Origin of the sequence: Pseudomonas sp. ME-P-057, assembly GCF_030208975.1 — a bacterium.
Taxonomy (GTDB): domain Bacteria; phylum Pseudomonadota; class Gammaproteobacteria; order Pseudomonadales; family Pseudomonadaceae; genus Aquipseudomonas; species Aquipseudomonas lutea.
On the sequence record NZ_JARVSX010000033.1, the window covers coordinates 226,763 to 342,105 of the forward strand.

The 115,343-nt window shown below is 60.4% G+C and carries 104 protein-coding genes and 3 pseudogenes (2 of these 107 running past the window's edge); 62 read left to right on the forward strand and 45 right to left on the reverse strand.

Annotated features, from left to right (window positions below; genetic code table 11):
• Window positions 1-107: the final stretch of a formate-dependent phosphoribosylglycinamide formyltransferase gene (gene purT / locus QRN48_RS17640; RefSeq protein WP_285351989.1), read on the forward strand. It extends 1,075 nt beyond the left edge of the window; only the last 107 of its 1,182 coding nucleotides appear in the window; the start codon falls outside the window, past its left edge; its stop codon occupies window positions 105-107.
• 220 nt (window positions 108-327) lie between these two features.
• Here the strand turns inward: purT and QRN48_RS17645 are convergent, their stop codons facing one another.
• The 3 genes from QRN48_RS17645 to QRN48_RS17655 all read right to left on the reverse strand — a co-directional run bounded on the left by QRN48_RS17645 (window position 328) and on the right by QRN48_RS17655 (window position 4,014).
• Window positions 328-1,650, reverse strand: a complete 1,323-nt coding sequence (locus tag QRN48_RS17645; protein ID WP_037012448.1) for an MFS transporter — start codon at window positions 1,648-1,650, stop codon at window positions 328-330.
• A gap of 300 nt (window positions 1,651-1,950) precedes the next feature.
• A complete protein-coding gene (locus tag QRN48_RS17650) occupies window positions 1,951-3,189 on the reverse strand; it encodes a transporter associated domain-containing protein (protein ID WP_037012446.1) in 1,239 nt (412 codons plus the stop codon).
• Window positions 3,190-3,201: 12 nt separating this feature from the next.
• Window positions 3,202-4,014 carry a cytochrome C assembly family protein gene (locus QRN48_RS17655; RefSeq protein ID WP_191944404.1) on the reverse strand — a complete coding sequence of 271 codons (813 nt, stop codon included), beginning with the start codon at window positions 4,012-4,014 and terminating at the stop codon, window positions 3,202-3,204.
• Window positions 4,015-4,287: 273 nt separating this feature from the next.
• Here QRN48_RS17655 and ffh point away from each other — a divergent pair, with 273 nt between their 5' ends.
• The 11 genes from ffh (at window position 4,288) to QRN48_RS17710 (ending at window position 15,565) form a co-directional block, all read left to right on the forward strand.
• On the forward strand, window positions 4,288-5,664 hold the full coding sequence (gene ffh, locus QRN48_RS17660) for a signal recognition particle protein (protein WP_191944405.1): 1,377 nt from the start codon (window positions 4,288-4,290) through the stop codon (window positions 5,662-5,664).
• Window positions 5,665-5,933: 269 nt separating this feature from the next.
• Entirely contained in the window at window positions 5,934-6,185 is a 252-nt protein-coding gene (gene rpsP / locus QRN48_RS17665; protein WP_037012442.1) for a 30S ribosomal protein S16, read from the forward strand.
• A 5-nt stretch (window positions 6,186-6,190) separates the two neighbouring features.
• Window positions 6,191-6,727 carry a ribosome maturation factor RimM gene (gene rimM / locus QRN48_RS17670; RefSeq protein ID WP_037012440.1) on the forward strand — a complete coding sequence of 179 codons (537 nt, stop codon included), beginning with the start codon at window positions 6,191-6,193 and terminating at the stop codon, window positions 6,725-6,727.
• A 3-nt stretch (window positions 6,728-6,730) separates the two neighbouring features.
• Window positions 6,731-7,483: a tRNA (guanosine(37)-N1)-methyltransferase TrmD gene (trmD, locus tag QRN48_RS17675; RefSeq protein ID WP_191944406.1), complete on the forward strand. Its 753-nt coding sequence runs from the start codon at window positions 6,731-6,733 to the stop codon at window positions 7,481-7,483.
• A 43-nt stretch (window positions 7,484-7,526) separates the two neighbouring features.
• Window positions 7,527-7,877, forward strand: coding sequence for a 50S ribosomal protein L19 (rplS, locus tag QRN48_RS17680; RefSeq protein WP_037012438.1), 351 nt, complete (start codon window positions 7,527-7,529; stop codon window positions 7,875-7,877).
• A gap of 130 nt (window positions 7,878-8,007) precedes the next feature.
• The gene (xerD, locus tag QRN48_RS17685; RefSeq protein ID WP_285351990.1) at window positions 8,008-8,904 is read left to right on the forward strand and encodes a site-specific tyrosine recombinase XerD; all 897 of its coding nucleotides are present in this window, start codon (window positions 8,008-8,010) and stop codon (window positions 8,902-8,904) included.
• Window positions 8,905-9,071: 167 nt separating this feature from the next.
• Window positions 9,072-9,812 (forward strand): bifunctional protein-disulfide isomerase/oxidoreductase DsbC, encoded by a 741-nt coding sequence (gene dsbC / locus QRN48_RS17690; RefSeq protein ID WP_037012435.1) that lies wholly within the window; start codon window positions 9,072-9,074, stop codon window positions 9,810-9,812.
• Window positions 9,813-9,944: 132 nt separating this feature from the next.
• Window positions 9,945-11,249 carry a homoserine dehydrogenase gene (locus QRN48_RS17695; protein ID WP_037012433.1) on the forward strand — a complete coding sequence of 435 codons (1,305 nt, stop codon included), beginning with the start codon at window positions 9,945-9,947 and terminating at the stop codon, window positions 11,247-11,249.
• A 151-nt stretch (window positions 11,250-11,400) separates the two neighbouring features.
• Window positions 11,401-12,810 (forward strand): threonine synthase, encoded by a 1,410-nt coding sequence (thrC, locus tag QRN48_RS17700; RefSeq protein WP_285351991.1) that lies wholly within the window; start codon window positions 11,401-11,403, stop codon window positions 12,808-12,810.
• Between the two features lie 96 nt (window positions 12,811-12,906).
• Window positions 12,907-15,117 carry a transporter substrate-binding domain-containing protein gene (locus QRN48_RS17705; RefSeq protein WP_285351992.1) on the forward strand — a complete coding sequence of 737 codons (2,211 nt, stop codon included), beginning with the start codon at window positions 12,907-12,909 and terminating at the stop codon, window positions 15,115-15,117.
• A gap of 151 nt (window positions 15,118-15,268) precedes the next feature.
• Window positions 15,269-15,565, forward strand: a complete 297-nt coding sequence (locus tag QRN48_RS17710; RefSeq protein WP_191944409.1) for a DUF3509 domain-containing protein — start codon at window positions 15,269-15,271, stop codon at window positions 15,563-15,565.
• Window positions 15,566-15,758: 193 nt separating this feature from the next.
• On the opposite strand, the gene QRN48_RS17715 is transcribed toward QRN48_RS17710, so the two are convergent.
• Window positions 15,759-16,604 carry a TIGR02285 family protein gene (locus QRN48_RS17715; protein ID WP_502944630.1) on the reverse strand — a complete coding sequence of 282 codons (846 nt, stop codon included), beginning with the start codon at window positions 16,602-16,604 and terminating at the stop codon, window positions 15,759-15,761.
• Between the two features lie 359 nt (window positions 16,605-16,963).
• On the opposite strand from QRN48_RS17715, the gene QRN48_RS17720 reads away from it, so the two are divergent.
• From QRN48_RS17720 to QRN48_RS17730, 3 genes are all read left to right on the forward strand, one after another.
• Window positions 16,964-17,506: a YaeQ family protein gene (locus tag QRN48_RS17720; protein ID WP_191944410.1), complete on the forward strand. Its 543-nt coding sequence runs from the start codon at window positions 16,964-16,966 to the stop codon at window positions 17,504-17,506.
• Window positions 17,507-17,565: 59 nt separating this feature from the next.
• Window positions 17,566-19,281 (forward strand): single-stranded-DNA-specific exonuclease RecJ, encoded by a 1,716-nt coding sequence (gene recJ / locus QRN48_RS17725; RefSeq protein WP_285351997.1) that lies wholly within the window; start codon window positions 17,566-17,568, stop codon window positions 19,279-19,281.
• Window positions 19,282-19,912: 631 nt separating this feature from the next.
• Window positions 19,913-21,019 carry an NADH:flavin oxidoreductase/NADH oxidase gene (locus tag QRN48_RS17730; RefSeq protein WP_285351999.1) on the forward strand — a complete coding sequence of 369 codons (1,107 nt, stop codon included), beginning with the start codon at window positions 19,913-19,915 and terminating at the stop codon, window positions 21,017-21,019.
• A gap of 49 nt (window positions 21,020-21,068) precedes the next feature.
• Here the strand turns inward: QRN48_RS17730 and QRN48_RS17735 are convergent, their stop codons facing one another.
• The 6 genes and pseudogenes from QRN48_RS17735 to ydcS form a co-directional block, all read right to left on the reverse strand.
• On the reverse strand, window positions 21,069-21,359 hold the full coding sequence (locus QRN48_RS17735; protein WP_285352137.1) for a type II toxin-antitoxin system HicB family antitoxin: 291 nt from the start codon (window positions 21,357-21,359) through the stop codon (window positions 21,069-21,071).
• Window positions 21,360-21,391: 32 nt separating this feature from the next.
• A pseudogene (locus QRN48_RS17740) lies at window positions 21,392-21,490 on the reverse strand (type II toxin-antitoxin system HicA family toxin); the annotation flags it as partial.
• A gap of 26 nt (window positions 21,491-21,516) precedes the next feature.
• Window positions 21,517-22,326 (reverse strand): ABC transporter permease, encoded by an 810-nt coding sequence (locus QRN48_RS17745; RefSeq protein WP_191944414.1) that lies wholly within the window; start codon window positions 22,324-22,326, stop codon window positions 21,517-21,519.
• Complete coding sequence (locus QRN48_RS17750; protein ID WP_037012418.1) at window positions 22,316-23,266, reverse strand: ABC transporter permease; 951 nt, start codon at window positions 23,264-23,266, stop codon at window positions 22,316-22,318. Before QRN48_RS17750 ends, QRN48_RS17745 begins: the two co-directional genes overlap by 11 nt.
• 1 nt (window position 23,267) lies before the next feature.
• Window positions 23,268-24,329, reverse strand: a complete 1,062-nt coding sequence (locus QRN48_RS17755; protein WP_285352002.1) for an ABC transporter ATP-binding protein — start codon at window positions 24,327-24,329, stop codon at window positions 23,268-23,270.
• 5 nt (window positions 24,330-24,334) lie between these two features.
• Window positions 24,335-25,486 (reverse strand): putative ABC transporter substrate-binding protein YdcS, encoded by a 1,152-nt coding sequence (ydcS, locus tag QRN48_RS17760; RefSeq protein WP_285352004.1) that lies wholly within the window; start codon window positions 25,484-25,486, stop codon window positions 24,335-24,337.
• Between the two features lie 252 nt (window positions 25,487-25,738).
• On the opposite strand from ydcS, the gene QRN48_RS17765 reads away from it, so the two are divergent.
• From QRN48_RS17765 to QRN48_RS17840, 16 genes are all read left to right on the forward strand, one after another.
• Entirely contained in the window at window positions 25,739-26,506 is a 768-nt protein-coding gene (locus tag QRN48_RS17765; RefSeq protein ID WP_285352006.1) for a tellurite resistance TerB family protein, read from the forward strand.
• A gap of 462 nt (window positions 26,507-26,968) precedes the next feature.
• Window positions 26,969-28,531, forward strand: coding sequence for a methyl-accepting chemotaxis protein (locus QRN48_RS17770; RefSeq protein ID WP_502944631.1), 1,563 nt, complete (start codon window positions 26,969-26,971; stop codon window positions 28,529-28,531).
• Window positions 28,532-28,540: 9 nt separating this feature from the next.
• The gene (locus QRN48_RS17775; RefSeq protein ID WP_285352008.1) at window positions 28,541-29,077 is read left to right on the forward strand and encodes a chemotaxis protein CheW; all 537 of its coding nucleotides are present in this window, start codon (window positions 28,541-28,543) and stop codon (window positions 29,075-29,077) included.
• Complete coding sequence (locus QRN48_RS17780) at window positions 29,074-30,411, forward strand: CheR family methyltransferase (RefSeq protein WP_285352009.1); 1,338 nt, start codon at window positions 29,074-29,076, stop codon at window positions 30,409-30,411. The genes QRN48_RS17775 and QRN48_RS17780 overlap by 4 nt, the downstream gene beginning before the upstream one ends.
• Window positions 30,408-31,091, forward strand: a complete 684-nt coding sequence (locus tag QRN48_RS17785) for a chemotaxis protein CheW (RefSeq protein ID WP_191944421.1) — start codon at window positions 30,408-30,410, stop codon at window positions 31,089-31,091. The genes QRN48_RS17780 and QRN48_RS17785 overlap by 4 nt, the downstream gene beginning before the upstream one ends.
• Entirely contained in the window at window positions 31,088-33,436 is a 2,349-nt protein-coding gene (locus tag QRN48_RS17790) for a hybrid sensor histidine kinase/response regulator (protein WP_285352012.1), read from the forward strand. The genes QRN48_RS17785 and QRN48_RS17790 overlap by 4 nt, the downstream gene beginning before the upstream one ends.
• Window positions 33,433-34,443 carry a chemotaxis response regulator protein-glutamate methylesterase gene (locus tag QRN48_RS17795; protein WP_285352014.1) on the forward strand — a complete coding sequence of 337 codons (1,011 nt, stop codon included), beginning with the start codon at window positions 33,433-33,435 and terminating at the stop codon, window positions 34,441-34,443. Before QRN48_RS17790 ends, QRN48_RS17795 begins: the two co-directional genes overlap by 4 nt.
• Window positions 34,444-34,488: 45 nt before the next feature.
• The gene (locus QRN48_RS17800) at window positions 34,489-35,493 is read left to right on the forward strand and encodes a response regulator (protein WP_037012391.1); all 1,005 of its coding nucleotides are present in this window, start codon (window positions 34,489-34,491) and stop codon (window positions 35,491-35,493) included.
• Between the two features lie 295 nt (window positions 35,494-35,788).
• Window positions 35,789-36,100, forward strand: a complete 312-nt coding sequence (locus QRN48_RS17805) for a hypothetical protein (RefSeq protein WP_191944424.1) — start codon at window positions 35,789-35,791, stop codon at window positions 36,098-36,100.
• 212 nt (window positions 36,101-36,312) lie between these two features.
• A protein-coding gene (gene prfB, locus QRN48_RS17810) for a peptide chain release factor 2 (protein WP_152597626.1) occupies window positions 36,313-37,408 on the forward strand; the annotation gives its coding sequence in 2 pieces (ribosomal slippage) (window positions 36,313-36,384 and window positions 36,386-37,408; 1,095 coding nt in all).
• A gap of 114 nt (window positions 37,409-37,522) precedes the next feature.
• Entirely contained in the window at window positions 37,523-39,025 is a 1,503-nt protein-coding gene (gene lysS / locus QRN48_RS17815) for a lysine--tRNA ligase (protein WP_037013255.1), read from the forward strand.
• A 332-nt stretch (window positions 39,026-39,357) separates the two neighbouring features.
• Window positions 39,358-40,080: a TetR/AcrR family transcriptional regulator gene (locus tag QRN48_RS17820; protein WP_037013254.1), complete on the forward strand. Its 723-nt coding sequence runs from the start codon at window positions 39,358-39,360 to the stop codon at window positions 40,078-40,080.
• 18 nt (window positions 40,081-40,098) lie between these two features.
• Window positions 40,099-40,656 carry a hypothetical protein gene (locus tag QRN48_RS17825; protein ID WP_037012377.1) on the forward strand — a complete coding sequence of 186 codons (558 nt, stop codon included), beginning with the start codon at window positions 40,099-40,101 and terminating at the stop codon, window positions 40,654-40,656.
• 26 nt (window positions 40,657-40,682) lie between these two features.
• Window positions 40,683-41,960, forward strand: coding sequence for a flavohemoglobin expression-modulating QEGLA motif protein (locus QRN48_RS17830; RefSeq protein WP_285352019.1), 1,278 nt, complete (start codon window positions 40,683-40,685; stop codon window positions 41,958-41,960).
• 422 nt (window positions 41,961-42,382) lie between these two features.
• Entirely contained in the window at window positions 42,383-42,526 is a 144-nt protein-coding gene (locus QRN48_RS17835) for a hypothetical protein (protein WP_285352021.1), read from the forward strand.
• Window positions 42,527-42,715: 189 nt separating this feature from the next.
• Complete coding sequence (locus tag QRN48_RS17840) at window positions 42,716-43,627, forward strand: alpha/beta hydrolase (protein WP_285352023.1); 912 nt, start codon at window positions 42,716-42,718, stop codon at window positions 43,625-43,627.
• A gap of 250 nt (window positions 43,628-43,877) precedes the next feature.
• Here the strand turns inward: QRN48_RS17840 and lptF are convergent, their stop codons facing one another.
• The 3 genes from lptF to QRN48_RS17855 all read right to left on the reverse strand — a co-directional run bounded on the left by lptF (window position 43,878) and on the right by QRN48_RS17855 (window position 45,749).
• Window positions 43,878-44,660, reverse strand: coding sequence for a lipotoxin F family OmpA-related lipoprotein LptF (gene lptF / locus QRN48_RS17845; RefSeq protein WP_037012369.1), 783 nt, complete (start codon window positions 44,658-44,660; stop codon window positions 43,878-43,880).
• Window positions 44,661-44,708: 48 nt separating this feature from the next.
• Window positions 44,709-45,134 (reverse strand): DUF4398 domain-containing protein, encoded by a 426-nt coding sequence (locus QRN48_RS17850; RefSeq protein ID WP_037012367.1) that lies wholly within the window; start codon window positions 45,132-45,134, stop codon window positions 44,709-44,711.
• A gap of 279 nt (window positions 45,135-45,413) precedes the next feature.
• Window positions 45,414-45,749 (reverse strand): pilin assembly protein, encoded by a 336-nt coding sequence (locus tag QRN48_RS17855; RefSeq protein WP_191944427.1) that lies wholly within the window; start codon window positions 45,747-45,749, stop codon window positions 45,414-45,416.
• Between the two features lie 326 nt (window positions 45,750-46,075).
• Here QRN48_RS17855 and ppc point away from each other — a divergent pair, with 326 nt between their 5' ends.
• The 6 genes from ppc (at window position 46,076) to QRN48_RS17885 (ending at window position 52,525) form a co-directional block, all read left to right on the forward strand.
• Window positions 46,076-48,712 carry a phosphoenolpyruvate carboxylase gene (gene ppc / locus QRN48_RS17860; protein WP_285352027.1) on the forward strand — a complete coding sequence of 879 codons (2,637 nt, stop codon included), beginning with the start codon at window positions 46,076-46,078 and terminating at the stop codon, window positions 48,710-48,712.
• A gap of 281 nt (window positions 48,713-48,993) precedes the next feature.
• A complete protein-coding gene (gene adk, locus QRN48_RS17865) occupies window positions 48,994-49,641 on the forward strand; it encodes an adenylate kinase (protein ID WP_037012363.1) in 648 nt (215 codons plus the stop codon).
• Window positions 49,642-49,730: 89 nt separating this feature from the next.
• Window positions 49,731-50,405: a tRNA (adenosine(37)-N6)-threonylcarbamoyltransferase complex dimerization subunit type 1 TsaB gene (tsaB, locus tag QRN48_RS17870; protein WP_285352029.1), complete on the forward strand. Its 675-nt coding sequence runs from the start codon at window positions 49,731-49,733 to the stop codon at window positions 50,403-50,405.
• A 212-nt stretch (window positions 50,406-50,617) separates the two neighbouring features.
• Window positions 50,618-50,908, forward strand: coding sequence for a hypothetical protein (locus QRN48_RS17875; protein ID WP_285352139.1), 291 nt, complete (start codon window positions 50,618-50,620; stop codon window positions 50,906-50,908).
• Window positions 50,905-51,777, forward strand: a complete 873-nt coding sequence (locus QRN48_RS17880; RefSeq protein ID WP_285352031.1) for a DUF72 domain-containing protein — start codon at window positions 50,905-50,907, stop codon at window positions 51,775-51,777. The genes QRN48_RS17875 and QRN48_RS17880 overlap by 4 nt, the downstream gene beginning before the upstream one ends.
• Before the next feature lie 49 nt (window positions 51,778-51,826).
• Entirely contained in the window at window positions 51,827-52,525 is a 699-nt protein-coding gene (locus QRN48_RS17885; RefSeq protein ID WP_285352033.1) for an extensin-like domain-containing protein, read from the forward strand.
• Window positions 52,526-52,724: 199 nt separating this feature from the next.
• Here QRN48_RS17885 and QRN48_RS17890 read toward each other — a convergent pair whose 3' ends face one another.
• Window positions 52,725-53,357, reverse strand: coding sequence for an energy transducer TonB (locus tag QRN48_RS17890; protein ID WP_285352035.1), 633 nt, complete (start codon window positions 53,355-53,357; stop codon window positions 52,725-52,727).
• A 98-nt stretch (window positions 53,358-53,455) separates the two neighbouring features.
• On the opposite strand from QRN48_RS17890, the gene QRN48_RS17895 reads away from it, so the two are divergent.
• Window positions 53,456-54,241, forward strand: coding sequence for a class I SAM-dependent methyltransferase (locus QRN48_RS17895; protein WP_285352037.1), 786 nt, complete (start codon window positions 53,456-53,458; stop codon window positions 54,239-54,241).
• Between the two features lie 218 nt (window positions 54,242-54,459).
• On the forward strand, window positions 54,460-55,548 hold the full coding sequence (locus QRN48_RS17900) for a catalase family protein (protein ID WP_285352039.1): 1,089 nt from the start codon (window positions 54,460-54,462) through the stop codon (window positions 55,546-55,548).
• A gap of 79 nt (window positions 55,549-55,627) precedes the next feature.
• On the opposite strand, the gene QRN48_RS17905 is transcribed toward QRN48_RS17900, so the two are convergent.
• Entirely contained in the window at window positions 55,628-56,260 is a 633-nt protein-coding gene (locus QRN48_RS17905) for a TetR/AcrR family transcriptional regulator (protein ID WP_502944625.1), read from the reverse strand.
• A gap of 105 nt (window positions 56,261-56,365) precedes the next feature.
• Here QRN48_RS17905 and QRN48_RS17910 point away from each other — a divergent pair, with 105 nt between their 5' ends.
• A complete protein-coding gene (locus QRN48_RS17910) occupies window positions 56,366-57,478 on the forward strand; it encodes an efflux RND transporter periplasmic adaptor subunit (RefSeq protein WP_285352043.1) in 1,113 nt (370 codons plus the stop codon).
• Between the two features lie 6 nt (window positions 57,479-57,484).
• Window positions 57,485-60,562 carry an efflux RND transporter permease subunit gene (locus tag QRN48_RS17915; RefSeq protein ID WP_285352045.1) on the forward strand — a complete coding sequence of 1,026 codons (3,078 nt, stop codon included), beginning with the start codon at window positions 57,485-57,487 and terminating at the stop codon, window positions 60,560-60,562.
• A 204-nt stretch (window positions 60,563-60,766) separates the two neighbouring features.
• On the opposite strand, the gene QRN48_RS17920 is transcribed toward QRN48_RS17915, so the two are convergent.
• From QRN48_RS17920 to QRN48_RS17950, 7 genes are all read right to left on the reverse strand, one after another.
• Entirely contained in the window at window positions 60,767-61,456 is a 690-nt protein-coding gene (locus tag QRN48_RS17920) for a DUF4197 domain-containing protein (protein ID WP_285352046.1), read from the reverse strand.
• Between the two features lie 38 nt (window positions 61,457-61,494).
• A complete protein-coding gene (locus tag QRN48_RS17925) occupies window positions 61,495-61,893 on the reverse strand; it encodes a YbaY family lipoprotein (RefSeq protein WP_285352048.1) in 399 nt (132 codons plus the stop codon).
• Between the two features lie 569 nt (window positions 61,894-62,462).
• Window positions 62,463-64,955 carry a glycerol-3-phosphate 1-O-acyltransferase PlsB gene (gene plsB, locus QRN48_RS17930; RefSeq protein ID WP_285352050.1) on the reverse strand — a complete coding sequence of 831 codons (2,493 nt, stop codon included), beginning with the start codon at window positions 64,953-64,955 and terminating at the stop codon, window positions 62,463-62,465.
• Between the two features lie 102 nt (window positions 64,956-65,057).
• A complete protein-coding gene (locus QRN48_RS17935; RefSeq protein ID WP_037013250.1) occupies window positions 65,058-65,435 on the reverse strand; it encodes a hypothetical protein in 378 nt (125 codons plus the stop codon).
• Between the two features lie 64 nt (window positions 65,436-65,499).
• The gene (locus QRN48_RS17940; RefSeq protein WP_037012342.1) at window positions 65,500-66,309 is read right to left on the reverse strand and encodes a putative RNA methyltransferase; all 810 of its coding nucleotides are present in this window, start codon (window positions 66,307-66,309) and stop codon (window positions 65,500-65,502) included.
• A complete protein-coding gene (gene dapE, locus QRN48_RS17945; RefSeq protein ID WP_191944439.1) occupies window positions 66,309-67,460 on the reverse strand; it encodes a succinyl-diaminopimelate desuccinylase in 1,152 nt (383 codons plus the stop codon). The genes QRN48_RS17940 and dapE overlap by 1 nt, the downstream gene beginning before the upstream one ends.
• 199 nt (window positions 67,461-67,659) lie before the next feature.
• Window positions 67,660-70,248 (reverse strand): glycosyltransferase, encoded by a 2,589-nt coding sequence (locus QRN48_RS17950; RefSeq protein WP_285352054.1) that lies wholly within the window; start codon window positions 70,246-70,248, stop codon window positions 67,660-67,662.
• 232 nt (window positions 70,249-70,480) lie between these two features.
• Here QRN48_RS17950 and tcdA point away from each other — a divergent pair, with 232 nt between their 5' ends.
• On the forward strand, window positions 70,481-71,299 hold the full coding sequence (tcdA, locus tag QRN48_RS17955; RefSeq protein WP_285352056.1) for a tRNA cyclic N6-threonylcarbamoyladenosine(37) synthase TcdA: 819 nt from the start codon (window positions 70,481-70,483) through the stop codon (window positions 71,297-71,299).
• Window positions 71,300-71,374: 75 nt separating this feature from the next.
• On the opposite strand, the gene QRN48_RS17960 is transcribed toward tcdA, so the two are convergent.
• Window positions 71,375-71,740 (reverse strand): hypothetical protein, encoded by a 366-nt coding sequence (locus QRN48_RS17960; RefSeq protein ID WP_037012338.1) that lies wholly within the window; start codon window positions 71,738-71,740, stop codon window positions 71,375-71,377.
• A gap of 196 nt (window positions 71,741-71,936) precedes the next feature.
• Between QRN48_RS17960 and QRN48_RS17965 the strand changes: the two genes are divergently transcribed.
• From QRN48_RS17965 to QRN48_RS17975, 3 genes are all read left to right on the forward strand, one after another.
• Window positions 71,937-72,203, forward strand: a complete 267-nt coding sequence (locus QRN48_RS17965; protein ID WP_037012337.1) for a type B 50S ribosomal protein L31 — start codon at window positions 71,937-71,939, stop codon at window positions 72,201-72,203.
• 164 nt (window positions 72,204-72,367) lie between these two features.
• Window positions 72,368-73,459, forward strand: coding sequence for a D-alanine--D-alanine ligase (ddlA, locus tag QRN48_RS17970; protein WP_285352059.1), 1,092 nt, complete (start codon window positions 72,368-72,370; stop codon window positions 73,457-73,459).
• On the forward strand, window positions 73,456-73,878 hold the full coding sequence (locus QRN48_RS17975) for an NUDIX hydrolase (RefSeq protein WP_285352061.1): 423 nt from the start codon (window positions 73,456-73,458) through the stop codon (window positions 73,876-73,878). Before ddlA ends, QRN48_RS17975 begins: the two co-directional genes overlap by 4 nt.
• Window positions 73,879-74,271: 393 nt before the next feature.
• Here the strand turns inward: QRN48_RS17975 and metR are convergent, their stop codons facing one another.
• Window positions 74,272-75,189 carry a transcriptional regulator MetR gene (gene metR, locus QRN48_RS17980; protein WP_037012332.1) on the reverse strand — a complete coding sequence of 306 codons (918 nt, stop codon included), beginning with the start codon at window positions 75,187-75,189 and terminating at the stop codon, window positions 74,272-74,274.
• A 205-nt stretch (window positions 75,190-75,394) separates the two neighbouring features.
• Here metR and QRN48_RS17985 point away from each other — a divergent pair.
• The 7 genes and pseudogenes from QRN48_RS17985 to QRN48_RS18015 all read left to right on the forward strand — a co-directional run.
• Window positions 75,395-75,997 (forward strand): annotated as a pseudogene (locus QRN48_RS17985) (5-methyltetrahydropteroyltriglutamate--homocysteine S-methyltransferase); the annotation flags it as partial.
• A 172-nt stretch (window positions 75,998-76,169) separates the two neighbouring features.
• Entirely contained in the window at window positions 76,170-77,162 is a 993-nt protein-coding gene (locus QRN48_RS17990) for an alpha/beta fold hydrolase (protein ID WP_191944444.1), read from the forward strand.
• A gap of 143 nt (window positions 77,163-77,305) precedes the next feature.
• Window positions 77,306-77,971, forward strand: a complete 666-nt coding sequence (locus tag QRN48_RS17995; protein ID WP_285352064.1) for a DsbA family oxidoreductase — start codon at window positions 77,306-77,308, stop codon at window positions 77,969-77,971.
• 172 nt (window positions 77,972-78,143) lie between these two features.
• Complete coding sequence (locus QRN48_RS18000) at window positions 78,144-78,857, forward strand: GntR family transcriptional regulator (protein ID WP_191944446.1); 714 nt, start codon at window positions 78,144-78,146, stop codon at window positions 78,855-78,857.
• Window positions 78,854-79,870 (forward strand): ADP-ribosylglycohydrolase family protein, encoded by a 1,017-nt coding sequence (locus tag QRN48_RS18005; RefSeq protein WP_285352068.1) that lies wholly within the window; start codon window positions 78,854-78,856, stop codon window positions 79,868-79,870. The genes QRN48_RS18000 and QRN48_RS18005 overlap by 4 nt, the downstream gene beginning before the upstream one ends.
• A gap of 162 nt (window positions 79,871-80,032) precedes the next feature.
• On the forward strand, window positions 80,033-81,502 hold the full coding sequence (locus tag QRN48_RS18010) for a purine-cytosine permease family protein (protein ID WP_285352070.1): 1,470 nt from the start codon (window positions 80,033-80,035) through the stop codon (window positions 81,500-81,502).
• Entirely contained in the window at window positions 81,492-82,421 is a 930-nt protein-coding gene (locus QRN48_RS18015; protein ID WP_285352071.1) for a PfkB family carbohydrate kinase, read from the forward strand. Before QRN48_RS18010 ends, QRN48_RS18015 begins: the two co-directional genes overlap by 11 nt.
• Before the next feature lie 213 nt (window positions 82,422-82,634).
• Here QRN48_RS18015 and aauR read toward each other — a convergent pair whose 3' ends face one another.
• The 9 genes from aauR to glpK all read right to left on the reverse strand — a co-directional run bounded on the left by aauR (window position 82,635) and on the right by glpK (window position 93,677).
• Window positions 82,635-83,960 carry a two-component response regulator AauR gene (aauR, locus tag QRN48_RS18020; RefSeq protein ID WP_191944449.1) on the reverse strand — a complete coding sequence of 442 codons (1,326 nt, stop codon included), beginning with the start codon at window positions 83,958-83,960 and terminating at the stop codon, window positions 82,635-82,637.
• Between the two features lie 28 nt (window positions 83,961-83,988).
• Window positions 83,989-85,887: a two-component sensor histidine kinase AauS gene (gene aauS / locus QRN48_RS18025; RefSeq protein ID WP_285352073.1), complete on the reverse strand. Its 1,899-nt coding sequence runs from the start codon at window positions 85,885-85,887 to the stop codon at window positions 83,989-83,991.
• A gap of 89 nt (window positions 85,888-85,976) precedes the next feature.
• On the reverse strand, window positions 85,977-86,711 hold the full coding sequence (locus QRN48_RS18030) for an amino acid ABC transporter ATP-binding protein (RefSeq protein WP_037012313.1): 735 nt from the start codon (window positions 86,709-86,711) through the stop codon (window positions 85,977-85,979).
• Window positions 86,708-87,376 (reverse strand): amino acid ABC transporter permease, encoded by a 669-nt coding sequence (locus QRN48_RS18035; RefSeq protein WP_037012311.1) that lies wholly within the window; start codon window positions 87,374-87,376, stop codon window positions 86,708-86,710. Before QRN48_RS18035 ends, QRN48_RS18030 begins: the two co-directional genes overlap by 4 nt.
• Entirely contained in the window at window positions 87,373-88,119 is a 747-nt protein-coding gene (locus QRN48_RS18040) for an amino acid ABC transporter permease (RefSeq protein WP_037012309.1), read from the reverse strand. The genes QRN48_RS18035 and QRN48_RS18040 overlap by 4 nt, the downstream gene beginning before the upstream one ends.
• A 118-nt stretch (window positions 88,120-88,237) precedes the next feature.
• Window positions 88,238-89,152, reverse strand: a complete 915-nt coding sequence (locus QRN48_RS18045; protein WP_285352077.1) for a glutamate/aspartate ABC transporter substrate-binding protein — start codon at window positions 89,150-89,152, stop codon at window positions 88,238-88,240.
• Between the two features lie 393 nt (window positions 89,153-89,545).
• Window positions 89,546-91,108: a glycerol-3-phosphate dehydrogenase gene (gene glpD / locus QRN48_RS18050; RefSeq protein ID WP_285352078.1), complete on the reverse strand. Its 1,563-nt coding sequence runs from the start codon at window positions 91,106-91,108 to the stop codon at window positions 89,546-89,548.
• Window positions 91,109-91,320: 212 nt separating this feature from the next.
• Window positions 91,321-92,076, reverse strand: a complete 756-nt coding sequence (locus QRN48_RS18055; RefSeq protein ID WP_037012305.1) for a DeoR/GlpR family transcriptional regulator — start codon at window positions 92,074-92,076, stop codon at window positions 91,321-91,323.
• 95 nt (window positions 92,077-92,171) lie between these two features.
• Window positions 92,172-93,677 (reverse strand): glycerol kinase GlpK, encoded by a 1,506-nt coding sequence (gene glpK, locus QRN48_RS18060; protein WP_037012304.1) that lies wholly within the window; start codon window positions 93,675-93,677, stop codon window positions 92,172-92,174.
• 282 nt (window positions 93,678-93,959) lie between these two features.
• Here glpK and ybaK point away from each other — a divergent pair, with 282 nt between their 5' ends.
• Both ybaK and QRN48_RS18070 read left to right on the forward strand, forming a co-directional pair.
• Window positions 93,960-94,430, forward strand: a complete 471-nt coding sequence (gene ybaK, locus QRN48_RS18065) for a Cys-tRNA(Pro) deacylase (RefSeq protein WP_037012302.1) — start codon at window positions 93,960-93,962, stop codon at window positions 94,428-94,430.
• A 108-nt stretch (window positions 94,431-94,538) separates the two neighbouring features.
• The gene (locus QRN48_RS18070; protein ID WP_285352080.1) at window positions 94,539-95,327 is read left to right on the forward strand and encodes a PhzF family phenazine biosynthesis protein; all 789 of its coding nucleotides are present in this window, start codon (window positions 94,539-94,541) and stop codon (window positions 95,325-95,327) included.
• Between the two features lie 84 nt (window positions 95,328-95,411).
• Here the strand turns inward: QRN48_RS18070 and QRN48_RS18075 are convergent, their stop codons facing one another.
• Together QRN48_RS18075 and argF are read right to left on the reverse strand one after the other, a co-directional pair.
• Entirely contained in the window at window positions 95,412-96,491 is a 1,080-nt protein-coding gene (locus QRN48_RS18075; RefSeq protein ID WP_285352082.1) for an ABC transporter ATP-binding protein, read from the reverse strand.
• Window positions 96,488-97,408 carry an ornithine carbamoyltransferase gene (argF, locus tag QRN48_RS18080; RefSeq protein WP_191944455.1) on the reverse strand — a complete coding sequence of 307 codons (921 nt, stop codon included), beginning with the start codon at window positions 97,406-97,408 and terminating at the stop codon, window positions 96,488-96,490. Before argF ends, QRN48_RS18075 begins: the two co-directional genes overlap by 4 nt.
• Window positions 97,409-97,857: 449 nt before the next feature.
• Between argF and plzR the strand changes: the two genes are divergently transcribed.
• The 3 genes from plzR to grxD all read left to right on the forward strand — a co-directional run bounded on the left by plzR (window position 97,858) and on the right by grxD (window position 100,861).
• Window positions 97,858-98,160, forward strand: a complete 303-nt coding sequence (gene plzR / locus QRN48_RS18085) for a PlzR type 4 pili assembly inhibitor (RefSeq protein WP_037012294.1) — start codon at window positions 97,858-97,860, stop codon at window positions 98,158-98,160.
• A gap of 146 nt (window positions 98,161-98,306) precedes the next feature.
• A complete protein-coding gene (locus tag QRN48_RS18090) occupies window positions 98,307-100,415 on the forward strand; it encodes a molybdopterin oxidoreductase family protein (protein ID WP_285352085.1) in 2,109 nt (702 codons plus the stop codon).
• Window positions 100,416-100,531: 116 nt separating this feature from the next.
• Entirely contained in the window at window positions 100,532-100,861 is a 330-nt protein-coding gene (grxD, locus tag QRN48_RS18095) for a Grx4 family monothiol glutaredoxin (protein WP_037012293.1), read from the forward strand.
• Between the two features lie 70 nt (window positions 100,862-100,931).
• On the opposite strand, the gene bfr is transcribed toward grxD, so the two are convergent.
• From bfr to pyrC, 4 genes are all read right to left on the reverse strand, one after another.
• A complete protein-coding gene (gene bfr / locus QRN48_RS18100) occupies window positions 100,932-101,408 on the reverse strand; it encodes a bacterioferritin (protein WP_037012292.1) in 477 nt (158 codons plus the stop codon).
• A gap of 200 nt (window positions 101,409-101,608) precedes the next feature.
• Complete coding sequence (locus QRN48_RS18105; RefSeq protein WP_081955349.1) at window positions 101,609-101,827, reverse strand: bacterioferritin-associated ferredoxin; 219 nt, start codon at window positions 101,825-101,827, stop codon at window positions 101,609-101,611.
• Between the two features lie 777 nt (window positions 101,828-102,604).
• Window positions 102,605-103,282 (reverse strand): ribonuclease T, encoded by a 678-nt coding sequence (gene rnt, locus QRN48_RS18110; RefSeq protein ID WP_285352089.1) that lies wholly within the window; start codon window positions 103,280-103,282, stop codon window positions 102,605-102,607.
• Window positions 103,279-104,325: a dihydroorotase gene (gene pyrC / locus QRN48_RS18115; protein WP_285352090.1), complete on the reverse strand. Its 1,047-nt coding sequence runs from the start codon at window positions 104,323-104,325 to the stop codon at window positions 103,279-103,281. Before pyrC ends, rnt begins: the two co-directional genes overlap by 4 nt.
• A 143-nt stretch (window positions 104,326-104,468) precedes the next feature.
• Between pyrC and QRN48_RS18120 the strand changes: the two genes are divergently transcribed.
• Both QRN48_RS18120 and QRN48_RS18125 read left to right on the forward strand, forming a co-directional pair.
• Entirely contained in the window at window positions 104,469-105,461 is a 993-nt protein-coding gene (locus QRN48_RS18120) for a flagellar protein MotY (RefSeq protein ID WP_285352092.1), read from the forward strand.
• A 130-nt stretch (window positions 105,462-105,591) separates the two neighbouring features.
• A complete protein-coding gene (locus QRN48_RS18125; protein ID WP_037012287.1) occupies window positions 105,592-106,809 on the forward strand; it encodes an argininosuccinate synthase in 1,218 nt (405 codons plus the stop codon).
• Window positions 106,810-106,971: 162 nt separating this feature from the next.
• Here QRN48_RS18125 and QRN48_RS18130 read toward each other — a convergent pair whose 3' ends face one another.
• Complete coding sequence (locus QRN48_RS18130) at window positions 106,972-107,520, reverse strand: hypothetical protein (RefSeq protein ID WP_285352095.1); 549 nt, start codon at window positions 107,518-107,520, stop codon at window positions 106,972-106,974.
• A gap of 1,138 nt (window positions 107,521-108,658) precedes the next feature.
• Between QRN48_RS18130 and QRN48_RS18135 the strand changes: the two genes are divergently transcribed.
• On the forward strand, window positions 108,659-109,285 hold the full coding sequence (locus QRN48_RS18135; RefSeq protein ID WP_037012286.1) for a response regulator transcription factor: 627 nt from the start codon (window positions 108,659-108,661) through the stop codon (window positions 109,283-109,285).
• 105 nt (window positions 109,286-109,390) lie between these two features.
• On the opposite strand, the gene QRN48_RS18140 is transcribed toward QRN48_RS18135, so the two are convergent.
• The 4 genes and pseudogenes from QRN48_RS18140 to metG form a co-directional block, all read right to left on the reverse strand.
• Entirely contained in the window at window positions 109,391-109,573 is a 183-nt protein-coding gene (locus tag QRN48_RS18140; RefSeq protein WP_037012284.1) for a PA3496 family putative envelope integrity protein, read from the reverse strand.
• Between the two features lie 105 nt (window positions 109,574-109,678).
• A complete protein-coding gene (gene nth / locus QRN48_RS18145; protein ID WP_191944463.1) occupies window positions 109,679-110,317 on the reverse strand; it encodes an endonuclease III in 639 nt (212 codons plus the stop codon).
• A pseudogene (gene rsxB, locus QRN48_RS18150) lies at window positions 110,317-111,162 on the reverse strand (electron transport complex subunit RsxB); the annotation flags it as partial. The pseudogene rsxB and the gene nth, both read right to left, overlap by 1 nt.
• A gap of 64 nt (window positions 111,163-111,226) precedes the next feature.
• Entirely contained in the window at window positions 111,227-113,275 is a 2,049-nt protein-coding gene (metG, locus tag QRN48_RS18155) for a methionine--tRNA ligase (RefSeq protein WP_285352098.1), read from the reverse strand.
• Window positions 113,276-113,456: 181 nt separating this feature from the next.
• Here metG and apbC point away from each other — a divergent pair, with 181 nt between their 5' ends.
• Entirely contained in the window at window positions 113,457-114,551 is a 1,095-nt protein-coding gene (gene apbC / locus QRN48_RS18160; protein ID WP_285352100.1) for an iron-sulfur cluster carrier protein ApbC, read from the forward strand.
• A gap of 165 nt (window positions 114,552-114,716) precedes the next feature.
• On the opposite strand, the gene QRN48_RS18165 is transcribed toward apbC, so the two are convergent.
• The gene (locus QRN48_RS18165; RefSeq protein ID WP_002554837.1) at window positions 114,717-114,926 is read right to left on the reverse strand and encodes a cold-shock protein; all 210 of its coding nucleotides are present in this window, start codon (window positions 114,924-114,926) and stop codon (window positions 114,717-114,719) included.
• 310 nt (window positions 114,927-115,236) lie between these two features.
• On the opposite strand from QRN48_RS18165, the gene dcd reads away from it, so the two are divergent.
• Window positions 115,237-115,343, forward strand: the beginning of a protein-coding gene (dcd, locus tag QRN48_RS18170) for a dCTP deaminase (protein ID WP_002554836.1). 460 nt of this gene lie beyond the right edge of the window; the window shows 107 of its 567 coding nt (coding positions 1-107); it begins with the start codon at window positions 115,237-115,239; the stop codon falls past the right edge of the window.

Consider the following 115,343-nt stretch of genomic DNA (forward strand, 5'->3'; position numbering starts at 1 on the left):
TCAACGGTCAGCGGCGCATGGGCGTGGCGCTGGCGCGTGACGAGTCGGTTGATGACGCCCGGCGCAAGGCCACCCGTGCTTCGATGGCCGTGAAGGTTCAGCTTTAAGCGTCAGCTTCGAACAAAAAACGGCGTCCTCACAGGCGCCGTTTTTGTTTGATAGCTGTGCGCACGAAGACGCTGGATCAAACCTGCCTATGTCACCCGCTACCTGCTGACAGTGTGGGAGCGCGCTTGCCCGCGAATGAGGTGTGTCAGGTTCATAAGCGGTGACTGATACACCTCGTTCGGGGGCAAGCGCGCTCCCACACGTACGTTTCCGGTGGGCTCAGGCAATCGTATCCAGGTCCGCGTGCCGGGTTTCTTTCAGGCACAGCACGGCAATCACGCTGATCAGCGCTGCTGCCGAAACATAACCGCCCACCCAGCTCAACCCGCCCATTTCCACCAGCTTTTGTGCGAAGAACGGCGCGACAGAGGCGCCGACAATGCCGCCGATGTTGTAAGCCGCCGACGCACCGGTGTAGCGAACGCGCGTGGGAAACAGCTCTGGCAGCATTGCGCCCATGGGCGCAAACGTGACGCCCATCAGAAACAGCTCGATGGACAGGAACAGCGTCACCGCCCACGTGGTGCCGTGGGTCAGCAACGGCTCCATCAGGAAACCCGACAGAATGGCCAGCACGCCGCCGACAATCAACACCGGCCGGCGGCCAAAGCGGTCACTGGCCAGTGCGGAAAGCGGCGTCGCAAGGGCCATGAACAGCACGGCGAAACAGAGCATCGCCAGGAACGATTCCCGACTGTAGCCCAGCGTCTTCACCCCATAGCTCAGCGAAAAGACCGTCGAAATGTAGAACAGCGCATAGCACACCACCATTGAGGCTGCTCCCAACAGCATCGGTGCCCAGTACTGCGCGAACAGCTCGGCGATGGGCAGCTTTACGCGCTCGTGGCGGGCAATGGCTTTGGCGAAGACAGGTGTTTCCTCAAGCTTCAGGCGCACATACAGGCCGATAACGACCAGCACGGCGCTGAGCAGAAACGGCACCCGCCAGCCCCAGGAGCGAAATTGCTCGTCATCCAGCGTCATGGCCAGCGTCAGAAACAGCCCGTTGGCGGCAAGGAAACCGATCGATGGGCCCAGTTGGGGAAACATGCCAAACCAGGCTCGTTTGCCTTTGGGAGCGTTTTCGGTCGCCAGTAAGGCGGCTCCGCCCCATTCACCGCCAAGGCCCAGGCCCTGACCGAAGCGCAGCACACAGAGCAGGATCGGCGCCCATGATCCGATGGCATCGTATCCCGGCAGCACGCCGATCAACGTCGTACAGACCCCCATCAACAGCAGCGAGGCGACCAGCGTCGATTTGCGACCGATGCGGTCGCCAAAATGGCCAAACAGCGCCGAACCCAGCGGGCGAGCAAGAAACGCGATTCCGAACGTCAGAAAAGCCGACAGCATCTGCGCGGTGCTGGAGGTTTGCGGGAAGAACACCGGCCCGATCACCAGCGCAGCGGCTGTGGCGTACACATAGAAATCGTAAAACTCGATGGCCGTGCCGATAAAACTGGCGGTGGCAACGCGCGCTGCAGAGTTGGCCGGGCGGGCCTCGCTCTGCTCGCGGGCGGGAAGGGCGGAAGTAGTGGTCATGCGGAGATCCCTGGCAGTCGTATCGCCTGTCAGCGGGGAACGAAAATCCGTACGCGCGCTGTGGCAATCGTTATTTATTGTTGGGTCCAGCGCTGAACAGACTAGCCCGGATGCGGGCAAAGGCGCGTGGCGAGCTCGGGATCGGAGCGCAGGCCAGGGTCGCGTGAGCGGTCAGGCTGTGTGACTGGCCGGATCGCGCATTGTGCGGGTAGCACGCGGATCGGCGGGGCTGGGTAAGCGGATCGATTATAGGAAGGGGATCGGCGCCGAAACAAGTGTTTCAGCGCTCCGCCGCATGCCTCAGATCACGTCCTTGGTACGTGTGTTCAGCCACATCAGCACACGGCTGACGCGATTGTCTTCGGTCTCGAGGATTTCCAGGCGGTAGGGGCCGATTTTCAGGCACACCGAACTGCTGGGAATCGTCTCCAGCGCTTCGGTGATCAGACCATTGAGGGTTTTCGGACCGTCGGAGGGGAGGTGCCAGGCAAGGCTCTTGTTCAGATCGCGAATCGACGCCGCACCGTCGATCACCAGACGCCCGTCAGGTTGGGGCTGAATGTGCGGGTTGTCGATGGCCTGCTCGCTTTCGAATTCCCCGACGATTTCCTCAAGAATGTCTTCGAGGCTGACGATGCCCAGCACTTCACCGTACTCGTCGACCACCACGCCCATGCGTCGCTGCTGCTTGTGGAAATTGAGCAGCTGCATCTGCAGCGGCGTGCTTTCGGGCACAAAGTACGGCTCATAACATGCCGCCTGCAGCGCCTCTTTGGTCAGCTCGTTGCGGGGCAACAAGTGGCTGACCATCCGCGTATTGAGGACCCCTTCGACCTGATTGATGTCGTTGTGATAGACCGGCAGACGCGTGTGGCGGGAAATGATCAGCTTGTCGGTGATCTCTTCGATCGTGTCATCGAGGTTGATGCCGTCCACTTCGCTGCGCGGCACCAGGATGTCATTGACGGTCATGGTGTCGAGCGCATGAATGCCGGAGATGATGTGGGCGCGGCCGAACTGACTTTCGTTGTCCTGATAAACCGGCGGTCGCTGGTCGTCCTCATCATCGACGCTGTCAGCGCGACGCCTGGACAGAAAAGGACGCAACAACAGTTTGGCGATGTTTTTGTAGAGCCAGGTCAGCGGTTGCAATATCCGAACGGGGATGCGCAACACGTTGTTGCCCAGGAGCAGAATCGCTTCAGGCCGACGCGCCGCCAGCTTTCTCGGGATGAACTCGGTCACCACCACCAGCGCGCTGGCAACACCCATCCAGGCCAGCAGCGGGGCATGAACATAGCCCTCGCCAATGGCAAGCAGGGTGGCGAGCACGGTGATGAGGACTTTGAGGAGCGTATTGCCGAGGATGAGGCTGTTGAGGTTGAACGCGAGTACCGGCCTGGCCGGCTCGCTGGAGCGTGGATTGACAGGCATGGCGCGCAGATTGTGGTGCGCAGCCTCGACCGCTCCCAACAGCCCCGACCACAGGGTAAGCAGGGCAAGGAGCGTGAGCATTGAGCCGGCCGGCAGGTTTTCCATGATCAATGCCCGTCAGATGTGCAGGATGTATTCACGGACGAGCTTGCTGCCGAAGTAAGCCAGCATCAAGAGTACAAAACCGCCCAGCGTCCAGCGAATCGCCTTGTGCCCGCGCCAGCCCAAATGATGACGGCCCCACAACAGAACGCTGAAGACGACCCACGCCAGGATCGACAGCAGCGTTTTGTGCACCAGGTGTTGAGCAAACAGGTTTTCGACGAAAAGCCAGCCGGATATCAGCGACATCGAGAGCAAAACCCAGCCCGCCCAGAGAAAGCCGAACAACAGGCTCTCCATGGTTTGCAGGGGCGGGAAGCTTTTTATCAGGCCCAGGGGATGCTTGTTCTTGAGCTGGCGGTCCTGCAGCAACAGCAGCAAAGACTGAAACACGGCGATGGTGAACATGCCGTAAGCGAGGATCGACAGCAGAATATGGCTGATGATCCCGTGCTCTTCGATGATCGGCTGCAGGGTGCCGGCCGGTGCGAACTGCGCCATCAGCGTGGTCAGCAGCCCCAGCGGGAACAACAGAATCAGCAGGATTTCGACCGGTAGCCGGATGCACGCGAGCATGGTCACGATGATCACGGCAACGGCGATCAGGCTGGCGGCGCTGAAAAAGTCCAGGCCCAGACCGATGGGACGTACCAGTTGACCAAACAGCGCGCTGGCCTGGCAGGCGACGGCTAGAGTGCCGATCAGGCACAGCAGCCATTTGTCGGCCTTTTTGCCCTGACGCAGGCGCGCACCTTGGTAGACGGTCGCAGCGGCGTAAAAGACAGCGGCGGCGAGGCTGAAGAGCAAACTCGGTGACAAGGGGAACATAGATCCTGTTGGGCGTGCCCGAAAGGCGCTGAGTTTGGCATATAACCCGCAAGTCACGAAAGACCAGAGAAGCAGACGCCGTAGTGTCCGTGCGCGGGACTCTTCGCTATAATCCGCGACCTGCTCAAGCCACAGGCTCGCCGACCGCTGTTTCAGCCGCGTTTATAGTGCTTCTATAAACAGCAGGCGCCGCGATTTCGGCGGCCGACTGGAAAGGCCGTTACGGGCCGGCCCGCACTATTCGGTGTTCAGCACGAACCCAAAGGATCACGCATGTTTGAAAATCTGACAGATCGTCTCTCGCAGACGCTGCGCCAGGTCACTGGCAAGGCCAAGCTGACCGAGGACAACATCAAGGACACTCTGCGTGAAGTGCGTATGGCGCTCCTTGAAGCCGACGTCGCCTTGCCGGTGGTCAAGGACTTCGTCAATCGCATCAAGGAACGCGCCGTCGGCACCGAGGTGTCGCGCAGCCTGACCCCGGGCCAGGCGTTCGTGAAGATTGTCCAGGCCGAGCTTGAAGAGATGATGGGGGCCGCGAACGAAGAGCTCACCCTCAACGTCACGCCGCCGGCCGTCATCCTCATGGCGGGCCTGCAGGGTGCGGGCAAGACCACCACGGCCGGCAAGCTCGCCAGGTTTTTGAAAGAACGCAAAAAGAAAACCGTGATGCTGGTGTCGGCGGACGTCTATCGTCCCGCCGCAATCAAGCAGCTTGAAACACTGGCCAACGACATCGGCGTGACGTTCTTCCCGTCCGACATCAGCCAGAAGCCGGTGGACATCGCCGAAGCGGCCATCAGGGAAGCCAAGCTCAAGTTCATTGACGTGGTGATCCTCGACACCGCCGGCCGTTTGCACATCGATGCCGAAATGATGAGCGAGATCCAGGCGCTGCACGCTGCGGTCAAGCCTGCCGAGACGCTGTTCGTGGTCGACGCCATGACCGGCCAGGACGCCGCCAACACCGCCAAGGCGTTCGGTGACGCGTTGCCGTTGACCGGCGTGATCCTGACCAAGGTCGATGGTGACGCCCGTGGCGGTGCTGCGCTGTCGGTGCGTGCCATTACCGGCAAGCCGATCAAGTTCATCGGTATGGGCGAAAAGAGCGAGGCGCTCGAGCCGTTCCACCCGGACCGTATCGCGTCGCGCATCCTGGGCATGGGCGACGTGCTCAGCCTGATTGAGCAGGCCGAGCAGACCCTCGACAAGGACAAGGCCGACAAGCTGGCCAAGAAGCTGAAGAAGGGCAAGGGTTTCGACCTCGAAGACTTCCGCGATCAGCTGCAACAGATGAAAAACATGGGCGGCCTCGGCGGGCTCATGGACAAACTGCCGAGCATCGGCGGCGTCAACCTGTCGCAAATGGGTAATGCCCAGAGCGCCGCTGAAAAGCAGTTCAAGCAGATGGAAGCCATCATCAACTCGATGACCCCGGCCGAGCGTCGCGACCCCGAGCTGATCAGTGGTTCACGCAAGCGCCGCATTGCCATGGGTTCGGGTACTCAGGTGCAAGACATCGGTCGCCTCATCAAGCAGCACAAGCAGATGCAGAAGATGATGAAAAAGTTCTCGACCAAGGGTGGCATGGCCAAAATGATGCGCGGCATGGGCGGAATGTTGCCCGGTGGCGGTATGCCCAAAATGTAAATTGCATCGCGCGGGCTCAGGGCCCGCGCGTTCCTCTTTGGGGCAACCGTCCCGATGGCTTGCTCAGGCAGGCTCTCAACGCCGTCGTAATTGGCGGTTCCATGGCAGATCTTTGGCAGTCCTTCGGCAGTCCTTCGGCAGTCCTTCGGCGCATGCCGGAAAAAGTCATTTGCAAATATCCGGATATTCCTTAGAATATGCGGCCTTTCGGGCACCCATGCCCGCTGTGCATCTTAGATTTGCAGCACCGACTACAGGAAAATTGTTCAATGCTAACAATCCGTCTTGCCCTTGGCGGCTCCAAAAAGCGCCCGTTCTACCACCTGACTGTGACCGACAGCCGTAACCCACGCGACGGTTCCCACAAGGAACAAATCGGTTTCTTCAACCCGGTTGCCCGTGGTCAGGAAATCCGTCTGTCCGTGAACCAAGAGCGTCTGGCCTACTGGCTGAGCGTTGGTGCACAACCTTCTGAGCGTGTTGCTTCGCTGTTGAAGGAATCTGCCAAGGCTGCGGCCTGAGCAATATGAACGCGACGCCAGCTTCTGCCGACGATCTGATCGTCATCGGCAAGATTTACTCGGTACATGGCGTTCGCGGCGAAGTGAAGGTGTATTCCTTTACTGATCCGACTGAAAACCTGTTGCAGTACAAAACCTGGACGCTCAAGCGCGAAGGCAATGTGAAACAGGTCGAGCTGGTCAGTGGACGCGGGAACGACAAGTTCCTGGTCGCGAAGCTCAAGGGTCTTGATGACCGTGAAGAAGCACGTCTTCTTGCGGGTTATGAGATCTGCGTGCCACGCAATCTGTTCCCTGAATTGACCGACGGCGAGTACTACTGGTACCAGCTTGAAGGTCTGAAGGTCATTGACGGACTTGGGCAGTTGCTCGGGAAGGTCGATCATCTTCTGGAAACCGGCGCAAACGATGTAATGGTGGTCAAGCCCTGCGCAGGCAGTCTGGATGATCGCGAACGCCTTTTGCCCTATACGGAGCAATGTGTGTTGGCCGTCGATCTGGTTGCAGGCGAGATGAAGGTGGAATGGGACGCGGATTTCTAAGCAATGGCCAGCCTGCGCATAGAAGTCATCACGCTGTTTCCCGAGATGTTTTCCGCCATCAGCGAATACGGCATTACCAGCCGTGCGGTGAAACAGGAGCTCTTGCAGCTCACCTGTTGGAATCCGCGGGATTACACCACTGATCGACATCACACTGTGGACGATCGCCCGTTTGGCGGTGGCCCTGGCATGGTGATGAAGATCAAGCCCCTGGAAGACGCGCTGGCTCAGGCCAGGCAAGCAGCGGGGGAGGCGGCGAAGGTGATTTACCTGTCGCCCCAGGGTCGCAAGCTGGATCAGTCTGCGGTCCGCGAACTGGCGCAGGAAGAAGCACTTATCCTGATTGCCGGTCGCTATGAAGGCGTCGACGAGCGTTTTATTGAGGCTCATGTCGATGAAGAGTGGTCGATTGGCGACTATGTGTTATCTGGCGGTGAGCTGCCGGCCATGGTCCTGATAGATGCGGTTACGCGACTGCTGCCTGGAGCTTTAGGGCATGTAGATTCCGCGGAGGAAGACTCCTTCACGGATGGTCTGCTGGATTGCCCGCATTACACCCGACCGGAGGTGTATGCGGATCAGCGTGTTCCCGACGTATTGCTAAGTGGCAATCACGCACACATCCGGCGTTGGCGTTTACAGCAGTCCCTTGGGCGGACCTATGAACGACGCGCCGATCTTCTGGAAAGCCGCTCGCTTTCTGGAGAAGAGAAGAAGCTGCTGGCGGAATATCTCCGTGAGCGGGACGATAGTTAACGTATCGATGGTAAATCCAGCTGATTTACCTTAGGAGCACAGCATGACTAACAAAATCATCCTTGCACTCGAAGCAGAGCAGATGACCAAAGAGATCCCTCCCTTTGCCCCGGGCGACACCATCGTCGTTCAGGTGAAAGTGAAGGAAGGCGACCGCGCTCGTCTGCAGGCGTTCGAAGGCGTTGTTATTGCCAAGCGTAACCGTGGCGTGAACAGTGCTTTCACTGTTCGTAAAATCTCCAACGGTGTTGGCGTTGAACGTACTTTCCAGACCTACAGCCCGCAAATCGACAGCATGGCTGTGAAACGTCGCGGTGACGTTCGCAAGGCCAAGCTGTACTACCTGCGTGACCTGTCCGGTAAAGCAGCTCGCATCAAGGAAAAACTGGTTTAATCCCAGTCTTCCCATGCGAATGAAAAAGCAGCCCACGGGCTGCTTTTTTGCTTTCTGGCATCCGGTTTTTATCCTGCTCGGTCAGGTATGAAAAACTGCCCGTCGCCCTCTGCCATTCAAGTAAGAACCCATGCCCGCCATTGACCATCCCATGATCGACCGCTTTCTGGACGCCCTTTGGCTGGAAAAGGGGCTGTCGGACAATACCCGCGACGCCTATCGCAGTGACCTCGCGCTGTTCAACGGTTGGCTTCAGGAGAAAGGCGTCGACTTGATGAGCATCAGTCGTGAAGCAATTCTCGATCACCTGGCGTGGAGGGTCGACAACGGCTACAAGCCACGCTCGACGGCTCGATTGCTTTCCGGCGTGCGCGGCTTCTATCGCTACTTGCTCAGGGAAAAGCTTATCGCCATCGACCCGACGCTGCAGGTCGACATGCCGCAGTTAGGGAAGCCGCTGCCCAAATCCCTGTCCGAAGCAGACGTCGAAGCACTGCTGGCCGCGCCCGATTTGAGTGACGCTATTGGCCAGCGCGACCGAGCCATGCTGGAGGTGTTGTACGCCTGCGGCCTGCGGGTTACCGAGCTTGTCAGCCTGACACTGGAACAGGTCAACCTGCGTCAGGGCGTATTGCGCATCATGGGCAAGGGCAGCAAGGAGCGGTTGGTCCCGATGGGCGAGGAGGCCATCGTCTGGGTCGAGCGATACATGCGGGACGCTCGCCACGAGTTGCTCAACGGGCGGCCCAGCGACGTGCTGTTTCCCAGCCAGCGAGGCGAACAGATGACCCGCCAGACCTTCTGGCATCGCATCAAGCATCAGGCCAAGGTCGCCGGCATCGGCAAATCGCTTTCTCCACATACCTTGCGGCACGCCTTCGCCACTCACTTGCTCAACCACGGCGCTGACCTGCGCGTGGTGCAGATGCTTCTGGGTCACAGCGACCTCTCGACGACGCAAATCTATACCCACGTAGCGCGCGCCCGGTTGCAGGAAATGCATGCGAAGCATCACCCGAGGGGGTAGCGAACTTCATGAATTTACGACCTGTCTTACATCAGCGAGCGTCGGCCTTCCCGGCCTTATGTGATAGGCTTTGCCGGTTTCGCAGATCAAGGCCCTGAAAACATCCCGGTGCTGTCCCTCCACCCGTTTTCAGCCCGGCCCGTCTGCTCACCGCTCGAGGAGTTTTCATGCGCGTCACTCGTTTTCTCGGTGCTGCCGTTGTAGCGCTGGCCAGCTCTTTCAGCCTTTTTGCCCACGCCGACGAGGCGTCCGACAAAGCCATCCGCAAGACCCTGGAGTCTCTGAACCTGGAGATCCCTGTCGAAAGCATTGCCAGCAGCCCCCTGAACGGCCTCTATGAAGTCAATCTGAAGGGCGGACGTGTGCTGTACGCCAGTGCTGACGGGCAGTTCGTCATGCAGGGCAATCTGTATCAGATACAGGGCGGCAAGCCGGTCAACCTGACCGAAAAAGTCGAGCGTCAGGCGATCTCGAAAACCATCAATGGCATTCCGACGGCCGAGATGGTCGTCTATCCCGCCATTGGCGAAACCAAGTCCCACATCACAGTGTTCACCGACACCACCTGCCCGTACTGCCACAAACTGCACGAGGAAGTACCGGAGCTGAACAAGCGCGGTATCGAGGTGCGTTACGTTGCATTTCCGCGTCAGGGGCTGGGTTCGCCGGGCGACGAGCAACTGCAGGCCGTGTGGTGCTCCAAGGACCGCCGCGGTGCCATGGATCGCATGGTCGACGGCAAGAATATTCAGGCGCCCAAGTGCGACAACCCGGTCACCCGCCAGTTTGAAATCGGCCAGTCAATCGGTGTGAACGGTACGCCGGCCATCGTGTTGGCAGACGGACAGTTGATTCCGGGCTACCAGCCTGCGCCGCAAGTGGCCAAACTGGCGCTCGGCGCCAAGTAATCCGGTCTGTCGCAGCCTCCTGCGACAGACCCTGAAGCGGCTTTTATGACGCGCTTCGTCAATAGCAAGCCGTGTTGATCGCGGCTGATTTCACGGCCGGCCTTGCGTCGGCCGTTTTATGGGGAGTTCATAGTGAAACCGGTCAAAGTAGGCATCTGTGGGCTGGGTACTGTCGGTGGCGGTACCTTCAATGTGCTAAAGCGTAACGCCGAGGAAATTGCCCGCCGTGCCGGGCGTGGAATCGAAGTGGCGCAGATTGCCATGCGTACGCCAAACCCCAATTGCCAGATTACCGGTACCCCGACCACTGCCGACGTTTTCGACGTGGCGAGCAACCCTGAAATCGACATCGTCATCGAGCTGATCGGTGGCTACACCGTCGCCCGCGAACTGGTGCTCAAGGCCATCGAAAACGGTAAGCACGTCGTCACGGCCAACAAGGCGCTGATTGCTGTACATGGCAACGAGATTTTTGCGAAAGCCCGGGAGAAGGGCGTGATCGTCGCCTTCGAAGCAGCAGTGGCTGGCGGTATTCCGGTGATCAAGGCGATTCGCGAAGGCCTGTCGGCCAATCGCATCAACTGGGTGGCCGGCATCATCAATGGCACCGGTAACTTCATCCTCACCGAGATGCGCGAGAAGGGCCGCACCTTCCCGGACGTTCTTGCCGAAGCGCAGGCGTTGGGCTATGCAGAGGCCGACCCGACCTTTGACGTGGAAGGTATCGATGCAGCGCACAAGCTGACCATCCTGGCGTCCATCGCCTTCGGTATTCCGCTGCAGTTTGACAAGGCCTACACCGAAGGCATCACCAAGCTGACTACCGCCGACGTCAATTACGCCGAAGCGCTGGGTTATCGGATCAAGCACCTGGGCGTCGCCCGCAGCACACCGAGCGGCATTGAGCTGCGCGTCCACCCGACCCTGATTCCGGCTGATCGTCTGATCGCCAACGTCAATGGCGTGATGAACGCGGTAATGGTCAACGGCGACGCCGCCGGTTCCACCTTGTTCTACGGCGCGGGTGCCGGCATGGAGCCTACGGCTTCGTCGGTTGTGGCGGATCTCGTCGACGTGGTCCGTGCGCTGACCACCGACCCGGAGAACCGTGTGCCGCACCTGGCCTTCCAGCCTGACTCACTGTCGGCTCATCCGATCCTGCCGATCGAAGCGTGCGAAAGCGCTTATTACCTGCGGATTCAGGCCAAGGACCATCCCGGCGTGCTGGCCCAGGTGGCGAGCATTCTGTCCGAGCGCGGCATCAACATCGAATCGATCATGCAGAAAGAAGTCGAAGAGCATGACGGTCTGGTGCCGATGATTCTGCTGACCCATCGCGTGGTCGAACAGCGCATGAACGATGCGATCGAAGCGCTGGAAGCGTTGCAGGATGTCGCCGGGCCGGTTGTGCGAATCCGCGTCGAGCATCTGAACTGAGACGAGCCGCAAGCGTTAAGCGGCAAGCTGCAAGTAACAGCAAACTTATATCGCGGTGAGCTTCGGGCCGCGGGCTGTAGGTCAGAGACGAAGCGTTTTGACTTGCAGCTTGCCCCTCGGAGCTTGCCGCCCAAACCGAAGGTTTGAAAAAATGCGCTATATCAGTACCCGCGGCCAGGCGCCGGCCTTGAATTTTGAAGATGTATTGCTGACCGGTCTGGCCAGCGACGGCGGCCTGTATGTTCCGGAAAGCCTGCCGCGCTTCACGCAGGAAGAGATCGCGTCGTGGGCCGGGCTGCCGTATCACGAACTGGCCTTTCGGGTGATGCGTCCGTTCGTGACGGGAAGTATCCCGGACGCGGACTTCAAGAAGATTCTCGAAGAGACCTACGGCGTGTTCACCCATGCCGCCGTGGCACCGTTGCGCCAGCTCAATGGCAACGAGTGGGTGCTGGAGCTGTTCCACGGCCCGACATTGGCGTTCAAGGATTTCGCCCTGCAGTTGCTGGGCCGTCTGTTGGATTACGTGCTCGAGAAGCGCGGCGAGCGCGTGGTGATCATTGGCGCCACCTCGGGTGATACCGGGTCGGCCGCTATCGAAGGCTGCCGCCGCTGCGACAACGTCGATATCTTCATCCTGCATCCTAACAACCGCGTGTCCGATGTTCAGCGCCGCCAGATGACCACCATCTTCGGCGAGAACATCCATAACATCGCGATCGAAGGCAACTTCGACGACTGCCAGGAAATGGTCAAGAACAGCTTCGCCGACCAGAGCTTTCTGAAAGGCACACGTCTGGTGGCGGTGAACTCGATCAACTGGGCTCGGATCATGGCCCAGATCGTTTACTACTTCCACGCAGCCCTGCAGTTGGGTGGCCCGGCGCGCTCGGTGGCGTTCTCGGTGCCCACCGGTAATTTCGGCGACATCTTCGCAGGCTACCTGGCGCGCAACATGGGCCTGCCGATCAGTCAGCTGGTGGTTGCCACCAACCGCAATGACATCCTGCACCGCTTCATGAGTGGCAACCAGTACGTCAAGGAAACCCTGCACGCCACCCTGTCGCCGTCGATGGACATCATGGTGTCGTCGAACTTCGAGCGTTTGTTGTTCGATATGCACGGCCGCAATGGCGCGTCGATAGCCAGGCTTATGGACAGCTTCAAGCAGGGCGGCGGTTTCAGCGTCGAAGACGAGCGCTGGACCGAGACCCGCAAGCTGTTTGATTCGCTGGCGGTCAGTGATGAGCAGACTTGCGAAACCATCGCTGAAGTGTTCGCCAGCACTGGCGAATTGCTTGACCCGCACACAGCCATCGGCGTCAAGGCCGCGCGAGACTGCCGCCGCAGCCTGGACACACCGATGGTGATTCTGGGAACCGCGCACCCGGTCAAATTCCCGGATGCGGTGCTGAAGGCCGGTGTAGGAAAAGCGCTTGAGCTGCCTGCACATTTGTCTGATTTGTTTGAGCGAGACGAGCGTTGCACCGTACTGCCGAATGACCTTAAAGCCGTCCAGGCCTTTGTCAGCCAGCATGGGAATCGTGGCAAGCCTCTCTGACCGTATCGCCGTGTAACAAACAAGACCCGCCCCGCAGCGGGTCTTGTTTTATCTGCGTGCCACACTTCCGAAGAATTTCAATTTTCGGATAAGCCCGTGGTTTTTAACTATTTTTACCTGATGGCACGCAACGGCCATTTCCTGTGTCTGGGATCAGCCCTGTGGGCATCGCTGATTTTTGTCTGCCTGTGGAGCCGGACCGCTGATGCGATTCAGACCGTTCCCTTCGTGCTGGGTGGTTATTCCTCGGATCAACAACCCCTTGTGCTCGATGAGGTTGGCCGCCAGTGGCTGGAGGCACGCACAGTTCTTAGAGTGGGCATTTCGGTGCTGGACCATGAGCCCGTTGACATCACCACCGACCGCAACCGCTATCAAGGCATCAGTGCCGATTACCTGAGCCTGATGAGCACACGGCTGGCAATACCGGTGCAGGTACGCGGGTTCGCCAAACGCGCACATGCGGTAGACGCGCTGCTTGCCGGGGAAATCGACCTGTTAAGCAGCGCCAGCGGATTCGAGCGAGCCATACCCGGGCTCTCGTTTACGCAGGCCTACCTGCAGGACCGCGCCGTGGTCTTCGGACGGGGCAGTGACCCCGGCTTGCAACCGTCGCTCAAGGGCAAACGGGTGATTCTGCAGGACGGCTACGCTGATCTTGAACAGGTGCAGCAAATCTATCCCGACAGCGAAATCATGCTCGCGCCCACACTGCATAGCGCCATGGAGGCGCTGGCGCAAAATGACGCCGACGCATTCGTCGCCAACGAACTGACGGTGCAGTCCTACAGCCTTTTGCGACCGCATCTCGGTTTGCAAACCAAATTCGACAGTCTGCTGCCGTCCTCGGGCTTTGCCTTTGCCTTTCGTGAGACGGACACCCAAGCGTTGCAGTTGTTTAACCGTGCGCTGGCGGGTCTGGACGATGCCGTACACGCAGAAATCCAGTCGCGCTGGACCCTTGGCCTGGGGGCTGATCTGACGCGGCGACAAGTGAACTTCAGTGCTCCGGAGCGCAAATGGATTCGCCAGCATCCCCAGGTCATTGTAGCGTCCACCCAGCACCCTCCTTACATCTATAAGGACGCTCAAGGTCGTTGGGTGGGGCTGAATATCGATGTGCTCGCGCGGATTTCGCGCATGACCGGCCTGCAGTTCATACATCAGGAGTCTGCCTCCACCGAAGCATTGCTGAAGACGCTTACAGAGGGTGGCGCGGACATGAACACCACGCTGGCCGAAAACGTCGAGCGCAAGCGACTGCTGAACTTTACCTACGCGTTCGGCGGCAACAATTGGGTTTTTCTGGTACGCGCCGAGCAGGCGTCCTCCTTTCAACTGTCGAACATGACCGGCAAGGTCCTGGCGCTGCCCGCACGGCATGCTCTGCTTGCGTTCATCCGGGAGCGCTACCCGCAGATCCAGGTAAAACTGGTGCCGACTTACGAAGATGCCCGTCGACTCGTAGAGCAGGGCGATGCCGATGCCACCATCCAGAACGAGGCCGGTGCGTGGTTGTATCCTTCAGCGCACCTCAAAGTCGGGCGCAGCGTGGAGGGCATGTGGTCGCCCGACAGGTTTTCAGTCGTCAAGACCCACCCCCAACTGCTGGGGATACTGAACAAGGCCCTGGAGGAGTTTCCTGTCGGGGAAATGCGCGCGATCCGCCTGAAATGGCTGGGTGCGCCCAATCCTCAAGCCTCGCTTTGGAGGCGTGTACCTGCATGGGTCTACTGGGTGGTCAGTACGTCGCTACTGGTGGGCCTGGTATCCCTGGCATGGAGCAGCCGTCTCAAATATCAGGCGCATCAGCGCATGCGGGCGGAAGCGCAGTTGGGCGATCAGCTGGCGTTCCGGCGCACACTGCTCGATGCCATCGCCAATCCGATTCACGTGCACGACCTGCAAGGCCGCCTGGTCGCGTGTAATCGCAGTTATGAAGAGAGCTTCGGCATCAGCTACGAACAGATGCAAGGGCGACGCTTGATCGATGTCGATCTTTTTCCCCGCGACCATGCCGAGCGCATGCACGAAGCTTTCATGACGCTGTTGGACACGCAGACGCCGGTGTTTTCAGAGCGCACTTTGCAGCTGGCGGGGCGACAGGTGGACGTATGGCTGTGGATGGTGCCTTACCACCGCGCCGATGGTCAGCTGCAGGGGCTGCTCGGCGGCTGGATGGACATCGGCGAGCGTAAGCGCCTGGAAGCCGAGCTCAAGGACGCGCGCCATGCTGCCGAGCAGACGGCTTGCCAGCTCAAGCGGCTACTGGCGGAAACGGGGCAGGCGCGCACGCCAGACGCATGAGTTCGTCTGTCACATTAGGCAGGCATGCTCGGAAATCAGGTCGCTGCGGTTTGCTTACGCTTGCCGGCGCATCAAGCGCCCAGAACTTTCCGATGCTGCCAATGGTCATTGGTTAGCACCTTTGCATTCAAATTGTTGAGTGGTGATCCGAATGGAAAATATCAGCTTGCTCCTAAGCGAAGCGCTGTCCCCTTATCAGGTGAGCATTGGCCCTGCCGGTGCGCTGGGCAAGCGTCTGGTGACGCTGAAAAATGCAGCCGGTGCCATCGTGATCGAGCGCAATTTTTCCGCTGCTCAGTTGGGTGATAAACGCCAGCTGACCGATGTTGTCGATGGGCTTCACAGAGATTTGATGGTCGTGGAAGGGCGCATCGAACCTTGCGTCATTGCGGCCATGCGCAACCTGTCCCAGTCTGCCGGGTATGCCACCGCTCGACCTTTTGTCTGAGTGGCGCGGAACCTTCTCCATTCGGTAGGCTCCTATCAGTTATGGCAGGCGCAGGCATTGTGCTCCGGTGTTCATGCTGCCTGCCATACGGGTCCAAGATGGACCACGGTTGACCCCGAGCAGTCTCCCCGCTGCTCGGGGTTTCTTTTTGCCCGGGATTTGGCTCTCTGCACCGCTAGCGTCCATGGCCGGTTCAGTTTTGCGGCTCGTCGAAAAATGACTGAGCGTCGTGCAGGTATTCTTCCTTCTTCGCCATCCATTCCGCGTAAAAATCTATCAAACGCGTCACCCGCAGCACGCGCATCTCCCTGTTGATGATTTCCATTGCCGCGCGGCCCTTTTCGGTCTTCGAACAGGCAATGTGAGCGAACTGGTATTTAGGCACGCCCTTGACGGGCAGAAACTCCAGATCCTCAAGAGGAATGCCTCGCGCCTGAGCATGAAAACGGGCTTCCGGCCAGTAGCTGATGATGGCTTGGAAACGGTCCAGGCGCTCCATTTCCAGCATGCTGCCCACCGCCGTGTTGCCGTAGTGCAGGATCAGACGTTTGGGACGGGTCGTCTCGCGCAATACCTTGTCGATGACGGAGCCATAGCTACGCTCTCCGACGATGCCGACATCGACGCTGTCGCTGGCCAGTAATTCGGCGAGGTCCAGGCGGCCGTCAGCGTCGATGAAAGGTGTGAACAGCGCTCGCTGGTGGCGCTCGATGGTGACGCCGTTGCTGGGGGTGGCATAGGAGGGGATGGAGAAGAGCATGGTTCTGTCGCGCTCCGGCGTCCACAACAGCGTGGGGTCGCAGGCGAAGACCGTGGGGTCGTTGAGCATTTGCGTTCCGCGCGCCCGGTTGACGTGCATGATCTGATGATCGTACTCGGGCATCCTCGCCGTCAGCTCGGGCATGAGCTTGTCGATGGCGCCCTGACCGGCCAATGGGCCGGTAAATATGGTCAGCGGCGGAAAATCGCGCAACAGCCAGATCAATGTATCGCGGGCGTGCGCCGGGCCGGGGAGCCATGCGAGCAGGGTTGCGATCAGTAAGACACGCACTCGATAACCGCTGACAGGCATGGGAGCGTTGACCATCCGTTGAGGTAAATCCCGAAAAATCCGACCGGCTATCCGTCCGTCGTTACTGCAACTGGCGGGCGCGGAAGTACAGCAGTCATGAACAGCCGCAGATGCGTTGATCCTCATCGACAGTGTCTCGCAGCAGGGTATCGGCGTTGTGCTTCACTTGTTTAACACAGGTCAGGCGGCCTTGAGTAAAGCATCACCCACGCTGTGCGTCAGCTCTCGTTTGCAAGGGCTGCGCGTATCGCTCATCGAGTTCGGTCGTTCAACGAGCCGGCATCGGGTAGACTTGCCGCCTTTCCTGTCTCTCTAGAAGCCCGTTCATGGCCCAGCCGTCCACGACCTACAAGTTCGAACTCAACCTCACCGATCTTGATCGCGGGGTCTACGAAAACGTCAAACAGACCATCGCCCGTCACCCGTCGGAGACCGAAGAGCGCATGACCGTGCGCCTGCTGGCCTACGCCTTCTGGTACAACGAGCACCTGTCGTTTGGCCGTGGTCTGTCGGACGTCGACGAACCCGCGCTGTGGGAAAAAAGCCTGGACGACCGCGTGCTTCACTGGATCGAGGTTGGCCAACCCGACGCCGATCGTCTGACGTGGTGCTCGCGGCGCACCGAGCGCACCAGCCTGCTGGCGTACGGCAGCCTGCGCGTGTGGGAAGGTAAAGTGGTGCCAGCGATCAAGACATTGAAGAACGTCAATATCGCCTCGGTGCCGCAAGAGGCTCTGGAAGTTTTGTCCAAAGACATGCCGCGAGTGATCAAGTGGGACGTGATGATCAGCGAAGGCACGATTTTCGTGACCGATGATCGCGGCCAGCACGAAGTGCAATTGCAGTGGCTGGCGGGCGAGCGAGGCTGATCCAGGCCCCGGCATCGCCATACCGAACAGCCCCAACGAGAAATCCCAGCGGAACCTGAATGCGCATCGAACCACGCGAGTTACCTGACACCCTTCCTTTTCTTGGCGACCTGCCACCCTTGCTCACCCGTTTATATGCTGCGCGCGGCGTAGCGTCGGAGGCGGAGCTCGACAAGGGGCTGGCCCGGTTGATCCCGTATCAACAGCTCAAGGGAATTGATGCGGCGGTCGATTTGCTGGTGACCGCGTTGCAGCAGCGTCAGCGCATTCTCATCGTGGGCGACTTCGACGCTGACGGGGCGACAGCCAGCACGGTCGGTGTATTGGGGCTGCGCCTGCTGGGCGCGGCTCATGTGGAATATCTGGTGCCCAATCGGTTCGAGTTTGGCTACGGCCTGACGCCGGAGATCGTCCAGGTCGCCCTGGAACGCCAGCCCGATTTGCTGATGACCGTCGACAACGGAATCTCAAGCGTTGAGGGCGTCGCGGCGGCCAAGGCGGCAGGGTTGCAGGTGCTGGTCACTGACCATCACTTGCCTGGCCATGAATTGCCGGCGGCCGACGCCATCGTCAATCCAAACCAGCCCGGCTGCACCTTCCCCAGCAAATCGCTGGCGGGCGTCGGCGTGATTTTCTATGTGTTGATGGCCTTGCGTGCGCGGCTTCGCGACACCGGCTGGTTCGAGGGCAATGGCCGTGCCCAGCCCAATCTGGGCGAGTTGCTGGACCTGGTCGCGCTGGGCAGCGTGGCAGATGTCGTGCCGCTGGACGCCAACAACCGCATCCTCGTGCATCAGGGACTGATGCGCATCCGGGCCGGACGTGCGCGCCCCGGGCTGCGCGCCATTCTCGATGTGGCCCGTCGCGAGGCGTCACGCATCACCTCTACCGACCTGGGGTTCATCATCGGCCCGCGCCTGAACGCAGCCGGGCGTCTGGACGACATGAGCCTGGGCATCGAATGCCTGCTGTGCGATGACGAAGCATCGGCCCGGGAGATGGCCGTGCGCCTGGATGAGCTTAATCAGGACCGCAAATCCATCGAGCAGGGCATGCAGCGCGAGGCGCTTGCGCAACTCAAGGACCTGCCACTGGAATCCATGCCGTTCGGGCTGTGCCTGTTCGAGCCGGAGTGGCATCAGGGCGTGATCGGAATTCTGGCATCGCGCATGAAAGAGCGGTACCACCGCCCGACCATTGCATTCGCCAGTGCAGGCGAAGGGGTGCTCAAAGGCTCGGCGCGCTCGGTGCCGGGCTTTCACATCCGTGACGCACTGGACGCCGTGGCGGCGCAGCATCCCGAACTGATCAGTAAATTTGGTGGCCACGCCATGGCGGCCGGGTTGTCGCTACCGGAAGAAAATTTCCCGGCGTTCGCCCAAGCGTTTGACGCTGAGGTGCGCCGCCAGCTCAATGAAGAAGACCTGACCGGCCGGTTATTGTCCGACGGCACCCTGGCGGTGGAGGAGTTTCATCTTGAGCTTGCCCGGGCGCTGCGCAACGCCGGCCCGTGGGGACAGCATTTTCCCGAACCGTTGTTCCATGGTGTGTTCCAGCTGGTCGAGCAGCGTGTCGTCGGCGAGCGCCATTTAAAGATGGTACTCAAGACCGAATGCGGCAGCGTCAAGCTTGAAGGCATCGCGTTCAGCGTGGATCGCGACGTGTGGCCCAATCCAACTGTGCGCTGGGTCGAGCTGGCATACAAACTGGACCTGAACGAGTTTCGCGGCAATGAAACCGTGCAACTGATGGTGGTGCATCTTTCAGCGCGTTAACGCCTTAAATGTTTCGATGAAACATCTGACGCCTTCCCGGCTAAAGCCGGTCCCACAGGTGAGTGCGGTGCTTTAGTGGGACCGGCTTCAGCCGGGAAGAGGCCCGCTTGAACACCCTCAATTGCGCAGCGTGACATCTGACGCCTTCCCGGCTAAACCCGGTCCCACAGGTGACTGCGGTGCTTTAGTGGGACCGGCTTCAGCCGGGAAGAGGCCCGTCTGAACACCCTCAATTGCGCAGCGTGACATCTGACGCCTTCCCGGCTAAAGCCGGTCCCACAGGTGAATGCGGTGCTTTGGTGGGATCGGCTTCAGCCGGGAAGAGGCCCGTTTGAACACCCTCAATTCTGCAGCGTGACAACTGACGCCTTCCCGGCTAAACCCGGTCCCACTGGTGACTGCGGTGCTTTAGTGGGACCGGCTTCAGCCGGGAAGAGGCCCGCTTGAACACCCTCAATTCTGCAGCGTGACATCTGACGCCTTCCCGGCTAAAGCCGGTCCCACAGGGCAGCGTCGACTCGGCAGGGCTGGCTTCAGCCGGGATGCGAGTGAACCCTCGCTTCTCCCGGGTTGTCGACTAGGCACAAGGTTCGCCAGTTGAGGAACCTGCCACACAACCTGAGAGGTCCCCATGAGCCTGCTGCTTGAACCCTATACCCTTCGCCAACTGACGCTGCGCAACCGCATTGTGGTTTCACCGATGTGTCAGTACTCCTGCGCCGACGGCCTGGCCAATGACTGGCATCTGGTCCATCTGGGCAGCCGCGCGGTCGGCGGTGCCGGGCTGATTTTCACCGAAGCGGCGGCAGTCACCCAGGATGGGCGGATTACCCCGGAAGACCTCGGCCTCTGGAACGACGAGCAAATCGAGCCGCTTCAGCGCATCACTCGGTTCATAAACGCCCAGGGCGCGGTGGCCGGCATTCAGCTGTCCCACGCCGGGCGCAAGGCCAGCACATGGCGTCCGTGGGTGAGCCAGAGCGGCGCCATCCCGGCCGACCAGGGCGGCTGGTCGACCTGGGGCCCCTCGGAGATCGCTTTCGACCCGACCTACACCGTGCCTACGCCGCTGGATGAAGCCCAGATCAAGGACGTCATCAAAGCCTTCGTCGATGCTGCCAAGCGTGCCTTGACCGCAGGTTTCAAAGTGGTCGAAATCCACGCTGCCCATGGTTATCTGCTGCACCAGTTCCTGTCGCCGCTGAGCAACCAGCGTCAGGATCAATACGGTGGCTCGTTCGAAAATCGCATTCGTCTAACCCTTGAAATCACCAAAGCCGTGCGCGAAGTCTGGCCCGCAGACCTGCCGTTGTTCGTGCGCGTCTCGGCCACAGACTGGGTGGAAGGCGGCTGGAACGCCGATGAAACCGTCGAGTTGGCCAAGCGTTTGAAAGCACTGGGCGTCGATCTGATGGATGTCTCATCCGGTGGCTCGGCCCCCAAAGCCGAGATTCCAGTGGGCCCGGGCTATCAGACCGAATTTGCCGGCCGTGTGCGCAAGGAGGCCGATATACCCTCCGGCGCAGTGGGGATGATCACTGAACCCACCCAGGCCGACACCATTCTTCGCACGGGACAGGCCGACCTGATTTTCCTGGCTCGCGAATTGCTCCGCGATCCGTACTGGCCGCTGCGCGCCGATGAGCATCTGGGCGGACGGCAAGCCACATGGCCTGCGCAATACCAGCGCGCAACGCACCGCGACCAGCCGATTCATGAGTCGGATCTGCGCGATTGAGGCGCAGTCTCGGGGTACCTGTACAGGCTATTCGTTGACAAATATAGGGTCAGAGGGCCTGCCGTAGCAGGTCACTGACCCATTGGTTGATGCTCTTGTGAGCCAATTCAGCTTGTGAGGCAACGCTTGCATGCAGCTCAGGCTCCAGCCGTAAGCTCAGTTTCCCGGAATAGTTTTTTTGAGGTTCGCGCCCCAAGCGTTTGCAGACGTCCAGATAATCGTCTACCGCCTCCTCGAACGCTGCGCGAAGCTCCTGTACCGACTGGCCGTGAAAGCCAATCACGTCTTTGATACCCGCAACATGACCCACGAACAGGCCGTCCTCATCGCTGAAATTGATCCGGGCCGACTAGCCTTTGTAACTCATGATGTTCATGGGGTAACTCCTGCGTGCTCAAGGAATACTCGCGCGTCTCGAACCTGGTAGGGCTTCGCCTCCTTATCCGGATGCGGGCGGTGAAAGGTTGCCACCAGCGTTCTGAAATCATTCGATGCCTTCACTTCCCCCCACTGCCAGCCACACTCTCCCCACCCCGAGTCAGGTAATACGCGCCGAGGATCGGCAGCATCGTCACCATCATCACAAGCATTGCCACGACGTTGGTCACCGGAACGTCCCGTGGGCGGCTGAGCTGGTTGAGCAGCCAGAGCGGCAGGGTGCGCTCGTGGCCGGCGGTGAACGTGGTGACGATGATTTCGTCGAACGACAGGGCGAACGCCAGCATACCGCCGGCCAGCAGGGCCGAGCTCAGATTGGGCAGGATGATGTAACGAAAGGTCTGCCAGCCATCGGCGCCAAGGTCCATCGACGCTTCGATCAGGCTTTGGGACGTGCGGCGCAGGCGGGCGATGACGTTGTTGTAGACGATCACCACGCAGAAAGTGGCGTGGCCAACGACGATCGTGAACATCCCCGGCTCAATCCCGAGCGCCTTGAATGCTGACAGCAGGGCCAGCCCGGTGATGATGCCGGGCAAGGCGATGGGCAGAATCAGCATCAGCGAAATCCCGTCCTTGCCGAAGAAGTCTCGTCGATAAAGCGCCGCAGAGGCCAGCGTACCGAGCGCCAGCGCAATCAGCGTGGCCAAACAGGCGATCTGCAACGACAGTTTGATCGATTCGAGCACGTCTGTGCGGGCGAACGCCACGCCGATCCATTTCAGTGTAAAGCCCTTGGGCGGGAAGCTGAACGCAGCGTCCTCGGTGTTAAACGCGTAGAGGAAGATGACCAGGATCGGAAAGTGCAAAAACAACAACCCGCCCCACGCGGCAATCTTCAGACCCCATGATGGTTTTTCAGAGTGCATCGAATGCCCCCAGACGCCTGACGATGGACAGATACACCGCGATCAGCACGATGGGCACCAGTGTGAAGGCGGCCGCCATGGGCAGGTTGCCGATCGCCCCTTGCTGGGCGTAGACCATGCTGCCAATGAAATACCCGGGCGGGCCCACCAGTTGCGGCACGATGAAATCCCCCAGCGTCAGTGAAAACGTGAAGATCGAGCCCGCCGCTATACCCGGCACAGACAGGGGCAAAATCACCTGCATGAACGTCTGCCGGGGTCGAGCACCGAGGTCGGCTGAGGCCTGCAGCAAAGAAGGCGGCAGACGCTCGAGCGACGCCTGTATCGGCAGAATCATGAACGGCAGCCAGATATAGACGAATACCAGAAATCGACCCAGGTGCGAGGTGGACAAGGTGCTTCCGCCAACGCCCGGCACGCTCAGCGTCCACTGCAGCAGGGGCGCCAGGCCCATGTGCTGCACGAACCACTGCGCCACGCCGCCTTTGGCCAGCAACAGCGTCCAGGCATAGGCTTTGACGATGTAACTGGCCCACATCGGCATCATCACGGCAATGTAAAAAAACGCTTTGGTTTTGCCGCTGGTATAGCGCGCCATGTAGTAAGCGATGGGGAAGGCGACCACAGCGCTGGCGATGGAAACCGCAATGGCCATGGTCAGGGTGCGTTGGATGACGTCGAAATTGGCTGGATTAAACAACGCGCCGAAGTTCGTCAGGGTCAGGTCCGGCGTGACCGTCATGCTGAAATCATCGAACGTGTAAAAGCCCTGCCACAGCAGCCCCAGCAGCGAGCCCAGGTAGATTGCGCCAAACCACAGCAGCGGTGGAATCAGCAACAGCGACAGGTATAGATTCGGGCGTCGATACAGCAGGTTGGAAAAAATCCTGACCAGCGATTGCCTGTCTGCGGGTGTCGAGGGAGGAAACGGCTGACCCATCTCAAGGCGCCTCGGGCTTGGCTTCACCGATCGCCGCGCCTGGCTCGTCACGCAGCGCAACCATCGCCTGGCGAGCCCAGCCGACCGTGGCCTTTTGTCCTGGCAGCCAGGGCAGGGCGGTGTCCAGCCATTGGTCGTTGGCCTGGCTGACGCTCAGCGTCTGACCGTTGTCCAGTTTCAGCTCGTAGCGCGTCGAACTGCCTTGATACTGGATGTCATGCAGTATGCCGCTGACCTGAATGTCGGCACCGGCCATGGCGCCGTCGGCGAAACGGATGTGTTCGGGTCGAATCGAGAAAGCGCCCGCGCTGCCGCTCAGTGCTTGCGCCAGTTCGCCGCGCACGACGTTGGAGGTGCCGACGAATTCCGCGACGAAGGCAGTGGCCGGTTTCAGGTACAGATTGCGCGGCGTGTCCACCTGCTCGATGCGACCCTTGTTGAATACAGCGACGCGGTCCGACATCGACAGGGCCTCCGTCTGGTCGTGAGTGACGAAGATGAAGGTGATGCCCAGCTGACGCTGCAGTTTTTTCAGCTCGCTTTGCATCTGTTCGCGCAGCTTCAGGTCCAGGGCGCCAAGAGGCTCGTCAAGCAGCAGCACGCGGGGACGATTGACCAGCGCTCGGGCCAGCGCCACTCGCTGGCGCTGTCCGCCCGAGAGCTGCACCGGCTTGCGTGCGCCGTAGCCCTCAAGGGCAACCATGCTCAGCGCTTCGTCGGCGCGCTTGATTCGCTCCGCCTTGCCGACGCCTTTGACTTTCAGTCCATAGGCGACGTTGTCTTGCACGTTCATGTGCGGGAACAGCGCGTAGTCCTGAAACACCGTGTTGACGTCGCGCTGATACGGCGGCAGCCCGGCGGCTTCTTTGCCATGGATGCGGATCGACCCGGCACTGGGTTGTTCGAATCCTGCAATCAGGCGCAGACAGGTGGTTTTGCCTGAGCCTGATGGACCGAGCATCGAAAAGAATTCGCCGTCTTCGATGTCGATGGACACGCGGTCAACGGCTGCCGTCTCACCGAACAGCCGCGAGACCTGGAGAAACTGGACTGCGTGGGGCATGGTGGCTACCGCCCGCCCATGATCGCAATGTAATCCTGAGTCCAGCGGCTGTAAGGGACGTACTTGCCACCCTCTGACTGCGGGGTCTTCCATAAGGCGATTTTGTCGAACAGGTCAAAGCCGTTGGTTTCACAGCCTTCGGCGCCCAGCAGTGCGTTGCCCTTGCACGCATCCGGTACCACCGGCAAGGAACCGAACCACGCGGCGACGTCGCCCTGCACCTTCGGTTGCAGCGACCAGTCCATCCACTTATAGGCGCAATTGGGGTGTTGAGCGTCAGCGTGCAACATCGTCGTGTCGGCCCAGCCGGTGGCGCCTTCCTGCGGGATGGTCGAGGCGACAGGCTGCTTGTCGGCCACCAGGCCGTTGACCATGTAGCCCCACGAACTCGACGCCGCCACGCCCTCGTTCTTCACATCGCTCATTTGTACCGTTGCGTCATGCCAGTAGCGGTGCACAAGAGGGTGCTGGAGGCGCAGCAGGTCGAGCACGGCCTGGTACTGGGTTTCGGTGAGCTGGTAGGGGTCCACAATGTTCAGCTCGGGTTTTGCGGTCTTGAGGTACAGCGCGGCGTCGGCGATGTAGATCGGCCCGTCATACGCCTGTATCCGGCCCTTGTTCGGTTTGCCATCCGGCAAGTCCTGCGCTTCGAAGACCACACTCCAGCTGACCGGCGGCGTCTTGAACACCTCGGTGTTGTACATCAATACGTTCGGGCCCCACTGGTACGGAGTGCCATAGGTTTTCTTCTCGACCGTGTACCAGGGGCCGTCTCTCAGCCGAGGGTCGAGGTTTTTCCAGTTCGGGATCAAGGCAGGGTCAATGGCCTGAACACGCTTGCCGGCGATCAGGCGCAGTGACGCGTCGCCTGATGCCGTGACCAAGTCATATCCGCCCTTGGTCATCAGGCTGACCATTTCGTCCGACGTCGCGGCGGTCTTGACGTTGACCTTGCAGCCAGTCTCTTGCTCGAAACCGGTCACCCAGTCATAGGCCTTGTCGCTTTCCCCGCGCTCGATGTAGCCGGGCCAGGCCACGATATCCAGTTGCCCCTCGCCATCGCCCACTGCTTTAAGCGCTTCAGCGGCCTGCACCGCGCCGCTGGTCAGTAGAGCGGTAATAGCGGCGCTGAGAATCGCGGTCTTGTACACGGACATGGTTGGCTTGCCTCTTCGTGGTTTTTTGGGCAGTGCTAGATGGTGCAGAGCGTAGTGCCCAGTTGCAGGCATCACAAATGTCCCGCAGCAAATATCGCGCCCGTGGGGCACGTTGGTGGGTGTACGCGATGCTTATGCGCCCTGGCGCCGAGCCGTCATTGCAACATTCAGAAGCAAACCATCCCGCGAGCGCGTGTGCCTTCGTCTTAACCTGCGGGTCGAATCGTCAGTCCCACTTCTGAAGGTGCAGTCATGAACACTCGCGGTCTACTTGATCAATTGTTGAAATCCGGCCAGGACCTGCTGCAAAACAAGGCTGGCGCTCATACCCGCCACGACAAAAGCGGGCAGGGCGGTCTGGGAGATTTGCTGGGTAAACTCGGTGGCGGGCTGTCAGGCAAGCATTCAGGCAGTCAATCGGGCGGTCTTGGCGGTCTGCTTTCGGGTGCCGGCGGTGGTGCATTGGCGGCCGGCGCGATGGGCTTGCTGATGGGTAACAAAGGCGCCCGAAAAATGGGCGGCAAAGCGCTGACCTATGGCGGCCTCGCCGCGTTGGGCGTGCTGGCTTACAAGGCCTACGGTAATTGGCAGGCCAGTCAGGGCGTCGCGCAGCGGGTCGAGCCGCAGACAGTGGATCGTGTGCCACCGGCCCAGGTTGAACAACACAGCGAAGCCATCCTGCGGGCTCTGGTGGCAGCAGCCAAAGCCGACGGTCATGTCGATGAGCGTGAACGCGCGCTGATCGAAGGCGAATTCACGCGCATCACCGGTGACAACGAGCTGCAGCAATGGCTGAGCGCTGAACTGAACAAACCGCTGGACCCGATCGACGTCGCCCGAGCGGCGCAGACACCGGAAATTGCCGCCGAGATGTACCTGGCCAGCGTGATGATGGTCGACGAAGAGCATTTTATGGAGCGCGCGTATCTGGACGAGCTGGCCAAGCAGTTGAAGCTCGACCCGGCCTTGAAGACTGAACTTGAACATCAGGTTCGTCAGGCGCAGCCCCCAAGCCTCTAGCCCATGGCGCTGGGCACACCTCTAAAAATCCCCCGCCACCAGCAGGATCGTCGGGCAGCCTTCTATGCAGGACTGAGGTCTGCCCCGAGTGTCCCGACTATCCCGACTACCCCCCGCGCCCCCGAAAGCCCGCCGTGGGTCCCGGCCGCGTTATCCCGTCTCCGGGCACTGTCCTCACCGACGTCCCTCGCCCACATCCGCATTGCCACCATCAAGCAACTCCAGCCACAGCCGATAGTGTGTCAGACACTTCCGTTTTGGCTGTGCGTTATGGCGTTTTCCGCGTCGGAAACAGCCCGATCAATGGCAGGGCACTAGGCTATACTCCCGCTCGCTTTGGACCGTTCGTCGGTCCGCTTCTTGAACCCGGTCATGCCGGCGTTGAACCCTTGAGGGCTGACTGTGAAGAACTGGACGTTGCGTCAACGAATTTTGGCGAGCTTCGCTGTCATCATCGCCATCATGCTGTTGATGGTGGTCGTGGCGTTCAATCGCCTGTTGGTGATCGAGAACAGCGGCGACGCCGTGCGGCTCGATGCGCTGCCTGGCGTCTTTTACAGCAGCACGGTGCGCAGCGCCTGGGTCGAAAGCTATGTCAGTACCCAGCATTTGCTGGCTGAGGGCGTTGGTCGTGATCTGACCAGCGCCGAAGAAGACCAGTACAAGGAATTTGAAGATCGCCTGCAGGCGCAGATCGTCAATTACCAGAAGAGCATTTTTGACGAGTCGGACCGCACCGATTTCGAGCAGTTTCTGCAATTGCGCGAGCGCTATCAGCTAGTGCTCAACGGCGTGCTCGCGGCCTATCAGGGCGACAACTACGCGCTCGCGCAGCGGATTTTTTCCGAGCAGTTGACCCCGATGTGGGTCGAGGGCCGCAAGGTGCTCAATGCCCTCGGCGCCAAGAACAAGGCGGCTGCCGATAAGGCCTCCGATGCCATCCAGACGGCGGTCTCCAGCGCCAAAATCACCCTCGGCATTTCTCTGGTCATTGCCCTGCTGGCGGCCGCTGCCTGCGGTGGTCTGTTGATGCGTGCGATTCTCGCGCCAATGGACCGCATCGTGAAAATCCTCGACACCATGCGCACCGGCGACTTGAGTACCCGGCTGGCGCTGGACCGCAACGATGAGTTCGGCACCGTGCAGACCGGCTTCAACGACATGGTGGCCGAGCTCGCCGCGCTGGTGTCCCAGGCGCAGCGCTCTTCGGTTCAGGTGACCACCTCGGTCACCGAGATCGCCGCGACGTCCAAGCAGCAACAGGCCACCGCCACCGAGACGGCGGCGACCACAACGGAAATTGGCGCGACCTCGCGTGAAATCGCCGCGACGTCCCGGGATCTGGTGCGCACGATGACCGAAGTGACATCGGCGGCGGACCAGGCTTCGGTTCTGGCCGGCTCCGGTCAGCAAGGCCTGGCGCGCATGGAGGAAACCATGCACTCGGTCATGGGCGCGGCCGATCTGGTCAATTCCAAGCTGGCGATCCTCAACGAGAAGGCCGGCAACATCAATCAAGTGGTCGTGACCATCGTCAAAGTCGCTGACCAAACCAACCTGTTGTCGCTCAATGCCGCCATCGAGGCCGAAAAGGCCGGCGAGTACGGCCGAGGCTTTGCTGTGGTCGCGACCGAGGTTCGGCGTCTGGCAGACCAGACCGCCGTGGCCACCTATGACATCGAGCAAATGGTCCGCGAGATCCAGTCGGCGGTGTCGGCCGGGGTCATGGGCATGGACAAGTTTTCCGAAGAAGTGCGCCGCGGCATGTACGAAGTGACCCAGGTCGGCGAGCAGCTTTCGCAGATCATCCATCAGGTGCAGGCCCTTGCGCCGCGGGTGTTGATGGTCAATGAGGGCATGCAGGCCCAGGCCACCGGCGCTGAGCAGATCAATCAGGCGCTGGTGCAGTTGGGTGATGCCAGCAGTCAGACCGTTGAGTCCCTGCGCCAGGCCAGTTTCGCCATCGACGAGCTGAGTCAGGTGGCAGTCGGCCTGCGCAGCGGCGTTTCGCGATTCAAAGTCTGAGTCAGGCCCATGATTGAGCACTCAGCCAGGCGCAGCGCCGCCATATTGCCGAAGAACAAGCTGTTTCTGCTGTTCCGTATCGGCCCCGAGCGGTATGCGCTGGAAGCGACAGAAGTCGCCGAGGTGCTGCCGCGCCTGGTGCTTAAGCCTATCGCGCAGGCGCCGCAGTGGGTTGCCGGGGTGTTTGCGCACCGCGGCACCATTGTGCCGGTCATCGACCTCAGTGCGCTGACGTTTGGCCATTCTGCGCAGGCACGCACCAGTACTCGGTTGGTGCTGGTGCACTATCGTCTCGGCGGTGATCGTCCCGTGCAGTGGCTGGGTCTGATCCTTGAACAGGCGACCGACACGTTGCGTTGCTCGCCCCACGAGTTCAAGGCATACGGGCTGGATAACCCGCAGGCGCCGTATCTGGGGCCGGTGCGTGAGGATGAACACGGCCTGCTGCAGTGGATCCGCGTGCAGGACTTGCTCAGCGACGCCGTGCGCGAATTGCTGTTTCCCGAACGCCCCATCTGCCTTGGCCCGATCGAGGCGATGCCATGAGCAGCGACGCGCGCTTTTTTGCTTTTCTCAAGGACCGCATGGGGCTGGACGTTGCGTCGGTGGGCGAGGCGATTGTCGAGCGCGCGGTGCGCCAGCGCTGCACGTTGTCAAAAGCGCGGGACGCTGACGACTATTGGCAGACGCTGCTGACGTCGGCCGAAGAGCAGCAGGCGCTGATTGAAGCGGTGATCGTCCCCGAGACCTGGTTCTTCCGGTACCCGGAATCCTTCGCGACACTGGGCAAGCTCGCCAACGCACGGCTGGCTCAGCTCAAGGGTGTTCGCCCTCTGCGCATCCTCAGCTTGCCGTGTTCCACCGGTGAGGAGCCGTATTCGATCGCCATGGCGTTGTTTGATGCCGGTTTGCGCGCGCCGCAATTCAGTGTGGAGGCCGTGGATATCAGCCCGTTGTCCATCCAGCGCGCACTCAACGGCGTATATGGCAAAAACTCGTTTCGTGGCGATCAGCTGGGCTTTCGTGAGCGCTACTTCAGTGCGGCCGATGACGGCTACCGCCTGGAAGACCGGGTGCGCGAACAGGTCCGCTTCCAGTCCGGCAATCTGCTCGACCCGACTTTGGCCGTGGCCCAGTCGGCGTACGACTTCGTGTTCTGCCGCAACTTGCTGATCTACTTTGACCTCGAGACTCAGCGCCAGGGTTTCGAGGTGCTCAAAAGAATGACGCGCGACGACGGCGTCCTGTTTATCGGCCCCGCCGAAGGTAGCCTGCTTGGGCGCATGGGCATGGTGTCGATCGGCATCGCCCAGTCCTTTGCTTTCCGTCGGCGCGACGAAGCGGCCGACCCCTACCTATTTACGCCTGCTCCACCCGTGTCGCCGCAGCGCAGCGATTCGCCAATGCGTGGCGCTGCGTCGGGCTCTCACTACCGCGCGGCGCCTGCGCAACCCTTTGCGCCGAGATCCTTGGCTGTCCCTGCTCGCATGGAGGACCGCAGGGCCGCGCTGAAGCCCTCCGCCGGAGTGGTTCTCCCGCCGAATGCCAGTAACACCGAAGCTGCGGAGCTGATACGCCGTATCGCGGCCCTTGCCAACGAAGGCCGCAGCAGCGAGGCCAAAGCGGCCTGCGAGCAGTATCTCAAGCGCCACGACCCCGTTGCGCCGGTGTTTTACTGGCTGGGTCTGCTCAGTGAAGTGGCGGGTGATACCGGCGCGGCGCTAGGGTTTTATCGCAAGGCGCTCTACCTGGAACCGCAGCACCCGGAAACCCTGGCGCAGATGTCGGCATTGCTCGCCGCCCAGGGTGACAGCGCCGGGGCCCAACGCCTGCAGGCGCGCGCGGCACGGGGTGTCGGCAAAGAGGGACGCAACCCATGACTCAGCCGCACACAGAGCTGGTCAGCAGCAGCGCCGAGGCCATCGACGACTGCTGGAACCGCATCGGTATTCACGGGGACCGCTCCTGCCCGCTGCTTGTCGAGCATATCCATTGCCGCAATTGCTCCGTCTATTCAGCGGCGGCAACGCGGCTGCTTGACCGCTATTCCCTGGCGCAAGAGCACCGCGTCTCGGTCCACAGCGATGAGCTGATCGTCGACGTCGAAACCCGCTCCACCGTGGTGTTTCGTCTGGGTGAGGAGTGGCTCGGCCTGCCAACCCGCTGCCTGGTGGAGGTCTCGCCCGTGCAAGCCATTCACTCGCTTCCGCACCAGCGTTCGCGCGCCTTGCTGGGTGTCGCCAATGTGCGGGGCGCCCTGGTGGCGTGCCTGTCGTTCGTCGAACTGCTGGGGCTCGACCCCTCCGTGGTTCCCGCTGGCGATTCGCGAACGCTGCCGCGCATGTTGATCGTCTCGGCTGACGGCGGCCCGGTCGTGGTGCCGGTCGATGAGGTCGACGGCATTCACGCGATCGAGGCGCGCCTGCTGGACACCGCCTCGGCGCCCGCGCAAAACAGCAATGCGCGCTTCACCCGCGGAGTCGTGCAATGGAAAAGCCGCAGCTTGCGCCTGCTCGATGAAGACCAGCTGTTGTCGGCGGTTAACCGGAGCCTGACATGACGCCCGATCAGATGCGCGACGCGTCGTTGTTCGAACTCTTTACTCTGGAAGCGGAAGCCCAGACGCAGGTGCTTAGCGCAGGCCTGCTGGCGCTGGAGCGCAACCCGACCCAGGCCGATCAGCTGGAGGCGTGCATGCGCGCCGCCCATTCGCTCAAGGGAGCGGCGCGCATTGTCGGGGTCGACGCGGGTGTCAGCGTTTCCCACGTCATGGAGGATTGTCTGGTTGGTGCGCAAGAAGGGCGGCTGCTCCTGTTGCCCGAGCACATCGACGCCTTGCTGATGGGCACTGACTTGTTGATGCGCATCGCCACGCCAGCGGCCAACGTCCCTCAGGCGGACATCGACGGCTATGTGGCGCTGATGAATAACATGGTCAGCGCCGACACCGCTTCCAAAACCGTGCTCCTGCCGCCTGCGTCGCCATCGCTGGAAGACATCCTGCTGGCCAATGCGCAATCGCTGGTCACCTCGCTGCAGTCTGCCCAGGATTTGGCCGCCGAAGAGCAGGCCATCGTCATCGCCAGCCACGTCGCCGAGGCTGTGGCAGACCCCGGTCTCAAACTGGACAAGCCGGGCGAGCGACGCGTGGCAGAGACCGGCGAACGGGTCCTGCGCGTCACTGCGGAACGCTTGAACAACCTGCTCGACCTGTCGAGCAAGTCGCTGGTCGAAACTCAGCGCCTGAAGCCTTATCTGGCGGCGATGCAGCGGGTCAAGCGCACGCAGACCGGCGCCACCCGCGCGCTGGACAGCCTCGAAGCGCTGCTTGGCGCCCATGCCGATCCCGACGCGCAAAAAGCCCTCGATGAAGCAAGACGTTTGCTGGGGGAAGCGCAGCATTTGCTGATCCAGCAGACGGCCGACCTCGACGAGTTCGGGTGGCAAGCCTCGCAACGCGCGCAACTGCTTTATGACACCGCGCTGGCCTGTCGCATGCGGCCGTTTGCTGACGTGCTGGCGGGGCAGGCGCGCATGGTGCGGGACCTGGGCCGCTCGCTGGGCAAGCAAGTCCGTCTGGAAATCGAGGGTGAGAAAACTCAAGTCGATCGCGATGTGCTGGAAAAGCTCGAAGCGCCGCTGACTCACCTGTTGCGCAATGCTGTCGACCACGGCATCGAATTGCCCGCCCAACGCATGGCGTGCGGCAAGCCTGCCGAAGGGTTGATTCGGCTCAAGGCTTCGCATCAGGCGGGTCTGTTGGTGGTCGAGCTGATTGACGACGGCGCGGGTGTGGACCTGGAACGCCTGCGCCAGAACATCATCCAGCGCAAGCTGTCGCCAGCCGAAACCGCGGCACAGCTGAGCGAAGAGGAACTGCTGAGCTTTCTCTTCCTTCCCGGTTTCAGCATGCGCGACCAGGTCACCGAGGTGTCCGGTCGAGGCGTCGGGCTCGACGCCGTCCAGCACATGGTCCGGCAGCTGCGCGGCGGTGTTGAACTGGATCAACGGGCCGGGCAGGGCAGCCGTTTTCACCTGGAAGTGCCGCTGACGCTCTCAGTGGTGCGCAGCCTGGTCGTGGAGGTCGGCGGCGAGGCGTATGCCTTTCCGCTGGCGCACATCGAGCGCATGCGGGATGTGCGCGCCGATGAAATCGTGCAACTGGAAGGACGACAGCATTTCTGGCACGAGGAGCGCCACGTCGGTCTGGTTGCCGCCAGCCAGTTGCTCAACCGTCCGGCCAGCCAGCACAGCGAAGACGTGCTCAAGGTGGTGGTCATCCGCGAGCGCGAAGCGGTATACGGCGTCGCCGTTGAACGCTTTATCGGCGAGCGCACCCTCGTTGTCCTGCCCCTCGATCCACGGTTGGGCAAGGTTCAGGACATCTCCGCTGGCGCATTGCTCGACGATGGCTCGGCGGTGCTGATCATCGACGTCGAAGACATGCTGCGGTCGGTGGAGAAGCTGCTCAACACCGGCCGCCTCGAACGCATTGATCGGCGCAATCGTCAGGCGGATACTCGTGCGCGCAAACGCGTGCTGGTGGTCGACGACTCGCTGACCGTTCGCGAGCTGGAGCGCAAATTGCTGGCCAGCCGTGGCTATGAAGTCGCGGTGGCCGTCGATGGCATGGACGGCTGGAATGCCCTGCGTGGCGAGGATTTCGACTTGCTTATCACCGACATCGACATGCCGCGCATGGACGGCATCGAGTTGGTGACGCTGGTGCGTCGCGACAGCCGTCTGCAATCGCTGCCGGTGATGGTGGTGTCGTACAAGGACCGTGAGGAAGACCGCCGACGCGGCCTGGACGCCGGCGCCGATTACTACCTGGCCAAAGCCAGTTTTCATGACGACGCGCTGCTCGATGCAGTCGTGGAGTTGATAGGAGATGCGCAGGGATGAAGATCGCCATCGTCAACGACATGCCCATGGCCGTAGAAGCATTGCGCCGTGCGCTGGCTTTCGAGCCGGCGCACCAGATAGCGTGGGTCGCGGGCAACGGCGCCGAGGCGGTCGAGCGCTGCGCCGAGTTGACGCCCGATCTGATATTGATGGACCTGATCATGCCGGTGATGGACGGCGTGGAGGCGACTCGACGTATCATGGCGGCGACGCCGTGTGCGATCGTCATCGTTACCGTGGACCGCGAGCAAAACGTGCACCGGGTGTTCGAGGCCATGGGCCACGGCGCGCTGGATGTGGTCGACACGCCCGCCCTGGGTGCTGGCAATCCCAAGGATGCAGCCGCACCTTTGTTGCGCAAGATTCTTAATATAGGCTGGCTCATTGGCGAGCGAGACACGCGGGCTCGCCCGGCGCCGCCACCGGTGCGCGATTCGGCGCAGCGTCAACGGTTGGTCGCTATCGGCTCATCGGCTGGCGGGCCGGCGGCGCTGGAAATACTGCTCAAGGCGCTGCCGAAGGGTTTTCCGGCCGCGATTGTGCTGGTGCAGCACGTGGACCAGGTATTCGCCGAGGGGATGGCGCAATGGCTGACGAGTTCTTCGGGGCTTGAGGTCAGGCTGGCGCGCGACGGCGAGCCCCCGCAAGCGGGGACGGTGCTCCTGGCGGGCACCAACCACCATATTCGTCTGCTCAAGAACGGCACGCTGGCGTACACCGCAGAGCCGGTTAACGAAATTTACAGGCCCTCCATCGACGTGTTTTTCGAAAGTGTGGCCCGCTATTGGAATGGTGACGCAGTGGGTGTTTTGTTGACCGGCATGGGCCGAGATGGCGCGCAGGGACTCAAGCTGATGCGTCAGCGGGGGTTTCTGACCATCGCCCAGAATCAGGAAAGCTGTGCGGTGTACGGCATGCCCAAAGCGGCGGCCGCCATCGACGCTGCCATGGAAATTCGCTCACTGGACTCGATCGCACCTCGCTTGAAAGAGGTATTCACCCAATGAATTTCCAGGTGACTTCACAGCACGCCTGTGACCAGGAGACCCTGCATGCATGATTTGCAACTGGACGATCTGAACGCCACGGATGAAAACGCTGCCATGGTGTTGCTCGTCGACGATCAGGCCATGATCGGCGAGGCTGTCCGGCGCGGGCTGGCGCATCAGGAAAACATCGACTTTCATTTTTGCGCAGACCCGCATCAGGCTATTGCCCAGGCGATCCTCATCAAGCCGACGGTGATCCTTCAGGACCTGGTCATGCCCGGTCTGGATGGTCTGACCCTGGTGCGCGAGTACCGGGCCAATCCCAAGACCCGTGACATCCCGATCATCGTGCTCTCGACCAAGGAAGACCCGCTGATCAAGAGCGCCGCTTTTGCGGCCGGCGCCAATGACTATCTGGTCAAGCTGCCCGACAACATCGAGCTGGTAGCGCGCATCCGTTATCATTCGCGCTCCTACATGACCCTGCTGCAGCGCGATGAGGCCTACCGTGCATTGCGCGTCAGCCAGCAGCAGCTGCTGGACACCAACCTGGTGTTGCAGCGCCTGATGAATTCCGACGGCCTGACCGGGCTGTCCAACCGCCGACACTTCGACGAATACCTGGAACTTGAGTGGCGCCGCTCCATTCGCGAACAGACGCAGCTGTCGCTGTTGATGATCGACGTGGATTATTTCAAGGCCTACAACGATGCGTTTGGGCATCTCGAAGGGGATGAAGCGCTGCGTCAGGTCGCCAAGGCCATCCGCGCCAACTCCAGCCGTCCGTCCGACCTCCCGGCCCGTTATGGCGGCGAAGAATTTGCCCTCGTGCTGCCCAATACTTCGCCAGGCGGGGCACGTCTGCTGGCAGAAAAACTGCGCCAATCCATCGCCAGCATGAACATCCCCCACATCGCCCCCAGCCAGGGCTCCAGCCTGACGGTCAGCATTGGCTTGGCAACCGTTGTGCCGCAGGTGGGCAGCCACAGCAGGCAGTTGATTCAGAGCGCGGATCAAGGGCTGTATGCGGCCAAGCACAATGGACGCAATCAGGTGGCGGTGGGGTAGTCCGGCGCAAGCGGTGTTTTCTCGCCGGCTGCGCCTGGCAAGGTTCGGGGATAGGTTGACGGTGATAGACCGGGCCTAATTGCCTTTACCTGCACTCATCCCTCCGAGGTCCAGCGGACAACGGCCGACTGTCACATGTGACAGGTTCCCCGCCGCGCATTCGCGCGCATACTCCTCCAACCACAATCCGCGAACATCAGGCGCTCGCCTGACCAGGACAGTGGTCTTTGGCTGGAGGCTCTCCGCGCAATGGATGGCGTCCAGCAGCCCACCTATACATGGAAGGAATCAGGAAATGGCTGAGAAACCTGACATCACCAGAGTCACTGAAGGCGATTCGGAAACCGTGATCTCGAACGGCGGCAGCACTGAAAAGCATGTCATAAAGTTGAGTGGCATCGGCAACACGGAAAGGTATTTTTTGATGCGCAAAGGAGCTGACGGTAAGGTCTCTTTGGTACCCTTCGGACCACCAGCAAATTCCACTGGCGGTACCTGGAATGCGCCCAACAATCTGGGTTCTCCGGGCAGGTATGAGTTTTATCTGATCGACGCTGACGACAACGATAAACCAGTCGGGACCTCGTTCAAGGTGACCCGGAAGTAGTTCTCCTGCGGCGGTGCAGGGTGGCTGGAGCCAGCCACTCTGCACGCTGCCGCTTCTGCAGCTTCACGTTTTTGAATAAGGCGCAGCGCTCCTTTGCGGGGCGCTTCTCCCTCCCGCGCCGTTTGCTGACCCTGCCCAACGGACTGCCATCGCAGGTGTGGCTGCGCTATACTCGCCGGCTTTGTGAAAATCGCCTGCGAGTGCTGCCTACCATGGAAATCAACCCGATCCTAAACAGCATCAAGGACCTCTCCGAGCGCTCCGAAACCATTCGGGGGTATCTTTGACTACGATCAAAAGCATGATCGTCTGACCGAAGTTAACCGCGAGCTCGAAGATCCAAACGTCTGGAACAACCCGTCTTACGCCCAGGAGCTGGGGCGCGAGCGTTCGCTGCTGGCGCAGATCGTCGACACCCTCGACGAAATGAGCTCCGGTCTGGCAGACGCCAAAGACTTGCTGCTGATGTCCGCTGAAGAAGAAGACCAGGCCGCCGTCGACGACGTCGCCGCTGAAGTCGAGCGTCTGCGCGAGTCGCTGGAGAAGCTGGAATTCCGCCGCATGTTCAGCGGCGAAATGGACCAGAACAACGCCTACCTCGACATCCAGGCCGGCTCCGGCGGTACCGAAGCCCAGGACTGGGCGAACATCCTGCTGCGCATGTACCTGCGCTGGGCTGACAAGCGTGGCTTCGACGCCACCATCATGGAACTGTCGGCCGGTGAAGTCGCCGGTATCAAAGGCGCCACGGTCCACATCAAAGGCGAATACGCGTTCGGCTGGCTGCGCACCGAAATCGGCGTACATCGTCTGGTCCGCAAGAGCCCGTTCGACTCCGGCAACCGTCGCCACACCTCGTTCTCGGCCGTGTTCGTGTCGCCGGAAATCGATGACAACATCGAAATCGACATCAACCCGTCGGACCTGCGCATCGACACCTACCGCTCCTCGGGCGCCGGTGGTCAGCACGTCAACACCACCGACTCGGCGGTCCGGATCACCCACGTTCCGACCAACACCGTGGTCAGTTGCCAAAACGAGCGCTCCCAGCACGCCAACAAAGACACCGCGATGAAGATGTTGCGGGCGCGCTTGTACGAGCAGGAAGTGCAGAAGCGCAACGCGGCTTCGCAAGCGCTGGAAGACACCAAGTCGGACATCGGCTGGGGTCACCAGATCCGCTCGTACGTGCTTGATGCGTCGCGCATCAAGGACCTGCGCACCAGCGTCGAACGCAGCGATTGCGACAAGGTGCTCGATGGTGACATCGACGAATACCTGATCGCGAGCCTTAAACAGGGCCTGTAATCGCCACACCACTGTTGCGGGTCGGGCGCGTCCTCACGACGTCGCCGCCCGCGATCCTTCGTCGCGCTTCCCGGCCAGACGAAGGGCCACGAACCTGTGATGGATAATCAAGACATGAGCGACCAACAACTCGACCCGCAAGCCCAGCAACAGGAAGAAAACAGCCTGATCGCCCTGCGCAAGGAAAAGCTTGCAGCCGAGCGCGCCAAAGGCAATGCCTTCCCGAACGACTTCCGTCGCGAAAACTACTGCAACGACCTGCAGCAACAGTACGCTGACAAGACCAGGGAAGAGCTGGCTGAAGCGGCGATTCCGGTCAAGGTTGCCGGGCGCATCATGCTCAACCGTGGCTCTTTCATGGTGATTCAGGACATGACCGGACGCATCCAGGTCTACGTCAATCGCAAGACGCTGCCGGAAGAAACCCTGGCTTCGGTCAAAACCTGGGACATGGGCGATATTATTGCGGCCGAAGGCACCCTGGCCCGTTCCGGCAAAGGCGACCTTTATGTCGAAATGACCAGCGTGCGCCTGCTGACCAAATCCCTGCGGCCGTTGCCTGACAAGCATCACGGCCTGGTCGATACCGAGCAGCGTTATCGCCAGCGTTACGTCGACTTGATCGTCAACGAAGACGTGCGCGAAACCTTCCGCGTCCGCTCGAAAGTCATTGCCCACATCCGCAGCTTCCTGATGAAGCGCGACTTCCTCGAAGTCGAAACGCCGATGTTGCAGACCATTCCCGGTGGCGCTGCAGCCAAGCCGTTCGAGACGCACCACAACGCGCTGGACCTGGAAATGTTCCTGCGCATCGCGCCAGAGCTGTACCTCAAGCGTCTGGTGGTAGGCGGTTTCGAAAAAGTGTTCGAGATCAACCGCAACTTCCGTAACGAAGGCGTCTCGACCCGGCACAACCCCGAGTTCACCATGCTCGAGTTCTACCAGGCCTATGCCGATTACGAAGACAACATGGACCTGACCGAGGAGCTGTTCCGCGAGCTGGCGCAGTTGGTGCTCGGCAGCACCGACGTTCCATACGGCGACAAGGTCTTCCACTTCGGCGAACCGTTCGTTCGTCTGTCGGTGTTCGACTCGATCCTCAAGTACAACCCTGAGCTGACCGCCGATGACCTGAACGACATCGACAAGGCTCGCGCCATCGCCAAGAAAGCCGGCGCCAAGGTGCTGGGCTTCGAAGGTCTGGGCAAGCTGCAAGTGATGATTTTCGAGGAGTTGGTCGAGCACAAGCTGGAGCAGCCACACTTCATCACTCAGTACCCGTTCGAAGTCTCGCCGCTGGCCCGTCGCAACGATGAAAACCCGAACGTCACTGACCGCTTCGAGTTGTTCATTGGTGGTCGCGAGATCGCCAACGCCTATTCCGAGCTCAATGACGCGGAAGATCAGGCCGAGCGCTTCATGGCGCAAGTGGCCGACAAGGACGCCGGCGACGACGAAGCCATGCACTACGACGCCGACTTCGTTCGCGCGCTGGAGTACGGCATGCCGCCGACAGCGGGTGAGGGCATCGGCATCGACCGTCTGGTCATGTTGCTGACCAACTCGCCGTCCATACGCGATGTCATCCTGTTCCCGCACATGCGGCCGCAAGCCTAAGCGTTAAAACAAGCCGCCTGTGCAGGGCGGCTTTTTTTTGCCTGATCAGATACAGAAGGCAGGCCCGACGCAAAGAATGTGGCGAGCAAGCGCGTTCCTGCATCAGATCAGAAGCGTTGCGATCAGGCGCTCGCACCGCCAATCAACAGCTTCGCGGGCACGCGCGCTCCTACAGGGGATCACCCGCATTGCGGGAATCGCGCCGCACGCGATTGAGTATGGGCCGCGGTCGATTGTAGGAGCGCGCTCGCCCGCGAAGGCGTCGGTTCAGGCGCCGACGTCAGGTGATGTATGTTGAATGATTCAAAAAAGGAAACCCCGTCGTGAACCGCATGACCCCTCAAAAGGGAGCCGCTGGCATGGCCACGGCCGTCGCACAAAGTGTTCGGTATCAGGGCCGCAAGGCGAGTCGAGAGGGCAGCGAGCAGCGTCGCCAGCAGATTCTCGACGCTGCCATGCGCATTCTCATCCGCGATGGCGTGCGGGCGGTGCGGCATCGTGCGGTGGCGGCCGAGGCGCAGGTCCCGCTGTCTGCGACCACCTATTACTTCAAGGACATCGATGACCTGCTCACCGATGCCTTCGCTCAATACGTCGAGCGCAGCGCCGCCTACATGGCCAAGTTGTGGACCAGCACCGAGGCGTTGCTGCGCGAGATGGTTGCCCGCAACGACGGCAGCGCAGAGGCCCGCGCGCGTCTGGCGGACGAAATAGCCCGGATGACCATGGAGTACGTGCGCCATCAATTGCTGACCCGCCGCGACCAGCTCATTGCAGAGCACGCATTCCGTCTTGAAGCCCTGATCAACCCGCGTCTGGCGCCACTGGTAAGTGCCCACCAGCAGATATTGCTGCAAGGCAGTGCCCAGTTTCTCGAGGTCATGGGCTCGCTTCAGCCACAGCTGGATGCTCAAGTGTTGACGGGGCTCATCTGCCGGATGGAATATCAGGGCCTGCTCAGTGGACCTCAACCCGACGCCGACGAAGAAATGCTCGCTATTCTTACTCGCCAGATGCATCTGGTACTGGGCACTGCCAAGCCGATGGCTGGCTGATACCTCAAGGAGAACCCGATGAAAGTCTGGAGCGTGTTGCTCGCCATGTCGTTCGTGCTGTTGAGCGGATGCCTGGTGACTTTCAAGGACCCGATCCCGCTCAGCACCACTGCCCCGCCCAAATTGCTCGGCACCTGGAGCAGCAAAAACGCGTGGGGCGAGCCACTCGAGCTGGAAATCAGCCGCGCCGGTCCCGAGCGCTACAAGGCGGTGAGCTACCGCAAAGGCGACCGCAAGCACCGCGACGAGTACGTCTTCACTGTGTCGCGCCATGGCAGCCGCTGGTACGTGTCTGCGGCGCTACCTGCCAAATACGGGGCCAATTACGTCATCGCCGGTTTCGATCTGATGGACAACGAGAACGGCGCTGACGAACTGGTGGTCTATGACCTCGACCTGGAGCGATTTCAGCAGCTGGTCGAGCAGAAGGTTCTCGATGGCGAGCGCGTCGATACGGTGAAGGGCGATGGCATGCTGATCTCCAGTTCGATGGACAAAGTCTTCGCCTACCTTGATGACCCGGCCAATTCCGACGTCTTTCTCAAAGCGGCTCAATATCAGCGCATGACCAAATAGCGCAAAGGTTCAATAAGGGGTTCCGGGTGGACGAATACCAACAGACTATTCGCACGTTGTCCGATCGTATCGTGTTGGCGCAGACCCCGATCCGGGTTCTTGATGCCGTGAAGTGGGATGACAACGTCCGCAAAACCTTCCTCGACGGCAAAGGCAAGCACATGCCCGAAGTCGATCGCGCCTACTACGAAAATCGCCCGCTGGGCTTTGACTCGGGCGCGGTGAAGCTGGAATTCCAGAACATTGAACGCGACATCACACGGCAACTCGGCCAGTTCAATCCGGTCGGGCAAATCATGCGCCGCATGTGCAAGGAGTACCGGATGGTCATCCGCATGCTCGAAGCGCGTGGCACCCCTGACTTCGGCCTGATCTCCCAGGAGCTCTACGGCGCCGCTTCCGATGCGTTTCATGCGGGGGACCCGACGCTTTCGGATCTGGGCATGATGCTGTCGGATTACCTGAACAACATTGCCGGGCGTGGCGATCTCAAGGATGAGCCGAAACTGCTGACGGCCAAAGACGCCGTCGCCATGCTGCAGACCCGGCTCAATCGCACGTTTGGGGAGGCGGAGGAGACGATCCGGGTGTTCGAGTCCGACGGCATCGTGGCCGACGCAGCGGCGGGGGCGGATTACATCAAGATCCGCAGCGATGCGATGTTCAACGAGCGTGACGTGCGCGCCCTTGAGGTCCACGAAGGGCTGGTACACGTTGGCACCACGCTCAACGGCCAGAACCAGCCGATTTGTACCTTCCTGTCCAAGGGGCCGCCCTCGTCGACGGTCACTCAGGAAGGGCTGGCGATTCTGATGGAGATCATCGGTTTTGCCTCCTACCCAAGCCGCCTGCGCAAACTGACCAACCGCACCCGGGCGATTCACATGGCCGAGGAGGGGGCGGACTTTCTGCAGGTGTTCGACTTCTACCGCGAGCAGGGCTTCGGCATGTCGGAAAGCTACGGCAACGCCAGTCGTGTGTTCCGCGGCTCGGTGCCTACCGGTCTGCCATTTACCAAGGATTTGTCCTACCTCAAGGGCTTCATCATGGTCTACAACTACATCCAGCTTGCCGTGCGCAAGGGCAAGCTGGAGCAAGTGCCGCTGTTGTTCTGCGGCAAGACCACGCTGGAAGACATGCGCACGTTGCGCCAGCTGGTGGACGAAGGCCTGGTGGTGCCGCCCAAATACCTGCCTGATCAGTTCCGCGACATGAACGCGCTCTCGGCCTGGATGTGTTTCTCCAACTTCCTCAATCACCTGAGCCTGGACCGGATCGAGGCGGATTACTCCAACATTCTTTGAGGCATTCATGCCTGTGGGCGAAACGACCAATGCAAGATCCACGCATTGGCCTGGAACCTGTAAGAGCCGGCTTGCTGGCGAAGGCGTTGGGTCAGCTGCGCAGATATGACTCCACTGACGCGTTCGCCAGCAAGCCGGCTCCTACGGTCGTGTGTCACGGGCTAGGTCGTGGATTGTCGTACATTGCATTTAGGTCCATCACCTGAAGCAGGACCGGATCGAAGCGGATTACTAGAATATCCTGTTAAGTGTTCATGCCTGTGGGTGAAACGTCCAATGCAAGATCCACGCATTGGCCGGGAGCCTGTAGGAGCCGGCTTGCTGGCGAAGGCGTTGGGTCAGCTGCGCAGATATGACTCCACTGACGCGTTCGCCAGCAAGCCGGCTCCTACGGTCGTGTGTCGCGGGATAGGTCGTGGCCTGTGCTGCGGATTGACGTAGATTGCATTAAGGTCCATCACCTAAGCCTAAGCCTGAGCCTGAACCTGAACCTGAACCTGAACCTGAACCTGAACCTGAACCTAAACCTGAACCGGATCGAAGCGGATTACTCGAATATCCTGTGAGGCCTTCATGCCTGTGGGCGAAACGACCAATGCAAGAGCCACGCATTGGTCGGGGAACCTGTAGGAGCCGGCTTGCTGGCGAAGGCGTTGGGTCAGCTGCGCAGATATTGACTCCACTGACGCGTTCGCCAGCAAGCCGGCTCCTACGGTTGTGTGTCGTGCCCGTTATCATGAAAACAAGGACATCGCTTGAAGCGTTTTCTCATCTTGTTCCTCGCTATCACCCTCAGTGGCTGCAGCGAACTGCTGTTCTACCCGGAACGCGGTCTGCCGCTGACGCCGGACAAAGCGCACCTGGCCTGGCGCGATGTCACTCTCACCGCCGCCGACGGCACCCGGCTCAACGCCTGGTTTCTGCCGGCAAAGCCCGGCGTACCGTTGAAGGGCACCGTGCTGCACCTGCATGGCAACGGCGGCAACATGGCGTGGCATCTGACGGGAAGTGGGTGGTTGCCGGAGCAGGGCTATCAAGTGCTGCTGGTGGACTATCGCGGCTATGGCCTGTCCGAGGGTGAGCCCAGTCTGCCAGCCATCTACCAAGACATCGACGCGGCTTTTGACTGGCTGAACGCCGCACCCGAAGTGCAGGGCAAGCCTCTGGTGGTCCTCGGCCAGAGTATTGGCGGGGCGCTGGCCGTGCACTACCTGTCCGAACATCCGCAGCAGCGCGCGCGGGTCAAAGCGCTGGTGCTTGATGGCGTTCCGGCAAGCTACCGCGAGGTGGCGCGTTATACCCTCGGCACAGCCTGGCTCACCTGGCCCTTCAAGCGGCCGCTGTCATGGGTGATCCCCGATGCCGACAGCGCCATCAATGGCATGCCTCAGCTCAAGGGCACGCCGATGTTGCTATTCCAAAGCCTGGACGACACGCAAGTGCCGCTGCACAACGGCATCAGCTTGTATCAGGCTGCCCCGTTGCCGCGAGTGCTGCAACTGACCCGCGGGCCTCATGTTCAGACCTTCGGTGACCCCACCTGGCGAGAGGTCATGGTTCGTTATCTGGACGATCCGCAGCACTTCAATGGCCTGCGCAGGCTGGGCGAAATCCCCAATTACCCTGATCCTCAAACCGGTAGCGCGCCGTCGTCGTCTCAACCGTAAGGGGCAGAGCGGCTGAGCGATAGAGCGACAGAGCAACATGAGTGACAGTCCGCGCGCCCAGGATTTGTGGGAGTGAACTTGCTCACGAAGAGGCTGCACCTTTGCTCGCCTCTTTAACGTCGGAACACGCTGATGCGCAAGCAAGCTCGCTCCCACAGCGCTCGTAGTGTCGGATTAATCGCATTTGTGGCAGAAAAAAGCCCCGCCTGTCTTTCAACAGGCGGGGCTTTTTGTTGCCGTTACTACCGCATTACTGCATCGACGAGCGCGGTGCTACTGGCTGGTTGTCGTTGGAGATGGTCACTTCCACACGACGGTTCATGGCACGACCCGAGGCGCTGGCGTTGTCAGCCACCGGGTACTCTTTGCCATAACCTTGGGCAACGATGCGCTCTGGGCCTACGCCCATCTTGATCAGTGCCATGCGCACGGAGTTGGCGCGGCGCTCGGACAGCGAATCGTTGTAAGCGGCCGAACCGGTGCTGTCGGTGTAGCCTTCAACGATGACTTTGCGATCCGGGTTTTCCGACAGGAACTGGGCCAGCTTGTTCACGTTGACCAGACCGGAAGACTTCAGCTCAGCCTTGTTCAGATCGAACAGTACGTCACCGAAGGTCACCAGGGTGCCACGTTCGGTTTGCTTGGCGTTCAGGCTGTTCTGCAGCGCTTTGATCTGAGCATCGCGAGCATCCAGACGTGCCTGAGCGCGTTGGGCCGATGCGTTTTTCAGGTCGTTTTCAGCAGTCTTCAGGTTGATCGTCTGCTTGGCCAACTCAACACGCTGGTTGGTCAGGTAAGCCAGTTGATCGACCTTCTTCTGGTCATCGTTGTTGCGGTACGCAGCATCAGCCTTGTCCAGCCACTCGCTCGCGTCTTTGGTTTCCAGCGCGGCCAGTTCAGTGGCTTTCGGGTTGCTTTGCAGCGCCGAGTAATTGGTGCGGGCTTGTTCCAGGTTGACGTTCGGCTGCGAAGAGCACGCCGCCAGACCAACGCTCAGAGCCAGCAGGGCAGGAATAAGTACTTGTTTACGCATAATATTTTCGTCCTTTAACTCGATGGCCAATGCTTGAATTGCGAGGGATTACTGAGTGACAGGCTGAACCTGACGCATGCCTTCTTCACGCAACTCATTGACGCCCTGACGAGCATCCTGCACCGCTTTCTGTGCCTTGGCGGCCTGAGCCTTACGCTCGGCTACACGTGCGTCCCACTCGGCCTGTTCGGCATATTTACGAGCTTCGTCGTAGTGCTTTTCCTGCATCGCCAGTTCGGCTTGCTTGAATTTGTCCTGAGCGGACTTCATTTCAACGGCGGCGTATTCGGTACCGCCAGCAGTGACAGCGGCATTGACGGCCGACTGGGTCACGGCGTACTGCTCGCTTGGAGGATTACCTGCGCAACCAGCCAGAAGAACGCTGGTGCCCAGCGCCAGCGCAGCCAGCTTCAGGCCGCGCAGGCGATTGAACGTGGTTTTGGCAGTGCTGGTGTTCATGGTGGTCAACTCCATTTCGTAACTCCTGAAAACTTGGTTGTTCCATTGAGCGATGAGCACATGCGGATGGATAGTATTTCGTCACGTCCGCTGCCATATGGCGGCTTTCCTGCAATGGCTAACTGGTCGGACCGCTGCGTTTTTTGAATAGTTCAGACATTTTTTCAAACACAGGGTCAGGATTTGTTACGTGTTGTGAATTTGACGCTCAAAAAAATGACGCATAACGCCGACCGTCCCGTAACGCCGATTCGCACAGGAAAAAACCCTGCATCGCGGCCTCCAGCAGGCAGATCACAGCGCTTCGCGGTCCGCGATCTCCTGCAGATGACGCCGGGACAACTCCAGGAAGCGGGGCGTCGGACCCACATCCTCGTAAAGCGGGTTGCCTTCTTCGTCCGTCGCGACAACGTGCTGACCGCGCACGTAGGGAAAGCTGGCCTCCAGTTCTTCCAGCGCGGCGCCTATCAGCTCACCCAGCAGTTCCTCGGGCGTTCGCTTGGGATACATCTCGGCAATCGCGGCCAGGCGTGCGGCCGCCTCGACATCCAGATGAATGGCGTAGGCAGTCTCGGTCAGACGACCCTTGGCGTTCTGTTCCCACTGTTCGGCGAGCTCTCGGATTTTCATGAATACCTCATCAGTTCCGTCGTACGACGGGCGTTGGATGTCGGGCCTGGCCTTGGCGAAGCGTGTGACTGAGACTAGCTCCCTCTGCACGGGAAATGTCCCGAGGGTTGCGCAGGGCTATGGATTTGTCGCTCTATACACCTGGCCCTCGATAGAGATAGAAACGAAACCCCCGCAGCCGTTCCGTTGGGCAGCCATAAAAGGCTTCTTGACGCCCCGTTGGGCAGCGGCCATTTTCAGGTGGCGGACTCGAGCGGCTCATAGGGGATGACCCAATCCCCATGAACGCCGACCTGTGAAAACAATAAAGCTGAAGGAGAGGCTGGATGGCTGATATCGATGCACGATTGCGCGAGGACGTTCACCTGCTGGGTGAGCTGTTGGGCAACACGATTCGTGATCAGCATGGCGCTGATTTTCTCGACAAGATCGAACGCATTCGCAAAAGCGCCAAGGCTGACCGGCATGCATCGACCCAGGGCACCGAACAGCTGAGCTCCAGTCTTGAGGGGTTGGGCGAGTATGAATTGCTGCCAGTGGCGCGCGCATTCAACCAGTTTCTTAACCTGGCCAACATCGCTGAGCAGTATCAGCTGATTCATCGTCGCGACGACAGCAAGCCGCAGCCCTTTGAGTCGAGGGTCTTGCCCGAGCTGCTGGAGCGTCTGAAGCAGGCCGGTCAGACCCCGCACGCGCTGGCGCAACAACTCACCACCCTGGAAATCGAACTGGTGCTGACCGCGCACCCGACCGAAGTGGCGCGGCGCACGTTGATTCAAAAGTACGATGCCATCGCCGCCCAGCTGGCAGCGCTGGACCATCGTGATCTGAATCGCCACGAGCGTGAGCAGATCACCGAGCGTCTGCAGCGGCTGATCGCCGAGGCGTGGCACACCGAAGAGATCCGTCGCGTGCGTCCTACGCCTGTGGACGAAGCGAAGTGGGGCTTCGCGGTGATCGAAAATTCCCTGTGGCAAGCCATCCCCAATTACCTGCGCAAGGCCGATCAGGCCCTGCATGCCGCCACCGGCTTACACCTGCCGCTGGAGTCGGCGCCGATCCGCTTTGCTTCGTGGATGGGTGGCGACCGCGACGGCAACCCCAATGTCACTGCAGCCGTGACGCGCGAAGTGCTGCTACTGGCGCGCTGGATGGCCGCCGACTTGTACCTGCGGGACGTCGATCAACTGGCCGCCGAGCTTTCAATGCAACAGGCGAGCCCGGCCCTGATGGCTGCCGCCGGTGACAGCGCCGAGCCTTATCGCAGCGTTCTCAAACAACTGCGTGAACGGCTGCGGGCGACCCGCAACTGGGCCCATGCGTCGTTGAGCGTCACGCAGGCTGCCCCCGATGAGGTGCTGCACGAGAACCGTGAGCTTCTGGAACCGCTGCAATTGTGTTTCGAGTCGTTGCACGAATGCGGCATGGGCGTGATCGCCGACGGTCCGCTGCTCGACTGCCTGCGGCGCGCGGTTACTTTCGGCCTGTTCCTGGTCAAGCTGGACGTGCGTCAGGATTCCACTCGGCACAGCTCGGCCATGAGCGAAATCACGGATTACCTGGGCCTCGGTCGCTATAACGAGTGGGACGAACAGACGCGCATCGACTTCCTGCTGCGTGAGCTGGACAACAAGCGGCCGCTGCTGCCGGCGCATTTCAGTCCCGAAGCTGACACCGCCGAGGTGCTGGCGACGTGCCGCGAAGTGGCAGCTGCGCCTGCCGCATCGCTGGGCTCCTATGTCATTTCAATGGCGGGCGCAGCGTCCGATGTACTGGCCGTGCAACTGTTGCTGAAAGAAGCCGGTCTGCAGCGATCGATGCGTGTGGTGCCGTTGTTCGAAACGCTCGCCGACCTGGATAACGCCGGCCCGGTGATTGAGCAGCTGCTGAGCATCCCTGCTTATCGCCAGAGCCTCGAAGGGCCGCAGGAAGTCATGATCGGCTATTCGGATTCGGCCAAGGATGCCGGGACCACTGCTGCAGCGTGGGCGCAATACCGGGCGCAGGAAAAGCTGGTCGATATCTGCCGTGCGCAACAGGTGGAACTGCTGCTGTTCCATGGCCGCGGCGGCACCGTGGGTCGTGGCGGTGGCCCCGCGCATGCGGCCATCCTGTCGCAGCCGCCGGGCTCTGTGGCTGGGCGGTTCCGCACCACCGAGCAGGGCGAGATGATCCGCTTCAAGTTCGGTTTGCCGGACATCGCCGAGCAAAATCTGAACCTCTATCTGGCGGCTGTGCTGGAGGCGACCTTGCAGCCTCCGCCGATGCCGCAGCCTGCCTGGCGTCAGGTGATGGACGAACTGGCCGCTGATGGCGTCAAGGCCTACCGCGCCGTGGTCAGGGAAGACCCCGAGTTCGTCGAATACTTCCGGCAGGCGACGCCGGAGCAGGAGCTGGGTCGCCTGCCTCTGGGCAGCCGGCCGGCCAAGCGCCGCGAAGGCGGAGTCGAAAGCTTGCGGGCCATTCCCTGGATTTTCGCCTGGACCCAGACGCGCCTCATGCTGCCGGCATGGCTGGGCTGGGAGAGCGCGCTGAGCAAGGCGCTGGAACGCGGGCAGGGCGATCTGCTCGCCGAGATGCGCGAACAGTGGCCGTTCTTCCGCACTCGCATCGACATGCTGGAAATGGTGCTGGCCAAGGCTGACAGCGACATCGCTCAGCTCTACGATCAACGCCTGGTAGAACCGAAGCTGCTGCATCTGGGGACGCATTTGCGCGGCCTATTGTCGCAGGCGTGTGACGTGGTGCTTGGCTTGACGGGGCAATCACGGCTACTGGCCCACAGCCCCGAAACGCTGAAGTTCATCAGCCTGCGCAACACCTACCTGGACCCTCTTCATTTATTGCAGGCGGAGTTGCTCGCGCGCTCGCGTCAGCAGGAAGCGAGCCTGGACAGTCCGTTGGTGCAGGCGCTGCTGGTGTCTGTGGCGGGCATCGCGGCCGGATTGCGCAACACCGGTTAACGACCCCCCGGCGCGGCTGCGTGAAGTTGCTGCCTTCATTCAGCCGCGTTGCGAACGCTCGATGCAGTGCGGCGTTACCCGGTTGCACGTCTGCGCGTCCTTGCGCCGATCGATGCCAAGCTACTGGTTTTTCGCGGGTTACTGCGACTTTCGGCGTCTTGTGCGGCATGAATCGGCTGTGTATCTTGATCAGCCTTTGGCCGTTGGGTCAGTAAATTTTGCGATTGGCCCCATTTAGGCGAATCCGACGATATCTCTATAAAAATTTGAGGAGCACAACAATGCGCGTGATTCTGCTGGGAGCTCCCGGGGCCGGCAAAGGTACTCAGGCAAAGTTCATCACTGAGAAATTCAAGATCCCGCAAATCTCCACCGGCGACATGCTGCGCGCTGCGGTGAAGGCCGGCACAGAGCTGGGCCTGAAGGCCAAGAGCGTCATGGACAGCGGCGGTCTGGTGTCCGATGACTTGATCATCGGCCTCATCAAGGATCGTTTGTCGGAACCGGATTGCGCAGGCGGTTGCCTGTTCGACGGCTTCCCCCGCACCATTCCCCAGGCAGAAGCCCTGAAGAACGCCGGTCTGGCCATCGATTACGTCATCGAGATCAAGGTCGATGACGAAGAGATCGTCAAGCGCATCTCCGGTCGCCGCGTTCACGAAGGCTCCGGTCGCGTTTACCACACGCTGTACAATCCGCCGAAGGTGGAAGGCCTGGACGACGTCACCGGCGAGCCACTGGTCCAGCGCAAGGACGATGTCGAAGCCACCGTGCGTCATCGCCTGTCGGTCTACCACTCTCAGACCAAGCCGCTGGTGGATTTCTACACCAAGCTGCAGGCGCAGGACGGCATGCCTAAGTGCAGTCACATCGAAGGCGTGGGCACGGTCGAAGAGATCACTGCCAAGGTGCTTGAAGCCCTGAGCTGATTTGCCTGCTCATGCGTTGAACAACGGCCCGCTTGCGGGCCGTAGTTGTTTATAATGCGGCCCTTTTTCGCCTGATGATGGAAACCCCGATGACCACCTTGCTGGCCCTGGACACCGCCACTGAAGCCTGCTCAGTTGCTTTGCTGCATGACGGCAAGGTGCTGACTCACTACGAGGTGATCCCGCGCCTGCATGCGCAAAAGCTATTGCCCATGATTAAAGACCTGCTGGCCGAGGCGGGTATCGGTCTGTCGGCGCTGGATGCCATTGCCTTCGGGCGCGGGCCGGGTGCGTTTACTGGCGTGCGTATTGCCATCGGTGTCGTCCAGGGCCTGGCCTTCGGTCTGGATCGCCCGGTGCTTCCGGTTTCCAACCTCGCTGCGCTGGCTCAACGCGCGTTCCGCGAGCAGGGCGCTGCTCAGGTCGCGGCGGCCATCGACGCGCGCATGGACGAGGTCTATTGGGGCTGCTACCACGAGGTGGGAGGGGAGATGAAGCTTGTCGGCGAAGAGGCTGTCATGCCCCCCGAAATGGCAGCCTTGCCGAGCGCAGCAACGGGCGACTGGTTCGGTGCCGGCACCGGCTGGGGCTACGCCGGGCGCATCGCGGTAGATGTTGCAGGCCAGGACGCCAAGCTCTTGCCTCACGCTCAGGATTTGCTGACCCTGGGCACGTTCGCCTGGCATCGGGGCGAGGCCATCGTTGCCGATGATGCTCAACCGGTTTATCTGCGCGACAAAGTGGCGACGCCGAAGGCGCGTTGAGCATTCATCCCAACCCGCTTGGGTGGATTGGCCGCGCTACGCTCGATCTGCGACCCAGGTCACACTGCTGATGACCGTTCGGCGACAAATCTGCATAAAGTCTGCGCGCCTTTAAACATTTGGCAATAAGTGTGGTCTAGTTATCGTTCACCTGTTTGCTTGATGGCAAGCTGTGAGATTAAATTGCCACTATCCGACGCCGAGTAAGCATGATGCGAATCACCGGTCCTCTACAACGTACCTACCCGATCAAGCGCAAGCCCCGCAGGGATTCTGCGGCGGTGGAAGGCACGTTCGAGGAAGTGAACGATGTGATTGAGGTGGTTCCGCAGACGGCCCGTCGCCAGACCGGCACCACGGCAAACGTACCGGCGCGTCAGCAAGACATCATTTTCCCCCGTGCCATGAGCACCCGCGTGGCTCACGCACTCAGCAGCTACCTGACGACCTCGACGTTCGTCGACTGGGACCTCGAAGTCTCCGGGCTCGATCTCCACGTTTGAATCTTCCCCACCCGCCTTACTACATCGGATGTCCGTCCTGGAGCGAAAAAGCCTGGCGTGAATCCCTGTACCCGGCGGACGCCCCGGACAGTGATCTGCTCGGCCTTTACGGTCAGGTGTTCAACGCCGTCGAAGGCAACACCACGTTCTACGCGCGACCCAAGCCTGCGATTGTCCAGCGCTGGGCTGACGCCTTGCCCGAGCACTTCCGCTTCAGCGCAAAAATCCACCGTGACATCAGCCATGCAGGCGACCTGCGCGAGCACCTCGACGCGGTGGAGGATTTTCTGCAACTGCTCGCGCCGCTGGGCAGCCGAATCGAACCGTTATGGTTGCAGCTGTCGGCGAGCTTTGGCCCCCAGCGCTTGCACGAACTCGCTGCATTCATTGATGCGCTGCAAGGCCGGTCCCTGGCGGTGGAAGTGCGGAACATGGCTTTTTTCAGCAAGGGCGAGGAAGAGCGTCAATTCAATCGCTTGTTGCTTGATCGCGGCGTGGAACGGATTTGCCTGGATTCAAGGCCGCTGTTCAGCAGCGTCTCCAGCGATCCTGCCGTGCTGCATGCGCAGTCGCAAAAGCCCAAGGTTCCGCCCCGTCCGGCGGCGCTGACGGCCTTCCCTCAAGTGCGGTTTATCGGCGGGCCCGATCAAGCCATCAACCAGCGCTTCATTGTGCAGTGGGCCGAGAAGGTTGCCGGCTGGATCGAAGAAGGGCGCACCCCTTCGGTGTTCTTGCACACGCCGGACAACATCGCTTCCCCGGAGCTTGCTCGCCGCTTTCATCATCAATTGATGACGCTGCTGCCCGGGCTGCCCGACTTGCCGGAGCTTGATCGCGGTCCGCACGTGGAGCAACTGGGGCTGCTCTGAGGTCGAGATAGGGGGGACCCTTTCGCCCGTCACAAGAGATCCTTACTGGATGCGCGGCTCAACTGTCTTTCTTCTGCTCATTCTGCTCGGCGCAGTGGCTGCGTTTTCCATCTGGCGTGGCTGGTTGCCGGTCGCGGACCGCTGGAACCCATGGGCTCCGCTGAATGTGCAGGAACAGCCCAATCTGCTGACCCCTTTCAAGCTCTGGCGATTGCAGGAGGATCCGGCGTTGTGCGTAGCCGCGCTGCAAACTTCCAGCCTGCGCTATGCCCGGCAGGCGGACAGCCCGGCCAACGCCAAATGTCCGCTCATCAACACCCTGCGTATCCAGGGTGGCGATGTCGCCCTGAGCAGCAGCTTTCTGTCCAGCTGCCGCCTCGCGGTCGCCTATGCGCTGTTCGATATTCATCAATTGCAGCCCGCCGCGCAGTCGGTGTTCGGGCAGAAGGTCACGCAGATCGATCACCTGGGCAGCTTCGCTTGCCGAAACGTCTATAACCGCAGCGAAGGACGTTTGAGTCAGCATGCTTCGGCCAACGCGCTGGACATTGCCGGGTTCAGGTTGGCGGACGGGCGCAGGATTTCGGTGCTCAGGGACTGGGACGACGCAGGAGAGAACGGACGGTTTCTAAAGGCGGTCAGGGACGGCGCCTGCAAGCAGTTCAACACGGTGTTGAGCCCTGACTACAACGCCGCGCATCGCAATCACTTTCATCTGGACATGGGTCGCTGGCGAGTCTGTCGCTGATGAGATTTACGCGATTCATTCCCACGCGGGGCGCGGGGAAGATCAATCAGGGGCAATGCCGCGCCCATTGTAGGAGCGCGCTTGCCCGCGAAGGCGTGTATCTCGTCGCCGCAGTGATAGCCTGACCCAACGCATTCGCGAGCAAGGTGGAGGGCCACCCCGGTGATTCCCCGATATTTGAGAAGCGGCGGGCTTGGGTTTAGGCAGCGATGCGCAGGTTCTGCAACACAATCGGTCGTGCCCAACCGTTATCGAACGCCAGATGACGCTGCTGCTCGGTCATTTCTTCGGCACTGAACGGCGTTGCAGGCTTGTCGGCCAAATCCCATTCAAACTCGGCGATCGGCAGGAACAACGGACGCGGCTGAGGGCCCGGGCCGGGCTCCACGGTGTCATCGTAAGGGTTGAGGACCGTCGGGCGGACCCACGTGTCATCAAATTCCAGGTTGCGCTGCTGCTCGATCATTTCCAGCACAGTGAAAGGCTTGGCGGGCTTGTCGGCCAGGTCCCACTCGAACTCGGCGATCGGCAGAAACAACGGCTCCGGTGGCGCAATTTCCTTGTCCTGAACCGGGCATTCACGCTGCTCGACGATTTTGCCCAGGACCGCAGCGCCGGCAATCGGCTCGCCGGTCAGGTTGTCGGTAGTGGCGGCGATGGCGCTGTAGGGCGCAGGCGTGGCGGCGTTATCGTCCACCTGCTGGGCCATCGCACGGGCAAACGCATCCTGCCAGAGCTGCGTGACGCCGCTCAGGGTTTCGGTATTGCGTACGCTGTAATCGCCTGCGTACGACAAGTAGCCTATGGATGAGGTTTGCTGAATGTCTGACATAAGCGCTCAGTACATGCCGTGGGTCTGGCAAAATGCCGGATACATTCGTTATCGGCAGATGTTGCCAATCATTAAGAAATTTTGAGCGTTTAGAGACAATGACTGAGCATGACGCGGGCAGCCGCATTCGGGTCGACAGCCTGACCCCCGACGGGCAGCAAACAGCAGTGCAGTGGGCGCAGCGACTGGCGTTGCCGCTGGACGATGCCCAAGCGGACTTTGCCTTGCAAGTCGCAGCCGACGGCTTGCAGTTGCAGCAGTTGGGCGGCGACGCGCCGGGCCCGGTGCGGGTGGATTTTGTGGAAGGCAAAGCAGCGCACCGGCGGCTGTTTGGCGGCGGCAGCGGGCAGATGATCGCCAAGGCCGTCGGCGTCCAGCCTGGCGTGCGGCCGCGGGTGCTGGATGCCACCGCTGGGCTGGGCAAGGATGCGTTCGTGCTGGCGAGTCTGGGTTGCGAAGTGAGCCTGATCGAGCGGCAGCCAATCATCGCCGCACTGCTTGAGGACGGTCTGGCGCGGGGGGCACAGGATCTGGACGTGGGCCCGATCATCGCCCAGATGCGTTTGTTGACCGGCAACTCCATCGATCTGATCCGGCAATGGCAGGGCGAGCCACCCCAGGTCATCTACCTCGACCCGATGTTTCCCCACCGCGAAAAGACCGCTCTGGTGAAAAAGGAAATGCGCCTGTTCCGGCCACTGGTGGGCGACGACATGGACGCCCCGGCGCTGCTTGAGGCGGCGCTGGCGCTGGCCAGTCATCGCGTGGTGGTCAAGCGCCCGCGCAAGGCCCCGTGCATCGCAGGTGCAAAACCGTCATACGCGCTGGACGGCAAGTCCAGCCGCTACGATATCTATCCCAAGAAGGCGTTGAAAGGCGCCTGAAACTTGGGATGGAGGTCAGGCGAGGGCAAGGCAGCGCGGCCGCCGACGCCGATCTGGAGCGTCGTAGCGCCCTCGGCAGAGTTGAATTCATCGACTTGCCCTGAACCGAGCAATCGTCTGCGCAGTCATCTGCTACGCCGATGCCAGACAAGCCGCCATTCCAGGCGTGCGCTCATCGGTGGCCTGCCATGGCCTGATTGATTGCCGGAGATAACCCGATGAGCACTTCCCTTTTGTCTGTGACCCCTTTGCTGTTTGAGCCGCGGTTCGAGCAGATACCTGATGACGAGGCTCAGACCAGCCGAGAGTTGGCAGACGCCATGCACAGCATCCTGGAAGCCACCTACAAGGATGGCGGCCACGCCATACGCAGCGTGCACGCCAAGGCGCATGGCTTGCTGCATGGCCAGATCCACATTTTGGAGAACCTGCCGCCCGAACTGGCACAGGGGGTGTTTGCTCATCCCGGCACGCTCGCGCTGAAGATGCGCTTCTCTACCAACCCGGGCGACCTGCTGGACGATAAAGTGTCGACCCCGCGTGGGCTCGCCATCAAGCTGGTGGGTGTGCAGGGCGCTCGGCTACCGGGGAGTGAAGGCGAAGTCACGCAAGATTTCGTGATGCAAAACGCCAAAGCGTTCACGGCAGCCACCCCCAAGGACTTCCTCAAAACCCTGAAGCTGCTCGCCAAGACCACTGATAAAGTCCCGAACATGAAGAAGGCGTTGTCGGCACTGTTCCGCGGGCTGGAATCGGTGGTGGAGGCTGCGGGCGGCGAGAGTGGTACGCTCAAATCATTGGGTGGTCACCCCATGACTCACTTGCTCGGTGAAACCTATAACAGCGTCGTGCCGTTTCTCTATGGTCGTTATTACGCGAAGTTGAGTGTGGTACCCGTTTCCACTGAGTTAACTGCGTTAACCGACCAGCCAGTCGACCTCGACGGGCATCCAGACGGTTTGCGGGAAGCGGTACGCAGCCACTTTGCGGGCAAGGGCGGGGTGTGGGAAGTGCGTATCCAGCTCGCCATCGACCTTGAAAAAATGCCGATAGAAGACGCCTCGGTGGAGTGGCCTGAAGACCTCAGCCCATTCGTGACAGTGGCACGGATCGAGGTGCCGCCGCAGGACAGTTGGTCAGATGAACGCCAGCTGGAAATGGACGATGGCATGGCATTCAGCCCCTGGCATGGCGTTGTCGAGCATCGTCCCCTGGGCGGCGTCATGCGGGTGCGCAAACCGTCCTATGAGCTGTCTTCCGGTTTTCGCGCCAGCCACAACGGCTGCCCGATGCACGAGCCTCGCTGATTAACCGAGGCACCCTTCTGCGGTGCCTCGACCGCCGTCTCGCCGGCTAAAGCCGATCGTTCAGGAAGCGATGACCTCCCTAAACCCGATATGCCCTCATGAACAACGCCACCACTTCCCGCACATGCTGTTCGCCGGTCTGCTCATCGGGAGTCTCGCCGGTGCCGATGAGCAGCCGGAAGTTGCAGACGCCTTTGATCAAACTCAAAAAATGCCCGGCGGCGCTGGCCGGCGAGTCAAAGTGCAGGCCGTGTGTGCCGTTCAGTTTCGTCAGAAACCGCTCCATCTCTTGCAGGATGCGCTGTGGGCCCGCCTCGAAAAACACCTGCGACAGCGAAGACCCTTGCGTCCCCAGGGTGATCATCAGCCGGTGTAGATCAATCGACTCGGGGCTGTTGATCAGCGTCTGAAACCCTCTGGCAATACCCAGCAATACTTTCTCTACCGGCGCATCCATCGGCACGTCGACGAACAGCTCGGGCACTTGCTCTTCGCAGCGAGCGACCACCGCGCAGGAAAATAATGTGTCTTTGTCGGTGAAGTGACTGTAGACGGTGAGCTTGGAGACCCCGGCTTCAGCCGCAACGGCGTCCATGCTGGTATTGGCGTAGCCGTGACGCACAAACAGGTTTTTGGCGGCTTCAAGAATCGCCTGGCGCTTGGCCAGATCCTTGGGGCGGCCAGGCCCGCTGGAGGATGTGGAGTCGTTCATGGAGTCTTTAGGCATCTTGATCTATTAGTGGACTGTTCAGTTCGGTAATTTTAAATATACTCGCCAGTACAATTATTCCAAGCTCTCTGCCCAAGGTGCCTCACCATGCTGCGCGATGCCCTGTTTCTTGCTCGGCTCTTTGCCCTGCCGGTCTGTTTGATCGCGGCGCTGTCCGGTTGCGGGCCGCAAGCACCGGCTGCCACCACGGTGCGGCCTGCCATGGTGGTGCAACCGCTGCCATCTGCCCAGTCCATGGACAGCTACCCCGGCGAAGTTCGCGCCCGCCTCGAACCCGAGCTCGCCTTTCGCATTCCCGGCAAGGTCAGCAAACGCCTGGTCGAGGAAGGCGAACGGGTCAAGCTCAATCAGCCGCTGGCCGAGCTCGACGCGCAGGATGTACGCCTGCAACAGGACGCCATCCGGGCGCAGGTGGCAGCAGCCGAAGCGAATCTGCAGACGGTCCGCTCCGAGCGTGACCGGTACAAGACGCTGATGGACCGCCAGATGGTGAGCAAGTCTCTATACGACAACGCCGAGAATCTCTACCGCGCCGGGGACGCCCGTCTTAGACAGCTCAAGGCAGAATTGACCGTCGCCGATAATCAGACCGGCTACGCGGTGCTTCGTGCGCCTCAAGAGGGTGTGATTGCGAGACGACTGGTGGAGGTCGGGCAAGTGGTGGCGGCCGGGCAGACGGTCTTTACCCTTGCCGCCGATGGCGAACGGGAGGTCTCGATCAGTCTGCCGGAGCAGAACTACGGCCGTTTCAAGATTGGCGATCCGGTGTCCGTCGAGCTGTGGACCCAGCGCGAGCAGCGCTTTCCCGGCCGCATCCGAGAGCTGTCTCCGGCCGCTGATCCGCGTTCGCGCACCTTCGCCGCACGCATAGCGTTTGCCGGCGGGAAGGTACCGGCTGAGCTGGGCCAGAGCGCTCGGGTGTACATCCAGTCCGAACACGCCGCACCGTTGTCTGTGCCGCTGTCGGCGCTCACCGCGGAAAACGGCGCGACCTACGTCTGGCGCCTGCAGAACGACTCCACGCTTAAACGCACGCCGGTGCAGGTCGGTGCGTACGGGCAGGAATCGGTGCCGGTGCTGAGTGGCCTGCAGGCCAGCGACTGGGTGGTCGCGGCCGGCGTACACTTGCTCCACGAAGGCGAACAGGTGCGACCGGTCGATCGCAGCAACCGAGCGGTCAGACTGGCGGCGAAGGAGTAGCAAGGGATGCGGTTCAATCTTTCCGAATGGGCTCTGCGAAACCGGCAGATGGTCCTGTACCTGATGATATTGCTGGCCGTCGTTGGCGCGCTCTCCTATACCAAGCTTGGCCAGAGTGAAGACCCGCCATTCACCTTCAAGGCCATGGTCATCCGCACCCTTTGGCCTGGCGCCAGCGCGCAGGAAGTGTCTCGGCAGGTCACCGACCGGATCGAGAAGAAGCTCATGGAAACCGGGGATTACGAGCGCATTGTCTCGTTTTCGCGTCCCGGTGAATCCCAGGTCACCTTCATCGCCCGGGACTCACTGGTGTCGGCCCGGCTACCGGAGCTGTGGTACCAGATCCGTAAAAAGATCGGCGACATACGGCAGAACCTTCCGGCCGGCGTACAGGGCCCGTTTTTCAACGACGAGTTCGGCACCACCTTTGGCAATCTGTACGCGCTGACGGGCGAAGGCTTCGACTACGCCGTGCTCAAGGACTATGCCGACCGCATTCAGATCCAGCTTCAACGCATCAAGGACGTGGGCAAGGTCGAGCTGTTGGGGCTGCAGGACGAGAAGATCTGGATCGAGCTGTCGAACGTCAAGCTCGCCACCCTGGGGCTGCCGATGCAGTCGGTGCAGCAGGCGCTGGAAGCACAGAATGCCGTGGTCGCAGCGAGCTTTTTCGAGACGCCAAGCGAGCGCGTTCAGTTGCGTGTCACCGGGCGCTTCGAAACTGTCGATGAAATCCGCGATTTCCCCATTCGCGTGGGCGACCGCACGTTCCGTATCAGCGATCTGGCGGATGTTCGGCGCGGCTTCAACGACCCGCCTGCACCGCAAATGCGCTTTATGGGGCAGGACGCCATTGGGCTTGCTGTCGCCATGAAAGACGGCGGCGACATCCTTGTGCTGGGGCGCGCACTCGAGGCTCAGTTTGCGCGCCTGCAAGATAACCTCCCCGCCGGGATGCAACTGCGCAAGGTGTCCGATCAGCCCGCGGCGGTGAAGACCAGTGTCGGCGAGTTCGTTCAGGTGCTCGCCGAAGCCCTAGGCATCGTGCTGCTGGTGAGCTTCTTCTCCCTCGGCGTGCGCACCGGCATGGTGGTGGCATTGGCGATCCCGCTGGTGCTGGCGATGACTTTCGCCTGTATGTACTACCTGGGCATCGGTTTGCACAAGATCTCTCTCGGCGCGCTGGTGCTGGCGTTGGGCTTGCTGGTGGACGACGCGATCATTGCCGTGGAAATGATGGCGATCAAGATGGAGCAGGGGTATGACCGGTTGAAGGCCGCCAGCTTTGCCTGGACCAGCACGGCCTTCCCGATGCTGACCGGCACGCTGATCACCGCCGCAGGCTTCTTGCCCATCGCCACCGCGCAATCGAGTACCGGCGAATACACCCGGTCGATCTTCCAGGTGGTGACCATCGCGTTGATCGCATCGTGGATTGCCGCCGTCGTGTTTGTGCCGTATCTGGGCGCCCGGCTGTTGCCGGATCTGGCGAAAATCCACGCCGCTAGACAGGGCCCCGGAGCCAGCGCGCCTGACCCATACGCCACGCCGTTCTACCGACGCGTGCGCGGTTTGGTGGGGTGGTGCGTGCGTCGCCGCAAAACGGTGATCGTGCTGACGATCGCGCTGTTTGCGTTGTCGATTTTCATGTTTCGTTTCGTGCCCCAGCAGTTCTTCCCGGCATCCGGCCGGCTGGAACTGATGGTCGACCTGAAACTCGCCGAAGGCGCGTCGCTGAGCAGCACTGCCGAGCAGGTTAAGCGGCTGGAAGCGATGCTCAGGGAACATGAGGGTGTGGAGAATTATGTCGCTTACGTTGGCACCGGATCGCCGCGCTTTTACCTGCCGCTGGACCAGCAGTTGCCAGCTGCAAGTTTCGCCCAGTTCGTTGTGCTGGCGAAGACCATCGAGGAGCGCGAGGCGCTGCGCACCTGGCTGATCCAGACGCTGGATGAGCAATTTCCAACGCTGCGGCCGCGAGTGACGCGTCTGGAAAACGGACCGCCCGTGGGCTACCCCGTGCAGTTTCGCGTGACAGGCGAGCACATCGACGAGGTGCGAGCGCTGGCGCGTAAAGTGGCGGCGAAGGTGCGAGAGAACCCTCATGTGGTCAACGTTCACCTGGATTGGGAAGAGCCCAGCAAAGTCGTGCATCTCAATGTGGATCAGGACCGGGCCAGGGCGCTGGGTATCACCACGGGTGACGTGTCGCGATTTCTGCAGAGCCAGCTGACCGGTTCGAGCGTGAGCCAATACCGTGAGGACGACGAGCTGATCGAAATCCTGGTCCGCGGCACAGAGCAGGAACGCCATGAGCTGGGGAGTCTTGCCAGCCTTTCGGTGCCGACCAGCAACGGCGGCAGCGTTGCTTTGTCCCAGGTCGCGACCCTGGAGTACGGTTTCGAGGAGGGCATCATCTGGCACCGTAACCGCTTGCCCAACGTGACGGTGCGCGCCGATATCTATGGCAAAGAGCAACCGGCGACGCTGGTGAAACAAATTTTGCCGACGCTGGACGATGTGCGCGCTCAGTTGCCTGACGGCTATTTGCTGGAGGTCGGAGGCACGGTGGAGGATTCGGCGCGCGGGCAGAATTCAGTGAACGCCGGGGTACCGCTGTTTATCGTGGTCGTGCTGACATTGCTGATGGTTCAGCTGCGCAGTTTCTCACGCACCTTCATGGTGTTTCTCACCGCGCCGCTGGGGCTGATCGGCGTGACGCTGTTCCTGCTGTTGTTCAATCAGCCGTTCGGCTTTGTCGCCATGCTGGGCACCATCGCGCTGTCGGGGATGATCATGCGCAACTCGGTGATACTCGTTGACCAGATCGAGCAGGACATTGCGTCTGGAGTGGGGCGCTGGCAAGCAATCATCGAGGCCACGGTTCGGCGCTTCCGGCCGATCGTGCTCACCGCGCTGGCGGCCGTGCTGGCCATGATTCCGTTGTCACGCAGTGTATTCTTCGGGCCGATGGCAGTCGCCATCATGGGCGGTCTGATCGTCGCCACGGCGCTGACGTTGTTGTTCCTGCCGGCACTGTATGCGGCCTGGTTCAGGGTGAAGAAGGATGAGGGACTGCCCTGAACCAGATGGCGCCTGCACTCTGAATCAATTGTGGGGGTGAGCGTGCTCGCAGATGGGCAGGTACATTCGCTGACTCTCCAGTGAGTGAAACGCCGTCTTCGTGAGCATGCTCACTCCCACGTGGACCGTGTCAGGACAACGCGGCACGCGGGACTGTTTATGTAAGAAGACCAAATTCGATTGCGCCGCGCACCTCGGCGCTTGTCACAACGCGCCAAATACCTTTTTTGCCAGTCCGGTGGCAGCCGCTGCCGGGTTGGCGCGAATGGTTTCTTCCTGTTTGGCGATCATTTCAAACAGCCCGTTCAGTGCCTTCTCCGTCACATAGCCTTCGATATTCGCGCTTTTCGTGTCCAGCACACCCAAGGTTGCGGCCTGGCCGGCGAAAGCGTTGTATTTCTGCGCCAGTCCCACTTTGTCAGTGGCCTGTTTCACAATCGGCAAGAACTTGGCGCGAATCTGTTCGCGGCTGGATTTGCTCAGGTATTCGGTAGCCGAGTCCTTGCCGCCGCTTAGAATCCCTTTGGCGTCTGCGACGCTCATCTTCTTGACGGCGTCGATCAGCAGCGTCTGTGCCTGAGGCATCGCGGCTTCTGCCGCCTGGTTCATGCTGGTTTCCAACTGGTCAACCTGTGCGCCCATGCCGAACTGTTTCATCTTCTTGGCGACTTTGCCGAGGCTGCCGGGGAGTTCGATGCGTACGTCTTTGTTGTTATTGAAGCCTCCTGGCGCGCCCAGTTGCTTGACGGCGACTTGCGCGCCTTGGGTGAGGGCATCCTTCAGGCCGCCGGTGGCGTCCGATTGGGACAGGTCACTGAGCGACAACGCGAAGGCACTGGCCGACAACAGCAGGCCGGCGCAGACGCCAGTAAACGAGAGGGAGCGACGCAACATGGGTAATGTCCTTTTCAACGGTCTGTGAGTCGGCCCGATCAATGCGCCGGGCTCAAACGAATTTTGACGGGGGGCTTTTCGTCCAGCGTCAGGTCCACGGTGTAGCGCTCGGTGCTGATCAGCAGCAGCTTGCCGTCCACTTCAATGCGCGCACTGACGGCGTAAGTATGCCCCGGCTGGACCTGCTTCTGATCGTAGGTCAAATGGAACGGCAGCGGCACCTGGCCCTTGATCGGGCCGCTCTGGCTGGCGAGGACCTGTGCGGGTGCATCGGCCAGGCTGACGTCTTGCAGGGACACCTTCAGCGTGGCCGCAGGAGGCAGCGCCATGCGCTGGAGATAGAAGACTTCGCCATCTACCGTCCCCGGTACGTTGTCCGGCACATGAGCACAGGCGGCCAGTGCGGAGGTCATTAACGCGAGCAGAATGCCTTTCATGTGATGCTCCTTTTCAACCAAAAAACCGAATGGCTCGGAGAGCGAGATTACTGTAGAAGCCGGGTTGCTGGCGAATGCGGTGAGTCAGGCACATCTGTGGGGGCTGACACCCCCGGTTCGCCAGCAAGCCGGCTCCTACAGTTTGATGCGTTCGCCTGTTATTTCGGGTTGTTGAGGGGACTGCTGCGTTTGCCCGTGATTTCGGGTTGTTGCGGAGATCACTGTGGGAGCCGGCTTGCTGGCGAATGCGGTGGGTCAGGCACATTTGTGGGGGCTGACACCCCCGGTTCGCCAGCAAGCCGGCTCCTACAGTTTGGTGCGTTCGCCTGTTATTTCGGGTTGTTGCGGGGATTGCTGCGTTTGACCGTGATTTTGGGTTGTTGCGGGGATTGCTGCGTTTGCCCGTGATTTCGGGTTGTTGCGGGGATTGCCGCGTTTGCCCGTGATTTCGGTGATTACGGAGGTTACTGTAGGAGCCGGCTTGCTGGCGAATGCGGTGGGTCAGACACCTCAATGGTGACTGACACGACCACGTTCGCCAGCAAGCCGGCTCCTACAGGGGCATTCGCTCATGCAATCGGGGCGGGGCCGACGACGTCATCGTTGCGATGCAGCGCGACCTGGCGGATCGACAGCCTGATTTCCGCCGGCAGTACACGCTTGGCTGCGCCTTCTGCCAGATCGCCCAACATGTCGTGATAACTCAATTTGCCGGCCTCGTCGGTGCGCAGCACGCCCTGGTCCAGTAGCGTCTGAATGAAATGCCGGAACAGGCTTTTGTCGAAGAATTCCGGCGCATTCAAACCGTGAAGGATCGATAAGCGCTGTGCCATCGTCGTACACAGCTCCTCGAGTCCTTCGGCCGTCAACGTGTGCTGGCCACTGTTGAGCAGCAGGGAAATCGCCATGTAGAAGCGCTGGAGTGTCTGAGCAATGGCCCTCGACAGCAGCGTCAGCAGCACGAAATGCCGCGAGCTGGGTGCCGGGCGCAGGTACACGCCGTTCTCGACACGCAACAGCCCTTGCTCGACGAACGCCGTCAGCCACTGATCGATAACCTCATCAAGGTCTTCGAGTGACCAGCGGATGAACAGCTCGGGTTGCAGGTACGGATAAAGCGCCCGCGTGAAGCGCAGAATCTGTTCACGGCTCATGCGCGACGAGCTCTGAAAAAAGCACGCCAGTAGCGAGGGCAGCGCGAAGATGTGCAGCACATTGTTGCGGTAATAGGTCATCAGGACGGCATTCTGCTCGTCCAGGTACAGAATCTTGCCCAGCGCATCGCTGAGTTCCGAGAGCAGATCCATCCCCTTGACGTGCTCTATCAGCGCCCGGCCATCGCCGTCGGGCAGCGTTGTGTGGGGCGAGTAGGGCACGGAGCGCAATAGAGTCAGGTACAAGTCCAGCACGCGCGCCAGGGCTTGGTCATCCAGCGCATGTTTGGCGGTTGACAACAATGCCAGCGCCACCAGATTGACCGGATTGATTGCCGCCGCTTCGTTCAGGTGTCGGGCCACCCGCTCGCCGAGGCGGTGCGTGGTCTCGTTGAGCCAGGCCGGTTTGAACAATGGCGCCAGCGACTGGGTGCGCCAGTCCGGCTGTTCGTGGTCGAGAAATTCCGTCAGCTTGATCGGCTCGCCGAAGTTGACCGAGACCTGGCCAAAGCGTTGTTTCAGTGCGCCGATGACTTTGAAGATGTCGAAGATCGACTCTTTCTTCTTCGCTGCACCGCGCAGCTCGCCGAGGTAGGTCCGGCCTTCAAGCACGCGCTCATAACCGATGTACACCGGCACAAAGACGATGGGCATGCGCGAGTTGCGCAAGAAGCTGCGCAGGGTGATGGCGAGCATGCCGGTTTTTGGTTGCAGCATGCGCCCAGTGCGCGAGCGCCCGCCCTCGACGAAGTACTCGACCGGGAAGCCTTTGGTAAACAGAGTGTGCAGGTACTCGTTGAACACCGCGGTATAGAGCGGATTGCCCTTGAACGTGCGACGCATGAAAAAGGCGCCGCCGCGTCGCAGCAAACTGCCGATCACCGGCATGTTGAGGTTGATCCCGGCAGCGATGTGCGGCGGGGTCAGGCCGTTGCGAAACAGCAGATACGACAGCAGCAGATAGTCGATATGGCTGCGATGGCAAGGGACGTAGATAATCTCATTGCCTTGGGCGACGTTCTGCACGCCTTCGAGATGACTGACTTTGATGCCGTCGTAGATTTTGTTCCAGAACCAGCTCAGCACCACTTCCAGAAAACGGATCGCAGTGTAGGTGTAGTCCGAGGCGATCTCGTTGCCATAGTGCAGGGCTTTGTCGCGCGCCTTGGCTTCGGTGATCTTCTCCCGCGCGGCCTCGTCCAGAATGGCTTGCCTGACCAGCGGGTCGGCAACCAGGCCTTTCACCAGATGGCGACGGTGGGAAAGGTCCGGCCCGATCACTGAGGTCTTCAGGTTGCGGAAGTGAACGCGCAGCAGGCGTTGAGCCATGCGCACAGTGCGCTCGTAACCTTTGTTCTCGTCGACCAGTTCACGCACATGAACCGGCGCCGAGAACTGCACCCGCGTTTTACGGCCCAGGATCAGAATGGTCACGAGGCGACGCAGGCGTCCGGTCACCGCCCAGCTGTCGGCGAACAGCAACTTCCACGGGCTGTCTTCCTTGTCCGGAGACTGACCCCAGAACACGCTGACCGGAATGATTTGCGCATCTTCCGTGGCGTTATGAGTCACCGCGCCGACCAGGCGTTCAAGGGTCGGGGGCGCGCCGCGCTTGTCGTGCCGGCCCAGCCAGTCGGGTGCGGGCGTCAGATAAAAGAACGCCGCCGGTTCTATCAGGTTGCCCACCGCCACGGACAGTACCGGGCGCGGCAGGCCAGCCTTGCGACACTCCGTGTCGAGGACCGCCAGATCACTCATCGAGGGGTTTTGCAGCGCGTAGAAAACCGGACGGCTGCGGTCAAGATTAAGGGTGAAGGACGACTGATTGATCGTCTCTGAGCGCACCCACAGATAAAGCAGGCGGCGCACGGTGCCGAACACAAGACGGCGAAACGGGGAACGGGTCATAGAATTCTGCTGAGAGGGGCAATGCCCGCGAGGCCGCCAGTTTGCCGTATCTGACAAACGTGGGCAAAGAGGCGGGGCCGGACAGCCCCGCGGCCCGATACGTTACGACGTGCGCCAGGTGATTTCTTCTTCACCGTCGTCACTGATGCGGATCCACTGGTCGGCCTCCGCGTCGTTTTCTTCCTCGACCCAAGTGCCCGGGGCGCAGCGGACTTCAACGTGCAGGGCGGCGAAAGCGGCGCGGCCGCAGGCGACGTCGTCGTCCCACGGCGTCTTGTCGCTGTCCAGGCACAGGCTGTTCCATTTGCCCACGGCTTTGGGAATCCAGGTCACGGGCACGTCGCCCGCCTGGCATTTCCAGGTCTGGCCTTTCTGCGTCCATTCGGTGCAAGGGCCAATCGCTTGAGTCAGCCAGGCGGTGATTGCCTTGTGGTCGACGTCAGCGTCTTTCAGGTAAATCTCGATATCGGGTTGGCGCATGGATGCCTCGTGGTTGTTCTGGAAATCCACTCGCGGATTCCGTCGGTTCAGTTACTGCAAACGGTCAATGGAGCACGAAATAATCGTAGCGCATGGACACCGTCACCTCGAAGGGTTCTACCTGCTCGATGACCTTTGCCCGGCGCTCGGCACTGGCGCGCCAGCCGTGCGGGGTCATCGCCAGCAGGTTGGCGCGCGCCTGGCCATCGACCAGTTTCAAGGTGAAGCGCAGGGTTTCGCTGTGCTGCAGGCTCATGCCTTCGGGCACCAGAGCGAGGTGTTTGTCGTCGCTGTAATCTCGCACCTCGTCGTACAGACGCTGGCGCAGTTCCATCAGGTGGTCGTTGGTGGGGCCCACACGCATCAAGCCGCCCCCCGGCGACAGCAGGCGCCTGGCCTCGGCCCAGTCCAGGGGGCTAAAGACGCTGGCGATGAACTGCATGCTGGCATCCGGCAACGGCACGCGCGCCATGCTGGCGATCAACCAGGTGATAGCCGGATCGCGCTTGCAGGCGCGCTTCACGGCTTCACGGGAAATGTCCAGCGCATAACCGTCAGCCTCGGGCAGGGCTTGAGCGATTTGTGCGGTGTAATAACCCTCGCCGCAACCGATGTCGACCCAGTGCGCCGGCGCGCGCTCGGCTGCGAGTTCAGCCAGACGTTTCGCCACGGGCGCGTAGTGCCCGGCATTGAGGAAGTCGCGGCGGGCCTCGACCATCGCCTGATTATCCCCAGGGTCGCGGCTGTTCTTGTGTTGCACGGGCAACAGGTTCAGGTAGCCCTGACGGGCACGGTCGAAGCGGTGCCCGGCCGGGCACACGACACCGTTATCCGCTGAATCGAGCGGGGCGGAGCAGATCGGACAGGTCAGCATCAGGCGAGCAACTTGACCAGGGTCTGGTAGTAGATTTCAGTCAGCACGTCGAGGTCGCTGGCAAGGATACGCTCGTTGACCTGATGGATCGTCGCGTTGACCGGGCCCAGCTCGACCACTTGGGTGCCCAGGGTTGCGATAAAGCGACCGTCGGAAGTGCCGCCACTGGTCGACGCGCGGGTGTCGCGACCGGTGACGTGTTTGATGCTCGCCGACACTGCGTCCAGCAGCGCACCCGGTTCGGTGAGGAATGGCAGGCCGGACAGCGCCCAGTCCACGTGCCAGTCCAGTTCGTGCCTGTCGAGGATGGCGGCGACGCGTTGTTTCAGCCCCTCAACGGTGGACTCGGTGGAGAAACGGAAATTGAACACCGCCACCAGATCCCCCGGGATCACATTGGTGGCGCCGGTGCCGGAATTCAGATTGGAAATCTGGAAGCTGGTCGGCGGGAAGAAATCATTGCCGTGGTCCCAGTGCTCGGCGGCCAGCTCGGCCAGCGCAGGCGCGGCGAGGTGAATCGGGTTTTTCGCCAAGTGCGGGTAGGCGACATGGCCCTGGATGCCTTTGACGGTGAGCGTCGCACCCAGCGAGCCGCGACGGCCATTTTTGACCACGTCGCCGACCAGTGTGGTGCTCGAAGGCTCGCCAACGATGCACCAGTCCAGTCGTTCCTGGCGCGCCGCCAGACGCTCGACCACGGCCTTGGTGCCGTGATGGGCCGGCCCTTCTTCGTCGCTGGTGATCAGGTAGGCGACCTTGCCCTTGTGGTTCGGATGGTCGGCCACGAAACGCTCGGTGGCCACGATCATCGACGCCAGGCTGCCTTTCATGTCGGCCGCGCCACGGCCGCACAGCATGCCGTCCTGGTCAATCAGCGCACTGAAAGGGTCGTTCTGCCAGGCCTGAACCGGGCCGGTCGGCACCACGTCGGTGTGGCCGGCGAAGCACAGCACCGGGCCGTCCTGCGTGCCGTGGGTCGCCCAGAAGTTGTCGACATCCTGAATGCGCATCGGCTCCAGCGCAAAACCGGCAGCGCTCAGGCGTTTCATCATCACAGCCTGGCAGTCGGCATCCAGTGGCGTAACGGATGGGCGACGTATCAGGTCGCAGGCGAGTTGCAGCGTGGGCGAGAGGTCGGCTGGGGCTGTCATGAAGGGTCCGCAGGTATTGAGTTGATCACCTGCAGGCATGCGTTTGCCCGCGGACGCGAGGCGCGTCAGCTCAGGTTTCGCTGACACGCTCGCTGCAATCACGGACACCTGCGGGCCTACAGGCAGGGCGATAAACGGCAGATATCTTAAAGCAAAACGGCGACCCTAAGGCCGCCGTTTAGTACAGCGCTCAATTGTTTCAGGCAGTAGCGGGTTCTTCCGCCGATTTCGGTTTTGGCAGCGAGGACAGGAACGCCATGATCAATGCCGCCAGATATGGCAGCGACTGCACTAACAGCATCGTTACCCAAAAGCGCATGTCGTTGCTCGGTAAACCCTGAACCACGCAGATGCCCAGCGCAGCGCCCCACAGCAGCAGCATGATGAACAGCTCCTCGCGGGCCTCGGAAATCGCCACCAGCAAGCCATGGCTGTCGGCGTTTTTCGGGGTGCGGAAGAACGGGATGCTGGTGGTGAAGAAGCCGTACAGCACCGCTTTGGCGATGGTGTGCGACAGCGCCAGCCCCGCGAGCGCGGCGTAGAACGCATCGGTGAGGTTAACGCCCACGGCGCGACGGTACAGAAAGATGATCTTGCCGACCTTGAAGAAGAACAGCGCCAGTGGCGGGATTGCGAAGATCAGCAGCGGCGGGTCGACCCGATTGGGCACGATGATCATCGCCGACGACCAGAGCAGTGCGCCCACCGTAAAGAAGATATTCATGCCGTCGGCGACCCACGGCAGCCAGCCCGCGAGGAAGTGATAGCGTTGGCCGCGTGTCAGCTCGGTGTCCTTGCCCCGCAGCAGGCTGGCCGCATGACGCTTGATGATCTGAATCGCGCCATACGCCCAGCGGAAACGCTGCTTCTTGAAGTCGATGAACGTGTCGGGCATCAGCCCCTTGCCAAAGCTGTGGTGCGCATAGGCTGCCGAATAGCCCTTCTCGAACACGCGTAAGCCCAGCTCGGCGTCCTCGCAAATGCACCAGTCCGCCCAGCCGAGTTCTTCCAGCACGGAGCGACGGGTCATCGTCATGGTGCCGTGCTGAATGATCGCGTCGCGGTCGTTGCGCGTGACCATGCCGATGTAAAAGAAGCCTTTGTATTCCGAATAGCACAGCTTCTTGAACGCGCTTTCATGCTGATCGCGGTAGTCCTGGGGCGACTGCACCACGGCGATCTTCGGGTCGGCGAAGTGCGGAACCATGTGCTTGAGCCAGTTGCGGTCGACGCAGTAGTCCGAGTCGATCACGGCGATGACTTCAGCATCCGCTGCCGTGTGCGGGATCAGGTAATTCAGCGCGCCGCCCTTGAAACCAGCCAGCGGTGCGACGTGGAAGAACTTGAAGCGCGGGCCCAGCATCTCGCAATGGGCTTTGACCGGCTCCCACACGGCCGGGTCCTTGGTGTTGTTGTCGATCAACAGCACCTCGAAGTCCGGGTAGTCCAGCGCAGCCAGCGCGTTGAGGGTCTGTTTGACCATCTCCGGCGGCTCGTTATAGCAGGGCACGTGGATCGAGACTTTCGGTCGGTAGGCCGAATCCCCTTCGACAGGCAGGAATTCGCGACGGCGCTTGTGCGTCCATACCGCTTCGGCCAGTTCGTGCGCCTCGGTCAACAGCACGATGAACACGCCAAACGCGCCCAGCGCCAATAAGAATCCGACCAACAGGCTGAACCACGTGCTGTATTGCTGGCTGTAGTCGTAGCCGATCCAGACCAGAACCGAGCCACACAGAAAGGCGATGAAGGTCAGGAATGTGCGGCCGCGCTGTCGCAAGGCCGAGCCATCAATCAGCAGCAGCGCGAGGGCGAGCATCGCCAGCACTGCCGAACCGATGGCCAGTACGCGCCACTGCGGAATGGCGACAACCGGGCCTTCGAAGTTGAATTTTTGCTGCCTTGCGGCGTTGTAGACGCCCCAATAGGCGCCAACCGAACCTTCGTCGCTGGCCTTCCAGGGCTGGTCAAAGGCTTCGATCACGAAATAGTTGAAGCCCTGGCGGTTGAGCTTGTTTACCAGCGTGCGCAGGTAAACCGCCTGATCTGCCTGAGTCGCGTCCGCGCCGCCACGCATGTGACCGTTGCTCGGCCAGCCAACTTCAGAGAGCAGCAGCGGCTTTTTCGGGAACATGCGTTTCAGCTCCCGGGCCCTGTCCAGTACGTACTGACCGGCCTTGTCCATCGGGATGTATTCCCAATACGGCAAGATGTGCGCGGCGATCAGGTCAACATGCTTGGCCAGCTCCGGGTACTTCTCCCAGATGTGCCATTGCTCGGACGTCGTCACTGGGACTTTCACGGCAGCCCGGACCCGGTCCAGAGCAGCCATCAGGTCCTTGGGTTTGATTTCTTCCCGATACAGCGCCTCGTTGCCGACGACCACCCGGACCACACTGCGCGTCGTGTTGGCCAGCTCGATGGCTGTGGTGATTTCGCGCTCGTTGCGTTCAAGGTCAGGGCTGATCCAGATGCCGAGGGTCACACGCAGGCCGAACTCCTCAGCGAGTTTGGGAATGTCCTTGAGCGTGCCGTCCACGGAGTAGATACGGATGTTGTCCGTCTGCTTGCTCATCAACTCCAGGTCCTGACGCATTTCCTCGTCGGACGGGTAGAGGTCTTTCTGCGGGTTTTGTCCCAGCCGGAAAGGCGAGTAGGAGAAGCCGGAAATCTGTTCGGGCCAGTTGGGGGCAGTCACGGGGCGATTGATCAGCGCCCAGAATCCGGTGAACAGCGCGGCAATGGCCACGACGACCACAAGGTTGAGTCCAAATTTACGCGATGGCATAGGTACTTCAGGTTCCAAGAGGGGAACGGGGGAGGTGGACAGGGTACAGGGGGCCGAAAGTTTGGCAACTGACCTGTGTCGAAGTTCTTGGCCATGAGGAGGGTGGAGGTGTTGGGTTCAGCGATGGGTTTGCCCGCTCATCAGCGACTTTCAGACCAGCTGCCTGCAACTCACCGCTGTCCCGATCGCTCGCAAGCCCTATAATGCGCGCCGGTTTTTTGGGGTATTGGTCATGAGCACAGAAGATCCGCGTTTTGCCGGTGTCGCCCGCCTTTATGGTATCGAGGGCCTGGAGCGCTTGCGCGCGGCCCACGTGGCGGTGGTCGGCGTTGGCGGTGTGGGTTCATGGGCCGCTGAAGCCATGGCGCGTTGTGGCGTGGGTGAGATTTCGCTGTTCGATCTGGACGATGTCTGCGTCAGCAACAGCAACCGTCAGTTGCATGCCCTGAGCAGCACGGTCGGCCGCCCAAAAGTGGAGGTCATGGCCGACCGCCTCAGGGAGATCAATCCCGATTGTGTCGTGCACGCGGTCGCGGACTTCGTTACGCGTGAAACCATGGCCGAATACATCACCCCCGATATCGACTGCGTGCTCGACTGCATTGACAGCGTCAACGCCAAAGCGGCGCTGATCGCCTGGTGCAAACGCCGCAAGATCCAGATCATCACCACCGGCGGCGCGGGAGGGCAGATCGACCCGACGCTGATTCAGGTCTGCGATCTCAACCGCACGTACAACGATCCACTGGCGTCCAAGGTCCGCTCGACCCTGCGCCGCGACTATGGATTTTCCCGTACCGTAACTCGCCACTACAGCGTGCCGTGCGTGTTCTCGACCGAGCAACTGCGTTACCCGAAACCGGATGGCAGCATTTGCCTGCAAAAAAGCTTCGTGGGCGATGGTGTGAAGCTGGACTGCGCGGGTGGCTTCGGCGCGGTGATGATGGTCACCGCGACCTTCGGCATGGTCGCCGCCACCAAGGCTGTGGACAAAATCGTCGCTGGCGTGCGGCGGCCCTCCGAGCGGACCAAGGCGCTGCCTGCCGTCTGAAGCGAAGCAACGGCCGAAACAGTCTGCGTCTGCAGAGGCCGTTCCGCCGCGCTCGCCCGTTAATAAAACCTCCTGTCAGCGATGCTCGGGCATAGGCTTGCGCTCGAGGGTTTCCCCGATCGCGCCATAGATTTCCTCTTTGCCATCGTCACTGCAGCAGCGGATCTGGTGGAGGATTTCCCCCTCCCTCGGCGACAGCGCAATGTAATTCCATTCGCATGCCTGACGCATGAACACGTCGCGGTCGTTGACAGGCATGACGTCGTCGGCGGCCTCATGCAGCGCCGCTACAACAGGCGAAAGCAGCGCCATAAGCTGATCTGGCTCAGGCTTGCCATCGGTGGCCTGCACCAGACGCTGTAGATGATTCAGCGCGCTGCGTGCGTCGATCAGCTTCATGTGTCCTTCGATGCTCATTTCATATCGGTCGATCAAGTGCATGGCACTACCTCCTGGTGGGGTCGTTCATTCCGTTCCGGTTGGACCGGGCTGGCTCGTCAAAGGCGCGAACGTTAGCGGCAGGGGAGGCGGTGGAAAAGTTGAAAGTTGTAACGGTTACAAATTGGCTGGGGTTGAACTGTTTCGTTTGGTTACTGTATAACGTATTACATGATTGCTTACATTCTGGAGAACAGCGATGAAACCCGATATCCATCCCGACTACCGTCAAGTCCTGTTTCACGACACCGCTGCCGATGTGTTTTTCCTGATCGGCTCCACCGTTGATACCGACCGTACGCACACCCATTCCGACGGTAATACTTACCCCTACGTCGCCTTGGACGTGTCCAGCGCGTCGCACCCGATGTACACCGGTCAGCAGCGCAAGACCACCACCGAAGGCCGAATCGCCGGGTTCAACAAGCGCTTCGCCACGTTTGGCTCCGGCGCCAAAAAGGACTGATGACCGCAGCAGCTCCCGCATTCCGGGTATCGACAGTCGATCACCCGGGTGCGGGATTTTTTTTGCCGTTTTTTCCTGCATTCCGTCTCGCGAGCGTCCGTGGCACTGGACTATCGGGTCAAATTGCTTTTAGCTCTGCGACCTGAAATTCAGGAGCCTCCCCTTTGAAAAAGTCAGTCGCCATCGTTTTCGGTGGGCAATCCTCCGAGCATGAAGTGTCGTTGCAATCGGCGCGCAACGTGATCAACGCGATTGATCGCAACAACTACGACATCACCCTGATTGGCGTCGACAAGCAAGGCCACTGGCTGCGCTTTGACGAGCACGATTACCTGCACAACCCGACCGACCCGGCGCACATCAAACTCAGTGACTCCGGGCGTCTGCTGTCGTTGATGCCGGGCGCCAGCGGGCCGCAATTTGTGGAAGTGCAGACGGGGCGCGAGGTGCCGCGCATTGACGTGGTGTTCCCGCTGATCCATGGCAGCTTCGGCGAAGACGGCTGCCTGCAAGGCATGCTGCGCCTGCTGGACATTGCTTTCGTGGGTCCGGACGTACTCGGTTCCGCCGCCTGTATGGACAAGGACGTGACCAAGCGCCTGCTGCGTGATGCGGGCATTTCGGTAGCGCCGTTTGTAGTGCTTCACCGCGGCGAAGCGGTGGATTTCGTCAGCATCTCTGCCCAACTGGGCCTGCCGCTGTTCGTCAAACCCGCTTGCCAGGGCTCCTCGGTCGGGGTGAGTAAAGTCACCGACGAGGCCGGATACGCTGCTGCGCTGAAGCTGGCGTTCGACTATGACAACAAGGTGCTGATCGAGCAGGGCATCGTCGGACGTGAGGTCGAATGCGCCGTGCTCGGCAACCATCAGCCTCAGGTCAGCGTATGCGGCGAAGTGGTGGCCAATGATGACTTTTATGCCTACGACACCAAATACCTGAACGACGGCCAGGCGCGCATCGCCATCCCCGCGCAAATACCCGAGGACTTGAGCGAAGCGGTGCGTGAAGTGGCGTTGCAGGCGTATCGCGTGTTGGGCTGTGCGGGCCTGTCGCGTGTGGATTTCTTCGTGACCGAGGCGCGGGAAATCATCATCAACGAGGTCAATACCATCCCGGGTTTCACCTCCATCAGCATGTACCCCAAGCTCTGGCAAGCCAGCGGCTTGAGCTACCCCGAATTGATTGATCGCTTGATCACCCTCGCACTTGAGCGTGCCGAAGAAACCCGCGCGCTGAAAACCGAGGTGGTGCTGTGAAGACCCTGCGTATCGCCGCCGCGCTGCTGACACGCGCCGACGGCAAAACCTTGCTGGTGCGCAAGCGCGGAACCGTGGCGTTCATGCAGCCGGGCGGCAAGATCGACGCCGGGGAATCGGCGGTTCAGGCGCTGGCTCGTGAGTTGAGCGAGGAGTTGGGCCTGACGATCGTGCCGGATGAAGCGCGGTTTCTGGGGGAGTTTGCGGCCGTTGCAGCGAACGAACCGGGCTTTGAAGTCAACTGCCAGCTGTATGGCGTCCACGCCGACCAGCCGGTCACCCCGGCGGCCGAGATCGAAGAAGCGATTTGGGTCGATGACGGGAATATTGATGAACTGCACCTGGCGCCGTTGACCCGGGATTCAATATTGCCGCTGTACCGAAGCCTGCAGAAGGCCTGGTTAACCAGCGGGCGCTGATCGACCGGCGTTCTTGCTACCCCATTGAGCGGTTTGCTATTCAGATCTGTAGAAGACGGCTTGCTGGCGAACGCGGTAAGTCTGGTATGTAGATGGCGTCTGGGCGCAAGCATTCGCCAGCAAGCCGGCTCCTACGGATTTTGTGCGAGGCGCAGATTTTAGTGTTTACGCCGATCCACTGTAGGAGCCGGCTTGCTGGCGAACCGGACCTGCGCTACGCCAATGCAGCATCTGAACAGATGCAATCTCCACACGACCGAGCAGCGGAAGGACACCTGCAATTTACGCACGCTGCCGCGGAAAAACATGCACTCGGCCCGTAGCCATGCGGTGGCTGAACGCAAGCATTCGCCAGCAAGCCGGCTCCTTCAGGTTTTATGGGTCACCCGGCCCTCATCGAACAGCACTCACCCCATCCAGCGTCGAAAATGACGTGTCCTTCGCCGTCAGGAGGAAGTCCCGCATGTAGGGCGCGTCCAGCATGTCGGCGCGAATCGCCGCGTAGAGCGTGGCGAAGAGTCCTTTTTCGCCAAGGCGCTTGGCCTTCACATAGCCGCGCGAGCTGTATTCATGCAGCGCCCAGTGCGGCATGCCACACACGCCACGGCCGCTGGCAACCAGTTGCATCATCATCACGCTCAGCTCGGAGGTGCGCACTTGCGCCGGTTCTATGTCGGCTGGTTCGAGAAAACGCGTGAAGATATCCAGTCGGTCACGCTCGACCGGGTAGGTGATCAGGGTTTCAGTGAGCAGGTCTTCCGGCACGACGAAGGGCTTGCTGGCCAGCGGGTGCTGATTGGCGACGGCCAGCATGGCCTCATAGGTAAACAGCGGCACGTAGGTAATGCCTGCCAGTTCCAGAGGATCCGACGTCACCACCAAGTCCAAGTCGCCACGGGCGAGGGCAGGCAGAGGCGCAAACGCGAAACCCGAGGCCAGATCCAGCTCGACTTCAGGCCATGCGTCGCGGAACTGATCGATGGTGGGCATCAGCCACTGAAAGCAGCTGTGGCATTCGATCGCCATGTGCAGGCGCCCCGCGACACCGCCCGCCAGCCGCGAGATGTCACGTTCAGCGTGACGTAATTGCGGGAGGACAGAGTCAGCCAGCTGCAACAGCCGCAGGCCTGCACTGGTGAACCGCACGGGCTTGGTTTTACGCACGAACAGCGGCATGCCCATGCGTTCTTCCAGCTCTTTGAACTGATGCGACAGCGCCGACTGCGTCAAGTGCAAACGGTCAGCGGCATCGACGAGACTGTCTGCCTCGCGCAGCGCATGCAGGGTTTTGAGGTGACGAATTTCCAGCACCGACGGCGCTCCATGAGTAAATTTTGTGATCAACACGAAAACAATGAGTTTGTCTCATGCACCCTGCGGTGTCGACAATGGCGCCATCTTTTATGGAGCAGTCAGCATGGCCCTGGACAATCACTCGGTTTTTCCTCATATCGGCGTCGCACTCGGCTTCCAGCGGACGCTCGTTACGCTCGGCGAAGGCATTGGTGAGGGTTCGGTACCCACTTTTACCGCTGACCAGCAGTTCAAGCTCAGTTGGGCGACATTATTTGACGAGGTCGACGAAGCCCGCGCGCAGGGGCATACCGTGCGTCCCGCTATCATTGGCCCGCTGACCTACCTGTGGCTGGGGCAAGTCGACAAGGACACACCGGACTTCGACAAGCTTGATTTGCTGGATCGACTGCTGCCGGTCTATGGCGAGATCCTCGGTCGGCTGGCGGGGAAGGGCGTGGAGTGGGTGCAGATCGACGAACCGATTCTAACCCTCGACCTGCCGCAGGATTGGAAGAACGCATTCGAGCGTGCGTACCACGCACTGCAATATTCGCCGCTGAAAAAGCTGCTGGCCGTGTCGTGCGGTGGGCTGGGGCTGGGCAGCAACCTGGGCCTGGTGGTGGGCCTGCCGGTGCAGGGGCTGCATGTCGACGTGCTCAGCGCGCCGGAACAAATGCCATTGGTGCTGGACCGCTTGCCCGTCTACAAGGTGTTGTCCCTGGGTGCAGCGCGTGAGCTGGAACCGAGCGGTGCCGGCGCACATGCCGCGCTTGAAGTGGTGAAGGAGGCCCAGCTTCGCTTTGCCGACAATCTCTGGCTTGCAGAAGCCATCGCCGATTCGGCGCTGACGGCAGCAGCGTAAACGGAGGGCCCGGATGACGGTTCTGCTACCGCTCGGCCTTCTTCATCAAACTGTCATGCAACTGTGGCAGCGCGCTTGAGAAAACTTCATCAGACTCGCGGCCTACTGGGGTTCTGTGTGTCGGTGTTTTTCCATGCGGGTTTTACTTTTTCTGGCTGCGCTCCTGTGCAGCCTGCCATCTTTTGCGGCCTCTCGATGCGACGTTGACGTTCCCACGCAGGTGGCCGAGCTCAATGAAGTCCATTTGGCTTATCAAAGCATTGGGCGCGAGTCCGACCCTGCCTTGCTGCTGGTGATGGGGCTTGGCGGACAATTGATCCATTGGCCGGACGAGGTTGTCGTCGCCCTCTGCCAGCAAGGCTTCAGGGTCATTCGCTACGACAACCGGGACGTCGGGCTGTCGACCTGGGTGCAGGCACCTCCCGGCGCCAATCTCACCTACGAGGTGCTGCGCTACAAGATTGGTCTGCCAGTGTCGGCGCCGTATTCGCTCACGGACATGGCGCAGGATGCGCTCGGCCTCATGGACGCACTGCACGTTCAACAATTTCACGTGTTAGGGGCAAGCATGGGCGGCATGATCGCCCAGCACCTGGCCGACATGGCACCTAAGCGCGTCGAGAGCCTGACGCTGATCATGACCAGCTCCGGCGCCCCCGGTTTGCCGATGCCCAGCCCGGCTTTGCTGCAACTGCTTGCACGTCGCGGCGCGCCGGACCGTCAAACCGCGCTCGAGCAACAGGCCGACCTGCTGGCTGCCCTGGGCAGCCCCGAGATCAAGGACGACCGGCAAAATCTCTTGAATCAAGCCGCAGTTTCCTACGACCGCGCGTTCAATCCTGAAGGTGTGAAACGGCAAATTCTCGCCATCCTGTCCGAGCCCAGTCGGGTCGAGTTGCTTAACCGCCTGCGGGTGCCGACGCTGGTGGTTCACGGCACGGCCGATCCATTGCTCCCGGTGATGCACGGCATTCATGTCGCAGCGCACATTCAAGGCAGTCAGTTGAAGCTGATACCCGGGCTGGCGCACCGTTTTCAGGATGCGTTCAAAGCGCCGTTGCTGGCGGCGGTGCTGCCCTATCTGCGTGAGCATCGCGAGGACGCTTCCCACGTCGCACAGTTGTGACCGCCAGTCAGCTTCTAGCGCAGGCCTGCCGGGCGCGCTCGACACGGCGGTCCTGCAGGCGCTGACAGGCGACGGGGACGACGGGTTTGTGCCGCGTCTCGATCAGCGTATCGTGCACGTTTCCTCTCTTGCACGAGGCTGCCATGAGCATTCCGCTGAAAATCGACTTCATCTCCGACGTTTCCTGCCCCTGGTGCATCGTCGGGCTGCGCGCCCTTGATCAGGCGCTTGAGCATCTGGGCGATGAAGTCGCCGCCGATATCCACTTCCAGCCCTTCGAGCTCAACCCGCAGATGCCGCCTGAAGGGCAGGACATCTTCGAGCACATCGCCGAAAAGTATGGCTCGACCCGCGAGCAGTTTCAGGCCAACGCAGAACATATCCGCGAGCGCGGCGCGGAGCTGGGGTTCGTCTTCAAGCAAGGCGATCGCCGCATTTTCAATACGTTCGATGCCCATCGGTTGCTGCACTGGGCCGAGCTGGAAGGCAAGCAGCACGCGCTTAAAGAAGCGTTGTTCACCGCGTATTTCAGCCAGCACGCCAACGTGTCCAGCCATCAGGTGCTGGCGGATGTGGCCCAGAAAGCCGGGCTTGACCGGGTGCGCGCCGAGGCCGTACTGAGCAGCGATCAGTACGCCAGTGAAGTACGCGAACTGGAGCAGCTATGGGTGTCGCGCGGTGTGAGCTCGGTGCCGACAATTGTGTTCAACGATCAATACGCCGTATCCGGCGGGCAGCCGGTCGACGTATTCGTCAGTGCCATTCGTCAGATCATCGGCGACGAATCGAGCGTCGTTAATCCTGCCTAACCGGATGCGTAGTTGGCCGATTGCATGATGTGCAGCTCCACCGTGCGGGGCCTCCGACACGTTGCGGCTGCGCCGGCACACTCAATCTGCGCCGTCGTAACGTGTAACGTATTCGCGATCGCGATTAAAAATTCCTTGATCCCATCAGCCCTTTTCGGATATCAATTTGTACATGATTAGACAGGTTCGGTTCGACAAAAAAAAGCGCGTCGTGGATGAGCTGGCCCGGCGCATCGAGAGTGGCCAGATGGGCTCCGGTGAACTGTTGCCTGGCGAGAATTTGCTCGCACAGGAATTCAACGTCAGCCGCGGCACGTTGCGCGAGGCGTTATCGGAGCTCAAACGACGCAACTACATCGCCACGCAAACCGGCGTCGGCTCAATTGTGACGTATGACGGCATCTCGCTGGATCAACGTGCAGGCTGGGCGCAGGCTTTGGCCGATACAGGTGCGATGGTCACGACCGAGATTCTGCGCCTGGTCGCCGTACAACGCCCCGATCTGGCAGGTCGCTTCGGCACGACCGGGTTCATTGCGCTGGATCGCCGACGCACGGCGGCCGATGGCAGCGTGGTGTCACTTGAACGGGTGCTCATTCCGGCCTCCGACGGCCTGGAAAACTTGCCTCGCGACGGGTTGATCGACGACTCGCTGACCGTGACGCTGGCCGCTCACGGTTTCGTCGGTGACCGCGGTGATCAGTGGATCGGTGCCGAGCCTCTGAGCAACGACGACGCGGCGCTGATGCTGCGTCAGCCGGGCTCGGTGTTTCTCAAAGCGACCCGAACCACGTTTGACCGCCGAGAACGTTTCATGGAGCACGTGGAAAGCCTGTTGGACCCCGTGCATTTTCGTCTTCATCTGGCTTTTGGATCGTCCACATGACTGCACTGATCGACACCCGCGACCGGGGGCTGGGCGCTTTTTACGGGCTCGCACTGGGTGATGCTCTCGGCATGCCGACACAGTCGCTGAGCCGCGAGCAAATCAAGCAGCGGTTCGGCCACATCGCCACGCTGCAGGCAGCAGGTGTCGATCAGCCCATTGCCCCGAACATGCCCGCCGGGTCGATCACCGATGACACCGAACAAGCCGTACTGGTCGCTGAATTACTGGTCTCCGGGGCAGGGCGTATCGAGCCTTCGGACCTGGCGCAACACCTGATCGATTGGGAAGCGGTGATGCAGGCCAAGGGTTCTCAAGACCTGCTGGGCCCTTCGACCAAGCGGGCCATCGAAATGATCCTGGCCGGGCACAGTCCGGAAGAGGCCGGGCGGTTCGGCACCACCAACGGCGCCGCCATGCGCATTACGCCGGTCGGCATTGCTTTCGATGTGCAGGATGAGGCGCGCTTCGTCGAGGCGGTTAAACAGGCCTGTCAGGTCACTCACAACACCAATCTTGGCATCTCAAGCGCAGCGGCGGTGGCGGCGGTTGTCTCCTCGGGCATCACGGGGGCCACTCTCGGCGAAGCGCTTGACGTCGGCGCGCGCATCGCCCATCAGGCCGAGGGTTACGGCTACTGGATCGCCGGGGGCCGCATTGCCGCCCGAATCCGCTGGGCTAAACAGCTGTGCGCGGGCTGCAGCAACGAACAACTGCCCGAATTGATTTACGACGTGATCGGTACGTCGGTCGCTTCCCAAGAATCGGTCGTCGCCGCGTTCGCCCTGGCGCACCAAGTGGCTGGCGGGGAGTTGTCGGCGTTCGAGGCCCTGTGCATGGCTGCAAGCCTGGGCGGCGACACTGACACCATCGCTGCGATTCTCGGGGCAATGCTCGGTGCGTGCGAAGGCATGGCCGCCTGGCCCGAGGCTCTGATCCAACAGGTCCAGACAGTCAACGGGCTCGACCTGCACCCCGTGGTCGAGCAATTGCTGAATCTGCGCGCGGTCTGACCCCGACCGACGCCAGCCCGCTTCACTAACAAGACCCACCTCGCAGCGTTTTCAAAAACGGCGAGTCAGGACTTTTGCGACCTGCAAAAGCCCTCCCTGACAGGGATGTCGTTTGCTTTGCGTACTGCCCACAACCAGAACAAATGGCAAAGGAGCATTCACATGACGTCATCGAACGCCGTTCAAGGCGCCGGTCAACTTGAAACACGCGGTATCGAACCCGTCCCCGAAAACGAGTGCAACGGCCATCCGCTGCAGCTCTTCTGGGTATGGTTTGCGGCCAATATCAGCATCCTGGGCCTGCCGCTGGGGGCGACGCTTGTGGCTTTCCGTGGGTTGTCGATCGGGCAGGCGATCGTCGTCGCGATTCTAGGCGCGGCGGGTTCGTTCGCTGTGGTCGGGGTCATCTCCATCGCTGGCCGACGAGGGCGAGCGCCAAGTCTTACGCTGTCGCGGGCCATCTTCGGCGTGCGCGGCAACATCGGGCCTACCATCGTTTCACTGATGTCACGCCTGGGCTGGGAAACGGTAAACACCACGACAGCTGCGTTCGTGTTGCTGTCGCTGTGCTCAATCCTTTTCTCCACCCCGGTAGAAGCCAAGAGTGCACCAGGTCTGACGCTGCTGTTCATCGCCATTTTTGTGCTGATGACGCTGACGGTTTCCGGTCTCGGCCACGCGACCCTGCTGGTCATCCAGAAATGGGCGACGTACATTTTTGGCGCCTTGAACGTCGTAGTCGGCGGGTTTCTCATCGCGCACATCGACTGGGCTGCCGTGTTCAATGCCGCACCTGCACCGATGAGCGCGATGATCATCGGCATCGGTACCATGGCGGCCGGCACCGGCATCGGTTGGGCCAATGCGGGCGCCGACATGTCGCGCTATCAGCACCGCAGTGTCACGGCAGGGCGTCTGGTGGCGTCGGCAGCCTTCGGCGCGGGCATTCCGCTGGTGCTGCTCATCACCCTGGGCGGGTTGCTGTCCGTGGGCAATGATCACTTGGCCTCGGCCACTGATCCGATCATCGCCATCCGCGAGTTGCTGCCGACCTGGATGGCCGTTCCTTACCTGATCACGGCGTTTGGTGGCCTGCTGCTGTCCAACAATCTATCGGTGTACTCCGCAGGGCTGACCACGTTGACGCTGGGGCTGAAAATCAAGCGCGTGCATGCAGTGATTGTCGACATCGTGGCGATATTCGCCGGCTCGATTTATTTCATGTTGATCGCTGACAGTTTTTACGGCCCATTCATCACCTTCATCTCGATGCTCGCCGTGCCCATCACCGCTTGGGTCGGGATCTTCATCGTCGACTTGCTGCACCGTCATTACTATTCGGCACCCGACCTGATGGACGTCTCGCCGCGCAGCGCCTATTGGTATCGCGGGGGCATAGAGTGGCGTGCGCTGGGTGCGTGGGCGCTGGCCATCGTGCTCGGTTACAGTTTCACGACCGTCGCGACCACGCCGGAGAATGTGCTGTTCAAAGGATTCCTGGCTGACTCATGGTTCGGTCATAACGGTCTGGGCTGGATTGTTACCTTCGTGGTAGCGGGCGGACTGTACGCCGTACTGGGAGGCGCCCGAGATCGTCGTCCCGCTGCCCAAGAGGTCGTTCATGCCCGCTAGATTGCTCTACACCGGCCAGGTCGTGATCGACCTGGTCATGGCCCTTGATGCTTTGCCCCGCTCCGGCGGCGACGTGCTTGCCCACTCGGCGGCGTTCGAGGCCGGGGGCGGATTCAATGTGATGGCCGCTGCCCGGCGCAGCGGCATGCCCACGGTCTACCTCGGCAGGCACGGCAACGGACGCTTTGGCGAGCTGGCGCGTCAGGCCATGGCGGCAGAGGGCATTGAAATCGCCAACCCGGCTACCGACGTGGGGGACACCGGGCTTTCGGTCGCCCTGATCGAGCCTTCGGCCGAGCGCTCATTCATCTCGTATGTCGGTGCCGAGGGCGGCTTGTCGGCAGAGGATTTGCACAGCGTAGCGGTGCGGCCAGAGGATTATGTATTCGTCAGCGGCTACAGCCTGCTGCACAAGGGCAAGGTCGCAACGCTGCTGGAGTGGCTTGCGCAGTTACCGGCACAGGCGGGCGTGGTGTTCGACCCGGGGCCGCTGGTTGATTCGCCTGAGGCGTCCGGCATGCAGACGGTTTTGCCGATGATCACGTTGTGGACCAGCAATGCCGAAGAGGCGCTGCGCTTCACGGCTTGCCAGACGATTGATGCGGCGCTCGACAAGCTGGCGCACTGGTTGCGCCCTGAGGCGCTGATTGTGGTGCGTGACGGGCCAGACGGTTGCTGGATTCGTCAAGGGTCGGCAGTTGCACAGGTGCCCGGCTTCCCGGTCACAGCCATCGACACCAATGGGGCCGGAGACGCCCATGCAGGAGTCTTGCTGGCTGGGTTGGCGTCTGGGCTGTCAGCCGCGCAGGCAGCCTTGCGGGCCAACGCAGCGGCGGCCATCGCCGTGACGCGCCGGGGCCCGGCGACTGCGCCGACTGCTGCCGAGGTTGATGCGTTGGTCGCCGGTAGCGAGTTCTAGGATTTGCGATCGTCCAGGCGCTGGAGAATGGGTGAATGTTCGCGGAGTCTGTAGGAGTGAGCTTGCTCGCGAAGGCATTATTTCAGCCGCCGAAAACTCAGCGGGTGCCCCGGCCTCTTCGCGAGCAAGCTCGCTCCCACAATTCATGTAATGGCAGATAGATTTGCGACGTTCTCATGATTGATGCGGAGCTGTCGGGGTGAGCCCACGCGCTCACCCCAGGCCGTATTTTTTGACCTTGTCGAACAACGTGGTCTTGGCCATGCCCAGTTCCTGGCTGGCCTGGCTCAGATTGCCGCCGCTGCGGCGCAAGGCCTCGCCGAGCAGGTTTTTCTCGAACGCCTCCACGGCTTCGGCAAAGTCCAGGCTGGGGGTAGCGGTTTGCGTACCCGCCGTTTTGAAGGCGGGCAGGCCCAAGGCGTAGCGCTCGGCCACGTTACGCAGTTCGCGCACATTGCCCGGCCAGTCATGGGCCAGCAAGGCCGAACGAGTCTGCGAATCCAGCGACGGCGGTTCGCGGTCAAATCGAAGCGATGACTGCTGCAGGAAGTGCTCGAACAGCTGAAGAATGTCTTCGCGGCGGTCACGCAGAGGGGGCAATTCCAGCGTCACCACGTTGAGCCGGTAATACAAGTCGCTGCGGAACTGGCCGGTCTTGCTCAGCGCGTTGAGCTCTGATTTGGTCGCGGCGATCACCCGGCAATCCACCGCCACGCTTTGATTGGAGCCCAGCCGCTCAAGCGTGCGTTCCTGCAATACCCGCAGCAGCTTGATCTGCAGATTGATCGGCATGCTTTCGACTTCATCGAGAAACAGCGTGCCGTTGTGGGCATGCTCAATCTTGCCGATACGGCGTTTGCCCGCGCCCGTAAACGCATTGGCCTCGTGGCCGAAGATTTCGCTCTCAAACAGGCTCTCAGGCAATCCACCGCAGTTCAGCGCGACGAATTGATGATCATGGCGACGGCTGAAGTCGTGCAGACAGCGTGCGATGAGCTCCTTGCCCGTGCCGGTTTCGCCTTCGATCAGCACATTCGCGGAGGTATCGGCTACATTGGCGATCAACGCGCGCAAGGCCTGCATCGCTTGAGACCGACCGATGATCTTGCCTTCCAGCGAATCGCGCTCGGCCAGTTGCCGGCGCAGCGACCAGACCTCCCGCGCCAACCCGCGTTGCTCAAGCGCCCGGCGGGCGACATCGACGAGGCGTTCCGGGGAAAAGGGTTTCTCCATGAAATCGTAGGCACCGTCACGCATCGCGCCGACGGCCATCGAGACATCGCCGTGGCCGGTAATCAGCACAACGGGCAAGGTTCGATCGCGCTCCTTCAGGCGCTTGAGCAGTTCCAGCCCGTCGATCCCTGGCAGGCGAATGTCGCTGATGACGATGCCGGCGAAATGTTCGCCGACCAGTGCCAAAGCTTCTTCCGCGCTGGCCACCCCCTGGCTGTGGATGTCTTCCAGCGCCAGCGCCTGCTGGCAGCCGAGCAGGACGTGCGGGTCGTCTTCTACGATGAGGACCGTCAGGTCAGTGTTCATTGTCTATTCCAATACGACAGCGATGCGTTCATGGCGAGGGTGCCCTGCGATCAACCATTGGCAACACCAGCACGAACATTGTGCCGCCCTCGGCCGGGTCTTCGGCATTGAGCGTGCCGCCGGCCGCAGCCGCAAGGCTGGCCGACAAGGTCAATCCCAATCCGAGTCCCTGTTCGCCGGGCTTGGTGGTAAAAAACGGCTCGAACAGGTGCTTGCGTGCCTCGGCGTCGATGCCATGTCCGTTGTCCCGCACGCGCAACCGATAGCGGCCGTCGAACATGTCCCCCTCCAGCCACAGGATTGGCATCGGCTGGGCACTCATGGCATCCAGCGCATTGCCGATCAGGTTGACCAGGATCTGCTCCAGACGGGTCTGATCAATCGCCAGCTCCACGTCGTCAATCTGTTGATGCAGCGCCAGTGAAGCGTTGTCCAGCCGGGCACCGAGCAGTTGCAGCGCGGCCTCGACCGCCTTGCCCAACGAGGCCTGGCCTTTGTCTTCTCCACGGCGGGCGAAGGCGCGCAGGCTGGCGGTGATGCGGCCCATGCGGTCGACCAGATCATTGATGGTGCGCAGGTTGGCACTGGCCGTGTCCAGCGCGCCCCGTTCAAGGAAACGCACCGTGTTGCCCGACAACGTGCGCAGCGCGGCCAGCGGCTGGTTGAGTTCGTGGGCGATGCTGGTGGACATCTGCCCGATCGCCGCCAGCTTGCCGGCCTGGATCAATTCATCCTGCGCCTGGCGCAAGGTTTCCTCGGCCTGCCGGCGTTCACGAATCTGCCCTTTGAGGCGCTCGTTGCTGGCCCGCAGGTCGGCGGTGCGGTCGGTGATGCGCCGTTCCAGTTCGTTATTGGCCTGCTCCAGTGCTTCACGCGCGGCCAGCCGGGTGGAGATCACCTTGCGGCGCTCGTTCCAGGCAATCAGCAAAAACGCCACCAGCGCACAAGCGACGGCAACGAGCATGCCCTGATTGGCGGCTTCCCTGCGCAGGTCTTCCAACGGGGTGAGCAGTGTCAGGTGCCACGGCGTGTCAGCCAGTTCGCGCGTCTGCGCCAGATAACTCACCACCGTGTGTTCGTGATCAACGCTGGTATTGGCGGGGAAGGTCAGCTTTTCCACGCCGTCGGCAATCGACTCGCGCTCCAGCGGGACCAGCTCATTGAGCGGCCACCAGTAATACTGAAGGCTGCGGGCCAGCCGCTCCTTGATCTCGGCGGTCAGCGGCCGTACTGATTTGAGGCGTCGAGCAGGATCGCTGGACAGAATGATGATGCCGTTTTCATCGCTGACAAATGCTTCCAGACGTGCCCGCTGCCAGCGTTCTTCCAGCGCTTCCAGCCTGACCTTGATGACCGCGACGCCGATGATTTTGCCTTTTTCTTCCAGCCCGTGGGCCAGGTAGTAACCCGGTTCCCCGGTGGTACTGCCGATGCCGTAAAAACGCCCCGGCAGACCGCGGATCGCATCCTGATAATAAGCGCGGAAGGACAAGTCCTCGCCCAGGTAGCTGTCAGTGTCGCGCCAGTTGCTGGTCGCCAGCACCCGCCCGGTGGTGTCCAGCACATAAATGGCCCGGCTGCGGCTGCGCCGGTTCAGGCCTTCGAGGTAGTCGTTGACACTGGAGCGCAACTCCACCGTGGGGTTGTTCAGCAGGTCGGACACATTGGATTCGAGCTCCAGCACGCTGGGCAGATAGTTGTACTTGTTGATCTCGCTCTCGACCGTGCGCGCGTGCAGCTCCAATTGACGCTGACCGTTTTCACCCAGCGCCTTGATGGCGTTTTTTTCGCTGTACAGGTACGTGACGTAGCCCAGCGCAATCATCAGCAGGATGATCAGCGGCGGCACAAAAAGATGGCGAATCAGTCGGGGTTTCACGGCGAGTGATGGCGGCGCGGCGCGATAGACAGGGGGGTCGCATTTCATCACAGTCATCCTGGGCCGACCAGCCGCGCGTCCCATCGAACGATGGACGTGCGGCCGGCGGTTTTTGCGCCCTTACGGGCTGATGCTTTTTAGTGCTGCAGGATTTTGTTGAGGAACTGCTGCGCCCGCTCTGAGCGCGCGTTAACGTCGCCGAAGAACTCTTCCTTCTCGCAGTCTTCAACGATCTGGCCCTTGTCCATGAAGATCACCCGATCCGCCACTTTGCGGGCGAAGCCCATTTCATGGGTCACGCACATCATGGTCATGCCTTCGTGGGCCAGTTGCACCATCACGTCCAGCACTTCGTTAACCATTTCAGGGTCGAGCGCGGAGGTCGGTTCGTCGAACAGCATGACCACTGGGTCCATCGCCAGTGCGCGAGCAATCGCCACGCGCTGCTGCTGACCGCCTGAAAGCTGACCCGGGTGCTTGTGGGCGTGCGCCGACAGACCGACGCGCTCCAGCAGTTGCAGGCCTTTTTTAGTGGCCTCTTCCTTGCTGCGGCCCAGCACTTTGATCTGCGCGATGGTCAGGTTTTCAGTGATGGTCAGGTGCGGGAACAGCTCGAAGTGCTGAAACACCATGCCGACCCGCGAACGCAGTTTCGGCAGGTTGGTCTTCGGGTCGGCAATCGATGTGCCGTCTACCACGATGTCGCCTTTCTGAAACGGCTCCAGCGCGTTGACGCACTTGATCAGCGTTGACTTGCCCGAACCCGACGGGCCGCAGACAACGATTACTTCGCCTTTTTTGACCTCGGTGCTGCAATCGGTCAGTACCTGGAAGTCCCCATACCACTTGTTGATATTTTTGATGGAAATCATACGGCTAACCTTTTTTGCATGAACTTGACCAGGCGCGACGCGGCGAAGCTGATCGTGAAGTACACCAGACCGGCGACAATCAGGAACTCGTTGGAGCGACCGATGATGTCGCCGCTGGAGCGTGCCGAGTTGAGGAAGTCGACCAGACCGACCGTGTAAACCAGGGAGGTGTCTTGAAACAGGATGATGCTCTGCTGTAACAGCAACGGCGTCATCTTGCGGAACGCCTGCGGCAGAATGATCAGTCGCATCATCTGGCCGTAGGTCATGCCCAGCGCTTGAGCTGCGCCCATCTGGCCCCGGGAAATCGACTGCACGCCGGCACGCACGATTTCACAGAAGTAGGCGGCCTCGAACATCATGAACGCTACGACGCAGGAGGTGAACGCGCCAATCGGCGTGTCTTCACCAGTGATCCAGCGCAGCACGAACGGCACCGCCAGGTAGAACCAGGTAATCACCAGCAGCAGCGGGATCGAGCGGAAATAGTTGACGTAGGCGCCCGCCACCCGCGACGCCAGCTTGTTTGAGGACAATCGCATCAGCGCCAGCAGCGTGCCGATGATGATGCCTCCCACAACGCCCATGGCCATCAATTTCAGCGTCATGACCATGCCGTTCCACATGCCCGGGATGGCGGGAATCACTCCAGAGAAGTCCATCATTTACCTCCCACGGAGATCAGGCCCGGCACCGCGACTTTCTTCTCGACCACACGCATGAGCAGCATCAGGCTCATGTTCAGGGTGAAGTAGATCAGCGTGGCCAGGGTGAAGGCTTCAAACAGGTTTGCAGAAAACTCGGCGGTCTGTTTGGTCTGCGCCAGCAATTCCATCAGGCCGATCAGCGACGCCACGGACGAGTTCTTGAACACGTTGAGGAATTCGGAGGTGAGCGGCGGAATGATGATGCGGTAAGCCTGCGGCAGCAGTACGTTCCAGTAAATCTGTGGCAGCTTGAAGCCCATGGCGCGCGCGGCGGACTCCTGGCCCACGGGCAGCGCCTGAATACCGGTGCGCACTTGCTCACACACACGTGCGGCGGTGAACAGGCCCAGGCACACGACGACGCTCAGGAATGCCGAGGTGGTCGGGTTAAGGTCTTGCTTGTACCACTCCTGCAGGTTCTCGGGCAGCAGGTCCGGTACCAGGAAGTACCAGATGAACAACTGCACCAGCAGTGGCACATTACGGAAAATTTCCACGTAAATCGCGGCAATCGAAGAAACGATGCGGTTGGGCACCGTACGCATCACCCCAAGCACCGAGCCCAGGAATAACGCAATGATCCAGGCGGCGACGGCAATCGCGATGGTCCAGCCCAGCCCGGTAATGTACCAGTCCAGATAGGTCTCGCTGCCAACGCCCGTGGACTTGAAGAATACGCTCCAGTCCCAGTTGTAATTCATCAGGGTCTCCCCGCTGATCGATCGTTATGCACGCATGCGCTTTGCAGCGGCTCCCGGGAAAACACGTGGCTTTCCCGGGAATCAGGCTTGTTTCTTTTTAGAGTGTGGTGCGAAGGGCTCAGGCCTTCTTGTCCGGCGCCGGCTTGTCGTTCGGGTTGGCAATCAGCGCTTTGAGCTGTTCGCTCATCGGGAACATCAGGTTCAGGCTTTTAGGCGGGATTGGCTGGGTGAACCACTTGTCGTAGATCTTGTTGATCTCGCCTGATTTGTAGGTTGCAACAATGGCGTCATCGACGGCTTTCTTGAACGCAGGGTCTTCCTTGCGGACCATGCAGCCGTAGATTTCGTAAGACTGAGGAGTGCCGGTAACGGCCCAGTCGGTCGGCTTCTTGGCCTTGGCCATTTCGCCAGCGAGCAGGGCGTCGTCCATCATGAAGGCTACGGCGCGGCCCGATTCCAGCATCTGGAACGACTCGCCGTGGTCCTTGGCGGAAATGACGTTCATGCCCATCTGCTTGTCGGCGTTCATCGCCTTGAGGATGCGCTCGGACGTGGTGCCCGCCGTGGTTACGACGTTCTTGCCTTTGAGGTCATCGAAGTCTTTGTAGGACGAGTCAGCCTTGCTCAGTAGACGGGTACCGATTTCAAAGATGCCGACAGAGAAGTCGACTTGTTGCGCGCGCTCGGCGTTGTTGGTGGTCGAGCCACATTCAACGTCGACGGTGCCGTTCTGGACCAACGGGATTCGGGTTTGCGAGGTGACCAGGTTGTACTTGACCTTGAGATCAGGCATGTCCAGGTCTTTCTTGATCGCTTCGACGATTTTCAGCTGGATGTCAGCCGAGTAGCCAACTGGCACGCCGGAAGCGTCAGCGATGTAGGAAAACGGAATGGAAGAGTCGCGGTGACCCAGGGTGATCGTGCCGGACTCTTTGATTTTCTTCAGAGTACCGGTCAGTTCGGCGGCAAAAACGGGTGTGGTGATCAAAGCGGCAGCAATGGCTGCGCCCAGGAGTTGGGGAACGATGCGCATCTGTTTTTCCTCGACATTGTTTTTTTTATTGGACCGGTGTTGGACGGCCCTATCGTTTCAGAGCGCTTCAACGGCGGCCCAGTCAGGCGACACGCTACATCGAAGCAATCGTGCAAGAGTGTAGAGCATGAGTCATGCCAGAGCCGTGACAGAGGCTAATCTGCTGAAACTGAAAGAGATTAACGGCGGGGGTGAGCGGAGAGATGGATGCGTGTGTCCGGGATTCCGAATTGGCGATCGTGCCGCGTTCGGAAATCCGAATGATATCAAGCGGGGAGTGAGCCTATGTAGGAGCGCGCTTGCCCGCGAAGGGATGGGTCATTCAATGTATCCATCAATTGACCCACTGCCATCACGGGCAATGCGGTGCTGCCGGGGTGACGCTTGATCCCTTCAGGCCGTGAGCGGTGTAGTGATGGCCATCATGTCGATAGCATTCCTGTTCACGTTCACCTTGTTCAGATAGGCCTGAACTTTCTGGTGCTCTTCATCGGTGGTGAACAGCCCCAGTTTGGTCCGGCGCCACAGAATGTCTTCGGCCTGGGTGGCCCATTCTTCGCTGCACAAGTAATCAACCTCTCGGCTGTACAGCCCGCCGCCCAGGTCTTCGCCCATCTCGCCAATGTTCTGCACGCCTTCCACAATGCGCCAGCTGCGCGAACCGTAGGTGATTGCCCATCGCTTGGCGATCTCCGCTGGCAGCCAGCTGCAACGCTGTTGCAGCTGTGCTGCGAGCAGTTGCGGAGTGGTCATTTCCTCGCCACCCGGCAGGCTCGCCTTGGCGGTCCAGCTCGGCTTCATCTGCGGAAAGAACGGCGCCAGCTGCTGCATGGCCGACTCGGCCAGCTTGCGGTATGTGGTCAGCTTGCCGCCGAACACTGAAAGAATGGGTGCTTCGTCAGTGCTGCCGGACAGCGACAACGTGTAGTCACGGGTGATCGCCGACGGGTTATCCGACTCGTCGTTGCACAGCGGACGCACACCCGACCAGGTGCGCAGAATATCCGCGCGGCTGAGTTGCTTCTTGAAATGGTCGTTGACGATCTTCAGCAGGTAATCGATCTCGCCTTCGGTGATCGCCACTTTGCCCGGATCCCCGCTGTACTCGCGGTCAGTCGTACCGATGATGGTGAAGCGCTCCAGATACGGAATGGCGAAGACGATGCGTTTGTCCTCATTCTGCAGAATGAATGCGTTTTCACCTTCATACAGCTTCGGCACGATCAGGTGGCTGCCCTGAATCAGACGAATGCCGTACTGCGACTCCAGCTTGAGGTCTTCACGAATGAACTTGGCGACCCATGGGCCGGCAGCATTCACCAGTGCTTTTGCGCGAATCGAGAACACACTGCCATCGCTGCGCTGCATGTCCATGTGCCAGACACCGCCCTCACGACGGGCGCTGAGGCAGCGGGTCTGGGTGTGGATATGCGCACCCTTTTCACGAGCGGCCATCGCGTTGATGACCACCAGGCGTGCATCGTCGACCCAGCAATCGGAGTATTCGAAACCCTTGGTGATTGTGCTGTTAAGCGGGCTGTTGGCACCAAACCGCAGCGTTCTGGACGCTGGCAGCTTTTCACGCTTGCCAAGGTGGTCGTACAGGAACAAGCCGGCGCGGATCATCCAGCCCGGGCGCAGATGCGGCCGGTGAGGCAACACAAAGCGCATGGGTTTAACGATATGGGGAGCTTTATCCAGCAGCACTTCACGTTCAGCCAGCGCTTCACGCACCAGTCGGAACTCGTAGTGTTCGAGGTAGCGCAGGCCGCCGTGAATCAACTTGCTGCTGGCAGAGGATGTATGACTGGCCAGGTCATCCTTTTCGCAGAGGAAAACCGAAAGGCCGCGGCCGGCTGCGTCCGCTGCGATGCCGACGCCGTTGATGCCGCCACCGATCACGGCGACGTCGTAGACCTCGGAAAGGGGTGGGGTCGGCAAGCTGGACTGGGCCATCGGGGCCTCCTGGGGCGTTCGATCAGGTCGATATTCCGCCCTTCAGACAAGGCGAATTCGAACATTAATGTTCATTTCCGAAAATAGTAACGCAATAAGACGAACGCAGCCACTCAGTATTGATTGAAAATACTGATGGAAGGGGCGGGAAAGGAACAAAAGTGAACATCGGGGGCAGCGAGCGTAACGGACGCCCGCTGTGGACTGGCTGCTTAAACGACTTCCAGGCGAATCTTGTTCTGCGTCAGCAACTGCGCCAACGCCGGGACAGGCGCCTGATCGGTCACCAGGCAATCGATCAGCGTGATCGGGCCCAGACGAACCATGGCGTTGCGCCCGAACTTGCTGGAGTCTGCCGCAAGAATGACTTGCCGCGCGTTGGCGATGATCGCTTGGGAAACGCGCACTTCCTGATAGTCAAAATCCAGCAGACTGCCGTCTTCGTCTATCCCGCTGATACCGACCAGCGCGAAATCAACCTTGAACTGCGTGATGAAATCCACGCTCGCCTGACCCACCACGCCACCATCTCGCCGCACATTTCCGCCAGCCAGCAGGACCTCAAAATCATCCTTGCCGCTCAGGATCGACGCGACATGAAGGTTGTTCGTGATGATTTTCAGGTGGTTGTGATTGAGCAGCGCGCGAGCGATGGATTCGGTCGTCGTGCCGATGTTGATGAACAGTGATGCGTGATCGGGGATCTGCGCAGCGATCGCTTCAGCGATACGCTGCTTCTCGTCGCGCATCTGATCGGCACGCATGGCGTAGGCGGTGTTTTCAATGCTTGAGTCGTAGGCCGCGCCGCCGTGATAGCGACGCAGGAGGTTCATCTCCGCCAGTTGGTTGATATCACGGCGAATGGTCTGAGGGGTCACGACGAACAGCTGCGCCATTTCCTCGATGCTGACGTAGCCGCGCTCACGGACCAGCTCGAGGATCTGCTGTTGACGGGGTGGCAGATTCATTTTTTATCCTTCGGGCACGGGCGCCCATGATGCCGCAGGCAGCCATTGCCTGTCAGCCGGAAAAAATGCCTCTGCCGTGGTGCCGGTGCCCGACCTTATTCGGCGTTCTCGTGCGGTTCCCAGTCGCGCGTGCGGTCCACGGCCTTGCGCCAGCCGGCGTAGAGTTTTTCCTTCTCGGCGTCATCGCATTGCGGCTCGAACTTGCGCTCGATAACCGCCTTGCCCTTCAGCTCGTCCAGCCCGCTCCAGAAACCGATCGCCAGACCGGCAAGGTACGCAGCGCCCAGCGCAGTGGTTTCGCGCATTTTAGGGCGCTCCACCGGCGTGCCGAGAATGTCGGCCTGGAATTGCATGAGGAAGTTGTTGGCCACCGCGCCGCCGTCAACCCGCAGCGCCTTGAGTGGCTCGCCGGCATCCTGCTGCATGGCGTCGAGCACGTCGCGGGTCTGATAGGCGATGGATTCCAGCGCCGCGCGAATGATGTGGTCGACCTTCACCCCTCGGGTCAGCCCGAACAGCGCGCCGCGTGCGTACGGGTCCCAGTAGGGCGCGCCCAGGCCAGTGAACGCAGGAACCAGATACACGCCGTTGCTGTTTTTGACTTTGGTCGCGAAGTACTCGGTGTCCATCGAGTCGTTGACGATTTTCAGCTCGTCCCGCAGCCACTGCACGGTCGAGCCACCGTTGAAGACGGCACCCTCCAGCGCGTACGCCACTTCACCGCGCGGCCCGCAGCCGATGGTCGTGAGCATGCCGTGGCTGGATTTCACCGCTTTCTTGCCCGTATTCATCAGCAGGAAGCAACCGGTGCCGTAGGTATTCTTGGCCTGCCCCGGTTCAACGCACATCTGACCGAACAGCGCCGATTGCTGGTCGCCCGCAATCCCGGCGATGGGGATGCCGCTTTTGCTGTGGCCATAAACTTCGGAGGACGACTTGACCTCGGGGAGCATCTCGCGAGGTACGCCGAGAACGTCGAGCATGCGCTGATCCCATTCCAGCGTATGGATGTTGAACAACATCGTTCGCGACGCATTGGTGTAATCGGTGACGTGAACCTTGCCGCCGGTAAACTTCCAGATCAGCCAGCTATCGACCGTGCCGAACAGCAACTCGCCGCGGCGGGCGCGTTCGCGGCTGCCTTCGACGTGATCCAGAATCCACTTGAGTTTGCTGCCGGAAAAGTACGGGTCGATGACCAGGCCGGTGGTGTCGCGAATGTAATCTTCCAGACCGTCGCGCTTGAGCTGCTCGCAGATCTCGGTGCTGCGTCGGCACTGCCAGACCACTGCGTTGTAGATCGGCCGGCCGGTTTCCTTCTCCCATACCACCGTGGTTTCACGCTGGTTGGTGATGCCGATGGCGGCGATCTGGTTGTGGTGCAGGTTGGCCTGCGCCAGCACTTTGGTCATGCACGCGGTCTGGGTCGCGAAGATCTCCATGGGGTCGTGCTCGACCCAACCCGGCTGGGGGTAATGCTGAACGAACTCGCTCTGAGCGCTGCTCACCACATTGGCGTCGCGGTCAAAAATGATGGCGCGCGAACTGGTGGTGCCTTGATCCAGCGCGATGATGTAATTCTTATTTTCGGTGTCAGTCATGTCGATGGCCTGGTGATGGAGCGAGTGTCCGGGAAACTGCCGTCCGTAGTGCCCGTGCGCACTGAATACCGGGATGACATCCAGGAAGCAAGCGGATATTCGTATTCGAAAAAATATAGACGTAAACGAACCTTGTCAAAGGTCGAAAATGAACGCTGCCGGGTCATGCTTCCAGCCGCCGATATTAGTGGATAACGCCTTCAGGAATGCAGGCATTTCGATAACCGATGGCCTAAAGTGTGGGCAGCTAACAAGAAAGTGTCTGGTCGTCTGGAGTGCTGCATGACCCCTGCATTGGATTTACTGAAAAAGGTTCGCGCCGAACATCGCGTGCACAGTTATGAGCACGACCCCAAAGCTGCGTCATATGGGCTGGAGGCGGCGGAAAAGCTCGGTCTGGCCCCTGCACAAGTGTTCAAAACGCTCTTGGCCAGCACGGAAAAAGGTGAGCTGCTGGTCGCCGTGGTGCCGGTCGTGGGCTCGCTGGATCTGAAAGCGCTGGCCCATGCTGCGGGTGCAAAAAAGGCAGAGATGGCCGACCCGGCCGCCGCGCAGCGAGCAACAGGCTATTTACTGGGCGGTATCAGCCCGCTGGGGCAGAAGAAACGGTTGCGTACGTTCATTGATGAGTCTGCCCAACCGTTCGCTACCATTTATGTCAGCGCTGGTCGACGCGGCCTTGAAGTCGAGCTGCCGGCCGCAGTACTTGCAGAGCACACCGGTGCGAGCTTTGCCCGGATTGGTCGCGAATGATCAGCAGGGTTTGCCAGAATTGTCTGGCCTTTACATGCGGCACTGTTCGTCGCATTTCTGCGGCACCCGCATCGGGTTGCTGCTTTCCTTCACTCGGGGATGCCTTCCATGCAGCTTGAATTCCACCAGGTCGACGCGTTCACCGACCGTTCCTTCGCGGGCAACCCGGCGATGGTCTACCGCCTCGACGCCTGGCTTTCCGACCAGCTGATGCAGCAAATTGCTGCCGAGCACAACTTGTCTGAAACCGCGTTTCTGGTTCGCGAGGCACAGGGCTGGCACATTCGCTGGTTCACCCCGACCCATGAAGTGCCTCTGTGCGGGCATGCGACGTTGGCCAGCGCCTTTGTGCTGTTCGAAAAGTACGGAGAGAAGGCCGAGGTCATCCAGTTCATCGGCAAGTCCGGCCCTCTGAGCGTAAGCCGCGATCACGACCGGCTGATTCTGGACTTTCCCTCCATGCCGCCCAGTGAGCTCGGTGTGACGGTGGAGATAGAGCGTGCTCTGGGCATTGAAGTGGTGGATGTGCTTGGCGCTGCGGAGCTGCTGGTTGTGCTGGAGTCCGAGCAGGCGGTCCGTGACTGCAAGCCGGACTTCGCCGCCATTGCCCGTCTGCCCTGGCCCGGCGTGATCGTCACCGCCAAGGGTGATGGTGTGCGTTACGACTTCGTCTCACGCTATTTTGCGCCAGCCATCGGCATCAATGAGGACCCTGTCACCGGGTCGACGCACTGCAGCCTGATCCCTTACTGGTCTGCACGTTTGAACAAGTTCAGTCTGACCGGTTATCAGGCGTCTGCGAGGGGCGGGGAGTTGTTCTGCCGGCTGGAGGGCGACCGCGTCAAAATCGGCGGCCATGCAACTCTGGTCGCCAGCGGCACGTTGATGCTGGGATGACGTGAGGCCGCTGCGGATGGTGCCGGGGTTCTGATCGCTCTCAATTTGATCCGAGAGGACGTTCAGGTCGCTTTCAAGCTGCTTTCAGACCGCTACATCGTGATGCAACGGCACGCTGCCCGAGGCCGGAAACAGGACCAGGTGTTCGGCTGAGACTTGGAAGCCGACCTGATCGCCGGGGCACAAGTCTACGTGGCTGGGGAATAACGCCTCCAGCTGCGTGCCGGTCGGCAGTTGCAAGCGGTAGAGGGTGGCTGCGCCCTGGAATGTCAGGCTCGCCACGCGGGCTCTGATCGGGCTGTCTGGCGCATAGACGATGTCGTCAGGGCGTAACAGTACGTCCATCGGCGTCCCGCGCGCGCCTGCATAGGCCCGATTACCCCTCAGCACGCCCAATTCGGTTTGCACCGATTCGGCGTCGATCATCTGGCCGCGGATGAAGTAGCCCTGGCCTACGAAACTGGCGACGTAAGGCGTGGCCGGCTCGTGATAAAGGTTGTAAGGCGTGTCCCATTGTTCCAGCCGACCGTTTTTGAAGACCCCGACGTGGTCGCTCACCGCGAACGCTTCTTCCTGATCATGGGTCACCAGAATCGCGCTGGTGCCCCGGGCCTTGAGGATGTCTCGAACCTCGTGGCTCAGACGACGGCGCAACTCGCCATCCAGATTGGAGAAAGGCTCGTCGAGCAGTAACAGCTGCGGCTCGGGTGCCAGCGCTCGGGCCAGCGCCACCCGCTGTTGTTGACCGCCAGAGAGCTCATGGGGATGACGTTTGCCCAGCGCGCCCAGATTGACCAGTTCGAGCATTTCCTCAACCACCTGCTTCTGGCGCGGGTGATTACGGATGCCGAAGGCAATGTTGTCGGCGACAGTGAGGTGGGGAAACAGGGCGTAGTCCTGAAACACCATGCCGATCCGGCGCTTCTCCGGTGCGAGCGTAAACCCGGCCCTGGAAATGACTTCACCCGCCAATGTGATCTGCCCCTCATGCACTGGCTCGAATCCGGCGATGGCGCGCAGGGTAGTGGTCTTGCCGCAGCCCGAGGACCCCAGCAGGCAGCCGATGTCGCCGGCATTCAAGTGCAGATTGAGATTCTGCACCACCCGTTGGTCCTCATAGCCACAGGCCAGATGATGCAATGTCAGGAGCAGGGGATGACTCATGCCGGGGTGTAGGCCGGAGCCACCAGGAATTCGAGCAAAGCCTTCTGCGCATGCAGGCGGTTCTCTGCCTGATCCCAGGCAACCGAGCGTGGGTCATCGAGCAGGTCAACGCTGATCTCTTCACCACGGTGGGCTGGCAGGCAATGCATAAAGAGCACGTCAGTGGCGGCCCGGTCGAGCATTTCACGGTTAACCTGAAACGGCTTGAACAACGCCAGACGCTTGGCGGCTTCTTCTTCCTGTCCCATGGAGGTCCATACATCGGTGCTGATCAGATGCGCACCTTCGACGGCTTCGTAGGGATCGCGGGTCAAGGTCACGCGGTCACCGGCCAGGGCGAGGAACTGCGCGCTGGGTTCGTAGCCCTCGGGGCACGCGACGCGCAGTTGAAAGTCGAACTGGATCGCCGCTTCTATATAGCTGTTGCACATGTTGTTGCCGTCACCGATCCATGCCACGGTTTTGCCCTGGATAGAGCCCCGGTGTTCGAGGAATGTTTGCATGTCCGCCAGCAGTTGGCACGGGTGGAGGTCATCGGACAGGCCGTTGATCACGGGCACGCGCGAATGGGTGGCGAACTCGATGAGGTTGCTGTGAGCGAAGGTCCTGATCATCACCGCATCGACCATCCGCGACATGACGCGCGCTCCGTCGGCAATGGGTTCGCCACGGCCAAGCTGGGTGTCTCGGGGCGAGAGAAAAATGGCCTGCCCGCCCAGTTGGATCATCCCGGTTTCGAACGAGACCCGTGTGCGCGTCGAGGATTTCTCGAAAATCATCGCCAGGATGCGGCCGCGCAAGGGCTCGAACAGAACGCCTCGGTTTCGCAGGTCCTTCAGCTCAACGCCGCGACGAATCACCCCGACCAGCTCAGCGGGGGTGTAGTCCATCATCGAGAGAAAGTGCCTTGCGCTCATTATTAACTACCTTGTCTGCAACAGACCGCAGATCCTCAAAGCCGGGTTTTTTCAGAAAAACGGGCGAGACCTGCGGCGTAAGCCGCACGGGGCGACGAATAGGGAAGGCGCGAGGGTATAAGAAAATGTCGCCTGATGCCAAGGGGCGCCTGGACGGAATTGAGTGTTCGGACGTTCGGTAGCCTGAAACCGGCGTTCTCAGGACGCTTTTCATGTAACGAAGTGCTACAGTTCCATGTCATCGACGGCCATTCGCCATCGCATGTATCCTGCTCGGCCAGCCTTCCTTCACGCCAATTGGCGCTGTCGGGATTGCTGCCCGATCCGTAATAGTCGCAAACCACTGCGCAGCCTTATGCGACACGCTTCACGCCGCGGAAACCCGGACGTTTCCTAAACCATCGGCGTGGGTTATAAAGGCCGCTTATGTCCTCCAAAAGAGGTGGGGAATGGATTCAAAAGAGCAGCAATTGACGGAACTTCTCGGCCTTACGGCTCGAACCCTTACGCACCTCACGGCTTCGATGACCTCGATGTCGTTCGAACTGATGCGCAGCGAAGATGAAGTCACACGTTCTGCGGGGCGCCGCATGATCGACCGTATGGCAACCATCAGCGCCGGCCTTGACGAGCATTGGCGGCTGATTGGCGAACTCACGGGCGTCCAGCTCTCGCAAGAGCAGATCGAGACGGTCCATGAGGTACAGATGCAGCGCAAAGTGGTCACCCCTATCGGCGGCTCCGCTTCCTGAATAACGCTTCATAATCAGGCGGGCTATCGGCTCGCCTGATGCCGCTCGATTCACGGCAGTGACACCTCTGGCGCATCCGCATGGCGAGTCTCATAGTTTTGCATCCGCGATCACGCTGATCGCCCTATAAAAACTCGAGACTGGCGATGACCAAGACTCTCCACCACCGTGCCTGCCATCTGTGCGAGGCGATTTGCGGCCTCACCCTCGAAACCACCGTGCAAGACAATGCCACCACCCTGATCACCTCGATCAAGGGCGATGCGCAGGACACCTTCAGTCGCGGGCACATTTGCCCCAAAGCCGTAGCGCTGCAAGATATTCAGAATGACCCCGATCGCCTTCGCCAGCCCATGCTGCGCAACGGCAATGACTGGGAACCGATCGAATGGCAGGCCGCGTTCGATCTGATCGCCCGGCGGCTTTCCGAGATTCAGGCGCTTCATGGCCAAAACGCGGTGGCGGTGTATCAGGGCAATCCCAGCGTGCATAACTATGGGCTAATGACCCACAGCAACTATTTCCTCGGGTTGCTGAAAACGCGCAATCGATATTCCGCCACCTCCGTGGACCAACTACCCCACCACTTGACCAGCCACCTTATGTACGGCCACGGCCTGCTATTGCCGATTGCCGACATCGACCATACCGATTTCATGCTCATCCTTGGCGGTAATCCGCTGGCATCCAACGGCAGCATCATGACTGTCCCGGACGTTGAAAAACGGCTCAAAGCAATCCAGGCGCGCGGCGGCAAGGTGGTGGTGGTTGATCCGCGCCGCAGTGAGACCGCAGCCATCGCCGATCAGCACCTGTTCATCCGCCCCGGCGGCGACGCAGCGTTTCTGTTTGGCGTGTTGCACACCCTGTTTGCCGAACGCCTAACCCGAGAAGGCCACTTGCCCGTCGATGGCCTGGACGTCGTGCGCCAGGCTGTCGGCGCGATGAATGCAGAGAGCATGAGCCCACGCTGCGGCGTACCCGCCGAGCAAATCCGGCAAGTGGCGCGCGACTTTGCAGCCGCTGAACGCGCAGTGTGTTACGGACGCATGGGCATCTCCACCCAGGCGTTCGGCACGCTGTGCCACTGGCTGGTGCAACTGATCAACCTGGTGACCGGCAATCTCGATCGCGTTGGTGGTGCCCTGTGCACCGAACCCGCGCTGGATCTGGTGGCCTCCACTTCCGGCGGCAGTTTCAACCGCTGGCAGAGCCGCGTCTCGCAGCTGCCCGAGTATGGCGGCGAACTCCCTGTGTCGGCGCTGGCCGAGGAAATGCTCACGCCAGGCGAGGGGCAGGTGAGGGCGCTGATTACAGTCGCCGGCAACCCGGTGCTGTCGACACCCAACGGCCGTCAGCTTGATACCGCGCTGGCGTCGCTGGAATTCATGGTGTGCGTGGATTTGTATATCAACGAGACCACCCGACACGCGGATCTCATCCTGCCCTCGACGTCGGCGCTTGAGAACGACCACTACGACACCACCTTCAACATGTTCGCCGTGCGCAACGTGACCCGCTTCAACCGCGCCATTCTCGCCAAGCCGCAGGGTGCGCTGCACGACTGGGAGATTTTCGTCGGACTTGCCGAAGCGTTCGCGCGCATCACCGGGCGCGAGCTAAAGCCTACGATACCTCCGGCGCAGATGGTGGACAGGGGGTTGCGTGCCGGGTTCTACGGCGATGGGTCGCCGCTGAGGTTGTCCCTTGCCACACTGGCGAACCACCCCCACGGCCTGGACCTCGGCGCGCTCAAACCGAATCTCGCCGCACGCCTCAAGACCGTCAACGGGCGCATACAGGCAGCACCGCCCGTGATCCTCGCCGATCTCGCCCGTTTCGCTGTGCAGCCGTTGCCCAAGGTCGACGAGCTGGTGCTGATTGGCCGGCGACATGTGCGCAGCAACAATTCATGGATGCACAATTATCATCGTCTCGTGAAAGGCAAGCCGCGGCATCAATTGCTGATGCACCCTGACGATATGGCAAGTCGCGGTTTGATCGACGGGCAGCAAGCCAGGGTCAGCTCACGAGTGGGGGCGATTGAGGTTCAGGTAATGAGCAGCGCGCAGATGATGCGCGGTGTCGTCAGCTTGCCTCACGGCTGGGGTCATGGCCGTCCCGGGGTGAAAATGGACATCGCCGCTGCCCAGCCGGGGCAAAGTGCCAATGACCTGACCGACGAGCGAGCCCTGGATGCGGTCTCGGGAAACGCTGTACTGAACGGCGTCCCGGTCACTGTCGCAGCGGCATGACGCCCATCATATTTGTCAGGGCGATTATGGCCAGGTCCGAGCGTTATGCCGGGGAATCGTTTAGAATGCGCCACCGTGTCGACATATACAGTCGTAAAGTTTAGCCGAGGTGCTCCATGGATATTATCGAAACGATCAAAGATCAGATTGCCAGCAACACCGTTCTGCTTTACATGAAAGGCGCTCCGAATGCCCCGCAGTGCGGCTTCTCGGCCAAGGCTTCTCAGGCGCTGATGGCGTGCGGCGAAAAGTTCGCATACGTCGATATCCTGCAGAACCCGGAAATCCGCGCCAATCTGCCGAAGTACGCCAACTGGCCGACTTTCCCGCAACTGTGGGTAGACGGTGAGCTGGTCGGCGGTAGCGACATCATCACTGAAATGCAGGCTGACGGTTCGCTGCAGAAGCTGGTGAAAGACGCTGTTGCGAAGAACACCACTGCCTGATTAGGGCAGTCGTAAAAAAGCCCCGCTCTCTGCCGAGAAGCGGGGCTTTTTATTGGGTAAGGGGCTGAAATCAGCCTTCCTCGCCCATCTGCGACTGCAAGTAATTTTCGATGCCGACCTTGTCGATCAAACCCAGCTGGGTTTCGAGCCAGTCGATGTGCTCTTCCTCGGATTCGAGGATATCTTCCAGCATCTCGCGGCTGCCGAAGTCGCCCACGGTTTCGCAATGCGCGATAGCTGCTTTCAAGTCAGCATGACCCTTGCGCTCGATCCGCAGGTCGCATTCCAGCATCTCTTTGGTGTGCTCGCCGATCAGGATTTTGCCCAGGTCTTGCAGGTTGGGCAGGCCTTCCAGAAACAGGATGCGCTTGATCAGCTTGTCAGCGTGTTTCATTTCGTCGATGGATTCGTGGTACTCGTGCTTGCCCAGCTTGTTCAGGCCCCAGTCTTCGTACATGCGTGCATGCAGGAAGTACTGATTGATCGCGACCAGCTCGTTACCGAGGATCTTGTTGAGATGCTGGATGACTGTGATGTCGCCTTTCATGATCGGGTCCTGTCGAAGGTATAGGTAATACAGACGGCAAGTCTGAGCCCCGTCTATAAGTCTGTCAAACCTAAGTTATTGAATAATAAGTGAAAATAAATAGGAATAAGAATGTTTGTGTTCCGCATCTTGTCGCTAAGCAATTGAATTAAAGGCATAAAAAAACCGGACAGGGTCCGGTTTTGTAGAAAACTCTTGGATCAAGCGGCTGAAAATTCTGCGGGATAGGCAAGGTGAGCGTGACTGCTTTGCAGCTCGGTCAGGGTTTCCCGGACGACTTCTTTCGCCAGGCAGGCGCATTTCCCGCATTTACTGGCGACACCCAGGGTCTCGCGAACGTCACGATAGCTGCAGCATCCGTCCATGATTGCTTCACGGATTTGTCCGTCGGTCACACCTTGGCAGAGGCAAACATACATATAAGAAACCGTCGCTGAGTGATTGGCTCAATGCGACGGATACTAATGTTAATGAGAATGCTTGTCAAAACTACTCAGCGTTCTTCATGTGACGGCCGATGAGTGGTCGGCTGCGGCAGTGAGAAGTTCTGCCTAACAGCAGAACTGTTTCGCCTTCGGCGAGTTACTTGGAAAAGCACCCGAAGTAACCAAGGGTGCCTGCTCCCGGTTGGGCCCTTCCTTCGTCAGGGTTCCTTCACTTCGGTCTCGCTCCGTGGGCCCGCGCCGAACGGACATCCATGTCCTGACGGCGCTCTCGCCGCATCCATGCGGCTCGACCCACTCCGCGAACTGCGTTCAGCCTGCACCCAAGTCGCGTTCTGCGGTGACTGAGCCTTTTGCGTAAGAAGATCAAGAGCGGATCAAGAGGAGATCAAGAGCAGATCAACAGCAGATCAGAAGCAGTACAAGAGCTTCCCGGCTGAAGCCGGTGCCACGGGTTATACGCGACGTGCTTTTTAGTGGGGCCGGCTTCAGCCGGGAAGGGCCAGTCGGGACGCTGAACGTCGTTTGATCGTTCCCGCGCTCTGCGTGGGCATGCATCCTGTGACGCTCCGCGTCACCTGTAGCCGGTCTCGCTGAATGCACGCGCTGCTTTTAGGGGGACCGGCTTTAGCCGGGAAGGGGCCAGTCCGGGCACTGACGGAGTTTGAGCCGATCACTGCCTTTCGATCTCCGTCCCATAAAAAAACCGGCCACTTAGGCCGGTTCATTCATTCATTGCACAGCGACATCGACTCAGTCGTTGAAGTCGTACCAGCCGCCCATTTCTTTCCAGCGGTTGACGATGCCGCAGAACAGTTCGGCGGTCTTCTCGGTGTCATACCGGGCGGAATGCGCTTCCCGGCCGTCGAAGTCGATGTCTGCCGACTGGCACGCTTTTGCCAGGACAGTCTGGCCATACGCGAGGCCCGCCAGAGTAGCTGTGTCGAAGCTGGAGAACGGGTGAAACGGATTACGCTTCATGTCCAGCCGCGCAACCGCTGCGTTGAGAAAGCCCAGATCGAAGCTTGCATTGTGACCGACCAGAATCGCGCGCTTGCAACCGTTGGCCTTCAGCGCCTTGCGGATGCCACGAAAGATATCCGTCAGCGCCGTTTCTTCACTCACCGCCATGCGCAGCGGGTGATCCAGCTTGATGCCGGTGAACTCAAGGGCCGCCGCTTCGATGTTGGCGCCTTCAAAAGGCTCTACGCGGAAAAAATAGGTATGGTCCGGGAACACAAAGCCTTTCTCGTCCATGCCGATCGTCGTGGCAGCGATTTCGAGCAACGCGTCGGTGGCGCAGTTGAAACCGCCTGTTTCAACGTCGACGACAACAGGCAGGTAGCCGCGGAAGCGCGCCGCCATCGGGTGCCGGGAGCCTGTACCGCCGCCGGAGCCTTCCTGCTCGTCTTCGTAATGTTCTTCACTCACGCGTGTTCCTCCAGCAGACGCCAGCGCAGTGTTTCACCGGCGCGCAGCGGGATAACGGAAAGCTCGCCAAACGGCAGGCTGGCGGGTGCCGTCCACTCGTCACGAACCAGGGTAATGGTGTCGGTGTTGGTCGGCAGGCCATAGAAAGCCGGGCCGTGCAGACTGGCGAAACCTTCGAGCTTATCCAGCGCATTGCGCGACTCGAACGCCTCGGCGTAGAGCTCGATGGCGGCATACGCGGTGTAGCAGCCGGCGCAGCCGCAGGCCGCTTCTTTGGCGTGCTGCGCATGCGGTGCGGAATCGGTCCCCAGGAAGAACTTGCTGCTGCCGCTGGTGGCAGCATCGAGCAGGGCAACCTGATGAGTGTTGCGCTTGAGAATCGGCAGGCAGTAGAAGTGCGGTCGAATCCCGCCCACCAGCATGTGGTTACGGTTGTACAGCAAATGATGGGCTGTAATGGTAGCGCCCACATTAGCCGACGCCTCATTAACGAACTGCACGGCGTCAGCGGTGGTGATGTGTTCGAACACCACTTTCAACGTCGGAAAACGCTCGACGACACGACGCATGTGCTCATCGATGAAAATCTTTTCGCGGTCGAACACGTCGATGTCACCGCGGGTGACCTCACCGTGAATGAGCAGCGGCAAGCCGGCTTCAGCCATGGCTTCCAGGACCGGGAAGATCTTGTCGACGCTGGTCACCCCGGAATCGGAGTTGGTGGTAGCGCCTGCCGGATACAGCTTGGCGGCATACACAAACCCGCTGGCCTTGGCGGCATGAATTTCTTCGGGCTGCGTCAGGTCGGTCAGGTAAAGCACCATCAGTGGCTCGAAGCGGCTGCCTTGCGGGCGAGCGGCAAGGATACGCTGGCGATAGGCATCCGCTTGCTCTGCGTTGCGTACCGGGGGCACCAGGTTCGGCATGATGATCGCGCGGCCAAAAGTGCGCGCTACGTCCGCGACGGTGTGAGGCAAAACAGCGCCATCTCGAAGATGGATATGCCAGTCGTCGGGGCGCAGAAGGGTCAGGCGTTCGGACATTGGGAATTCCAGGCGGGTCAAACTCGCGGGAATGCTACCGGAAAAGACTCTTCCAGGCACCCGCTATCAAGTTTTGCAGGAACTAACCGATAGCCACGTGTAAGTCATAAATCTTGTTATGCGTGAATTTAGTGGAGCCTCCCGTGCGCCAGCGATATCTAGCCCTGCTCAGCGCGTTTGCCAGCCTGCCGGCCATGGCGCTCACCTTCCAGACCCGTCTGGAGAATATTGAGTGGAAGGTGGAAGGCGACCTGTTCGAATGCAGACTGACGCAGCCCATCACCGACTTCGGTGCAGGTGAGTTCGTGCGGCGCGCGGGCGAGCAGTCGACATTTCGGCTGAAGGCAAATGGTTACAGTCTGGCGTCCGGGTCCGCAACCTTGATTGCTGCTGCGGCGCCATGGCAGCCGGGACGCAGTGATCTCAACCTTGGCGCGGTAAAAGTCGGCAACGGCGAGATTCCGTTCGACACCAATCAGGCCCAGGCCTCGCGTTTGATCGCAGGACTGATGGAAGGCCGCAGCCCGGTCATTCGTCACGCATTGCGTGATGGTGGCGGCGCGATGGAAGTTCGCCTTCTGCCAGTCAAATTCAGCAAGGCTTACGGCGACTTTCAAGCGTGTACGGCCAAGTTGCTGCCGATGAATTTCGATCAGGTGCGGCAATCAGAGATCGGCTTTCCGGGTGGCGGCATCGAGCTGGACGCGTCCGCTAAACGCAAGCTGGATACCGTCCTCGCTTATATGAAGGCGGACCCAACGGTTAATCACATCGAACTCGACGGCCACTCCGATAACAGCGGCAACCGGCTGACCAACCGCGATCTGTCACGACGTCGCGCGTTGTCGGTCATGGACTATCTGAAAGCCCAGGGCGTGCCCGAGGAGCAGATAACCCTGCGCTTCCACGGCGAGCAATACCCATTGGCGCCGAACACCAACAATGCCAATCGGGCGCGCAATCGGCGGGTCAATATTCACCTCGACCGAGTGGCGCAGCAGCCTGTTGCGGTGCCGCCAGCCGCTGCGCCTGTACCTGCCCCCATGCCGGCGCCATCGCCCGCACCCGCTGCAAACTCAGGCCCGGCGACAGCGCCGGTTACGGCCGCGAACGCCACGCCCGTAAAACCCCTGTGATGACGGTTGCCCAGGTCGTTTGACTGACAGAATCTGTCGCTTTGGCATCAGAAGCTGTCGCGACACTGTAAATTCCCCTGCGTGAACGGTAGACTCGTCGGTTTTCCGTACAACGCGTTGGAGTGATGGCATGGCGGACGTAAACAAGGTAGTTCTCGCGTATTCCGGTGGCCTGGATACATCGGTAATCCTCAAGTGGCTACAAGATACGTACAACTGCGAAGTGGTGACGTTCACCGCTGACCTGGGTCAGGGCGAAGAGGTCGAGCCTGCGCGCGCCAAGGCTCAGGCCATGGGCGTCAAGGAAATCTACATCGACGACCTGCGCGAAGAGTTTGTACGCGACTTCGTCTTCCCGATGTTCCGCGCCAATACCGTCTACGAAGGCGAATACCTGCTGGGGACTTCGATTGCCCGTCCTCTCATCGCCAAACGCCTCATCGAAATCGCCAACGAAACAGGTGCCGATGCGATCTCCCACGGTGCCACCGGCAAGGGGAACGACCAGGTTCGTTTCGAACTGGGCGCATACGCGCTCAAGCCTGGCGTGAAAGTCATCGCACCGTGGCGCGAGTGGGACCTGCTGTCACGCGAGAAGCTGATGGACTACGCCGAGAAACACGCGATTCCAATCGAGCGCCACGGTAAAAAGAAATCTCCGTACTCGATGGACGCCAACCTGCTGCACATCTCGTATGAAGGCGGCGTGCTGGAAGATACCTGGACCGAGCACGAAGAAGACATGTGGCGGTGGACCGTTTCGCCGGAAAACGCGCCGGATAAAGCGCAGTACCTTGAACTGACCTACCGCAACGGCGATATCGTGGCGCTGGACGGCGTCGAGATGACCCCTGCCACTGTACTTGCGACGCTCAACCGCATCGGCGGCGAGCATGGCATCGGTCGCCTGGATATCGTCGAGAACCGCTACGTCGGCATGAAGTCGCGCGGTTGCTACGAAACCCCGGGTGGCACCATCATGCTCAGGGCTCACCGGGCGATCGAGTCGATCACTCTGGACCGCGAAGTGGCTCACCTCAAGGATGAGCTGATGCCCAAGTACGCCAGCCTGATCTACACCGGGTACTGGTGGAGTCCGGAGCGCCTTATGCTGCAGCAAATGATCGATGCTTCTCAGGCGCATGTAAACGGCGTTGTGCGCCTGAAGCTCTATAAAGGCAACGTGATCGTCACCGGCCGCAAGTCCGACGATTCACTGTTCGATGCCAACATTGCGACGTTTGAAGAAGACGGCGGCGCTTACAACCAGGCCGACGCAGCGGGCTTCATCAAGCTCAACGCATTGCGCATGCGCATCGCCGCAAACAAGAACCGCAAGTTGTTCTGACTGCCGGTCTGAACACGTGCGGCCCCTTTGCGGCCGCACGTGTTACTCGCGCCTCCCAGCGCTATCAATTGCTCCTGCCAGCTGCCCCAGCTGGACTAACGACCGCCAGCCTCCTGGCTTGCGAAAGCAAACGTCTCTTTCATCCGAATCCCTCTCATACGATCACGTTGGCTGATTGTCCTCTTGGCTGGCGTTACCCGAGTCTTTTTGCAAAGTTGTTTTAAACTCGAATCGATAGGCTTTGCCGATGTCCCATACATCGCGCACGCTCAGCCCTAACAGTTGCGCGATTTCAGGCACGGTATAGCCCAGCGCCGAATAATGCATGGCATGCCCGGCCGTGGCATCGTTCAGGGTCGCCACACCTCGCGTTCGATTAGGGCGAGCCCGCCGAACAGGCTGGCAACACCGTATCTTGAGGCCGTTTTCGCTCGCCAGTCGCTTGATCTCCCTCTGGTTCATCCGCAGCGAATACTGCAGCGCAGCAACGCCGGCGCCCTTGGCCACCAGACCTTTGAGCAGATCGACCTTTGCACATAGCTCGGTTTCGGGATCAGCCTCTCTGGCAGTTCTTGATGCCTCGGCCTCCCGCGACTCTCCTTCGGCGATCACCTTGATGACGCCACCTTGAGACACGTAGTGCTCGACCGCCTCGGCGAGCTTTTCAGGGGCACTGCTGACGTCGATGGAATATTTTATTTTCTTGGTCATGGTGGGTTCCTTTGAATGCACCGATCTAAACAAATCTGCAGGCGGGCACAGCGTGGCCCGCAAGAGCGTTTAAACGTTGGATGATGTCTTCATGCGGATAAAATGTGCGCGCACATCGCTGCTTCAAGTACGCCTGCCTTATATCCGCATATAGGGTTATTGCGATGAGCGTCAGGAACTAATAAGGGTTGCGCTATATGGATGCCCAAAAAGTAACGACTGGTAATAGGTTTGGCAAGTAAAAAGCTAAAAAATAACGAGTTTGTTTTTTTATATCTGTCCGAAAACTATTGGGCGGTAATATCAGTCCGTTAGTTATGTAGTATTTTTCTGGAAACGCAAAAAAATGCTGGATGTTATTGTCGGGTTGCTATTACGTGAGTGGCGGACCCGCCCTGTATTTAAACTTCATACGTTATGAGGCCTTGGTTGTTCTTCGGCTGGTGTTCTGCTGGACGGATCCCGGAAGATGGTCATTCGCGATAGAGAGGGGTATTCAATTCACGGAAAGTGTTGAAAGTTGCGTTTGTGTGTTGGGAAATTTCTGAGGCCTCTGTAGGTTATTTCGAGTGCTCGATATGTAATAGAACACGTCCACAGGGCCAGTCTATTTGTACCAAGTGTGTGCGTGTCACAGTTACAGGCCTGCTCTGCAATACTTTCTGATTTTTGTTTGCTGGCGGCCCGCCGAGATGGGCATATGCTGAGGCGCTACCACACACACACACAGCGCCGATGCGCCGTGGCAGAACGCGTCATGCCCTTCCTCAAAAAGGCGGCCGCGTCTTTCATGAGAAAGGGCGCCAGGGACGCTTTGCACTGTCACGGGTTTTCCATCAGAGGTACCCAGGACTGACCAGCTTCCGACACGCCTCATATACTCGGACATGTATGGCGTCTTCAGGCTTTAAAACAAATTACCACTTGCGATCTCAGGAATAATGCTGTCAGGTACTGAGGAACAATTGATCATCGTCATAAATAGCGCGGATAGGGCAGGTTTTGTAGGATTTTTCTGTTGGTTGAGTGAGAAAGGTCTTTGCCTGCCAGTCTGCAGGGAGGAGCGCCATGCAAAGCACTAAACGACTAAGCTATTGTGCGGGCTCTGAAAATTCGAACAGCGAAGAATGGACTGCTCATGAATAAAGTGTTGATCGTGGATGATCACCCTGTCATTAGGCTCGCCGTACGCATGTTGATGGAACGTCATGGCTACGAAGTCATTGCCGAGACGGATAACGGCGTGGATGCGCTGCAGTTGGCGCGCGAGCATTTGCCGGATATTGTCATTCTGGACATCGGCATTCCCAAACTCGACGGTCTTGAGGTCATCGCCCGATTGTCGGCAATGACACTGGCGTTCAAGGTGCTGATACTCACCTCACAGGCGCCCGGGCATTTTTCAATGCGCTGCATGCAGGCCGGTGCCGCAGGCTACGTCTGCAAACAGCAGGATCTCACCGAGTTGCTCAGCGCCATCAAGGCCGTGCTCTCGGGCTACAGCTATTTTCCGAATCAGGCGCTGCATACCGTGCGCTCCAGTCTTGGCAACGCCAGTGAAGCGGAGATGGTCGATCGCTTGTCGGGCCGGGAGATGATGGTGTTACAGCAGCTGGCGCGTGGAAAGACCAATAAGGAAATCGCCGACGGGATGTTTCTGAGCAACAAGACCGTCAGCACGTACAAAACGCGTTTGTTGCTGAAGCTCAATGCCCACTCTCTGGTCGACCTCATCGAGCTTGCTCAACGCAACGGGCTGGTGTGATGACAGGGGCGCGCGACAGGTTGCGCAGCGGTCCAATCGGTCTGCGCCTGAAACGCCGGCCTCTCCGGGTTGAGAGGCCGTCAGGCCAGCCGTCGCAGACGTCACTCAGAGGTCGAAATCGTAATCCGCCAACTGCCGTTGCAAGCGGCGTTCTTCCAGCAGGTTATCAATGGTTCGGCGCTTGCTGAGGTTGGTTTTGGCGGTTTCAACCGGGACGGGCGGCGTTTCATCCGGTTCCTCTACGACGAAGTCGTCGTCAACCTCGATTGTGTCTTTTTCATCGCTCATGAATCTGCCCCAGGCGTGAACGGTCGTTGGCGCCTCTTATAGCGACAAACCCGGAGCGGGTAAAAAAGATTTTTTTAATCGATCACTGGCCTATGGCGCTATTGATCAATCGTCCGAGGTCTTTGCCTTGTACTCGCACAAGTCTTCGATACGGCAGCTGCCACACCTTGGCTTGCGCGCTATACAGACGTAACGGCCGTGCAGAATCAGCCAGTGATGCGCATCAAGCAGGTAATCTTTGGGCACGAATTTCATCAGTTTGTGCTCCACTTCCACCACGTTCTTCCCCGGTGCGATCCCGGTGCGGTTGCTGACTCGGAAGATGTGCGTATCGACGGCCATTGCCAACTGGCGAAACGCCGTATTCAAGACGACGTTTGCGGTCTTGCGGCCCACGCCGGGCAGGGCTTCGAGCGCTTCGCGGGTCTGCGGCACCTCACCCCCGTGCAATTCAACCAACAGGCGGCACGTTTCAATCACGTTGCGTGCCTTGCTGTTGTAAAGACCGATCGTCCTTATATAGGAAGACAGCCCTTCAACCCCCAGCGCATAGATGGCCTGAGGTGTATTGGCGACCGGGTACAGCCGGGCCGTAGCCTTGTTGACGCTGACGTCAGTGGCCTGGGCTGAAAGAATGACCGCGATCAGTAACTCGAAAGGCGTGGTATAGGCCAGTTCGGTTTTGGGGTCGGGGTTGTCTTCGTGCAGGCGACGGAAGATCTCAAGGCGTTTTGCTGCATTCATGGAGTAGGCGGTTCCTGAGCCGGCACAGCGGTCTGGCTTTGCAGTTGCGCCAAGGCGTATTCCGCTTCTTCAAGTCCGCGTTGCAGTTGCACGAGCTGTGCGGCTTGTTCGGCGATGGGTGGATGACCGAAAGCTTTCAGCGACTTCAGCAATTGAGCCCTGCTCATGGCGACCTGCGCGCGAGCCTGTTTCAGAGCAGCATCGCCGCCCGTCTTTGGCTTCGCGCGTATGCGCTCAAGGGCCGCCTGTGCAGGTCCCGGTTGCGTAGCGACAGGCACTGCGGTCCGTTGCAGTCGCGCCTGACGCTCGGCCTGGCGTTGCTGATCCTGGCGATGCAGGCGAGCGGTACGAGCCTCGTAGCGCTGTCGCGCGCGATTTCGTCTGACGTCCCTGGCGGCACGTTGCCCGTGACCTTCGGCACTGTCGCCAGTGAGCGACACGGAGGTTGCCGACAATGGCAGCAGATCAATGCAATCGACCGGGCAGGGGGCTAAGCACAGGTCACAGCCGGTGCATTCCTGAACGATGACAGTATGCATCAGCTTGGCGGCACCCATGATGGCGTCCACCGGACAGGCCTGTATGCACTTGGTGCACCCGATACATTCCGCTTCGCGAATGAACGCGACCTGCGACGGTGCGCTGCCACGTGCCAGATCCAGCTGCAGCACAGGCACATCCAGCAGGCGAGCCAGTGCGGCGATGGTCTCGTGGCCACCGGGCGGACATTTGTTGATGGCTTCGCCTTGGGCAATGCCTTCGGCGTACGGCTTGCAGCCTGGGTGGCCGCATTTCCCGCATTGGGTTTGCGGGAGCAGGGCGTCGATGCGCTGAATCAGGCTCATGCTCGGACCAGGTCGACGACCCCAGCGGGCCGTCGACTACGTTCAGGGGTAACCAACGACAGGATTATTTGATGCGCTGACCGGGTTTGGCACCGCTGTCCGGGCTCAGCAGGTAGATTTCTTCGCCGCCGGGGCCTGCCGCCATGACCATGCCTTCGGAAATGCCGAAGCGCATTTTCCGCGGTTTCAGGTTGGCGATCATCATCGTCATACGCCCTTCCAGCTCGGCTGGATTGGGGTAGGCGCTCTTGATACCGGAGAACACGTTGCGCTTCTCGTCACCGATATCCAGAGTCAGACGCAGCAACTTGTCGGCTCCCTCTACATGCTCGGCCTTCTCGATCAGCGCGACGCGCAGGTCGATGGCTGCAAAGGCGTCGAAATCGATCTCCGGGGAGAGCGGATCTTTCGCAAGCTCTCCATTGCCCTGTGGCGCCGCGCCCGTGTCAGTGGCGCTGGCGGCGAGGTCTTCCTTCGATGCGTCGGTCATGGCTTCCACCTTGGCAGGGTCTATACGTGTCATCAACGGCTGGAACGGGTTGAGCTGATGGTCGCTCAACAGGGTCTGGTGATCGTCCCAGTTCAATGGCGCAACGTTAAGAAACAGCTCGGCGTCGGCTGCAAGGTTCGGCAGAACCGGCTTGAGGAAGATCACCAACTGACGGAACAGGTTGATGCCCAAGGCGCAGATCGCCTGAACCTCATCCTGTTTGCCTTCCTGCTTGGCGAGCGACCACGGCGCCTTGTCGGCGATCCAGGCGTTTGCGCGGTCGGCCAGCGCCATGATTTCCCGCATTGCCCGGGCGAAGTCGCGGGCCTCGTAGGCTTCGGCAATGCTCGGCGCTGCTGCATGGAAAGCGTCGGTCAATTCGGGCGCTGCATTTCCGGCTACCAGCAGCCCGGCGTTGCCTTTCTGGATGAAGCCCGCGCAGCGGCTGGCAATGTTCACCACTTTGCCGATCAGGTCGGAGTTGACCTTCTGCACGAAGTCTTCAAGGTTCAGGTCCAGATCGTCGACGCCACGGCCCAGTTTGGCTGCGTAGTAGTAGCGCAGGTATTCCGGGGACAGATGCTCAAGGTACGTGCGCGCCTTGATGAAGGTGCCCCTCGATTTCGACATCTTCTGACCGTTGACTGTCAGGTAGCCGTGGACGTTGATGCCGGTCGGCTTGCGGAACCCTGAGCCTTCGAGCATGGCCGGCCAGAACAGCGCGTGAAAGTTGACGATGTCCTTGCCGATGAAGTGATAGAGCTCGGTGGTCGAGTCCTTGCGCCAGAATGCGTCGAAATCCAGCTCCGGTCGGCGCGCGCAGAGGTTCTTGAAGCTCGCCATGTAGCCAATTGGAGCATCCAGCCATACATAGAAATACTTGCCGGGCTCATCGGGTATTTCGAAGCCAAAGTAAGGCGCATCGCGCGAGATGTCCCACTGCTGCAGGCCTGAGTCCAGCCATTCGGACAGTTTGTTGGCCACGGCATCCTGAAGCGTGCCGCTGCGCGTCCAGCTCTTGAGCATGGCGTCAAAGGCAGGCAAGTCGAAGAAGAAATGCTTCGAGTCGCGTAGCACCGGGGTCGCACCGGAAATCGCAGACTTGGGGTCTTTAAGGTCAGTCGGGGCGTAGGTGGCGCCGCATTTTTCGCAGTTGTCGCCGTACTGGTCTTCCGTGCCGCATTTGGGGCAGGTGCCTTTAATGAAGCGGTCGGCCAGGAACATTTTCTTTTCCGGGTCGAAATACTGGGTTACCGAACGGGTGGCGATGTGGCCGGCGTCGCGCAGACGGGTGTAGATCAGGCTCGACAGTTCACGGTTTTCATCAGCGTGGGTCGAATGGAAATTGTCGAAGTCCACCAGGAAGTCGGCAAAGTCGGCACTGTGTTCGGCCTGCACGTTGGCGATCAGTTGCTCTGGCGTGATGCCTTCTTTTTCGGCGCGCAGCATGATGGCCGAACCATGAGCGTCGTCCGCGCAGACATAGATGCACTGATTGCCGCGGTGCTTCTGAAAGCGCACCCACATGTCGGTCTGGATGTACTCGAGCATGTGGCCCAGGTGGATGGAACCATTGGCATAGGGCAGGGCGCTGGTGACGAGAATCTTGCGTGGCTCGGACATTGGGCTCGGCTACTTGAAGTGAAACGGAGGTCGGCCACTATAAAGGCCTGAGCGTTTTTTTTCATCCCGCGCAGCATGTGGGAATCTGCCTACCAACCTGAAAGGACAGCTCATTGCGCTCTTGCTTGGCAGACAAGGTAGGATGGCCGCCTGTTTTATCAGTCTTTTTAGGGAGTCAGCCATGAGCGCTGTCAATCGCGCAACGGTGGAAGCGGTCCTTCGCCAGTACACCGATCCTTATCTGAATCAGGACCCTGTCAGCGCGGGATGTGTGCGCGCTATCGAAATCGACGGCGGCAGCGTCAGCGTGCATCTGGAGCTCGGCTACGCCGCAGCGCTGTTCCAAAATGGCTGGGCGCAGACGCTGCAGATGGCCATTGAGGGCCTGGATGGCGTCGCATCGGCCAGCGTGCAGATAACGACAGTCATCCGGCCCCACAAGGCAGTAGGGCAAATTCCTGGCCTGGCCAACGTGAAGAACATCGTTGCCGTGGCCTCGGGGAAAGGCGGCGTTGGTAAATCGACGACCGCGGCAAATCTTGCCTTGGCACTGTCTCGCGAGGGCGCTCGTGTCGGTATTCTGGACGCCGATATTTACGGGCCGAGTCAGGGGGTCATGTTCGGCATTGCCGAGGGCACCCGCCCGAAGATCAAGGACCAGAAGTGGTTCGTCCCGATAGAAGCCCACGGCATTGAAGTGATGTCCATGGCGTTTCTGACCGACGACAACACCCCGATGGTCTGGCGAGGGCCGATGGTTTCCGGAGCCCTCCTTCAGCTGGTGACCCAGACCGCGTGGAATGATCTGGATTACCTGGTGATCGATATGCCGCCAGGCACCGGCGATATCCAGCTAACCCTTGCCCAGAAAGTCCCGGTCGCGGGCGCAGTGATCGTCACGACCCCGCAGGACCTCGCATTGCTGGATGCGAAGAAAGGCGTGGAGATGTTCCGCAAGGTAAACATTCCGGTGTTGGGCGTTGTGGAAAACATGGCGGTACACATCTGCTCCAATTGCGGGCATGCGGAGCATTTGTTTGGCGAGGGCGGCGGGGAGAAGCTGGCAACTCAGTACGGCGTCGAACTGCTGGCATCGCTGCCCCTGTCCATGCTGATCCGGGAGCAGGCCGATGGCGGCAAGCCCACGGCGATGGCCGAGCCCGAGAGTCAGATTGCGATGGTGTATCAGGAGCTTGCGCGTCACGTCGGCGCGCGAATCGTTCTGCAGGAATCGGTATCCGCCCCCATGCCCGACATCTCCGTAAGCGAGGATTGATCCGCCCAACCTGAGCGTTGTCTGTGCGATGTGCCGTGGCCAACGGCATGTCCCAGCCAGCAGGCACGGGTCGCGTACGCTAATTACGGGCGCGATTTATGTTTTCTTCAGGCGTAAAAAAACCCCGCTTTTGAGGGCGGGGTTTTCTAAGCGATTCAGCTCAAGTTAGATAACTTGAACTTCCTCAGCTTGCATGCCTTTCTGACCGCGGGTAGCGATGAAAGAGACCTGTTGGCCTTCTTTCAGGCTTTTGAAGCCGTCGGATTGGATAGCTTTGAAGTGTACGAACAGGTCGTCACCGGATTGTGGAGTGATGAAGCCGAAGCCTTTTTCATCGTTGAACCACTTAACGGTACCAGTTTGGCGATTAGACATGGTGTATCTCCTTGGACAAAGTTAACTGCGACTCAGGAAATGCCCTGGCCGAGACTGAGTGCAAAGAGCAGGAAAAATTCTTGGAGATGGTTGGATCGAAATTCAACATCGTGTAGATATTCTCAGTGACACAAGCAACACAGTGGAGCCACCTTACCCCTTTTTTTCAGATGTGCAAAGGGGCTGTCTGCGATTTTTTCTTGAGGTGGCTCAACGCCTTTAACGGCCGCGGTGCGCAATCTTTGAACCCGAAGCATTCGCCCGGTAAGATGCCTGACATCTTTTTCACCTCGCTATTCAGGACACCGCCATGAGCATCAAATCGGACAAGTGGATTCGCCGCATGGCGCAGGAACACGGCATGATCGAGCCGTTTGTGGAGCGTCAGGTGCGCGGCGAAGGCGCTGATCGGGTGAT

Coding starts and splice junctions, on each gene's coding strand:
- QRN48_RS17645 (WP_037012448.1), bottom strand. CDS start 1,650: ATGACCACTACTTCCGCCCTTCCCGCCCGCGAGCAGAGCGAGGCCCGC.
- QRN48_RS17650 (WP_037012446.1), bottom strand. CDS start 3,189: ATGGAAAACCTGCCGGCCGGCTCAATGCTCACGCTCCTTGCCCTGCTT.
- QRN48_RS17655 (WP_191944404.1), bottom strand. CDS start 4,014: ATGTTCCCCTTGTCACCGAGTTTGCTCTTCAGCCTCGCCGCCGCTGTC.
- ffh (WP_191944405.1), top strand. CDS start 4,288: ATGTTTGAAAATCTGACAGATCGTCTCTCGCAGACGCTGCGCCAGGTC.
- rpsP (WP_037012442.1), top strand. CDS start 5,934: ATGCTAACAATCCGTCTTGCCCTTGGCGGCTCCAAAAAGCGCCCGTTC.
- rimM (WP_037012440.1), top strand. CDS start 6,191: ATGAACGCGACGCCAGCTTCTGCCGACGATCTGATCGTCATCGGCAAG.
- trmD (WP_191944406.1), top strand. CDS start 6,731: ATGGCCAGCCTGCGCATAGAAGTCATCACGCTGTTTCCCGAGATGTTT.
- rplS (WP_037012438.1), top strand. CDS start 7,527: ATGACTAACAAAATCATCCTTGCACTCGAAGCAGAGCAGATGACCAAA.
- xerD (WP_285351990.1), top strand. CDS start 8,008: ATGCCCGCCATTGACCATCCCATGATCGACCGCTTTCTGGACGCCCTT.
- dsbC (WP_037012435.1), top strand. CDS start 9,072: ATGCGCGTCACTCGTTTTCTCGGTGCTGCCGTTGTAGCGCTGGCCAGC.
- thrC (WP_285351991.1), top strand. CDS start 11,401: ATGCGCTATATCAGTACCCGCGGCCAGGCGCCGGCCTTGAATTTTGAA.
- QRN48_RS17710 (WP_191944409.1), top strand. CDS start 15,269: ATGGAAAATATCAGCTTGCTCCTAAGCGAAGCGCTGTCCCCTTATCAG.
- QRN48_RS17720 (WP_191944410.1), top strand. CDS start 16,964: ATGGCCCAGCCGTCCACGACCTACAAGTTCGAACTCAACCTCACCGAT.
- recJ (WP_285351997.1), top strand. CDS start 17,566: ATGCGCATCGAACCACGCGAGTTACCTGACACCCTTCCTTTTCTTGGC.
- QRN48_RS17730 (WP_285351999.1), top strand. CDS start 19,913: ATGAGCCTGCTGCTTGAACCCTATACCCTTCGCCAACTGACGCTGCGC.
- QRN48_RS17745 (WP_191944414.1), bottom strand. CDS start 22,326: ATGCACTCTGAAAAACCATCATGGGGTCTGAAGATTGCCGCGTGGGGC.
- QRN48_RS17750 (WP_037012418.1), bottom strand. CDS start 23,266: ATGGGTCAGCCGTTTCCTCCCTCGACACCCGCAGACAGGCAATCGCTG.
- QRN48_RS17755 (WP_285352002.1), bottom strand. CDS start 24,329: ATGCCCCACGCAGTCCAGTTTCTCCAGGTCTCGCGGCTGTTCGGTGAG.
- ydcS (WP_285352004.1), bottom strand. CDS start 25,486: ATGTCCGTGTACAAGACCGCGATTCTCAGCGCCGCTATTACCGCTCTA.
- QRN48_RS17765 (WP_285352006.1), top strand. CDS start 25,739: ATGAACACTCGCGGTCTACTTGATCAATTGTTGAAATCCGGCCAGGAC.
- QRN48_RS17770 (WP_502944631.1), top strand. CDS start 26,969: ATGCTGTTGATGGTGGTCGTGGCGTTCAATCGCCTGTTGGTGATCGAG.
- QRN48_RS17775 (WP_285352008.1), top strand. CDS start 28,541: ATGATTGAGCACTCAGCCAGGCGCAGCGCCGCCATATTGCCGAAGAAC.
- QRN48_RS17780 (WP_285352009.1), top strand. CDS start 29,074: ATGAGCAGCGACGCGCGCTTTTTTGCTTTTCTCAAGGACCGCATGGGG.
- QRN48_RS17785 (WP_191944421.1), top strand. CDS start 30,408: ATGACTCAGCCGCACACAGAGCTGGTCAGCAGCAGCGCCGAGGCCATC.
- QRN48_RS17790 (WP_285352012.1), top strand. CDS start 31,088: ATGACGCCCGATCAGATGCGCGACGCGTCGTTGTTCGAACTCTTTACT.
- QRN48_RS17795 (WP_285352014.1), top strand. CDS start 33,433: ATGAAGATCGCCATCGTCAACGACATGCCCATGGCCGTAGAAGCATTG.
- QRN48_RS17800 (WP_037012391.1), top strand. CDS start 34,489: ATGCATGATTTGCAACTGGACGATCTGAACGCCACGGATGAAAACGCT.
- QRN48_RS17805 (WP_191944424.1), top strand. CDS start 35,789: ATGGCTGAGAAACCTGACATCACCAGAGTCACTGAAGGCGATTCGGAA.
- lysS (WP_037013255.1), top strand. CDS start 37,523: ATGAGCGACCAACAACTCGACCCGCAAGCCCAGCAACAGGAAGAAAAC.
- QRN48_RS17820 (WP_037013254.1), top strand. CDS start 39,358: ATGACCCCTCAAAAGGGAGCCGCTGGCATGGCCACGGCCGTCGCACAA.
- QRN48_RS17825 (WP_037012377.1), top strand. CDS start 40,099: ATGAAAGTCTGGAGCGTGTTGCTCGCCATGTCGTTCGTGCTGTTGAGC.
- lptF (WP_037012369.1), bottom strand. CDS start 44,660: ATGCGTAAACAAGTACTTATTCCTGCCCTGCTGGCTCTGAGCGTTGGT.
- QRN48_RS17850 (WP_037012367.1), bottom strand. CDS start 45,134: ATGGAGTTGACCACCATGAACACCAGCACTGCCAAAACCACGTTCAAT.
- QRN48_RS17855 (WP_191944427.1), bottom strand. CDS start 45,749: ATGAAAATCCGAGAGCTCGCCGAACAGTGGGAACAGAACGCCAAGGGT.
- ppc (WP_285352027.1), top strand. CDS start 46,076: ATGGCTGATATCGATGCACGATTGCGCGAGGACGTTCACCTGCTGGGT.
- adk (WP_037012363.1), top strand. CDS start 48,994: ATGCGCGTGATTCTGCTGGGAGCTCCCGGGGCCGGCAAAGGTACTCAG.
- tsaB (WP_285352029.1), top strand. CDS start 49,731: ATGACCACCTTGCTGGCCCTGGACACCGCCACTGAAGCCTGCTCAGTT.
- QRN48_RS17875 (WP_285352139.1), top strand. CDS start 50,618: ATGCGAATCACCGGTCCTCTACAACGTACCTACCCGATCAAGCGCAAG.
- QRN48_RS17885 (WP_285352033.1), top strand. CDS start 51,827: ATGCGCGGCTCAACTGTCTTTCTTCTGCTCATTCTGCTCGGCGCAGTG.
- QRN48_RS17890 (WP_285352035.1), bottom strand. CDS start 53,357: ATGTCAGACATTCAGCAAACCTCATCCATAGGCTACTTGTCGTACGCA.
- QRN48_RS17895 (WP_285352037.1), top strand. CDS start 53,456: ATGACTGAGCATGACGCGGGCAGCCGCATTCGGGTCGACAGCCTGACC.
- QRN48_RS17900 (WP_285352039.1), top strand. CDS start 54,460: ATGAGCACTTCCCTTTTGTCTGTGACCCCTTTGCTGTTTGAGCCGCGG.
- QRN48_RS17905 (WP_502944625.1), bottom strand. CDS start 56,260: ATGAACGACTCCACATCCTCCAGCGGGCCTGGCCGCCCCAAGGATCTG.
- QRN48_RS17910 (WP_285352043.1), top strand. CDS start 56,366: ATGCTGCGCGATGCCCTGTTTCTTGCTCGGCTCTTTGCCCTGCCGGTC.
- QRN48_RS17915 (WP_285352045.1), top strand. CDS start 57,485: ATGCGGTTCAATCTTTCCGAATGGGCTCTGCGAAACCGGCAGATGGTC.
- QRN48_RS17920 (WP_285352046.1), bottom strand. CDS start 61,456: ATGTTGCGTCGCTCCCTCTCGTTTACTGGCGTCTGCGCCGGCCTGCTG.
- QRN48_RS17925 (WP_285352048.1), bottom strand. CDS start 61,893: ATGAAAGGCATTCTGCTCGCGTTAATGACCTCCGCACTGGCCGCCTGT.
- plsB (WP_285352050.1), bottom strand. CDS start 64,955: ATGACCCGTTCCCCGTTTCGCCGTCTTGTGTTCGGCACCGTGCGCCGC.
- QRN48_RS17935 (WP_037013250.1), bottom strand. CDS start 65,435: ATGCGCCAACCCGATATCGAGATTTACCTGAAAGACGCTGACGTCGAC.
- QRN48_RS17940 (WP_037012342.1), bottom strand. CDS start 66,309: ATGCTGACCTGTCCGATCTGCTCCGCCCCGCTCGATTCAGCGGATAAC.
- dapE (WP_191944439.1), bottom strand. CDS start 67,460: ATGACAGCCCCAGCCGACCTCTCGCCCACGCTGCAACTCGCCTGCGAC.
- QRN48_RS17950 (WP_285352054.1), bottom strand. CDS start 70,248: ATGCCATCGCGTAAATTTGGACTCAACCTTGTGGTCGTCGTGGCCATT.
- tcdA (WP_285352056.1), top strand. CDS start 70,481: ATGAGCACAGAAGATCCGCGTTTTGCCGGTGTCGCCCGCCTTTATGGT.
- QRN48_RS17960 (WP_037012338.1), bottom strand. CDS start 71,740: ATGCACTTGATCGACCGATATGAAATGAGCATCGAAGGACACATGAAG.
- QRN48_RS17965 (WP_037012337.1), top strand. CDS start 71,937: ATGAAACCCGATATCCATCCCGACTACCGTCAAGTCCTGTTTCACGAC.
- QRN48_RS17990 (WP_191944444.1), top strand. CDS start 76,170: ATGCGGGTTTTACTTTTTCTGGCTGCGCTCCTGTGCAGCCTGCCATCT.
- QRN48_RS17995 (WP_285352064.1), top strand. CDS start 77,306: ATGAGCATTCCGCTGAAAATCGACTTCATCTCCGACGTTTCCTGCCCC.
- QRN48_RS18000 (WP_191944446.1), top strand. CDS start 78,144: ATGATTAGACAGGTTCGGTTCGACAAAAAAAAGCGCGTCGTGGATGAG.
- QRN48_RS18005 (WP_285352068.1), top strand. CDS start 78,854: ATGACTGCACTGATCGACACCCGCGACCGGGGGCTGGGCGCTTTTTAC.
- QRN48_RS18010 (WP_285352070.1), top strand. CDS start 80,033: ATGACGTCATCGAACGCCGTTCAAGGCGCCGGTCAACTTGAAACACGC.
- QRN48_RS18015 (WP_285352071.1), top strand. CDS start 81,492: ATGCCCGCTAGATTGCTCTACACCGGCCAGGTCGTGATCGACCTGGTC.
- aauR (WP_191944449.1), bottom strand. CDS start 83,960: ATGAACACTGACCTGACGGTCCTCATCGTAGAAGACGACCCGCACGTC.
- aauS (WP_285352073.1), bottom strand. CDS start 85,887: ATGAAATGCGACCCCCCTGTCTATCGCGCCGCGCCGCCATCACTCGCC.
- QRN48_RS18030 (WP_037012313.1), bottom strand. CDS start 86,711: ATGATTTCCATCAAAAATATCAACAAGTGGTATGGGGACTTCCAGGTA.
- QRN48_RS18035 (WP_037012311.1), bottom strand. CDS start 87,376: ATGATGGACTTCTCTGGAGTGATTCCCGCCATCCCGGGCATGTGGAAC.
- QRN48_RS18040 (WP_037012309.1), bottom strand. CDS start 88,119: ATGAATTACAACTGGGACTGGAGCGTATTCTTCAAGTCCACGGGCGTT.
- QRN48_RS18045 (WP_285352077.1), bottom strand. CDS start 89,152: ATGCGCATCGTTCCCCAACTCCTGGGCGCAGCCATTGCTGCCGCTTTG.
- glpD (WP_285352078.1), bottom strand. CDS start 91,108: ATGGCCCAGTCCAGCTTGCCGACCCCACCCCTTTCCGAGGTCTACGAC.
- QRN48_RS18055 (WP_037012305.1), bottom strand. CDS start 92,076: ATGAATCTGCCACCCCGTCAACAGCAGATCCTCGAGCTGGTCCGTGAG.
- glpK (WP_037012304.1), bottom strand. CDS start 93,677: ATGACTGACACCGAAAATAAGAATTACATCATCGCGCTGGATCAAGGC.
- ybaK (WP_037012302.1), top strand. CDS start 93,960: ATGACCCCTGCATTGGATTTACTGAAAAAGGTTCGCGCCGAACATCGC.
- QRN48_RS18070 (WP_285352080.1), top strand. CDS start 94,539: ATGCAGCTTGAATTCCACCAGGTCGACGCGTTCACCGACCGTTCCTTC.
- QRN48_RS18075 (WP_285352082.1), bottom strand. CDS start 96,491: ATGAGTCATCCCCTGCTCCTGACATTGCATCATCTGGCCTGTGGCTAT.
- argF (WP_191944455.1), bottom strand. CDS start 97,408: ATGAGCGCAAGGCACTTTCTCTCGATGATGGACTACACCCCCGCTGAG.
- plzR (WP_037012294.1), top strand. CDS start 97,858: ATGGATTCAAAAGAGCAGCAATTGACGGAACTTCTCGGCCTTACGGCT.
- QRN48_RS18090 (WP_285352085.1), top strand. CDS start 98,307: ATGACCAAGACTCTCCACCACCGTGCCTGCCATCTGTGCGAGGCGATT.
- grxD (WP_037012293.1), top strand. CDS start 100,532: ATGGATATTATCGAAACGATCAAAGATCAGATTGCCAGCAACACCGTT.
- bfr (WP_037012292.1), bottom strand. CDS start 101,408: ATGAAAGGCGACATCACAGTCATCCAGCATCTCAACAAGATCCTCGGT.
- QRN48_RS18105 (WP_081955349.1), bottom strand. CDS start 101,827: ATGTATGTTTGCCTCTGCCAAGGTGTGACCGACGGACAAATCCGTGAA.
- pyrC (WP_285352090.1), bottom strand. CDS start 104,325: ATGTCCGAACGCCTGACCCTTCTGCGCCCCGACGACTGGCATATCCAT.
- QRN48_RS18125 (WP_037012287.1), top strand. CDS start 105,592: ATGGCGGACGTAAACAAGGTAGTTCTCGCGTATTCCGGTGGCCTGGAT.
- QRN48_RS18130 (WP_285352095.1), bottom strand. CDS start 107,520: ATGACCAAGAAAATAAAATATTCCATCGACGTCAGCAGTGCCCCTGAA.
- QRN48_RS18135 (WP_037012286.1), top strand. CDS start 108,659: ATGAATAAAGTGTTGATCGTGGATGATCACCCTGTCATTAGGCTCGCC.
- QRN48_RS18140 (WP_037012284.1), bottom strand. CDS start 109,573: ATGAGCGATGAAAAAGACACAATCGAGGTTGACGACGACTTCGTCGTA.
- nth (WP_191944463.1), bottom strand. CDS start 110,317: ATGAATGCAGCAAAACGCCTTGAGATCTTCCGTCGCCTGCACGAAGAC.
- metG (WP_285352098.1), bottom strand. CDS start 113,275: ATGTCCGAGCCACGCAAGATTCTCGTCACCAGCGCCCTGCCCTATGCC.
- apbC (WP_285352100.1), top strand. CDS start 113,457: ATGAGCGCTGTCAATCGCGCAACGGTGGAAGCGGTCCTTCGCCAGTAC.
- QRN48_RS18165 (WP_002554837.1), bottom strand. CDS start 114,926: ATGTCTAATCGCCAAACTGGTACCGTTAAGTGGTTCAACGATGAAAAA.